The 115,343-nt window shown below is 46.1% G+C and carries 100 protein-coding genes and 1 riboswitch (2 of these 101 cut by a window edge); of the genes, 22 read left to right on the forward strand and 78 right to left on the reverse strand.

Translation table 11 applies throughout. From position 1 onward, the window contains the following. The 4 genes from MKY44_RS24075 to MKY44_RS24090 all read left to right on the forward strand — a co-directional run. Positions 1-306: the 3' portion of a phosphatase PAP2 family protein gene (locus tag MKY44_RS24075; protein WP_341008890.1), read on the forward strand. The gene continues 396 nt to the left of window position 1, outside the view; only the last 306 of its 702 coding nucleotides appear in the window; its start codon lies off the left edge, out of view; it ends in the stop codon at positions 304-306. Between the two features lie 134 nt (positions 307-440). Then, positions 441-698: a GlsB/YeaQ/YmgE family stress response membrane protein gene (locus MKY44_RS24080; RefSeq protein ID WP_017692278.1), complete on the forward strand. Its 258-nt coding sequence runs from the start codon at positions 441-443 to the stop codon at positions 696-698. A 64-nt stretch (positions 699-762) separates the two neighbouring features. Then, positions 763-1,170 (forward strand): YtxH domain-containing protein, encoded by a 408-nt coding sequence (locus MKY44_RS24085; protein WP_076212649.1) that lies wholly within the window; start codon positions 763-765, stop codon positions 1,168-1,170. Positions 1,171-1,254: 84 nt separating this feature from the next. Next, positions 1,255-1,620, forward strand: a complete 366-nt coding sequence (locus MKY44_RS24090) for a DUF5665 domain-containing protein (protein ID WP_124118109.1) — start codon at positions 1,255-1,257, stop codon at positions 1,618-1,620. Positions 1,621-1,640: 20 nt separating this feature from the next. On the opposite strand, the gene MKY44_RS24095 is transcribed toward MKY44_RS24090, so the two are convergent. From MKY44_RS24095 to MKY44_RS24145, 11 genes are all read right to left on the reverse strand, one after another. After that, positions 1,641-2,702, reverse strand: a complete 1,062-nt coding sequence (locus MKY44_RS24095) for a magnesium transporter CorA family protein (protein ID WP_445670662.1) — start codon at positions 2,700-2,702, stop codon at positions 1,641-1,643. Between the two features lie 101 nt (positions 2,703-2,803). Next, positions 2,804-3,577: a sigma-70 family RNA polymerase sigma factor gene (locus tag MKY44_RS24100; RefSeq protein WP_047841571.1), complete on the reverse strand. Its 774-nt coding sequence runs from the start codon at positions 3,575-3,577 to the stop codon at positions 2,804-2,806. Then, positions 3,574-4,026: an anti-sigma B factor RsbW gene (gene rsbW, locus MKY44_RS24105; RefSeq protein WP_036606993.1), complete on the reverse strand. Its 453-nt coding sequence runs from the start codon at positions 4,024-4,026 to the stop codon at positions 3,574-3,576. Before rsbW ends, MKY44_RS24100 begins: the two co-directional genes overlap by 4 nt. Positions 4,027-4,044: 18 nt before the next feature. Then, positions 4,045-4,383, reverse strand: coding sequence for an STAS domain-containing protein (locus MKY44_RS24110; RefSeq protein ID WP_036606989.1), 339 nt, complete (start codon positions 4,381-4,383; stop codon positions 4,045-4,047). An 86-nt stretch (positions 4,384-4,469) separates the two neighbouring features. Then, the gene (locus MKY44_RS24115) at positions 4,470-6,146 is read right to left on the reverse strand and encodes a response regulator (RefSeq protein WP_341008893.1); all 1,677 of its coding nucleotides are present in this window, start codon (positions 6,144-6,146) and stop codon (positions 4,470-4,472) included. Positions 6,147-6,162: 16 nt separating this feature from the next. After that, positions 6,163-7,035 carry a CheR family methyltransferase gene (locus tag MKY44_RS24120; protein WP_074096446.1) on the reverse strand — a complete coding sequence of 291 codons (873 nt, stop codon included), beginning with the start codon at positions 7,033-7,035 and terminating at the stop codon, positions 6,163-6,165. A gap of 86 nt (positions 7,036-7,121) precedes the next feature. Beyond that, positions 7,122-10,847, reverse strand: coding sequence for a response regulator (locus tag MKY44_RS24125; protein WP_341008895.1), 3,726 nt, complete (start codon positions 10,845-10,847; stop codon positions 7,122-7,124). Continuing rightward, positions 10,844-12,013: a PP2C family protein-serine/threonine phosphatase gene (locus tag MKY44_RS24130; RefSeq protein ID WP_047841574.1), complete on the reverse strand. Its 1,170-nt coding sequence runs from the start codon at positions 12,011-12,013 to the stop codon at positions 10,844-10,846. Before MKY44_RS24130 ends, MKY44_RS24125 begins: the two co-directional genes overlap by 4 nt. 351 nt (positions 12,014-12,364) lie before the next feature. Further along, positions 12,365-12,709 (reverse strand): general stress protein, encoded by a 345-nt coding sequence (locus MKY44_RS24135; RefSeq protein ID WP_017692267.1) that lies wholly within the window; start codon positions 12,707-12,709, stop codon positions 12,365-12,367. A gap of 94 nt (positions 12,710-12,803) precedes the next feature. Beyond that, on the reverse strand, positions 12,804-13,337 hold the full coding sequence (locus MKY44_RS24140; protein WP_091019329.1) for a hypothetical protein: 534 nt from the start codon (positions 13,335-13,337) through the stop codon (positions 12,804-12,806). Positions 13,338-13,405: 68 nt separating this feature from the next. Further along, complete coding sequence (locus MKY44_RS24145) at positions 13,406-13,915, reverse strand: DUF948 domain-containing protein (protein WP_341008897.1); 510 nt, start codon at positions 13,913-13,915, stop codon at positions 13,406-13,408. A 220-nt stretch (positions 13,916-14,135) separates the two neighbouring features. Here MKY44_RS24145 and MKY44_RS24150 point away from each other — a divergent pair, with 220 nt between their 5' ends. Together MKY44_RS24150 and MKY44_RS24155 are read left to right on the forward strand one after the other, a co-directional pair. After that, positions 14,136-14,300 (forward strand): DUF1328 domain-containing protein, encoded by a 165-nt coding sequence (locus MKY44_RS24150; protein WP_017692264.1) that lies wholly within the window; start codon positions 14,136-14,138, stop codon positions 14,298-14,300. A 372-nt stretch (positions 14,301-14,672) separates the two neighbouring features. Then, positions 14,673-15,191, forward strand: a complete 519-nt coding sequence (locus MKY44_RS24155) for a hypothetical protein (protein ID WP_341008898.1) — start codon at positions 14,673-14,675, stop codon at positions 15,189-15,191. A gap of 91 nt (positions 15,192-15,282) precedes the next feature. On the opposite strand, the gene MKY44_RS24160 is transcribed toward MKY44_RS24155, so the two are convergent. Continuing rightward, positions 15,283-16,170: a cation diffusion facilitator family transporter gene (locus MKY44_RS24160; protein ID WP_211084395.1), complete on the reverse strand. Its 888-nt coding sequence runs from the start codon at positions 16,168-16,170 to the stop codon at positions 15,283-15,285. A gap of 290 nt (positions 16,171-16,460) precedes the next feature. Between MKY44_RS24160 and MKY44_RS24165 the strand changes: the two genes are divergently transcribed. Further along, positions 16,461-16,649 carry a hypothetical protein gene (locus MKY44_RS24165; RefSeq protein WP_017692261.1) on the forward strand — a complete coding sequence of 63 codons (189 nt, stop codon included), beginning with the start codon at positions 16,461-16,463 and terminating at the stop codon, positions 16,647-16,649. A 116-nt stretch (positions 16,650-16,765) separates the two neighbouring features. Here the strand turns inward: MKY44_RS24165 and MKY44_RS24170 are convergent, their stop codons facing one another. From MKY44_RS24170 to MKY44_RS24195, 6 genes are all read right to left on the reverse strand, one after another. Beyond that, entirely contained in the window at positions 16,766-18,391 is a 1,626-nt protein-coding gene (locus MKY44_RS24170; RefSeq protein ID WP_091038559.1) for an ABC-F family ATP-binding cassette domain-containing protein, read from the reverse strand. 215 nt (positions 18,392-18,606) lie between these two features. Next, positions 18,607-19,653 carry an MBL fold metallo-hydrolase gene (locus MKY44_RS24175; protein WP_341008900.1) on the reverse strand — a complete coding sequence of 349 codons (1,047 nt, stop codon included), beginning with the start codon at positions 19,651-19,653 and terminating at the stop codon, positions 18,607-18,609. A 71-nt stretch (positions 19,654-19,724) separates the two neighbouring features. Next, positions 19,725-19,880, reverse strand: a complete 156-nt coding sequence (gene cydS / locus MKY44_RS24180) for a cytochrome bd oxidase small subunit CydS (RefSeq protein ID WP_155985027.1) — start codon at positions 19,878-19,880, stop codon at positions 19,725-19,727. Positions 19,881-19,888: 8 nt separating this feature from the next. Beyond that, positions 19,889-20,923, reverse strand: a complete 1,035-nt coding sequence (locus tag MKY44_RS24185; protein WP_341008901.1) for a cytochrome d ubiquinol oxidase subunit II — start codon at positions 20,921-20,923, stop codon at positions 19,889-19,891. Next, positions 20,920-22,266, reverse strand: a complete 1,347-nt coding sequence (locus MKY44_RS24190) for a cytochrome ubiquinol oxidase subunit I (RefSeq protein ID WP_036606964.1) — start codon at positions 22,264-22,266, stop codon at positions 20,920-20,922. The genes MKY44_RS24185 and MKY44_RS24190 overlap by 4 nt, the downstream gene beginning before the upstream one ends. A gap of 385 nt (positions 22,267-22,651) precedes the next feature. Continuing rightward, entirely contained in the window at positions 22,652-25,498 is a 2,847-nt protein-coding gene (locus MKY44_RS24195) for a PAS domain-containing sensor histidine kinase (RefSeq protein WP_341008902.1), read from the reverse strand. A gap of 345 nt (positions 25,499-25,843) precedes the next feature. Here MKY44_RS24195 and MKY44_RS24200 point away from each other — a divergent pair, with 345 nt between their 5' ends. Then, the gene (locus MKY44_RS24200) at positions 25,844-26,542 is read left to right on the forward strand and encodes a response regulator transcription factor (RefSeq protein WP_036668013.1); all 699 of its coding nucleotides are present in this window, start codon (positions 25,844-25,846) and stop codon (positions 26,540-26,542) included. A gap of 47 nt (positions 26,543-26,589) precedes the next feature. Here MKY44_RS24200 and MKY44_RS24205 read toward each other — a convergent pair whose 3' ends face one another. Continuing rightward, entirely contained in the window at positions 26,590-27,009 is a 420-nt protein-coding gene (locus MKY44_RS24205) for a hypothetical protein (RefSeq protein ID WP_341008903.1), read from the reverse strand. A gap of 242 nt (positions 27,010-27,251) precedes the next feature. Here MKY44_RS24205 and MKY44_RS24210 point away from each other — a divergent pair, with 242 nt between their 5' ends. The 3 genes from MKY44_RS24210 to MKY44_RS24220 all read left to right on the forward strand — a co-directional run bounded on the left by MKY44_RS24210 (position 27,252) and on the right by MKY44_RS24220 (position 31,192). Beyond that, positions 27,252-28,394, forward strand: coding sequence for a virulence factor (locus MKY44_RS24210; protein WP_047841582.1), 1,143 nt, complete (start codon positions 27,252-27,254; stop codon positions 28,392-28,394). Positions 28,395-28,541: 147 nt separating this feature from the next. Beyond that, a riboswitch (Lysine riboswitch) is annotated at positions 28,542-28,757 on the forward strand. Between the two features lie 119 nt (positions 28,758-28,876). Continuing rightward, positions 28,877-30,355, forward strand: a complete 1,479-nt coding sequence (locus MKY44_RS24215; RefSeq protein WP_076328900.1) for an amino acid permease — start codon at positions 28,877-28,879, stop codon at positions 30,353-30,355. Positions 30,356-30,550: 195 nt separating this feature from the next. Then, the gene (locus MKY44_RS24220; RefSeq protein ID WP_341008906.1) at positions 30,551-31,192 is read left to right on the forward strand and encodes a class D sortase; all 642 of its coding nucleotides are present in this window, start codon (positions 30,551-30,553) and stop codon (positions 31,190-31,192) included. A gap of 133 nt (positions 31,193-31,325) precedes the next feature. Here the strand turns inward: MKY44_RS24220 and MKY44_RS24225 are convergent, their stop codons facing one another. From MKY44_RS24225 to xylA, 9 genes are all read right to left on the reverse strand, one after another. Further along, positions 31,326-35,837, reverse strand: coding sequence for a collagen binding domain-containing protein (locus MKY44_RS24225; protein WP_341008907.1), 4,512 nt, complete (start codon positions 35,835-35,837; stop codon positions 31,326-31,328). Positions 35,838-36,000: 163 nt separating this feature from the next. Beyond that, positions 36,001-37,128 (reverse strand): transglutaminase domain-containing protein, encoded by a 1,128-nt coding sequence (locus tag MKY44_RS24230; RefSeq protein WP_036606951.1) that lies wholly within the window; start codon positions 37,126-37,128, stop codon positions 36,001-36,003. Between the two features lie 292 nt (positions 37,129-37,420). Then, a complete protein-coding gene (locus MKY44_RS24235) occupies positions 37,421-39,814 on the reverse strand; it encodes an S-layer homology domain-containing protein (RefSeq protein ID WP_341008908.1) in 2,394 nt (797 codons plus the stop codon). Between the two features lie 227 nt (positions 39,815-40,041). Continuing rightward, complete coding sequence (locus MKY44_RS24240; protein WP_341008909.1) at positions 40,042-40,968, reverse strand: alpha/beta hydrolase; 927 nt, start codon at positions 40,966-40,968, stop codon at positions 40,042-40,044. A 169-nt stretch (positions 40,969-41,137) separates the two neighbouring features. After that, positions 41,138-41,764, reverse strand: coding sequence for a bifunctional 4-hydroxy-2-oxoglutarate aldolase/2-dehydro-3-deoxy-phosphogluconate aldolase (locus tag MKY44_RS24245; protein ID WP_341008910.1), 627 nt, complete (start codon positions 41,762-41,764; stop codon positions 41,138-41,140). A gap of 246 nt (positions 41,765-42,010) precedes the next feature. Continuing rightward, entirely contained in the window at positions 42,011-43,081 is a 1,071-nt protein-coding gene (locus MKY44_RS31555) for a glycosyltransferase (protein WP_445255494.1), read from the reverse strand. Positions 43,082-44,163: 1,082 nt separating this feature from the next. Then, positions 44,164-44,880, reverse strand: coding sequence for a glycosyltransferase family 2 protein (locus tag MKY44_RS24255; RefSeq protein WP_341008913.1), 717 nt, complete (start codon positions 44,878-44,880; stop codon positions 44,164-44,166). Positions 44,881-45,101: 221 nt separating this feature from the next. After that, on the reverse strand, positions 45,102-46,595 hold the full coding sequence (xylB, locus tag MKY44_RS24260) for a xylulokinase (RefSeq protein WP_341008914.1): 1,494 nt from the start codon (positions 46,593-46,595) through the stop codon (positions 45,102-45,104). 679 nt (positions 46,596-47,274) lie between these two features. After that, entirely contained in the window at positions 47,275-48,591 is a 1,317-nt protein-coding gene (gene xylA, locus MKY44_RS24265) for a xylose isomerase (protein ID WP_036606941.1), read from the reverse strand. A 198-nt stretch (positions 48,592-48,789) separates the two neighbouring features. Here xylA and MKY44_RS24270 point away from each other — a divergent pair, with 198 nt between their 5' ends. Together MKY44_RS24270 and MKY44_RS24275 are read left to right on the forward strand one after the other, a co-directional pair. Next, positions 48,790-49,956, forward strand: coding sequence for an ROK family transcriptional regulator (locus tag MKY44_RS24270; protein ID WP_341008915.1), 1,167 nt, complete (start codon positions 48,790-48,792; stop codon positions 49,954-49,956). Between the two features lie 147 nt (positions 49,957-50,103). Continuing rightward, entirely contained in the window at positions 50,104-50,301 is a 198-nt protein-coding gene (locus tag MKY44_RS24275) for a hypothetical protein (RefSeq protein ID WP_017692236.1), read from the forward strand. Between the two features lie 139 nt (positions 50,302-50,440). Here MKY44_RS24275 and MKY44_RS24280 read toward each other — a convergent pair whose 3' ends face one another. Both MKY44_RS24280 and trxB read right to left on the reverse strand, forming a co-directional pair. Beyond that, positions 50,441-50,671, reverse strand: a complete 231-nt coding sequence (locus MKY44_RS24280) for a glutaredoxin family protein (protein WP_036668031.1) — start codon at positions 50,669-50,671, stop codon at positions 50,441-50,443. A gap of 62 nt (positions 50,672-50,733) precedes the next feature. After that, positions 50,734-51,675 (reverse strand): thioredoxin-disulfide reductase, encoded by a 942-nt coding sequence (trxB, locus tag MKY44_RS24285; protein ID WP_047841589.1) that lies wholly within the window; start codon positions 51,673-51,675, stop codon positions 50,734-50,736. Between the two features lie 256 nt (positions 51,676-51,931). Between trxB and MKY44_RS24290 the strand changes: the two genes are divergently transcribed. Continuing rightward, complete coding sequence (locus MKY44_RS24290) at positions 51,932-52,663, forward strand: ZIP family metal transporter (protein WP_036606933.1); 732 nt, start codon at positions 51,932-51,934, stop codon at positions 52,661-52,663. A 123-nt stretch (positions 52,664-52,786) separates the two neighbouring features. Here the strand turns inward: MKY44_RS24290 and MKY44_RS24295 are convergent, their stop codons facing one another. The 24 genes from MKY44_RS24295 to MKY44_RS24410 all read right to left on the reverse strand — a co-directional run bounded on the left by MKY44_RS24295 (position 52,787) and on the right by MKY44_RS24410 (position 87,302). Then, positions 52,787-53,596 (reverse strand): alpha/beta fold hydrolase, encoded by an 810-nt coding sequence (locus MKY44_RS24295; RefSeq protein ID WP_341008916.1) that lies wholly within the window; start codon positions 53,594-53,596, stop codon positions 52,787-52,789. A gap of 132 nt (positions 53,597-53,728) precedes the next feature. Next, positions 53,729-55,741, reverse strand: a complete 2,013-nt coding sequence (locus MKY44_RS24300) for a heavy metal translocating P-type ATPase (protein ID WP_341008917.1) — start codon at positions 55,739-55,741, stop codon at positions 53,729-53,731. A 421-nt stretch (positions 55,742-56,162) separates the two neighbouring features. Then, positions 56,163-57,470 (reverse strand): homocysteine synthase, encoded by a 1,308-nt coding sequence (locus MKY44_RS24305; protein WP_036606925.1) that lies wholly within the window; start codon positions 57,468-57,470, stop codon positions 56,163-56,165. A 238-nt stretch (positions 57,471-57,708) separates the two neighbouring features. Then, a complete protein-coding gene (locus MKY44_RS24310; RefSeq protein ID WP_341008919.1) occupies positions 57,709-58,554 on the reverse strand; it encodes a sugar phosphate isomerase/epimerase family protein in 846 nt (281 codons plus the stop codon). Positions 58,555-58,591: 37 nt separating this feature from the next. Beyond that, positions 58,592-59,344 carry a 2-dehydro-3-deoxy-D-gluconate 5-dehydrogenase KduD gene (gene kduD, locus MKY44_RS24315; RefSeq protein WP_036606921.1) on the reverse strand — a complete coding sequence of 251 codons (753 nt, stop codon included), beginning with the start codon at positions 59,342-59,344 and terminating at the stop codon, positions 58,592-58,594. A gap of 77 nt (positions 59,345-59,421) precedes the next feature. Then, positions 59,422-60,180, reverse strand: a complete 759-nt coding sequence (locus tag MKY44_RS24320; RefSeq protein WP_341009940.1) for a DeoR/GlpR family DNA-binding transcription regulator — start codon at positions 60,178-60,180, stop codon at positions 59,422-59,424. Between the two features lie 87 nt (positions 60,181-60,267). Beyond that, positions 60,268-61,107 carry a 5-dehydro-4-deoxy-D-glucuronate isomerase gene (gene kduI, locus MKY44_RS24325; protein WP_341008921.1) on the reverse strand — a complete coding sequence of 280 codons (840 nt, stop codon included), beginning with the start codon at positions 61,105-61,107 and terminating at the stop codon, positions 60,268-60,270. A 160-nt stretch (positions 61,108-61,267) separates the two neighbouring features. Then, a complete protein-coding gene (locus tag MKY44_RS24330; protein ID WP_341008923.1) occupies positions 61,268-62,251 on the reverse strand; it encodes a zinc-dependent alcohol dehydrogenase family protein in 984 nt (327 codons plus the stop codon). 223 nt (positions 62,252-62,474) lie between these two features. Beyond that, on the reverse strand, positions 62,475-62,804 hold the full coding sequence (cyoD, locus tag MKY44_RS24335; RefSeq protein WP_091019256.1) for a cytochrome o ubiquinol oxidase subunit IV: 330 nt from the start codon (positions 62,802-62,804) through the stop codon (positions 62,475-62,477). Further along, positions 62,805-63,425 carry a cytochrome o ubiquinol oxidase subunit III gene (cyoC, locus tag MKY44_RS24340; protein WP_091019254.1) on the reverse strand — a complete coding sequence of 207 codons (621 nt, stop codon included), beginning with the start codon at positions 63,423-63,425 and terminating at the stop codon, positions 62,805-62,807. It abuts the gene before it with no gap. Then, positions 63,426-65,396, reverse strand: a complete 1,971-nt coding sequence (locus MKY44_RS24345; protein ID WP_341008924.1) for a cbb3-type cytochrome c oxidase subunit I — start codon at positions 65,394-65,396, stop codon at positions 63,426-63,428. It lies immediately after the preceding gene. 21 nt (positions 65,397-65,417) lie between these two features. Continuing rightward, on the reverse strand, positions 65,418-66,392 hold the full coding sequence (gene cyoA / locus MKY44_RS24350; protein WP_341008926.1) for a ubiquinol oxidase subunit II: 975 nt from the start codon (positions 66,390-66,392) through the stop codon (positions 65,418-65,420). A gap of 318 nt (positions 66,393-66,710) precedes the next feature. Next, a complete protein-coding gene (locus MKY44_RS24355) occupies positions 66,711-66,974 on the reverse strand; it encodes a hypothetical protein (protein WP_341008927.1) in 264 nt (87 codons plus the stop codon). 361 nt (positions 66,975-67,335) lie between these two features. Then, on the reverse strand, positions 67,336-68,697 hold the full coding sequence (locus MKY44_RS24360; RefSeq protein WP_091019252.1) for a GH1 family beta-glucosidase: 1,362 nt from the start codon (positions 68,695-68,697) through the stop codon (positions 67,336-67,338). 16 nt (positions 68,698-68,713) lie between these two features. Beyond that, the gene (locus MKY44_RS24365) at positions 68,714-71,095 is read right to left on the reverse strand and encodes a glycoside hydrolase family 95 protein (RefSeq protein WP_341008928.1); all 2,382 of its coding nucleotides are present in this window, start codon (positions 71,093-71,095) and stop codon (positions 68,714-68,716) included. 190 nt (positions 71,096-71,285) lie between these two features. Then, positions 71,286-72,983 carry an ABC transporter substrate-binding protein gene (locus MKY44_RS24370; RefSeq protein ID WP_445670663.1) on the reverse strand — a complete coding sequence of 566 codons (1,698 nt, stop codon included), beginning with the start codon at positions 72,981-72,983 and terminating at the stop codon, positions 71,286-71,288. 321 nt (positions 72,984-73,304) lie between these two features. After that, positions 73,305-75,008: an ABC transporter substrate-binding protein gene (locus tag MKY44_RS24375; protein WP_340018541.1), complete on the reverse strand. Its 1,704-nt coding sequence runs from the start codon at positions 75,006-75,008 to the stop codon at positions 73,305-73,307. Between the two features lie 375 nt (positions 75,009-75,383). Further along, positions 75,384-77,072, reverse strand: a complete 1,689-nt coding sequence (locus MKY44_RS24380) for an ABC transporter substrate-binding protein (RefSeq protein WP_341008930.1) — start codon at positions 77,070-77,072, stop codon at positions 75,384-75,386. A 187-nt stretch (positions 77,073-77,259) separates the two neighbouring features. Next, the gene (locus tag MKY44_RS24385) at positions 77,260-78,162 is read right to left on the reverse strand and encodes a carbohydrate ABC transporter permease (RefSeq protein WP_036606894.1); all 903 of its coding nucleotides are present in this window, start codon (positions 78,160-78,162) and stop codon (positions 77,260-77,262) included. A 15-nt stretch (positions 78,163-78,177) separates the two neighbouring features. After that, complete coding sequence (locus tag MKY44_RS24390; RefSeq protein ID WP_036606891.1) at positions 78,178-79,161, reverse strand: ABC transporter permease; 984 nt, start codon at positions 79,159-79,161, stop codon at positions 78,178-78,180. 277 nt (positions 79,162-79,438) lie between these two features. After that, positions 79,439-82,348 (reverse strand): glycoside hydrolase family 2 protein, encoded by a 2,910-nt coding sequence (locus tag MKY44_RS24395; protein ID WP_341008931.1) that lies wholly within the window; start codon positions 82,346-82,348, stop codon positions 79,439-79,441. A 175-nt stretch (positions 82,349-82,523) separates the two neighbouring features. Continuing rightward, a complete protein-coding gene (locus MKY44_RS24400) occupies positions 82,524-84,122 on the reverse strand; it encodes a response regulator transcription factor (RefSeq protein ID WP_341008932.1) in 1,599 nt (532 codons plus the stop codon). Beyond that, positions 84,115-85,905, reverse strand: a complete 1,791-nt coding sequence (locus MKY44_RS24405; RefSeq protein WP_341008933.1) for a sensor histidine kinase — start codon at positions 85,903-85,905, stop codon at positions 84,115-84,117. The genes MKY44_RS24400 and MKY44_RS24405 overlap by 8 nt, the downstream gene beginning before the upstream one ends. Before the next feature lie 218 nt (positions 85,906-86,123). Beyond that, positions 86,124-87,302, reverse strand: coding sequence for an MFS transporter (locus MKY44_RS24410; protein WP_341008935.1), 1,179 nt, complete (start codon positions 87,300-87,302; stop codon positions 86,124-86,126). A 142-nt stretch (positions 87,303-87,444) separates the two neighbouring features. On the opposite strand from MKY44_RS24410, the gene MKY44_RS24415 reads away from it, so the two are divergent. Next, positions 87,445-88,056, forward strand: a complete 612-nt coding sequence (locus tag MKY44_RS24415) for a TetR/AcrR family transcriptional regulator (protein ID WP_341008936.1) — start codon at positions 87,445-87,447, stop codon at positions 88,054-88,056. A 93-nt stretch (positions 88,057-88,149) separates the two neighbouring features. Here the strand turns inward: MKY44_RS24415 and MKY44_RS24420 are convergent, their stop codons facing one another. The 5 genes from MKY44_RS24420 to MKY44_RS24440 form a co-directional block, all read right to left on the reverse strand. Continuing rightward, a complete protein-coding gene (locus MKY44_RS24420; protein WP_341008937.1) occupies positions 88,150-88,572 on the reverse strand; it encodes an OsmC family protein in 423 nt (140 codons plus the stop codon). A 232-nt stretch (positions 88,573-88,804) separates the two neighbouring features. Then, positions 88,805-89,551: an amino acid ABC transporter ATP-binding protein gene (locus MKY44_RS24425; protein WP_340399495.1), complete on the reverse strand. Its 747-nt coding sequence runs from the start codon at positions 89,549-89,551 to the stop codon at positions 88,805-88,807. A 16-nt stretch (positions 89,552-89,567) separates the two neighbouring features. Further along, positions 89,568-90,212, reverse strand: coding sequence for an amino acid ABC transporter permease (locus tag MKY44_RS24430; protein ID WP_017692207.1), 645 nt, complete (start codon positions 90,210-90,212; stop codon positions 89,568-89,570). 32 nt (positions 90,213-90,244) lie between these two features. Next, entirely contained in the window at positions 90,245-91,096 is an 852-nt protein-coding gene (locus MKY44_RS24435) for a substrate-binding periplasmic protein (protein ID WP_341008939.1), read from the reverse strand. Between the two features lie 114 nt (positions 91,097-91,210). Next, positions 91,211-91,843 (reverse strand): TetR/AcrR family transcriptional regulator, encoded by a 633-nt coding sequence (locus tag MKY44_RS24440; RefSeq protein WP_339191351.1) that lies wholly within the window; start codon positions 91,841-91,843, stop codon positions 91,211-91,213. Between the two features lie 214 nt (positions 91,844-92,057). On the opposite strand from MKY44_RS24440, the gene bacA reads away from it, so the two are divergent. Next, the gene (bacA, locus tag MKY44_RS24445) at positions 92,058-92,867 is read left to right on the forward strand and encodes an undecaprenyl-diphosphate phosphatase (RefSeq protein ID WP_017692204.1); all 810 of its coding nucleotides are present in this window, start codon (positions 92,058-92,060) and stop codon (positions 92,865-92,867) included. A 285-nt stretch (positions 92,868-93,152) separates the two neighbouring features. Here bacA and MKY44_RS24450 read toward each other — a convergent pair whose 3' ends face one another. From MKY44_RS24450 to MKY44_RS24475, 6 genes are all read right to left on the reverse strand, one after another. Continuing rightward, positions 93,153-93,335 (reverse strand): hypothetical protein, encoded by a 183-nt coding sequence (locus MKY44_RS24450; protein ID WP_124118151.1) that lies wholly within the window; start codon positions 93,333-93,335, stop codon positions 93,153-93,155. A gap of 222 nt (positions 93,336-93,557) precedes the next feature. After that, positions 93,558-93,884, reverse strand: coding sequence for a thioredoxin family protein (locus MKY44_RS24455; protein ID WP_017692202.1), 327 nt, complete (start codon positions 93,882-93,884; stop codon positions 93,558-93,560). An 85-nt stretch (positions 93,885-93,969) separates the two neighbouring features. Then, positions 93,970-94,878: an aldo/keto reductase gene (locus MKY44_RS24460; protein ID WP_341008943.1), complete on the reverse strand. Its 909-nt coding sequence runs from the start codon at positions 94,876-94,878 to the stop codon at positions 93,970-93,972. A gap of 179 nt (positions 94,879-95,057) precedes the next feature. Then, positions 95,058-95,231, reverse strand: coding sequence for a hypothetical protein (locus MKY44_RS24465; RefSeq protein ID WP_341008944.1), 174 nt, complete (start codon positions 95,229-95,231; stop codon positions 95,058-95,060). A 215-nt stretch (positions 95,232-95,446) separates the two neighbouring features. Next, a complete protein-coding gene (gpmA, locus tag MKY44_RS24470; RefSeq protein ID WP_237178210.1) occupies positions 95,447-96,190 on the reverse strand; it encodes a 2,3-diphosphoglycerate-dependent phosphoglycerate mutase in 744 nt (247 codons plus the stop codon). 73 nt (positions 96,191-96,263) lie between these two features. Then, entirely contained in the window at positions 96,264-96,836 is a 573-nt protein-coding gene (locus MKY44_RS24475; protein ID WP_017692198.1) for a DUF420 domain-containing protein, read from the reverse strand. Positions 96,837-97,211: 375 nt separating this feature from the next. On the opposite strand from MKY44_RS24475, the gene MKY44_RS24480 reads away from it, so the two are divergent. Together MKY44_RS24480 and MKY44_RS24485 are read left to right on the forward strand one after the other, a co-directional pair. After that, positions 97,212-98,402, forward strand: coding sequence for a cation:proton antiporter (locus MKY44_RS24480; RefSeq protein WP_341008948.1), 1,191 nt, complete (start codon positions 97,212-97,214; stop codon positions 98,400-98,402). A gap of 909 nt (positions 98,403-99,311) precedes the next feature. Next, the gene (locus MKY44_RS24485; protein WP_341008950.1) at positions 99,312-99,965 is read left to right on the forward strand and encodes a transcriptional regulator; all 654 of its coding nucleotides are present in this window, start codon (positions 99,312-99,314) and stop codon (positions 99,963-99,965) included. A 507-nt stretch (positions 99,966-100,472) separates the two neighbouring features. On the opposite strand, the gene MKY44_RS24490 is transcribed toward MKY44_RS24485, so the two are convergent. The 10 genes from MKY44_RS24490 to MKY44_RS24535 all read right to left on the reverse strand — a co-directional run bounded on the left by MKY44_RS24490 (position 100,473) and on the right by MKY44_RS24535 (position 109,524). Continuing rightward, positions 100,473-100,958 carry a DedA family protein gene (locus MKY44_RS24490; RefSeq protein ID WP_036606861.1) on the reverse strand — a complete coding sequence of 162 codons (486 nt, stop codon included), beginning with the start codon at positions 100,956-100,958 and terminating at the stop codon, positions 100,473-100,475. Between the two features lie 13 nt (positions 100,959-100,971). Next, on the reverse strand, positions 100,972-101,517 hold the full coding sequence (gene pssA / locus MKY44_RS24495) for a CDP-diacylglycerol--serine O-phosphatidyltransferase (RefSeq protein ID WP_341008952.1): 546 nt from the start codon (positions 101,515-101,517) through the stop codon (positions 100,972-100,974). A gap of 21 nt (positions 101,518-101,538) precedes the next feature. Further along, positions 101,539-103,287, reverse strand: coding sequence for a sensor histidine kinase (locus MKY44_RS24500; protein ID WP_341008953.1), 1,749 nt, complete (start codon positions 103,285-103,287; stop codon positions 101,539-101,541). Next, positions 103,284-103,964, reverse strand: a complete 681-nt coding sequence (locus tag MKY44_RS24505; RefSeq protein ID WP_341008955.1) for a response regulator transcription factor — start codon at positions 103,962-103,964, stop codon at positions 103,284-103,286. The genes MKY44_RS24500 and MKY44_RS24505 overlap by 4 nt, the downstream gene beginning before the upstream one ends. Before the next feature lie 250 nt (positions 103,965-104,214). Continuing rightward, complete coding sequence (gene thiD, locus MKY44_RS24510; RefSeq protein WP_017692191.1) at positions 104,215-105,027, reverse strand: bifunctional hydroxymethylpyrimidine kinase/phosphomethylpyrimidine kinase; 813 nt, start codon at positions 105,025-105,027, stop codon at positions 104,215-104,217. Positions 105,028-105,132: 105 nt separating this feature from the next. Further along, complete coding sequence (locus MKY44_RS24515) at positions 105,133-105,831, reverse strand: ABC transporter permease (protein WP_341008957.1); 699 nt, start codon at positions 105,829-105,831, stop codon at positions 105,133-105,135. Beyond that, positions 105,824-106,747: an ABC transporter ATP-binding protein gene (locus tag MKY44_RS24520; RefSeq protein ID WP_091038484.1), complete on the reverse strand. Its 924-nt coding sequence runs from the start codon at positions 106,745-106,747 to the stop codon at positions 105,824-105,826. Before MKY44_RS24520 ends, MKY44_RS24515 begins: the two co-directional genes overlap by 8 nt. Before the next feature lie 127 nt (positions 106,748-106,874). Further along, a complete protein-coding gene (locus MKY44_RS24525; RefSeq protein WP_341008958.1) occupies positions 106,875-107,807 on the reverse strand; it encodes a sensor histidine kinase in 933 nt (310 codons plus the stop codon). Then, positions 107,804-108,469 carry a response regulator transcription factor gene (locus tag MKY44_RS24530; RefSeq protein ID WP_370511448.1) on the reverse strand — a complete coding sequence of 222 codons (666 nt, stop codon included), beginning with the start codon at positions 108,467-108,469 and terminating at the stop codon, positions 107,804-107,806. Before MKY44_RS24530 ends, MKY44_RS24525 begins: the two co-directional genes overlap by 4 nt. Before the next feature lie 203 nt (positions 108,470-108,672). Beyond that, complete coding sequence (locus MKY44_RS24535) at positions 108,673-109,524, reverse strand: DegV family protein (RefSeq protein WP_341008960.1); 852 nt, start codon at positions 109,522-109,524, stop codon at positions 108,673-108,675. Between the two features lie 305 nt (positions 109,525-109,829). On the opposite strand from MKY44_RS24535, the gene MKY44_RS24540 reads away from it, so the two are divergent. The 4 genes from MKY44_RS24540 to MKY44_RS24555 all read left to right on the forward strand — a co-directional run bounded on the left by MKY44_RS24540 (position 109,830) and on the right by MKY44_RS24555 (position 113,168). After that, positions 109,830-110,606, forward strand: a complete 777-nt coding sequence (locus MKY44_RS24540) for an ABC transporter permease (protein ID WP_074096504.1) — start codon at positions 109,830-109,832, stop codon at positions 110,604-110,606. Then, a complete protein-coding gene (locus MKY44_RS24545; RefSeq protein ID WP_341008961.1) occupies positions 110,603-111,403 on the forward strand; it encodes an ABC transporter permease in 801 nt (266 codons plus the stop codon). Before MKY44_RS24540 ends, MKY44_RS24545 begins: the two co-directional genes overlap by 4 nt. 22 nt (positions 111,404-111,425) lie before the next feature. Next, a complete protein-coding gene (locus MKY44_RS24550) occupies positions 111,426-112,394 on the forward strand; it encodes an ABC transporter ATP-binding protein (protein ID WP_341009942.1) in 969 nt (322 codons plus the stop codon). Positions 112,395-112,490: 96 nt separating this feature from the next. Continuing rightward, a complete protein-coding gene (locus tag MKY44_RS24555; protein WP_341008963.1) occupies positions 112,491-113,168 on the forward strand; it encodes a succinylglutamate desuccinylase/aspartoacylase family protein in 678 nt (225 codons plus the stop codon). A gap of 84 nt (positions 113,169-113,252) precedes the next feature. On the opposite strand, the gene MKY44_RS24560 is transcribed toward MKY44_RS24555, so the two are convergent. From MKY44_RS24560 to MKY44_RS24570, 3 genes are all read right to left on the reverse strand, one after another. Further along, positions 113,253-114,308 carry a serine hydrolase domain-containing protein gene (locus MKY44_RS24560; protein WP_341008964.1) on the reverse strand — a complete coding sequence of 352 codons (1,056 nt, stop codon included), beginning with the start codon at positions 114,306-114,308 and terminating at the stop codon, positions 113,253-113,255. 172 nt (positions 114,309-114,480) lie between these two features. Then, entirely contained in the window at positions 114,481-114,882 is a 402-nt protein-coding gene (locus tag MKY44_RS24565; protein WP_341008966.1) for a MerR family transcriptional regulator, read from the reverse strand. A 26-nt stretch (positions 114,883-114,908) separates the two neighbouring features. Continuing rightward, positions 114,909-115,343, reverse strand: the 3' end of a protein-coding gene (locus tag MKY44_RS24570) for an alpha/beta hydrolase family protein (RefSeq protein WP_341008967.1). 1,053 nt of this gene lie beyond the right edge of the window; only the last 435 of its 1,488 coding nucleotides appear in the window; its start codon lies off the right edge, out of view; its stop codon occupies positions 114,909-114,911.

Genomic DNA, 115,343 nt, shown 5'->3' on the forward strand with positions numbered 1-115,343 from the left:
TTCAGACGAAGCAGACCTGAACTGGATCATCTGCTGGTCGTTCACGGGTACAGCTTCCCTAGCGGCCATGCCATGATCTCCATGGGCTTCTACGGCATGCTCTTTGTAATCTGGGCCATTGAACGACATCGGTATGCCACTTCCGGTGTGTGGCTACCTGTTTTATGCGGCATCAGTTTTATTTTCTTCATCGGCATCAGCCGCATCATGCTGGGTGTTCATTATCCTACGGATGTATTTACGGGATTTGCCGCTGGTTTGGCATGGATCTTCTGCATGATTAAAGGCATTAAACAAACCCACTAAAGAATGAATTCCTCCAATTTCCAATTCATTCATCCCCATCTTTATTGTTTCACAGGGTTGCACGGCGTTTATATACGAAGTAAGCAAACGCGAACAGACAACATCCTACATCAAGTTTAAAGGAGGCGGTTGTTATGTGGGGCATCATTATCAGCATTGTGATGGCTGTCATCATCGGTTTGATCGGAGATGCACTTGCCGGTCACAACATGCCTGGAGGCATAATCGGTGCAATGATTGCCGGATTTGCCGGAGCCTGGCTGGGAGCACTTTTGCTTGGTAACTGGGGACCAGTTATCGGTAACTTTGCCATCATACCTGCCATCATTGGTACAGCGCTCTTTGTTTTCTTGCTGGGGCTTGTGTCCAGACTGCTAAGACAGGCTGCCTGATTCGGGCAACAAGGTGTTCGTTGTTTCGTATTTGTTTCTTAAATTGAAGAAGGAGTGATTAGACATGAATAAAGCAGAAGAGCAATATCCTGTACAGACGGGTTCAACTTTCGCAAAAGGTATTTTCATCGGGGGTTTGCTGGGAGCTGCAGCAGCACTACTCTTTGCGCCTAAACCGGGACGTGAATTGCGTGGTGACCTTTCCGAGAAAGTGGGCATCGTTACTGACCGCACCAAAGAAGTGGCAACTGTTGTAAGTGACAAAGCCACTGAACTGGCTAAAACGGTCTCTTCCAAAACTTCCGATATTGCAAAAACGGTAAATCAAGGCCGCAATGATGTAATGGACTCTGTGAGAAAAGCGTCCGCTGATGTGGCTAACGAAGCATCCCGTGCATCTGATGAAGTGGCTGCCGCTTCCGTTGAAGCGAAGGAAGATGCACGTAAAGAACTTAACTCGACCAGCCTGTAAGGCGATACAGATCGAGTGACCAATAGCCAGCTGCACTCCAGCTGGCTATTTTTTATCCAATGCGAGTTGAGGAGGACAAATACTATGAGTAAAGTTACAATTAACGGTAATACTCCAATTACGGGAGCAACACCGGCACAGCAGTATGATACGAGCGAGCATCCTTTTGAATTGCGTCATGAGGTAAAGCGATTGAACACCCGTCTGGACCAGATTGCGGACAGTCTGGAGAGAGCACAGATCAAGGATATTATTGAGAATTATAGCAGTCCCAAAAAGCGGATTATTACCAATTTCACAGCGGGCATGGCACGAGGTCTAGGTCTGACTGTGGGTACCTTTGTTGTTCTCGGTTTGCTGGCATTCATTCTCAGCCAATTCGTGAATATGCCGATTGTGGGCCAATATATCGCTGACTTGCTTGGTTATATTGAAGATTACAAAAACTAAGAGGACTAACCAACAGTAGGTTATCCCTTACGTTTTTCCGTTGCTCCTTTTTTCTCTTTCTCTTCAGCTGAAGGCTGTGAGGATTTCACTTTGAGCAGATCTCCTGTCCAGCCTTTCATCATCAGCCATACATACATGCTGATCATGCTTAAGATAATGACAACAAGGACCAGTACAACTCCCCATGATTTGTCGATAAAGGGCAGGTTCTCAAAGTTCATCCCCCATATCGCGCCAGCTGCCGTGGCAGGTATGAACACAGCAGTAACAATGGTCAACGTCTTCATGATCTCATTGCCACGTACACCGGAGATCGCATTATCAATGGAGATTAACGTATCGATCTCTTTCTCGTAGTGACTAAACAAACGTTCCATTCGCTCTACTCGATGTTGGAGTTGCTGGAAATATCGATTTTCGTTTATTTCACTGAGATAAGCCTCATGGGCAGCAGCCATCAGTTCCGAGTAGGGGATAAACAGATTGCTCCAGTATAACAGTTCAAATCGGGCGGCCAAAATCTGGTCCATCAAGGTGCGGGCATTGCGGGATTCCATCTTCCGTTCCAGATCACGCAGGTTCATCTCAAAATGATCCATCCCCACATGGTAGTAATGCAGTATAGCTCGAAAAAGTACAAACATCCCGTCCCTAGCCTCACTACATTGCTGTAACATATGGGCACGTTCATCCGTCTTCATAATACCTCGTGTATTGTCATCCATATTTAAGGTAACCAGGTTATTGCGATCGACATAAAAAAACATCTGATTATCTTGACGTTTGTCATCTCTCTCATTCTTGATCGCATACAACAATGAACCAAATATAACTGGTTCTGTACCATTCACGAAACGGACGGACAAATAATTCGATTCAACTTCCGGAATCTTATTAAGCCAATACTGCATATCCGGAAACGCTTCTGTCAGCTCCTCCAACGCATCGTTCATGCTATGGGTGTCAGGTGCAACCCAATCCCACCATTGCCAATGGTCCGAGCAAGATAACTTGTCACGGCGAGCCTCCAACTTGATTTGGTTCACAATCACTTTATCCACTCCTGCACTCATGTTCTTCATTACATACCCATCTTTTTGATCCCAAAAAGGACACGTATGCATTTCAGCGCATTGACGTGTCCTTCTTTATGCCGTACTCAACAACATTTGGGTTCCATTTTTCATAACATTGAAGCATTAGACATGATCTGTTTCAGCTTCTCTGTAGCTCGCTTCTGAATCCGAGATACACTCATCTGTGAAACACCAAGCTTCTGGGCAATTGCCCGCTGAGATTGGCCATCCTGGAATGCTAGAATAAGTACCTGCTGTTCTTGTTCCTTCAATTGTCCCAATGCCTGTTGCAAGTCCATCCGTTTTTCGACCGAATCATAGTCATTAACATCTGCACTGATCAGTTCTCCCAATGTTGCTGCACTGTCATCCTGAGATAAAGGGGAATCCAGTGATACATAGTGGTAACATTCCCGACCAGCCAGAACTTCAATTGTCTCTTCTGCAGTCAGATCAAGGTATTCAGCAATTTCGTTCACACCGGGTGAGCGCTCCAGCTTAACGGTTAACTCATCAATGGCATGTTGCACAAGGGCTCCCTTTTCCTTAATCCTCCGGGGTACCTGAATATACCAGGATTTGTCACGCAAGTAGTTCTTCATATGACCGATCATACTCTTCATGGCATAAGGTTCAAACGGAATACCTAGGTTGATATCGTATTGCTTGAGCAAACGAATCAAAGCCATCTGCCCGGTCTGATACAAGTCTTCGTATAGATCGGGGCGATTCCGAGCGATTTTACCTGCTGCCATCTTGACCATTGGTTCATATTTACGGATGAGAACTGTTGCAATTTCATTATCTTGGGTCTGCTGGTATTCCCAGATCAAACCTATAGCTTCAGACATGGACTCTGGGGGAGTCACTTTTTCATTCATACTTTCTCCTCACTTCTTGCAAGACGTTTTACGAGTACTACTTTCGTACCTTTGCCCGTCTCACTTTCCACACTGACATCGTCCATCAAGGCTTGCATCAGGTAGAACCCAAGTCCGCCAATCTGTGCTTCCGTCAGTTCTTTGTCGTGTAGACCGGCACGTGACACAGCAGGGTTCATGTTCTCGAAGCTGGCACCTTCGTCCTTAACAATAATGGACAATGTTTCGCCATCCACTTCGAATACAACTTCAACCATGCCGCCTTCGTGTGAGTAGGCATACAATACAGAGTTGTTACAGGCCTCGGATACAGCAACTTTCATATCCTCAATGTCTTCGTAGGAAAATCCCATTTTGGATGCTACTCCATAGAGATTGAGTCTTACAATATCAACGTAATCAGCTGTCGCAGGTAAATTAAGGGTGACTCTTTGAACTTCTGCATTCATTCCTTTTTCGATCCTTTCCTATTGGGAATTCTTCTGTGTGACAAAGAATTTGGCGATGCCCGTCATGTCAAAAAGTTTCTGAATCTGCGCAGGAACTTCCTGTACTTCAAAGCGAGCTTCCATTCCATGTCTTGCCTTCAGAACAGATAACAGGATACCAATCCCTGTACTATCGATATACTTCAATTCTTTCATGTTGATCACAAGATCCTGTTCCTTGTTATCCACGAGCGGCTCCATCACCAAGCGGAAGTCAGGAGCAACCGACAAATCCAGTTCGCCAGTCAGATACACCGTGCACACGCCGTCCTGAGTTTCGGTTCTTGCATTGAATTTTTCATTTTTATTTGTATTCATTAGACATCTCTCTCCTGATCAATGGTTTCCTTACCTAATAACCCAACTTCAGCACGAGTGAAACAGAAAGAAGTTTGGAAAATGTTTCAATTGGCCTGATTCATGGCTGAAGGGCCTGGGTCTAACATTTGTCGTTGTTTCTGAAACTGGGCTATTTTCTGTTTTACATTGCCCATTTTCACCGGTTTACTAATATAATCATCCATGCCGGCAGCAATACAGCGCTGCTGAATACCTTCCATCACGTTAGCAGTCATGGCTATAATGATTGGCTGATCAGACTCGGATAGGCTTTCTCGAATCCGCCGTGTACATTCCAAACCGTCCATCACAGGCATCTGCAGATCCATAAACACATAGTCATAGGGATAACGGCTACCGTTTACCATATCGAGTGCGCTCTGCCCATCTTCAGCAATGTCTGAGAGCAACCCCAGCTTACCGAGCATAATCGCCATCAACTTCTGGTTAATAGGATGATCATCCACGATTAATACCGTAGGATATTTATTCTCATTTTTCACATCCGTTGGCTTCTCTTCCCCGTTCCTCTGGATCAGTTCAGTTTCTACATAACGTTTCGCCTGAATTGTAAATACAAACGTCGCTCCCCGTTGCTCTGTTGTATCCAGATAGATCTGTCCACCCATCATTTCAACCAGAGTCTTGCATATTGCCAGTCCTAAGCCAGTTCCACCGTATTTACGTGTCATGGATGTATCCAGCTGGGAAAACGGCTGGAACAGGCGATCAACTTTGTCTGAAGCGATACCTATCCCGGTGTCTTTAACGGCAAACTCCAATGCCATTTCTCCATCCTTTTCTTCCTTAACTGACACGATCAGATACACTCCACCCTGATCGGTAAATTTGATCGCATTGGCAATAAGATTCAAGAGAACCTGACGGAGCCTTGCCATATCTCCGTAGATTAATTCAGGGACAGAATCTTCCAGGAAATAATCCAGTTCCAGGTTCTTTTTGCCTGCTTCTGCAGCAAATAATCCCAACACTTCCCGAATACAGGAGACAATTTCAAAAGGGTGCTCTTCAAGTTCCATTTTGCCAGATTCCATCTTGGTAAAATCAAGAATGTCGTTGATGACCGTAACGAGTGCATCTGCACTGCGACGAACGATGTCTGCATATTCCTTCTGATCTTCCCTCAGTTCCGTCTCCATCAGCAGATCAACCATACCGATGACTCCGTTCATCGGAGTACGAATCTCATGACTCATCATTGCCAGGAACTCGGTCTTTGCATTGGCTGCAATTTCTGCTTCTTCCTTGGCCTGAATGAGTTGTTGGTTCATCTTCTCCAGTTCCTGTGTCTTCTGGTGAAGAAGCATGGTCTGTGTCTTCAAACGTTTATTGGTGATAAACATCTCCACAAATCCCTCGATTTTGGATTTCAAAATCTGAGGAATAAATGGCTTAACCATGTAATCAATGGCCCCGGCTGAATATCCGGCAAACAAGTGCTCCGCTTCTCTACTATTCGCAGAGATGAATATAATCGGCACATCCTTGGACTTGTCCCGTGCCTTAATTAACTTTGCTGTCTCAATTCCGTCCATTCCAGGCATCTGCACATCGAGAACGATAACCGCAAATTCGTCTTTTAGCAGACAGCGGAGTGCCTCTTCTCCGGAAGTTGCCTTAACGAGTTTATATTGTTCCGATTCCAGAACTGCTTCAAGAGCAAGCAAGTTCTCAGGGCGGTCATCTACCAATAATATGTGGATTGGTTCATTGAGCCCCATGGCTAACCCTAACCCCCTATTTGATCTTCCGGTATATTTTTTCGGTCCGGTCTAACGGCTCATAGGTATCACTGAACTCTGTAAAATGTATCGATTCTTTCGACCCCAGAACCAGAATACCAAAGTGGCTCAAGCTCTCATGAAACAGCCCATGCACATGGTTCCGCAGTTCATCATTAAAATAAATCATGACATTACGGCAAAAGATAACATTAAACTCGTTAAATGACCGGTCTGTTGCCAGGTTGTGCTCGGCGAAAATGATGTTCTTCCTTAGAAAAGGATGAAATATCACCGAATTGTATTTCGCTGTATAGTACTCGGAGAAGGCTCTGGTACCCCCTGCCTCCAAATAATTTGTAGTAAATAGTTTCATTTTCTCAATACCATATACGCCTTCTTTGGCCTGTTGCAAAGAGCGATCATTCATATCCGTTGCGTAGATTCTTGCTTTGTCATACAGTCCTTCCTCATGCAACATGATCGCCATGGAATAAACTTCCTCTCCCGTAGAGCATCCCGCATGCCATATTCGGATATATGGGTAGGTTCTTAGGATAGGAATGATCTGTTCCCGAAACATTCGGAAAAGCGAAGGATCTCGAAACATTTCCGTTACAGGGATGGATAAGTTCTGTACAAAACGGTCAAACGCGGAACGGTCATGAAGAACACGTTCCTGCAATCCGGATATGCTTTTAACACCTTCAGCATGTGCATGATGCCAGATTCTTCGTTTCAGGGATGGCAGTGCATAGTTTCTAAAATCATATCCATATAAACGGTGCATGCCTTCCAACAGCAACTCAATCTCGATCAGCTCGCGTTCTTCATCTTGCGGCATACGGACCAAATCTGCCCCCGTCTCGGTAGGTTCCCACGGTGTCATAAGTTCTCTCCACTTCTTCATTTGTTACTTGCGTATTCGTCGTATTGTCTTTCATTACCCAAACAATGAGCATACGAATAATGAACTTACGAATACAGCCATACGCGCATTAAGGATAACAATTGATCTGTCTGGATCGGTTTTTTCACATAATCAGATGCTCCGGCCTCAATACATTTACCGCGATCCTCTTTCATGGCTTTGGCCGTGAGCGCAATAATCGGCAACTTTTCAAACTGCGGAATCTGTCTGATTCGTGTCATCGCTTCATAACCGTCCATTTCTGGCATCATCATATCCATTAGTACCAGATCGAATTCCGGATTTTGCTCTAAAATCTCCAGAGCCTCGCGGCCGTTCTCAGCAAACGTCACATCCATCCGATAACCTTCAAGAACACTTGAAAGGGCAAATACGTTACGAATATCGTCATCTACAAGCAATATTTTCTTGCCTTCAAACAACGTTTCTTTGTTGTGTAGTTTCTGTAAGATTCGACGCTTGTCTTCCGGCAAATTGGCTTCTACCCGATGCAGGAACAAAGTCGTCTCATCCAGCAGACGTTCCGGTGACTTCACATCTTTGATAATGATGGACTCCGCATATTTGCGCAGCTTCATTTCTTCCTTGGAATCCAGTTCTTTGCCTGTATAAATTATAATCGGCAGATCGTTCAGATATTCATCATCACGAATCTGGTCGAGCAACTCAAACCCGGTCATATCCGTTAACATCAGATCCAGTACCATGCAGTCATAACGCTGGCTGTGTAATTCATTCAATGCCTCACTACCTGTCGATACAGCGGTGATTGCAACATCATCATGACCAATCAATTCAATAATAGCTTTACGCTGAATTTCATCATCTTCGACGATCAACAGTCGTTTCAATTGATTCTCAGTATATGATTTGATATGCGAGAATGCTTTATCCAGTGAATCCTTGCTCGAAGGTTTTTTCAGATACGCAATGGCGCCCATCATCAGACCTTGCTTCATATCATCAATGACTGAAATCACATGAACCGGAATGTGACGTGTTGCCGAACTGCTCTTCAGCTCGCCCAGAATGGTCCAACCATCCATCACCGGCAATTGAATATCCAGGATAATGGCATCCGGCAAATATTGACGTGCCATTTCTAGTCCTTTATCACCTTGAAGGGCAACAAGTGCTTTGAATCCTCTTCCTCTCGCCATATCCATCAAAATATGTGCAAAGTTCACGTCATCCTCAATGATGAGGAGGATTTTGTCACCTTCCATGATATTCTCCCGGTCATCTTCGATCTGCGTGACATCTGGAGTATGGGTAGGAGACAGATCTGTACCCACGCTACGCTCCGGATCAGGAGAGAGAATAGACTGATGACTTGAAAGCATGGTCCGTGTTTCGATGGACTGTTCATAAAGATCCTCTGAGGATACAGCCGCTTCTCTTGAAGCACCTTCCTCCGCCAGCGCTTCCTCTTCATGATTATCCGGCAGGTACAAGGTAAAGCAGCTACCTTCCCCTTCAGATGATTCCACCTGTATTGCGCCACCAAGCAAACGTGCCAGCTCCCTGCTAATGGACAATCCCAGGCCAGTTCCACCGTATTTCCGACTTGTGGTCCCGTCTACTTGCTGGAACGCTTCAAAGATCAGATCCGTCTTATCCGATGGAATACCAATACCGGTGTCTTTTACACTAAATCCGAGATATTCCTGATTGGTATTCATATACCCTGGCAGTTCTTCCGGTTTCATCCGTCGTCCAATCAGACTAACCGAACCTCGATTGGTGAACTTAAATGCGTTCGACAACAAATTCCGTAAAATCTGTTTGACACGATGACTGTCGGTGTATACCCATTCCGGTAGATCGCTGTCGAAATCGATATTCAAGCTAAGTTCCTTTTTATTCGCCATCGGTCCAAAGTTCTGCTGAACAAAGCTGGTCAGCTCTTCCATTCGAACTGTCTCATAATTGATATCCATCTTACCTGCGTCCACCTTGGACAGATCCAGAATCTCATCAATCATCTTCAGCAGATCCGCGCCCGACATGTAGATGGTTTGCGCATATTCCTGCTGCTTGTCAGTCAGATTTCCACCCTTGTTCTCCGACAATAACTGGGACAAAATGAGCAGACTGTTCAATGGTGTACGGAGTTCATGTGACATATTCGCTAAAAATTCGGACTTGTACTTGCTTGTCATCGACAGCTGTGTAGCTTGCTGTTCCAACTGTGTCTTCGTTTTCTCAATTTCTTCATTTTTCTCTTCGACTTCACGCACCTGCTCTTCAAGCGCCCGCGTCTTGGCAATGAGCTCCGTATTGAAATGTTCCAGTTCTTCCTGCTGACGCTGCAGCAATTCCTCGGAACGTTTAAGCGCCTCTGTCTGCTCCTCCAGATTCTCATTAGAACGACGGAGTTCTTCTTGCTGTGTCTGCAATTCTTCCGATTGAACCTGCAGTTCCTCAGTCAGTGCCTGGGATTCGCGCAGCAACTCTTCCACACGCAAACGACGTCGAACGTTGTTCAAAATTACGCCTAAGTTCATAATCAATTGTGTGAACAACTGCTTGTGAAGTTCATTGAAACCTTCAAAGGAAGCCACTTCAACTACACCAATCAGTTCATCTTCAAACACAACAGGATAGATCATGATACCCGTAGCACGTGTTGAGCCTGAAGCTGAACCAATATGCACATAATCTTCAGGCGTATTTTCCAGAATAATTGGTGTCATATCCAGCGCGGCTTGACCAATCAAGCCTTCACCGATGCGATACATTTCTTTACCAACATCTTCGTTCTCTTCAAATGCGTATGCACCGTAGCGTCTCAGTTCATCTGGATGTTTCTCTTCATCGATCAGATAGACGACACCCAACTGAGCGCCAAGCACAGGTGTGAACTCACTGATAAACATCTGTGAAATTTGGCGAATGGAGCCAATCCCCCGAAGCAACTCCGGGACTCTTGCGATGTTTGAACTCATCCAGTTTTGATCCTGCTGAGCCTGTACATAAGCCCTCTCGATTTCCAGTTTTTCTTCCAGATCACTGGATACATCTTTGAACACACTGGCAATCTGACCAATCTCATCGGTTGATTTGACCTGTATCCGCCGAATGGTTCGGTAACGCCCTTTACCAAAGCTGGTAATCATCATAGAAACAGTGTTCAGCCCCCGTGTAATACTCGGCAGCACCCACATAATGACACCCAATGCAAGCAACAACCCCGCAATCATGATACTTATCGTGATCTGTACGGCTCTCGTATACGCTGCATTAGCGTTCTTGATCTCGGCATCAATCTCTTGATCCTGATAACGGGAAAGAGCATTCAAACTATCCACAGCTTCTTTTTGCACCGCGAGTCCTGTTGAATTGCGGTAGTTATTCGCATCTTCTACCCTGCTTTGGGACATCAGGCTGATCTGTCTCGTCGCATAGGATGTATAAGCGGTCCACGCCGTATTCACACGATCCACCAGTTGATGTTCAGGTGCACTGTCTGCTCGGTTTCTTACTTCTACGAGGTAACCATCCCCCCGATCCTTCATCTCCTTCAGATCACCTTCAGCAGCACTAATGGAATTGTTCGGATTCAATAACAAGTTAGCCAGCACTTTGGCAATATCATTGACCTCTCCACGTGCAGCAGAAGTGAACCTTACTTTGAGATAACGTTCTTGATACATCTGATCAATCTGCTTATTGCTACTGTTCAGGCGTTCATAACTCACAAACGTGAGTACGATCAAAATAGCCATCAGAGCGGTAAAACCAATCAGCAGTTTATTCCTGATCTTCATTCATCGCCCGCCCCTTTATCTAAAGTAATCCAGACCAGACATTTATCATCATCCCGCTCCTGGGGAATTTCGTCGTCAAAAAACATGGCCTGCATGGCAGCTTCATTCCACTGATGTGAGCCGGTCAGTTTTTCGATCAGGAATTCATGTTGTTCCTCCTGCCCGCCCTGAACAGCTTCCAATAGTCCATCCGTATAGAGTGCAATATGCCCGTCACCCTCATAATGGATCGTTTGTGGTTCAATATCCATTTTGTCAAATAAACCAACAGGACAGCAGACGCTGTCAAATGTGGTGACACTGCCGTCGTTTCGGAAAAATAAAGCAGGTGGATGCCCTGCATTAACATAATCAATACGCTTCATCCGTGTATCAACGACCAGATAAATTGCCGTGAAATAATACTGCACCAATTGTTTTTCCAGATGGAGCTGGTTAAAACGACGGTTCAACTCCTGAATGACCTTCTCTGGATCCACATAAGTGGTAACCGTATCTTTCAACACAGAAGCGATAAACATGGTAAACAGGGATGAAGATATCCCATGTCCCATCATGTCGAGCAGCAGTACTCCATAACGGCCTTCCCCAAGGGGGTACCAAGAATAGAGATCACCCGCAAGCTCAAAGGATGGTTTATAGATGGCATGCACTTGGAACAGCGGGTCCCTAATTGCCGGACTTAAAACAGCATTTTGGACCATCGCTGCCAACTTGAGCTCATCCTGAATACGTTGATCACGCTCTTTATGCCAATCCTTCTCCTGTTTTAGACGAAGTGCGAGTCGAATTCTGGCCATCAGTTCGACTTTATTAATCGGTTTGGTCACATAGTCAGATGCCCCAGCATCCAATGCTTCGGCAAGTTTCTTGGAATCTCCGATGGCAGTCACCATAATAATCGGTATATCCTTCAGATTCTCAAATTTCTGCACAATACTGCAGGCTTCGATGCCGTCCATCTCGGGCATCATCATATCTAGCAAAATCAGGTCAATATCCGACGGTCTTGGACGAAGTTCGTTGCTTTCCTCCCCAATTCCCAACACTTCAAACATTTCCATGGCGGAACTCGCCGTTACAATGTCACGATAGTTTTCTTTTTTCAGAATTTCTCGAATGATAATGACATTCGTCGGATTGTCGTCAACAATAAGTATTCTCATTGATATCTCCTTATCTGTGGCGTCCGGGTTTGTCGATTCTTATTAGGTTAAAACAAACGTTGATTATACAAATTTTGCATACAAAACGGCAGTAGACATAATAATTCCTAGTATAACTATAATCGTAAAAACAAAAAACTTCTATCAGTAAATGGCACCATCGCAGGGGAAAATAACCCGCGACCCACCCTGTTTTTGCAGCGTTCTGATCCCGCTTCCAAACTTGCAAAAACATAGATAAGGAATGGGGAAAGCCCCATTCCTTATCTATGTTTTTGATTAAGCACTTTACATAAATGAGTCAGAAGCTTGTCCATGTTCAGCAAACTTCAACTTGCAACGTATATCGGGTTAATCTTTCTTTTTAGCAATAACGAGTACTTTACCTTTGTCGAGTTCACTCTCGTAGAAGTCCGCTTCGGCTTCGGTAAAGCCCATCGAAACAATTTTGGCCCGGAGTTCATCACCACGTGAGCGGAACAGATTCGCCAAGGAATCAAATACGCCTTCTTCCTTTATGCCAATTTCTTTGGCATCTGCTGTATCGGCAATTCGATCTGTGCGATCCTTCTCATGGGCGAGAACAAAGATTTGATCAGCAAGGTATCCGGTAATCTGCAATTCTTTCACCGCTTCTACCGCCTGGACTCCGTTTTCTACCACTTTTGCATAAGCTTGCTCATTGGTTGAATTCATCGTTTCCACTCTCCTCTGATTTAATCTTCTGTATCGAGCTACTTAATATATAACCATACTATATGGGTTTGAAACGATTCAGTAATAACCAATCCTAGGAAACTGTGTCATCAAAAAGATCAATGCCTTCAATCTGCTGAGATCCTGACTTCATATATACCTTCAGAGCCTGGTCTCCACGCAGAAACACTTCTCCGTCCTCTGCCACATAATAAGGTTTCCCTAGAGCATGATGGATCGCTTCAATATTCATCTCAATTCTCTTTCCGTTTAACATGATGTGATTCTCAGATGCATCGATGTGCACATATTGAATGACATCCGTATCTTCACACAAGCCAACCTTCACATCATGAAAGTGATATTCAGGACACCCCAGATAAGGATCTTCCTGCTTATGCCCCGGCTGGCCCTTCTTGGCCAACAAATCATCCATGGTGTCATCCAGAGAAATGCCATTCAGAGTCCGAAAATGCTGGAAAGTCTCGGATCGATCAACAGCCAGAGTTACCTCTGACGCCTTCTCTTCCATTGCCGTCCATTGCATATCGTGAGCAGCGGGTACCGCTGCCGGTTGAACGGAAAAGGGAGAAATTACGCTAAACATCACAAGCAGTAGTTTCATCATGATTCTCACCCTTTCATCAGGTTCATCACCGCTCTGAAGGCTTTTTCATGGGTTACAAAGCGGTCATGTTACTTGCGCATCCGTTGCCATACATTCGCTGCAACATCAACATACTTCATCCAGTTTTTCCCGCCCTTTGCTTCACCATTATATGTAGCTTCATAGGATTGCAGGGTACGATCCGTTGATGTAGCAGGCGGTGCAGTTACATGAACCGATTCAGCGTGCTTGGTCTGTTCAGCGTTGTTACGTTTGGTCTGAAATTTCGCCATCAGCGTTGTGGAGACTTGTTTGGCTGCTGCCGTCACTTCATTCAACACTTCACCCAGATTCTCAACAGATTCCATAACAGGATCAATTTTTTTCATTTTGTGTTGTACATCCACCGTAATATCATTGGCATGTCTTACCGTCTGCTTCACTTCATAACTAAGTTCATCAATGGTTTTCTGTACCTCTTGCAATGTCTGTGAGACATTGTCCAAAGAACCCTGAGCGGATTTCAAGGTACGAATTAAAAAGAATACCAGTACTGCAAATGCCACTGCAATCAGGGCCACACTAATTTGATAGATCATAGAAGAACCTCTCTTTCCATATGTGCATCAGTTTGTTATTGCTATAGTTACCCGGCGATTTCCCGGACGAAACAATATTATATATCCCTTCATATATGCCCTCGCTTGGAAAAAAAACCAATGTTTCAAGCGGTTAGCACTCGGTTAAAGTTAGACTACACAAGGCGGTGAGGTGAACACAACTCACTCCACAATCAATTATACGAAAGGATGAATACTTATGTTGAAATGGTCTGTATTATTTCTAATTATTGCACTGGTAGCAGGTATTTTTGGATTCTTCGGTATTGTTGAAGCAGCGGCTTCAATCGCGAAAGTACTCTTCTTCATCTTTGTTGTACTGTTCGTAATCTCCCTGATTACGGGACGCAGCCGAATGCGATAACCTCAGGCTCTGATATGACAGAGTGTTACTAAACGAATACATACAAAAGCCGATCGTGCTACCCAGCCGATTGGCTTTTGTGCGTTCAGGCATAGTTCAACTTTTCTATACTATGTATTGCACTCCCTTCTGCTTTATTCCAATCCGCTCTCGTATGAATCCCAAAAAAACAGGACCTTTTTGAGATAGCCAACCCGGTTTTATCCCACTGAAGTATGATATTTACAGGCTTGCTATATACCCACATATGAGCCAGTTGACACTGGAGAATGCAAGAAAATATTGTTATAATTTGTGATTCATAAGGTAGCTTGCTTGGTTACTTTTAACACAGGACAACAAATTACATAACAAACCGAGGAGGAAAAGAAAATGAAAAAAATCGTGAGTTTTGCTGCTGCTTTAACGTTGATGGGTTCGATGGCTGCCGCTGCAGGTGCTGAGGAAGCGGTTACTGGAACAGTAACTCCGGAAACAGGAACTGAGGCTACAACAACGCCAACGACGACAACAACTCCGGCTGTTGAAGTGAACAAACCTGCTGTAGAAACAGTAGAAGGTACTGCTGAGACTGTAACAGGTACAACAACAGACACTACAGGTGCAGAAGGTACTTCAACTACAACTGAAACGCCAGCTACGACTACAGATGACAAAATGTTTGAAGAGCCACTCGTAAAACCAGGTGATGAAGTACTGGCACCAACGATGTTGCTGAACCTTCTGGAGCGCACTTGGTTCTATGATGCACCTAACGGTAAACCAATCGGTGCACTGGGTTCCCAGATCATCGATACAACAGGTGAAGTTGTTGATGGATTCGATGGTGGCGAGTGGGTACAAGTATACACTTGGAAAGGCAAAGCTTGGGTTCACGTTGCCATTAAGTAACATCGTATAATCGTTCTAATGATAAGTAAAGAGGACAGCACGCACAATCGCGGCTGTCCTCTTTTGATTTTCCAAGATGTTCACTCCCTGTTCAAGGGTTCCTTGTGACTTCTTCCGTCTTTGGTTCCACATGTACATGTACATGCATGATGTTATGCGATCGCTTCAACCGCTCTTCAACACGGTCACAGATCTGATGGCCTTCAATCAAGCTTAGGCCTCCGTCCACTTCAATGACTACGTCCACAAGTACATGACTGCCATGCACACGTGCCTTCACATCCTTGATCATCTCAACACCGGGAACGCGTGCTACGGAGGATCTGAGATCCGTCAGTTCCTTCTGGTCAAATCCATCGGTAAGACGATGTGTAGAATCCCGGAAAATCTCCCAAGCCGTTTTGCAGATCAACAGACCTACAGCAATGGCAGCTACTTTATCCAGCCATGGAAGTCCAAACTGCGCACCTATAATTCCAACTGCAGCGCCTATGCTGACCCAGGCATCCGAACGATTATCTTTCGCCGCAGCCATCAGAGCCTGACTATTAATTTGTTTAGCCAGACGGTGATTGTAACGATATACACCTAACATCACCACAGCACAGACTACAGCCACCGCTGCCGCCCACAGATTTGGAGCAACAAAGGCTCCTTCATACCAGGAGCGAACGGCTTCAACCAATACTTGCAGCCCAACCATAGCCATAATAAATGAAGCCACCAAGGCAGCAACCGTCTCCGCTCTGAAATGACCATAGGCATGATCCGAATCAGGTGGTTTCTGGGAGATCCGAAGCCCGATCAATACAGCAACGGATGCCACAATATCCGTAAGGTTATTAAAACCATCGGCCAGCAAGGCGCTGGAAGCAAATAAATATCCACAGATCAGCTTAAAAGCGGACAAGACGAGATACGCTACGATACTAACCCAAGCCCCTCGCTCCCCTTTTCGAATTTCTTCATAAGCGTTCAAACCGGGCGACACCCCTTTAACGTTTCGTATTACGGTTTTTCCATGTTAACAAATGCGGAGCGTGTGGGTCTACAGAAACAGTGTTGCCAGGCTGCATTGCTGTAGGCAAGCCGAAACAAAGTTGCCAGACGGCAGGGCTGTAGTTAATGAGAAAAAATGTTGGCCTGGGTAAAACCAAAGGTTTTGAGCATTTTATCAGGTTGCCCTTGTGGGGCTTTTATAAAACGTATAAAATAGGTACATCCCGTCCAATCTGGACGGCTCACTGTAAGACCGGGAGGGAAATAACGATGAGCGAAAATAACGAACCGAAAAAGGTCAGTTTGCAGGATGCTATACGCCAAAAGCTGGCGCAGAAGAAAGAACAAGCAAATTCCGGTAACCAATCCAGCGCCTACTTTGAAGGCGGACCTAAAGCGATGAAGAGTCAAAACAACAAAAAGCCTAACAACCAACGTCGCCGTACTGGTGGATCTTAGGTCTTAAAGCCGTAGAGAAACCCATTGAATTACAAAAAGAACCGCAAGCCCTCTTCACAGAGGCTTGCGGTTCTTTGGTGTTCCTATGATAATGTGTGCGGTAGATGATGCTTAGTTTAAGCTTCTACCGGATACATTTTATTGCGCAGTTCTTTGATTTCGTCACTTTCCAGATACTCGTCATAGCTCATTTGGCGATCAATGATGCCATTCGGCGTAATTTCGATAATCCGGTTAGCAATCGTTTGAATGAACTGATGGTCATGGGATGTGAACAGCATTGTGCCGTCAAAATCAATCATACCATTGTTCAGCGCTGTAATGGATTCGAGATCCAAGTGGTTCGTAGGCTCATCCAGAATCAATGCGTTAGCACCAGTCTGCATCATTTTCGCCAGCATACAGCGAACTTTCTCGCCCCCGGAGAGTACACTTGCCTTTTTCAAGGATTCCTCACCTGAGAACAACATACGTCCCAAGAATCCACGCAGATACGTTTCATCCTGATCTTTGGAATATTGACGGAGCCAATCCACAAGCGTCATGTCTACACCGTCAAAATATTTGGAGTTGTCTTTCGGGAAATAAGCTTGAGTTGTAGTTACACCCCAAGTATACTCGCCGCTATCCAATTCCGTTTCACCCATAAGAATATCAAACAAGAGTGACTTGGCATTCCCGTTCGGGCCAACAAATGCGATTTTATCCCCTTTGTTCACGACAAAGCTGATATCATTCAGCATTTTCACACCATCAATGGATTTGCTGATGCGATCTACGGTCAACAATTGTTTACCGGCTTCACGCTCAGGTTTGAAGTTGATAAACGGATATTTACGGTTCGATGGACGAAGGTCATCCAGCGTGATTTTGTCGAGTTGTTTCTTCCGGGAAGTTGCCTGTTTCGATTTCGAGGCATTCGCAGAGAAACGTTGAATAAAGGCTTGAAGCTCTTTAATCTTCTCTTCTTTTTTCTTGTTGGCATCACGTTGCAACGCAAGTGCCAATTGGCTGGACTCGTACCAGAAGTCATAGTTACCTACGTACAGCTGGATTTTACCAAAGTCGATATCCGCAATGTGCGTACATACTTTGTTCAGGAAGTGACGGTCATGGGATACCACAATAACAGTACCTTCATAATCCATCAAGAAGTTCTCAAGCCATTGAATGGATTCGAGATCCAAGTGGTTGGTAGGCTCATCGAGCAACAGGTTGTTTGGACGACCAAACAATGCTTGTGCAAGCAGGACACGAACTTTTTCGTTACCACTCAGTTCATTCATTTTCTTATCGTGCATGTCACGGTCGATACCCAGACCGATCAGGAGTGCCGCTGCATCCGGCTCAGCATCCCAGCCATTAAGCTCCGCAAATTCACCTTCAAGCTCACCTGCACGCAGGCCGTCTTCTTCTGTGAAGTCCGCTTTGGCATACAGCGTATCTTTTTCTTTCATAATGGCATAGAGACGACTATGACCCATAATTACCGTTTCGAGAACCGGATACTCATCATATTCAAAGTGGTTTTGCTTCAAAACGGCCATACGTTCGCCCGGGGTGATGTGCACCTCTCCCGAGTTTGATTCAATTTCACCGGACAAAATTTTCAAAAATGTTGATTTACCGGCTCCATTGGCGCCGATGAGGCCGTAACAGTTTCCTGGTGTGAATTTGATATTTACATCTTCAAAAAGTGCACGTTTTCCGTAGCGGAGCGTGATGCCGCTTGTACTGATCATTAAGCATACCATCCTTTATTGGTTAATCTGCATACTGCATGAATAGCAAGTTGCGTAAATCATGGATTCAATATCCCGATGCCTATTCTGGCACCATATTATAACACAAAAAAGCGGCAAATTCGAAAATTGGCCGCTTTTTACTTATTAAAGATTTGGTAAATGTACTGTTCATGCAGGCATATCCCTACATTAACATATTTGGCTCACTTTTGTTAGTCCTGTTTGCTTTTCTCGTGGTGAATGCGGAGCGTCTCGCCATGACCAAGCACACGAATCCGCTCTTTACCAATGCCTAGCCGTTCACGTTCAACTTCCAGACGATCCAGTGCTTCCTTGGGCGTATCATCCGCCAGCTTGAATGTGCCATAATGCATTGGCACCATGAGCTGTGAACCGGATTCAACGAATCCCTGCAGCGCTTCTTCAGGTGTCACATGCTGAGAAGTCATAAACCACTCCGGATCGTAGGCACCGATGGGCATCAGGGTAACACCAATGTCAAAGCGCTCTCCAATCGTTTTGAAACCCTGGAAGTAACCTGTATCACCCACAAAATACAACACAGGCGGACCGCCTGATGTTTTGGATGTTTCATTCTTCCCTGATTCCGTGGATGATTCATCCTGATTGCTCGTTGTTGCAGCACTTTCCGCTGCTGAAGTCGTTACCGAATGATTCGATTCCAATACATAACCGCCCCAATGGGACGTATTGGTATCAAACAACGTTCGGCGCGTCCAGTGCTGTGCAGGGACAAAAGTTATTTTGACTCCGCCAAGTGTCATATGATCCCACCATTTCATCTCCTGGCATCTATGAAATCCTTTACGAATCATCTTGCGCTTGAGACCATCAGGTACGATCAGCAACGTCTTGGCGGTAATCAGCTTACGCAAGGAAGCCAGATGCAGATGATCATAGTGGGAATGGGATATCAAAATCACATCCAAAGGTGGAATATCCTGAATCGGAATGCCGGGGGCACCGAGCCTTCGTTGAAATCCCATTTTTTCGGCCCACACCGGGTCAGTCACGATGTTCAATCCATAATATTGAATGAAAAACGTGGAGTGACCAATCCAGGTAATACTTGTGTCATCCCGGTTGGCATGCAGATAATCCAGTTCAGGCGGGTGTTTGGGCACGGTGTAGGAGTAGTCCTTCACTTTATTGCGCCGCTGCTCCCTCCATTGTTTGAATTCCTTCAGCGTTTTGTCCGTACTTACATTATCGATATTGTTATAACGGATTTTCGGCATGAAAGGGCCCTCCTCCCTTCCTCATTTCTTAACAAGAGATTACCCCAAACGGGAATGGACGTACCAACCAATCAATCCTTTGGGTTCTTATATACGGCCAGATATACAAACAGAAAGACAATAGCAGCCGCAATGATCAGTGGAGGGGCGTACATAATGGTGAATGTCTCAAAAAAGCTTAATCCGGTTATACCGGGTATGCCCGTGACTCCCTCAGTAGTGACCATGAACAGACTCATCCTTTCTTTTTACCAGAATTACCGCGCACATAATTGGCATCAAACAGGAACAGCTTCATAATCAGCACAAGCGAAGGAATGAGCACGAGTAACCCCAGACTAAACGCTGTAATGAGCGCAATCCCCATCGTGCGATTCGTAAAGCCGTCGTAAATATTGATGTAAGGATACAGAATGTACGGAAGGTGAGATCGCCCGTAACCATACCAGGCAAAGGCAAACTGTAGCATGACAGCGACAAAACACCAACCTAGATATTTACTTTTCCACACCAGCGACACGGCAATGACAAAACAAATAAACGAAGCGATGAACATCCACGAAATATTCACCATTTGCTCAAAGTGTGCGGGATTCTGTTTGTTAATCTGCAAAAAAGCCAGAAAGCTTGCAAAAATGGTAGGCAAACTCCAGAGCAGCGCGTACTCTCGAAGCACCTCATATGCCGGCTCATCCCCCGCCCGTTTTGCATAATAGGATAGAAACATCGCCGAGATGTACAGCACACTGACCAGTGCAAGCAAAACAACCGACCAAGTATAGGGATTCGTCAAAAATTCACGCCAGCGAAAAAACACCTGATCGCCCACCTGCTCAATAATCCCGCCTTCGGATATCGCCAAAATGGTGGAAAATACGGCCGGAATCAGCAATCCCGTCGCCCCGTACAATGCCATATAGATCCGGCTGTTCTGCCCATGATTGCCATAGGTATTGTAGGCGTAATACACGCCCCGGATCGCAAGCAGTACAATGGCCAGGGAACCCGGAACCAGCAAAGCCGTCCCGTAATAAAAGGCGCTGTCCGGATAAAATCCGACCAGTCCAACCACAAAAAAGATCAGGAACACATTCGTCACTTCCCACACGGGAGACAAGTAGCGCTGAATGATGTTATGAATTTTGTTCTCATGCCCGGTCAAAATGCTGTAAAAGCTGAAGAACCCGGCGCCAAAATCAATCGAAGCAACGATCAGGTAACCGAACAAAAACGTCCACAATATTGCGATGCCTGCAATTTCGAAACTCAATGCACGATCCCTCCTTCAAGCCCCAGAGACTCTAGTTCCTTCTCTGCTTCCTTGTTGCGGAACAGCTTGCTGAGTACCCGAATGCACGAGAAACACAGGATCAGATACAGCAAGATGAACAACACTAACATCCATCCTACCGAAGTTGACGTCGTGGCTGCTTCCGCCACCTTCATATATCCGCGTAAGATCCAAGGCTGCCTGCCAACTTCAGCGAACATCCACCCCAACTCGATCGCAATCATGGCCAGAGGCCCCAGCAAGACGATGCCAAGCAGCAGCCATTTGGGATAGGGCTTGCGCCCTGGCAACCACCGCCGCAGTACATATAACACAGGAATCATCAGAATGATCACTCCGGTTGTGACCTTCAGGTCGAACATATAATGAATGGACAACGGTGGTCTTAGATCCGCCGGAAATTCTTCGAGTCCTTTTACTTCCGTATCTGGGCGATTACCCGCCAAAATGCTAAGTGCATAAGGAATCTCAATGGCGTATTTCACTTCATTGTTCTCATCCAAAATACCGCCATAGACAAGCGGTGCCTCTTTCATCGTCTTGAAATGCCATTCTGCGGCAGCCAGCTTCTCCGGCTGATACTTCGCCAGAAATTTACCGGAGGAATCGCCGATCATGACGGTGCTGATGGCAAATACGAGCGCAGATACCGTCGTGAGTTTCAGTGCTTTTTTGTAATACACATGATCCCGTCCCCGAAGCAAACTAAAGGCGGCGATCCCCGCCAGAATACCTGCACTCAAGGTGTAGGATGAGGCGAGTACATGGGACACTTTGGTTGGCGTTGCCGGATTCAACATGGCAGCAATCGGATGGATGTCCTTCATGATGCCATTAATCAGGGTGAATCCCTGAGGCTGGTTCATGAAGGAGTTCACCGTTGTAATGAAGATCGCAGATGCAGATGAGCCGAGAGCTACCGGAATCAACAGCAGCATATGCGTATATTTCTTTTTGAAACGATCCCACGTATAGAGGTAAATTCCAAGAAAGATCGCCTCTATAAAAAAGGCAAACGTCTCCATGAACAGCGGCAGGGCGATTGCCTGACCCGCTACCCGCATAAACATCGGCCACAGCAGACTGAGCTGTAATCCGATCGAGGTGCCTGTAACGACGCCCACGGCAACGGTGATGACAAAACCTCGCGCCCACCGGCGTGCCAGCAAGGTGTAATGCATATCATTGGTTCGGAGTCCTCGCCACTCGGCCAAGGCAATCATAAGTGGAACACCTACACCGATAGAGGCAAAAATAATGTGTACAAACAAGGTAAGGCCGGTTAGTATCCGGCTGAGCAAAACAGGGTCCAGGGATGACATGGTTACACTCCTCTTTCACATAATCGTTATGTACGACAGCAGTTACTCTGCTTGAACGTGTATCTCAATAACTCATGATTCGGATGATGCTCTTCACAACGGCATACAGCACAACCACAGCTGCAACCAGACAGACGATGATGAGTGTTTTCTCTTGTTTACGGAACATATACCTGCCGTCCTCCTTTTGCATGGGATGCAAATTATGGCTCTATAGACAGTTTGCAAAAGAAGTTGTTTTTTTATCCGGGGAAATTGAAAAACAAAAAAAGCCTTTCCCCTTATCACGCTCACGCGCTGAAGGGCAAAGGCTCTATCCATAGGTCTCGTACATAAACATTATTCATAAAAAAAATGAAATACATTTCTTCATTCTTCATTAAACTCACACCAATACGTCCTGCTTGGGCAGTCGAACCTTGAAGGTACTTCCTTTGTGCGGTGCAGATATAAAGGTCAGTGTACCCTTATGGTCCTCTACAATTTTACGGGAAATGTACAACCCAATTCCTGTTCCACCAATCTGCCGATGATCCGAATTATCGACCCGATAGAATTTGTTGAACAACATGTCCTTCTCTTGCTCCGCAATACCTATTCCGTAGTCACGCACATCAAGACATAACCATTCCTCTTCTTCCCATAACGTAACATCAATACGATCGGCTCCCGGAGAATACTTGACTGCATTGCCCACCAGATTATGCAGAACCTGAACCATCCTGTTCTGGTCCGCATAAGCAAAAAAGTCTCCATTAAACGTATGCACGTAGATACGTTGGGCAGACTTCATATTCCACTGTTCGGCAACCCCTTCTACCAACTCAACCAGCGGTACATACGTCATGTGGTAAGTCATACCTTCGTTGTCGAGCCGCTGAATATCGAGTACATCATCGAGCAAACTGCTCAGCCGCTTGCCCTCCGAAGAGATGGTCTGCATGAATTCCCGCTGTTGAGCTGCCGGAAGGTCATACATCATCATTAATTCCACATATCCCATAATGGTGGCTACAGGCGTTCGAAGTTCATGAGATACCACACTGATCAGCTCATTTTTCATCCGATCCAGCCGTTCTTCTCCTGTCCGGTCACGGAACACCAGCAGAAACCCATGGTTTTTACCCGGGACATCCATCTGCTTCATGTACAAGGAAAACACACTTTTATCCACATTATTAAATATAAATTCAGTCTCGATAAACGCCGTTTCTCCATTCAGGAATGCTCTCGTCTGTTCCATCAGATTGAAGTTGTCCGTTAATACCATCGTATCAATCGCCTGCGCCAAATCTTCAATGGATCTGCCCATAAAATCACCCAAACCAAACATCTCTTCTATCCTTCGGTTGACGATGGTTATGGTCCCTAATCGATCAGACATCACGAGCCCTTCTCGTACAGATTCAATAAATTGCTCACTGATATCTCGCTGTTCCTGAATGGCAATCTTCTCATTGAACAACTCTGAGTTCAGCTTCTCCAGCGCAAGGGCATGACGTACACGATCTTCTTCTGCTCTGGTCCGCTCTGTAATATCCTTAATAAACAGGTTATATAATGTCTCATTTTTGCCCAACTGGATCTCAACAATTTTGTACTCTATCGGAAAAACGGAACCATCTCTTCGGATACCTGAAATTTCTTCAACAATGGTGTATCTTTTACCTTCAACATATTCAAATCGCTCCAGCAGATTCTTGATCTCCTTGCAGCTGGCTCCTTGAAAAAGAGATGGAACTTCCTTGTGCAGGATCACTTCTTCCCGACGCAATCCAAACATTCTTTCAGCCTCCGGATTAAACTCAACGATCACCCCATTGGAGTCTACAGCGATAATCGCATCAATAGAGGATTCAATAATGGCACGTTTGACCTCTTCACTATTCTTGAGTTCCTTGGTACGCTCAATAACCCTGTCCTCAAGCGTTAACTTGTCGTGACGAATCTGTTCGAATTGTTCCAGCAGCACATCGGCCATTTTGCGCAAATTACCAATCAGGATCTGTACTTCGGTTACATGGCTGGTTGGCCACTCCATCTTCCCATTTCGAAACAGCAGTCTCGGAAGAGAGCCTGTCATTCGGGTCAGTCTTAACAGCGGGCTAACAACCTTACTGCTGAGAGGAGCGGCTACGATCATGGAAGCCACGATGATGATGAACAGGGATTGCAGCGTGGTCAGATAAATGGATTCGATTCGGGGGTAATACTTGGACGAGTCGGTCACAATGAATACCCGATAAGGTGTTAACCTTGTCATTTCTGCTTCATAGATAAAAGAGGCTTGTTTCCAGTGATTCAATACATCGCTGTAATGGATATTTGCGGAACTTAACAAAAAGAGGTTATCCCTTGATTTCAGAAGACGGAATCTGTCCATATCCAGGTAATCGCCTACCTGAAGTGTGTTCAATCCAGAAGCAACGACTGTATCATCCCGATTCAGCAGAATCACATTCACACCCAGTAGATGATGATAACGCGCCATATTCTGATCCATATTCTCAGAGGTAACATACTCTTCATCAATATCCTGAACAACCGCAGTCGCTGCATATTTCATATCACGTAATATGGCATCATTCATTTGACCCAATTGTCTACGGCTATCTGCGGATAACAGTACGAGAGAAACAAATACCACAAAGGCGACTACGTATTTAAACGCAATTCTTGTTAATGGAATAGTTCCCGTGCGTTTTGATTTGTGTTCACCCGTGGTGATCCAAAAATCAACTACAATTCCCGCGATCAACGCATTCACCATACCAATGACAGCAATATACATATACTCATACTTCAAATCGTCTATATCTAAACCCAACATAAAATGCCCGGCATAGATAACAGGAAGTAACATCACTACCCAAAAGACAGCATTAGCCTTGATTAGGCTGCCATTCTTCCAACGGCTCTGCCAAACGAGCATCCAGATTAATTCCATGAAATGAGCAAGCATTATAGATAAATTGTGCGGCTGGAAGCCAACAAAGACGGTATTCAGCAGATGGATGACTGTGAAGGTAACAAATCCATAGATGGCCCCATGCAAACGTAGAGCAACGAGTGCTGCTGCGCTACCAATCATAAACTGTACACCATAGAATAAAGTAAACGGAAAAATGGTGCTTAATGAGCCCAGAATGATCAGAATGCTGGTCCCAATCCAGGGTATTCTCAGCTTCAACACGACCCAATCCAGCATTTGTCTTGCCTTTATACGATCCATAAGCAATTGCCCTCATGGATCATTGTTTCTTCTGTTTTCAACAACAACGTTGGTTCCCCCTATAAACTTAAGCGGATACAATATTACTTTTTTTCCCCTTAACTCGTTCTGATCCATTATACTGTAATTAATACTTGGTGTAGCTTTGGGAAATTCTGATTGATCGGCAACCAAACTGCATTCATGCTAGAATATTGAAGTTCATGCAAAAAGCTTATTCTTTCTCTACATATACATCCTATATTTTGGGATAGAAACATTAAAAAATTTGCGGCATTTATTCGCAATTCACCTTGTTTTTTTAGCATTTTCTTAACATATTATTTTCACCAGGAGTGTGACCCTATGACTATCAAAGTACTTCTTATAGAAGATGAGAAAAATCTGGCCGACATGATTGCTTTCTTTCTTGAGGAGGAAGGATATATCACTGAACGGGTTCATCATGCCCGCGAGGCACTTCAACTGTTTCCACAATTCCAGCCGGATATTGTTGTAACGGATCTCATGCTTCCTGAAATGGATGGAAATGATCTCGTAGAAGCCTTTCGCCAGCACTCCACTGTGCCCATTCTGATGATCTCGGCAAGCACCATGCTGAATGATCGACTTCGCGCATTGCATAATGGTGCGGATGACTTTCTGTGCAAACCATTTAGTTTGAAAGAGTTGGATGCCCGGATTAAAGCACTGCTGCGAAGATCAATCATTTCCTATAAGGATAAACCGGTAAAAGAAGACAAGCAGGCAGAGGTTACTGGACATGTGAATGTGAATGAGTACAGAAGAACCCTGTTTGTGGATGGCGTTGAAATCGAGGTCACTCATATTGAGTTTGAGATTATGAAGGAATTGTACCGCAATCCAGGTAAAGTGTTCACCCGCAATGAACTGATGGATCGGATCAAAGGCTCCGAACGCGCCTATCTGGATCGTACCATTGATGTTCATATCTCAAGTCTGCGTAAAAAAATTGAGCCTGACCCCAAGAACCCACGTTATATTAAGACGGTTTGGGGAACAGGCTATAAATATGTGATCTAATACGATCGTAACGCTTGAAGTTAAACACCCTCTGCCATACCCCTCTTTTATCTCATGGATAAGATGGGCGGTACGGCTATTTCTGATTTATGGATAGACGAAGAATGAAACCAATTTTCCATATCCTTGATTAGTTGATTCGGGTCTTGCTCGTTCCAGAGAATCATCTTCATCTCACCTGTACCTGTAATCTGTTGCAGGTGACGCTTCCGAATAAGGGATTTGAAATCCGTAATGACCAGTAACGGAAGTTGTGGCATAAAAGCCCGAATGGCATTTGCTGCTGACACCGCTTCTTCGGCAACCTGATAATCAACAATACAATAACGGGCATTTTCCCAACTTCCCCGATGTGTTTCTATCGCAGAACCGGATGTTGAGTCCTCAATCCAGTTCCTGAACAATTGAATAATATTCTCATATGCAATACGACGTTTTCCATCCGAGAGCACGGTAATGGGTTCCATAGGTATAACCTCCAGTTGATTCTTATCTTTATTGTGCCAATTTTCGTTTAAAAATGTTTGTGCGTGAACATGAAAGAAGTGTTAACAAATTTCGTACTTCTTCACATTAAGTGTTAGAAACGTCCACTTCACTTCTGGATGATTTCGCAGATTCCTCACATTGATGTAAAATAGAGAAATACCCGTGTGATTTAATTTACGGGAAGTTAAAGATGAATCTGGTACTATAGGAGGTTACATTGATGAATATTGTTTCCATTGAACCAACACCGAGTCCAAATACGATGATGCTACATCTCGATGAACGTCTGGAGGACGGAATTCGCAAAACATATACACTGGACAACGAACGATCTGCTCCGGCGTTCATTCGCCAGATGCTTCATATTCCCGGTGTAAAGAGTGTGTTCCACACAACAGACTTTGTGGCACTTGATCGTAAAGGGAATGCCGACTGGTCCGTTATCTTGGGCGAAGTCCAAAATCGCCTTGGACAGCAAGGCATCGATCTGGACTGGATTGAATCCGAAGATGGTTCAGGCGAGCACTTCGGAGAAGCACAGGTATTTGTACAATTCTTCCGAGGCGTACCGATGCAAATTAGGGTCAAGGCCGGGGTCAAGGAAGAACGAATCTCGTTGTCAGATCGTTTTGTCAAAGCCGTGACAGAAGTCGCCAGTGCAACGATGATCAAAGAACGCAAACTGAGTGATTACGGTGTTCGATATGGTGAATTGCCTGATATTGCACGTGAAGTCGAGCAGGAACTGGAAGCCGCTTACCCGCCGGAACGGCTGGAGCAAGTCATTAAACAGGCCATTGAACATGGTACCAAATCCGAAGAGTTCGTCGAGCGCCGCCGTGAATTGGATGGAGCCGAACTTGAAGAGGCTCTGCGAAACGAGGACTGGAATGTTCGCTATGCGGCATTTGACGGCATGGAGCCTACAGCAGAAAGACTGCCTCTCGTAGCCCATGCCTTGCATGACAATAAAATGCAGATACGTCGCTTGGCTGTCGTATACCTGGGTGACATTCGTACACCGGAAGCGATGGAATTGCTGTATGAAGCGCTTCAGGACAGTTCTCCTGCGGTACGCCGGACTGCCGGGGATACCTTGTCTGATATCGGTGATCCTGCCGCCACTCCAGCCATGACAGCCACATTATCCGATAAAAGTAAACTTGTACGCTGGCGTGCAGCACGTTTTCTCTATGAGGTCGGAACTGAAGAAGCAGAGCAAGCGTTGCGAGTTGCAGCCGATGATCCTGAATTTGAAGTCAGCCTACAGGCCAAGATGGCTCTGGAACGGATTGAATCGGGCGAACAGGCTGCTGGAACGGTATGGCAGCAGATGGCTGGCCGTAACAAAAAAGAGGAATAGTCGTCTCTCAGACCTCACATCCAACAATTGTTATTGCACTGGAAAACCATGCGCGTTATACTGATTGTCTGTTTACTAAACAGGACACACGGTGTTAAGTTGTGTTGTTCATAATTTCATAGACAATAGATACACCTCATCCATTGATGGTGAGGTAGAGGTCGCGGGTGCGATCAGTACGCTGATGGAGGCGCTAAGGAGCCGCTTATGAGATCAGCCGAAAGGTGTACCCGCCGAAGCTCGCTGGACGTTCCTTATACGGTTCAGTGAGCTGGGGCTGCTGTCGAAAGGCGCAGAACTGTCACAGAAGTACATTTCCTTTATATAAAGGTATGAATTCTTCTGTGTTGAGCTATCTTAATCATCTGGGACATGGTGCGGACATTGAAATATTAAAGACCGCAGGCTGATGCCTGTGGTCTTTTTGTTTTTATGAATTCAAGTATCGCAAACATCAGTATATCGAATGAAGGAGTGTTTCCATGCAAGACCGCAGTAACCCAACAACAACTGGACCTTCCCTGAAAAAAGGATTACGCGCACGCCATATGACGATGATCGCCCTCGGTGGCTCGATTGGTACCGGGCTGTTTCTCGCAAGTGGTACCGCCATCTCAACCGCAGGCCCTGGTGGAGCATTAATTGCCTATGTGGCCGTTGGCATCATGGTTTATTTCCTAATGACCAGCCTTGGTGAGCTTGCTACCTTTATGCCGGACTCCGGTTCATTTAATACGTATGCCGCACGTTTTGTCGATCCTGCTCTCGGGTTCGCCATGGGCTGGAACTTTTGGTACAACTGGGCGGTAACCATTGCAGCAGAGCTTGCTGCCGCTACTGTACTCATTAAATACTGGTTCCCCGACAGTTCATCCATGTTATGGAGCTTATTGTTCCTCGTGCTGATCTTTTCCTTGAACGTGTTGTCTGTTAAAGGCTACGGAGAGTCCGAGTACTGGTTCGCCATTATCAAAGTCGCTACTGTTATCATCTTCCTGGCCGTTGGTGTGCTCATGATCTTTGGTATTATGGGCGGAGAAGCGGTTGGTTTCAGTAACTTCACCATCGGTGATGCGCCCATCCATGGCGGATTCTTCGCCGTGTTAGGCGTATTCATGGCTGCGGGATTTTCATTCCAAGGTACCGAGCTTATCGGGGTAGCCGCCGGTGAAAGTGAAAACCCGCGCGAAAATGTACCTCGTGCAATTCGTCAGGTATTTTGGCGCATTCTGATTTTTTACATTTTGGCGATTACCGTAATCAGTCTGATCATCCCGTATACGCATCCGAATCTGCTCAAAGGTGATCTGGAAAATATCGGTGTCAGCCCGTTCACACTGGTGTTTGAGAAAGCTGGCCTCGCCATTGCAGCTTCCGTGATGAATGCCGTTATTTTAACCTCTGTACTCTCTGCCGGTAACTCTGGCATGTATGCTTCAAGTCGGGTTCTCTATGCCCTTGCCAGAGATGGTAAAGCCCCTCGTTTCCTCGGCAAGTTGAACAAAAAAGGCATTCCAATGAATGCACTTTTGCTTACAACAGCCGTTGGTATGTTGGCATTCCTTGCCTCCCTGTTCGGCGATGGGATTGTGTACACCTGGTTGTTGAATGCATCCGGTATGTGTGGTTTTATCACTTGGCTGGGCATCGCTATCAGTCATTATCGCTTCCGTCGTGCATACGTTGCACAAGGCAGGGATCTGAGCGATCTGCCTTACCGTGCACGTTGGTTCCCGTTTGGGCCAATCTTTGCCTTTGTCCTGTGTATCATCGTGATCATCGGACAGAACTATCAGGCATTCACGGGTGACCAGATCGACTGGAGTGGAGCCATCGTCGCTTACTTGAGCGTACCCCTGTTCCTGGTGTTGTGGCTCGGTTACAAATGGATCAAAAAGACCAAAGTGGTGCCGTTACAGGAATGTGATTTCACACCTACGGATTCACCAGCTGATAAATAGTGGCTACTTAATAAAACCTCCCCGTGGCGTTGCAGTTTTCCTACTGTGGCGAAACGGGGAGGTTTTGTTTTGGGGCGGCTTCCCCCTTCGAACATTTCTGTATGTCCTTTCGTCCCTGTCCATATTTTGTATAGGTCGGTAAGTAGAATAGAGAAAGGTATACTATTTTTCTTGGACAACGGGAGTTGATGTATAATGAAAAAATTCTCTATTCTGCTCGTTCTATTAGGCATCCTGATCATCAGCTTTCCTTTCCTGCGGGAAACGTATTATGACTGGCAGCAGACCCGTGTCATGAACGATCTGGAGCAATTGCAAAACGGCTTGTCTAAGCTTAATCACTCCTTCGAACAAGGCATACAGGATGCAGCTTCTGCCGAGCCGACTACTGACAATACAGGTACAGTGCAAGAGGCCTCCTCAGATACGTTGGGGGTGCTATCGATTGACAAGATTGATGTCCGCTTACCGATTCTGGAGGGTGCAACGGAGGGCAATATGAAGGTAGCTGCAACCCATCTTGTTGAAACCACCCGTATCGGGAACAAAGGTAATGCTGCCATAGCCGCTCATCGCGCCCACAAAAAAGGACGACTATTCAACCGTCTGGGAGAACTCCAGATTGGTGATTCAATGGAAGTCACCCTGGCAGATCGAACGATTATCCAATACAAGGTAGATCAGATATCCGTTGTCGAGCCAACTGACTTATCTGTGCTGGAGGATCCCGGGCTTGGACAGGTCCTTACCTTGATTACCTGTGATCCACTCGTCAATCCAACACATCGCCTAATTGTAAGAGCTATTGCAGTGAATCCGGAGGTTGCCGGATTTTGATCTTCCCTAAGGTGCAGCTGAAATAAAATAAAACACCCTCTAGTAATTCACATGATGACGCTGAGTCACTTGTGAAAGTTAGAGGGTGTTTTTTTATCCAAATATGATCTGTTCCTGCATTGCGTGCTGCGATCTAGCGCTGAAGCAATTGTCTGCGGCGGAAGTACATGAATCCCGCGCTACCTAGCGCCATCAGCATCATGCCCACAGCAGTGTAAGCCATTGTGCTCTCTTCACCTGTTTGTGGCAGCATTCCCTGAGATCCAGAATTTCCGTTTGGCTGTGATGCAGAATTTCCATTGCCCTGTGATCCATCTGTATCCGTTCCAGCAGGAGGTGCAAGTGCACCATCCCCATCCGGTGCATCTGTATCCCCAACAGGAGGTGCAGTGTCTTCACCGTTGGATACGCCTGGTGTCGGTGTCACTACCCCGGAATCTTCATCTGTCGGACTTTCGGTTCCTCCCCCAGACTCTGTAGGTTCAGTTACAACCGTGCCCGGAACTGACGGATTTGGCTTTCCTGGTTCCGGAGTTACTGGTTTCTCTGGATCTGGTGTTACACCCGTAGTAGGTGTTCCCGGATTATAAGGTCCACTAGACCCACCACCCGATACCGGGATAGCCTGATTTGTTATTTCCAAAACTACGGCTTCGGTTTGTATGTTCGTAATTTCAAATGGTACTGGTGTTGTTTCCAACATGTATCCGTTAGGCGCTTTTATTTCAACCAACTGATATTTATTGATATCCAAGTCTTCAAGTACAATTTCACCTTGTTGATTGGTTGTCAGTGTAACTTCATCTAGACCTGTTACCTTGTGGAACTCCCAATTCCCATTTGCATCCATCAATGCAGTTTGGGCCCGTAATTCAAACACAGCTCCTTGAAGGTGCTGAGTTCGACCCGCATTGGTTTTAATCAATTTCACAGAACGATCATTTTTTTTATTTTCAATGGTTAATTGAGTTTCCGGTTTGATAATAGATACAAGGGTCTCCGGCTGTTCAATAACAAAGCCTTCTGCCTTGGTCTCTACCAATGTATATGAACCATAGTCCAAACCGTCGAATTCAATGACCCCATTTAGGTCGGTTACTTTTGTATCGATGACAATGTTGGAACGATCACGCAATTCGAATTCAATTCCGCTTAATACGGACTTATCCTTGGCATTTACTTTGGTAACGACAAGTTTACCACCTGCACCCATTGCATTAGACTTTGTCAATGTAATACTCTCCGTCTGATTCTCTAAAATCGTAAACGGAATTGGTGTAGCATCCAACTGATAAAACTCAGGTGCCACGACTTCTACCAGCTCATAATCCCCTGGCAACAGTCCACCTTTGGCGATCTTCCCATCTTCCCCTGTCGTTAACTCATCGATTTTCTCTCGCGTTGCGCCGTCCTTGGAGTACAATTCGAAAGTTGCACCCTTAAGTGTCTTGGAGGAGTCCACCGCATCTACCTTGGTTAATTCAAAGCCTTGACGAATCTTTTTATTTTCAATTTCAAAAGCAATATCCGCATCCTTAAATTCAATCGTTTTACCTGAGGCAGAGCCATAATCAGGATCAACCAAGTATCCTGCCGGTGCAGATAATTCTTTTAACTTATAAGGTATACCGTTGGTTAGATTGTTTAATCGATAGTTTCTGGAGCTTTCAACCACACCATTCTCGTCCGTTGGTTTCAATGTTTCCAGAAGCGTAGTTCCAGACGCATTATAGATTGCAAATATTGCGCCCTCCAGCGGAACTCCTGTATCACTGACTTTGTGAATTCTGATTTTGCCCAGACCTGTAGAGGCTCCTCCACCTGCTCCAGCCAAGGAAACTTTGATTCCCGACTGATTACCTTCTCCGATTACCGAGGAAGATTGGCCCGCAAATTCAACCTTATTCTCAATTCGGGCGCCATGATCGGCATTAATATAAGACTGATATTCCAAAATGAATGCGGTATGAATATCTTTCTTGAAGGTGAAGGTAAATGTATTGCCCTCCACGTCCAATTCATAATCAGCCGGATCAACGAGTCCAGCTTTGGTGGATACATTGCCTGAATTGTTGGCTGGTAAATTGGTCGCATATAATTTCAATGAATCAGCCAATAAAATCTGGTTCTCTGACAAGGTATCTGTTAATTGGTTACCCGCAGGAATGAAAGATTGACTTGGATTGATATTTACCGTCCATGATGCTTTATCCGTTGTACCTTCTTGCTTGCCTGCTTTGCGCACGTATACACCACCGTTGGCAGGTGTAACACTGGCTGATCTATTAAATCGTATTTCACCACCCTCACCATCCGTCAGAACAGCCTGATTGGCATAAGCGCCTGCGACAGAATATGGTCCATCCAGACTTGTTTGGTACTGAATGCGATAAGCCATTTTGCCCATGTTACCCAGATCCAACGCAAAACCTTTACCGTCCGGGTTCAGCTGGAATTGACCAGGTGTGAGCGGAACCTCGCTACCTACAGCAGTAACATTATTGGCCCCCTGCAACTCTAACTCATGAACTTTCAATGAGCCGTCTACGAAAGATTGGTCTCCAGTGTAAGCATCCTTAAGGATTGCATCCTTAATATCGAACAAATTGTAGTTTACATCGATTGTCCAGGTGATCTTTTTATCTTTGGCGCTATATTCACCCTTTTTGTTACCATTTTGAATCGTGTAGTCCTGCGGTTTAACCGCAGCAGATTTGGTAATCGAAGTCTGTTTTACATCAGACTCTTCCCAATCGATCTTCGCCGAGTTGCGATATTCATCATTCGTTGGCATACCTGCTGTCGGATCGAAGCTTGTCTTATAAGTGATAACATGCTCCGTACTAAGCGTTATGCCGTCCTTCAAGCGAAGTGAGAATCCTTTTTCATACGTTGGATCAGCCGGGTCTGGAGTCAGTTCAAAGTCCTCTTTGTTAACACCACTCACTTGAAGACTACCCGGAATCAGTTTCATATGTCTGCCTTCGTAATTGTCGGTGATGACGATATCCGTCATGTCCTGCAAATCACGGTTCAAAACAATCTGCCATTCGATTTCTTTTGTGTTGAAGTTTTCACTTTTTACACTCTTTGCAAAAATGACTTCCTGAATGTCTCTTCGACCTGTTTTGGAAGTACCATCATACATGTTCACTGTGTTCGTAATGGTGTCGTTTGTATAAACACGATGAATGGATTGTGTATCATATTCGATCTCATAGGCCTTTGTAATATCGTTCTTAAAATGTAATCTGAAGCCATTATCGAACCCTGTACCCATCGCTTCGAGCGTGTATTCATTTGGATTGATCAGTGTTCTGTTCGAAGCCGCTCCACTTGCATTAATGTCCACTTGATACACTTTGACGGAATTGTTGATCAGTTGCTGTTTTGCCGTATCAAAGCGGTCTTCAATCCATGCATTCGTTTGCAAGATTTCTTGCTGATTATAGTTATATTGCACTTTCCATGTGACCGTCTGTGTCACCGGATCATACGCACTATCTTGCCCTGACTTGTTCAAAGGCTCATTAAAACTCACACGAACTCGGCCAATATCTGTTTCGTCGTGCTCGCTCTGATCTGTTGTAAGCGCAACCTGGTTTTGATACTCCACGTTGGTGAACGGAGCAGTGGTTGGTGCTTTAACACTTGTCGTATAGGTTACACGATAGGCCTTATCTGTGTCTCCCAATTGAATTGGAAACTGTGGTTCCGTTTGAACTACTGGGCCTTCTTTTACTGATCCATTCAGTTGCACTTCCAATTCGCGAATTTCGATATCGCCCTTGAGCTCCAGCTCTGCTGGGAATGTGTCTGCAAGAACGGCATTTTTCATAGCCTTCTCGCCTTGGTTAAAATCTACGGTCCATTTAATTTCATCCGAGTTGAAGTTACTTTTGTTTGCGCTTCCCGATTTCTTCAACTTATCTACGGCTGTGTTGGCAAAATGTACATCAATGATGCCCTGCCCCACGGAACTAAAGTCTATCTGTTGTTTCAAGCCATCTTCCATCTTGCTCTCATCGAACTTAATCCACACGTAGAAGTTACCTTCCAGCTTCGCATGCTCGATCAGTTCATTAAAGGTAAAGATGATTGTGCCATCTGGATTCACCACATACTCCCCAACACCGCCATCCAGATTACCCTTAAGCTGCGATCCGATGATGAATTTATCGGGCAAGTTAAAGGTGAACGTAGAGCCATCGCTGTAGTTGTGGTTGTCATCTGCAAGTCCCCATGTAAAGACTACAGCCACCTCATCCTGAATGCGTGGTCGAATATCCTCGATTTTATCTCCTTTGACTTCAATCGTGCCATTCCCGTTGTCTTCTGGTGCCTGATTGTACATCTGCACACTGGTAATCAATTGATCTGTAATTACCGGGCCTGCAGCTGCGATTGCTAAACTGCTCTGGTTGAGGTTTCCCTCCCCCTCTTCTTCCGGAGTGGCAGCAACGTCAACGTTGTCCACCTCTTCCGAATCTGCCAAACCTTCTTCTGACGCTGTATCGCTGATTGCACTGGCTGGCAAATTAGTTAATTCATCCTGAGCATGCATGGTTGGTGTAAATATCCAACCCTGCATCATTTGCGTGACCAGTAACAGAGCAATGATCACTATGCTCACTTTTTTCCTCATTTTTTGAATATCCTCCTCGTACGTAGTGTTGGCATACGCCGAAGATTAGAATAGCAAAGCGACATATACAAAAAATAGACAACACTAAAATCCTCGCTTTTGAACAGAAAATTGAACACAAATAAGGATACTCCTCAATCGGAGCATCCTGTTCAAACGGTTGTTATAGTGTCCAGTTAATTTTGACGCGCAGATCCGTAGTACCTTCCATTTTGGACACATAATAAGATATCGATTTCATGCCAAGCTGGTACAAATCTTGCAAATCTTCAATCAGCCCAGCCTCCGTACCCTTGTACCTGAATGTCAGCGAGGTTCCGCCTTCCTTCAGCTTACTTTGAACCTTGGTCTTCAGCGCAGCATGGCCTTTGACGGCATCCTGTTCATCATACAGGGAATAATCCAGAGCATGGTACAGCTTCTGATAAGCAGCTTTTTTGCTATCTCCGGCCTTCACCAGCTTTAATAAAGCTTCTCGATATGGGGCTGGCGCAGCGGGGTACTTGCTTTTGCCTGTCCAGATATGGTCACGTGCCATCTCATCATCACTCAGCAAATAATAGCTGTGGCTCACCTTACCTTTGCGGTCAGGGGTAGGATCATCCCAGGTGGTGTCCATGTGATACCACTTGCCATCCAGGTTCACGATATTCCAGGCATGAAGCTGCCCGCCTGCTGTACCTTCCACAATCCGGTTATCGATACCTACTCGCTCCAGCATCCGATATGCCAACAGTGAATATCCCTGACAGACGGTACTGCCTGTAACAAGCCCGTCGTAGGCCGTATATTTCTTCAACGAAGTATCGTAGGAAAGGTTAAGCACAATCCAGTCATGGATGACCTTGACCTTCTCATGATCCGTCATGCCTGGTTTGATGATTTCTTTCAACACGTTTGTGACTTTACGATTCACATAATCGGTCTGCTCCTTGGTCTCCCGATAGGAGAGAGTCACATGGACCTCGGCGGACACATTGGAGCCTTTATAATTAAATGCATAACTTTTAACGGTATATTGAATATAGGGGTCACTCTTCATTGCCTCATCGATGGAGGTTTGTAATTGTTTTTTGAGGCCTTTCACATTGCCTTTGTATGTAAAAACAAGTTCCTCCGTTCGCTGTGACATTGCGGTAAGCAAGGTCTGGCGCAAATCTGTTGCCGTGGATATATCTGATGTTCCTGATGCAGCATACAGTTGATCCAGATCAACCGTACGTGGTAACGCTACAGCAATCAGACAGCCTGCCAGCAGTATGGTGATAATTCGTTTCCCGTTCTTACCCATGAAAGGAACCCACCCTTCTTTGCAAAGTTCTCACGCCCTATTGTATCACAAAAGGCTCTGTCGTCATCTTCTATATCATTTCAACTAAAGAATATTTACACGAACACTCCGATGTCAGAACAACTTTCCGATCGCTGAGTAAATGTTTAGTTGAACTTATATAACTTTCGTAAAAATTAAATCAAAAGAGACCTTCTATGGAAGGTCCCTTTGATCTTCAGTTCAATAAATCACGATTACCCGTTATCTTCATCCTATGATTCGCTTGGGCAAGATATGAGTGATTCCTCGTCTAATACAGGCGATTACCACTCATAAACGTATCTGTCTTACCTTGAAGCTTCGCGAGCCGTTCCAATACCTGTGACGCTTCAGCTACCGTCACTTTACGTGCAGGCATGAATCGTCCTTCAATCGAAGGAAGCAATCCCAGCTTCAGACTCAGGGAAACCGCTCCCTTACTCGTAATGGCACTGGCATCCGCAATGTTGGGAAGATCCGATGGCAATGTATAGAATCCGGCCAGCTTCTCATAGCGTAAAATACGTACAAGCAGCACTGCCAATTCTTCACGTGTCATCTCTTCTTGCGGATTCAAATTCTGTTCAGGGTCCGCTCCGGCAAGCCAGCGCTGATCGATTAATGCCCGAACTGCCTTATAATACGGGCTGTCAGGTTTCACATCAGCGTATAACTTGTCATCTCCGTCCCCACTGTAGTACAGATCCATATTTGGATTAATCGCTCTTGCCAGATAGTTAAACCAATCTCCTCGGGTGATCACACGATCCGGGAATACGCGTCCCTGCTCATCAGCAAGCAATACGCCATGCTGTGTCATATTGCGTAGAGCTGCTTCGGCCACATGACCCAAGATATCCGTAGGTTCGGTCTTGGTTGCAGAGCTTGTGTCTCCGTATAAAAGCTTCCACTCCCCTGTGTTCGCATCCAGCGCTTCATAGTTACCATAGATCGAATTCTCATCACGTGTAGGCATATAAGCAAGATTCACCCCCGCCGGGATGACTTGACCACCGTTCATACCATATCCGCCATAACGGGAATATGCGAGGATCAGCTTGAACTCCTCCAGATAGAGTGCCTTGGCCTCTTCATAACTGATGGCTGGCTTAACATCTGCCGGCAGTTGTTCAGGCGTTGCCGCAATACGTGTATAGAACTCGTTAATCGTCCCGTTGTTCAACACCTGTACTTGTGCCGTATCTTCCTTAACCGGAATTCCGTTCAGATAACGCTGGAACAAAAATGTGCGAGCATCATCCACCTCAATCACGTTAGCCAGTCGGAACTGCTCCGTCGCGTCTGGAACTAGCGCAATCACTGTGTCCATCGCCAGTTTCTCAGCCTGCTTCCGGGTTACCAATTTGCCTGCCTTCTCCTCAGCCGGCTTCTCCTGTTCCATCTCTGGTCCGATTCGTTGCATCATCGTATAACTGTAGATCTGCCCGGTAACTGCATCTACCTGTGCTGAAATATCCCGCATGAACATATAGGACATATTGGCACTTCGATCGCTCCAGCTCAGACTCCATACCTGATTGTTCGGACTTGAGTAATATCCCTTGCCCAGCTGGTTATGTTCCAGCTTATAACCCTTGGGAATATCAAAGTTCGTTGCGACCCGATTGGCGGCCTGCTGAACATTTAACCTCGTACCATTGGCCGGGACAAAAGGAGTTACATCACCTTTCAACTTCGTATCCTGCTGCAAAGAATCTTCATCTACAGCTTTACCTGTTAATGTATTAATTCGTTCCAACGTATTGGCCTCAATCGGAACGATACTGATATTTTTTGGTGTATATGCAAGGTAATACTGCTGACCCTGTTTGGAAGATAGACGATCTTTGGCGATATAAGCCAGTTCCACATCGAACTGTTCTTCAAACTGCTGTCTGGCCTTCTCTTCTGAAGCTGCCGGTTTCGATGAGGGATACTTGGCTTCAATAGTACCTCGTGAGTAACCTGTCACCAAACCACTTTCATCCACATTAATGTAGACTGTCTCTGCGTCGGATAACAATCCATCATGTTTTAACTGGTACCCGTATCGATACTCTGTTCTGCCAAACAATGACTCTTGTTCGATGGAAGAATACAGATCTCCAAGCGGAGCATATTCACTTTCCTTAAGACCTGGAATCGCTTGGTACAACAGTGCCACGGCCTTTTCTTCAGCTTGAGCTTTGGTTAACTTCACATCTGATTCCGAGACATGTTTATCCAGGATATCCGACGGCAAATGTACACTTAACACTTCCCCTGTGCCTGCATGTACAGTTCCACTGAATCCCGACGTATGATTGCCTTGTGTAATCTGGAACCCGATCTCCCACGCCTTGTATTCTGGCGGTGGATAGGAATTAGGTGAATCGAATCGTGCAGATGAGATCGTTGCTTTTTTTAATAATGGAAATAATTTCAGTATATTTTCACTGGCTTGCCTGGATGAGATTTTCGCTCCCTCAGGCACGTCATTGCTCGTTGCGTCTAGTTGTTCATTTTCCCCCGTTGTCGCTGCGGTCAACTGCTCTGCTTGCGCGGCTGATGCACTGCCTGCAAAACCTGGTGTTTGCGAAGCAAGCAGCAGTGTTGCCATCGCTGCGGTTGTTGCTTTCGCTGCGAACATTTTCAAACGTAAATTAAACTTCCAATTCAAACTCAAATCTGGACCTCTCCCTTCAATTTCATACAAAGAAGCATAACAAATAACCTCGCATGAATATTGCCAGTCTATTCTATGATACCATAAGCTTCCTTTTTAATCGTCGTTTTCCGGGCAATTTTACAAATGTGAATTTCTGCATATTGCTAGTAACAGCAAAAAAAACGCCAATTACGTTGGCGTTTTCTCTGTTAGCCTGCACTCTTATGTAGGCTGATTCTACCTTGTTAACTACTCGCTATAGACGAATCATTCGAATTCGCCTGACCTTGGACATGGGTTTTCAAAAATGGAATAACGGTATCCCAGAAGGCGGGATCTTCCTCGGAACAACTGTGTCCTCCGCTGTTGACCCATAGATGTTCTACAGGCGGATCGGCTTTGGACATAAAATATTCAAGCTCACTCGGGGGAATGAAATTATCTCCCTTGGAGTGCACCATAAGCATCGGCAGTTGCATCCCCCTGCGCCGTTCATTCAGCATCGTCACCGGATCACGCTGACGATAAGATTTCAGAGATTCACCCAGTCGCCAGAACCAGATTCTCGGAATTAACTGGGCCAGTGGAAACAAGGGCAGACGCCGGCGCCTCAGCTCTGAACTGACGATTACCTCAAATTGCGATGGCATCGAGTCCGTAATCACTGCTGATACAGGAATTCCCTCCGTCACTGCAAGAATCGTACCCAGTCCACCCAAAGAATGTCCAAGCACTCCGATGGCATCCGCATCAATCTCTGGTCGTGCAGTCGTATACTGCAACGCCGCGAGCAGATCATCCCGGAACAGGTAGGCAGATGCAGCACGAACCGGATCACTGGCCCCATGACTACGCACATCATACATAAATAAGGCATATCCAGCTTCCCAGATCGGACGTGCGTAACGAAGAACACGGGAGCGATTGGAGCCCCAGCCATGTGCAATAATAATGAGCGGCCATGGTTTCGGAATGTCGACTCTGGCCGGGATGAACCAGCCATGCACCCGACCTCCCCCACTGTCAAAGGTCACATCCTCAAATGGCATTGGGGGTGTCAGTGTGATTGGAATCTTCTTGGGTGTCTGGCTCTTTACCGCTGCCTTCCATAAACCACCTGCCGTTACTGCGGCCACGGCGAGCATGCCGCCTATCACTGTTTTAGCTTTCACAGGGCATCTCTCCTCTCCGAATTCTGGCATACATCCATCATAAAACAATAGAATGAACGGCACGTTAAGCGACATGGCTTTTTATGATAAAGATTAATCTAACAATTAATCTAAAGGCACCTTCATATATATACCCAAATATACATATCCCTCATCTGACGTTGAAAACCTAGACTTCAGCTGCTTCCACAAATCTCCGTGCACATTCTGCAATCTGCTCATGATCTCCTGCCACAAGAGCTTCTCGTGGTAAAAGTGCACTTCCCAGACCCACTGCAGCAGCGCCTGCTGCGTAATAATCAGCAATATTCTCCAGTGTGGCACCACCTGTTGCCAGCAGTGGAATATGATTCAGTGGAGCTTTGATCTCCCGCAGATATGGTATGCCCAGACTCGCCATCGGAAACAACTTCACAACTCGTGCTCCCGCTTCATGGGCAGCGACAATCTCCGTGGGTGTCATGGCTCCAGGCCAGATCTCGACACCATGTTCTACAGCATATTCAATGACAGACAGATCGACATTGGGAGACACCAGAAATTGTGCTCCTGCAGCAACTGCTTCCTTCGCCATCTGCACATTCAGTACCGTACCCGCTCCAACAAAAGCCTTTCCTTCATGCCGCTCACGCCAGTCTGCAATAATATCATGTGCTCCAGGTGTGTTCAGTGTGACTTCCATCAATCGGATGCCACCATTCGTCATACCTTGTCCAGCTGTTACTGCCGCTTCACGGCTTATACCACGTACAATCGCGACCAGCCTCGACTCCAATAGAACTTCCGTCAGATTCATATCCAGTTCCCCTTGCTTCATCAATTCGGCAGCCGAAGACAGGCAATCATGGTCACCGCTTTTCCGTTATTCATTATTGTAAAGCATATCCTCCCCTGGATGAAATACATTAATCCATTTCAAAGTGAATGCGTCTTCACCAACTCTATGATGTATTTTTATCACAATGCAAAAAACCTCTCCATGGAACATGGGCTGATTCACCCATTCAATTCCACGAAAGAGGCCGTATTTCGACTGAAAATATTAAGCATTTTCCAACACGTTATCCTTCTCCAAATCTTTAAAGTATCGATCGTTATATAACATGCTCGGATGTGTTGGATGATAGGCGAGTGCGATATCATTATGTTCCCGGGCCTTGGCACGGTTACCCATCCGGTCATAACACACACATAGTTGCAGATGCGGCATCCAGGTCCAGGCTGCTTCATTCAGCACTACCATAGGATCATCAGGACGTACAGCACGAGTCGCCTGTTCGTACCAGAACAGGGCCTTGCGATAATCTTCACGGTCGGCAAAATAACCACCCAATCGACAGCATATCTCAGCTCTTGGCAAATCATAGGCAAATGATCGGAACAACGCCGTGACTTCCTGTTCCGAATGTTCAAGTGCAGCTTCACAATCCGCAATTTTCTGGCAAGCAGCGATCTGATCTTCCACCCAGCCCAATCCGGTATCCAGAAACTTCTCATAGTACTTCACTGCATCCTCATGCTGTCCATGGTCCTTCAGTTCGTTACCGAAGTAGTACAAGTCACGCGGCCCGAATTCCTCTCCGGCCTGTTCCCTTTTGCGATAGATCCGCAGATTCCGATCGGTATACTCCTTATCTTTCTTGTGGGTAACCGCTATATCACTATGCAGCAGATTGCCCGCTACAGCTAGGTATTCATGCACCGCACCAATCCAGCGAAATTGCCGATCCCGACGCACCAGACGATTCCGGCGCAGACTGTAGGCTACCTTGCCATCTGCTGTGAATGACAGATTATAATCCATCGTGACACTATCAACATCCGGGTCCAGCGAACGTTTCAAGGCGATCAGTTTCGCCCGATCTTCCGGTTCAAACACATCGTCGGCATCCAGCCACAGAATATATTCACTTTTTGCCTGATCGAAGGCAAAGTTGCGTGCTGCTGCAAAGTCATCCACCCATTCAAAATCAACGATACGATCCGTATACCTGGAAGCGATCTGACGGGTACGATCCGTCGAACCGGTATCCACGATTACAATCTCATCGGCAATCCCGTTGACCGAGTCCAGACATCTGGCCAGGGAAGCTTCTTCATTTTTCACAATCATACACAGGGTAATACTGATCGTCTCCTCACCTCGTCTCGCCCTGCGATTAAAGGCAGATACCCCCGGCAGTTCGGACAATCGATAGATGTGGTACGCGGGGAGATGAGTATCGACGAACAAACGAAAACCCAGTGCCTGAGCACGGATGCAGAAATGACGATCTTCACCCCAGAAGGATACATTGGGAATCTGGTCATATGAAACTCCAGCTGCCAAAACATTTTTGCGAATAAGGGTACACGCCCCTAGTCCTCCAACTTCATAACAACCCGGGATCCGGAGTTGCGTTAGAAAAGCAGTCGTTTGCGTGCCCTCGTCCTCCGCCTCGGTTCCGTCTACTGTTTTGCCACCGCGGCGATATAAAGCATACTCATCTTGCAGCCATACCTGCGGCATTTCCTTGGCATCCGGCTGCCAGCGGGTCCAAAAGATATTGGATACAATGTCTTTGCCACTCGATACAAGTTGCTCCAGCGTCCGCGGATGCAGCACCAAGTCAGAATCAATCAGGAAAACCGCATCGTAGTGATTGTCGCGTGCATATTGCAATATGCGATTTTTCAAACCGGCTACACGCCAAATCTGCTCATCCTGCCAATAATGTCCTCCCTCATCCTTGCTGTACACCCCTTTGTTGTCAGGACTACCGTTACCATGTTCATCTGCTTGAATAACCGTCCCTTCATGCTGAAGCACAAATTCATGCAATATATTCGATGCGGCTTCTTCCACGTTATCGTCAACAAACAGATAATCCGTCTTCACTGTTGTTCGTTCCAGTGCATGTAGAGAATCCAGAAATTCACGGAGCACCGGCGTTGTCTGGCGAACCGGGCTGGCGATCAGTATTCTTTCCTGGCCAGGCGCTTCAAGCGTTTCCGATTGGCGGGTTTCCAGCGATTTATCAGAATGTCTGGACGGTCGATGATTACTCTGGCTTTCTTTCTGATTCTCATTTGCGCTCTCATGTTGCTTCTCATTCTGATTCTCTTTCTCTTGGGAATTCGGCTCTACTTGAGATTTGAATTCTTCTTGCGATTTACGTAACAGGTCTTTCTTCAACGTGCTCACTCCCCCTCTCCTTATTCGAACCATGCCAACAGTCGTGGCTCTTGATCCAATATCGATTCGTACTGTTCCTTCCAACCGTATCTTGCTTCAGGGTCCAGTGCTTGATAGCGTTCATATTTGCGGATGCGGTCTTCTTCCCGCGCCCAACCATAGTGCTTCACCCGAGGAGCATGACATCCATAGGACCAATGCTGGATCGTTAACGGAAAACGACCACAATGCTGGGGTGTCTCCTTCCATTCATAGTTCATCCCCGGGTGATAACGAATCAGAAATGGCCGATAATAGGCATGCGCCTGCCAGAACTCATCTTCCCTGTAATGCGTCTCACTCCACATATCAAACAATCTGAAATAGATCGCATCTTCATTGCCACTGAGCAACAGATCCCGTACCACCCCAAAGTCACTGGTTAGAATCTCATCCGCATCCAGATTCAAAATCCACTCCGGATTGGTCGCCACCGTCTCTTCCCATTGTTGTTTTCTCAAGCTTACCTCGTCTGCAAAACGTGAAGCAGCGTTCTCCACTAATACGAGTGGAATACCTTCCAGAAGTTCCCTGCACAGTGCGACCGTTCCATCCGTGCTTCCGTCATCAATGATTACTGCGCGATCAATCCAGGGACGATGTCTCTCCAGTGCCTGCCTGAGATACCGATTCTCTTCATTACGAACGATCATCGACAAGGTAATATGCGGTCTTCCATGTTCCTCATGTCCATCCAAAGCTTCACCCCCATGCTCAAGCTTCTACCTATTAAAATGTCCGACACACGATGCCTGGACGAATCACAATCCTCTATTTCCAATCTATGCAGAGCCGGAATGCGGATATGCAGGCCAAGTAAACCTTTCATGGGGTTAATCTTGATGAACGACAAAAAAGCACCCGCCTTCGCGGATGCTTTTAAATGTAATCATAAGATTAATGTAGTGAAATAAATGAATTAACGGTATTCAGCCAAACGATCATTGAGACTACGTGTCTGTCCATAGACTTCCTGGTACAGTGCAAACAATCCATCATAGACGGCAACCGTTTCCGGGTTCGGCTCATAGGACTTCGCTGGACGAATAAACGCTGTTGCACATTCCTGCAAGGATGGGAACCAGCCACAGCCATAGGCAGCCAGCATCGCTGCACCCATCGCAGGACCCTGTTCGCTCTCCAGCTTCACAATCGTAGCGTTAAAGACATCCGCCTGCATTTGCAACCAGGCTTCATTTTTGGCACCACCACCAATGGAGATGACTTCATTGACGGTTTTACCTGCGCCACGCAGAATATCAATCGACTCCCGCAGCGAGAAGGTAATGCCCTCCATCACCGCACGTCCAAAGTGCTCCAGCTTGTGTCCTGCATCCATACCGATGAAGCTGCCACGGATGTTCGCATCCGGATGAGGTGTACGCTCCCCAACGATATATGGTGTGAACAACAATCCGTTGCTGCCCGCCGGAATCTGATCAATGCCCTGCAAGAGTACATCAAATGATTTGTCCGCTGCAAACGTATCCTTGAACCAGGACAGGCTGTATCCTGCGGCAAGCGTTACACCCATAATATAGAAGGCATCTTTCTCTCCATGGTTAAAAAAGTGTACTTTGCCTTCGAAGTCGAGATCTTTACGCTCTTCGTAGGAAAGCACAACCCCGGACGTTCCGATGCTGCACATCGTCTGTCCTTCACTCAGAATGCCTGCGCCAATGGCACCGCATGCATTGTCCGCGCCACCTGCGTATACTTTCGTCGCAGTCGCCAGACCCGTTTTGTCCGCAATCTCAGACAGCAACGTGCCCACTTCCTCAAACGATTCCACAAGACGTGGACAAAGGGAGATTGGTAGCTCGAATGCTTCTGCAATCTCTTTGCTCCACTGTTTGCCTGCAACGTCCAGCAGCAAAGTTCCCGCTGCATCGGAATAATCCATAGCGTAATCCCCGGTCAGGCGATAACGCACGTAGTCTTTCGGCAATAGGAACAAGGATGCTTGCTGTAACAATTCAGGCTCGTTCTCCTGAACCCACAAAATTTTTGGCAAGGTAAAGCCTTCCAGTGCACGGTTCCGGGCAATGCTTAACAGCTTGCCATCCAGCACTTTTTCGATCCGGCGGCACTGAGCCGTTGTGCGTGTATCGTTCCACAGGATTGCATTCCGCAGCGGTTTGCCTTCAGCATCCACCAACACCAGTCCGTGCATCTGACCGGAGAAGCTCAATCCTTCGATTTCCGAAGGCTGCACGCCAGACACTTCGAGCAATTTACGCAAGGAAACAATGGTTTGCTCTACCCAATCTTCGGGATTTTGTTCACTGTATCCAGCCTTGGGCTGGTACAACGGATATGCCTCGGATGCTTCAAATGCCACTTTTCCTTCACGATTGACCAACACGGTTTTGACCGCGCTAGTTCCAAGATCGACGCCAATTACGTAACTCATAGGTTAACTCCTCTCGTTTGTAACAGGATTGTATAAATGAAACCCTTGATGCTCATATGGTCACTTCGTGATCAGAAAACCCTCGAATCGCCGTTACCCCCAGATTTCCTTTATACCCCTTAGCAAGGGTGAAATCCGGGGATAAATGCGACCGCTTCGCTTCCTCGGGTCCTTTCTGCTCACTTCGTTCTGCATGTACCATCTTAGACAACCATTTATATCAAAACAGTAAAAACATACTCGTTTTTGTAGCGAAAAGATTGATCCAATGACCTTGATTCGTCATTGATTATAAATGAAACCCTAATGCTCATGTGGTCACTCCGTGATCAGAAAACCCTTGGATCGCCGTTACCCCCGGATTTCCTTTATACCCTTTAGCAAGGGTAAAATCCGGGGATAATGCGACCGCTTTGCTTCCTCGGGTCCTTTCTGCTCACTTCGTTTAGCATGCAAATTATTCATTTATATCAAAAATTTAAAAATCGCGTTATTTAATCAAAAAACCGCCCCCGTCTTCCCAAGGGAAAGTCGGGGACGGTCCGAATGTCATGCTTGTTCAGGCGTTCCATGGTACAAGCTAATCTTGTTCATAGGCTAGTTTGGATACTAATGTCCAACACATATGAGTTGAATAACCATTGGTGGTCGACGTGCACCAACCCTACCTAATGCGCTATTAGTCAGCCAAGATGTACTGGTTGAGTTGTGCTCTCAGCAATTCCTGACGTCCGGATTGGTTTTTACGTGGGCTTTCATTGTTGAGCGCGTACTCAGCAAGGGAAGCCAGTGTTGCTTTACCTGCAACCACATCTGCACCAATACCTTCGCTGAAGCTGCTGTAACGTTTTTCGATGAAGTCATCGAATACGCGATCTTCAATCAACTTCGCTGCTACTTTCAGACCTTTTGCATACGTGTCCATACCTGCGATGTGTGCCAGGAACAGATCGTCAGCTTCGAAGGAACCACGACGTACTTTCGCGTCAAAGTTCACACCACCACGGCCGATACCGCCGTTTTTCAATACTTCATACATTGTCAACGTAGCATCGTACATATCAACCGGGAACTCATCCGTATCCCAACCGATCAACATGTCGCCTTGGTTCGCATCGAGGGAACCGAGCATGCCGTTTGTACGAGCAACGCGGATTTCGTGATCAAATGTGTGACCAGCAAGTGTAGCATGATTCGCTTCCAGGTTGAGTTTGAAGTGTTTGTCCAAACCGTATTTTTGCAAGAAAGCAATGGAAGTTGCTGCATCATAATCATATTGATGTTTTGTTGGCTCTTTTGGTTTAGGCTCGATCAGGAATTGTGCATCAAAGCCAATTTCCTTCGCGTAGTCTACAGCCATGTGGAACATGCGAGCAATGTTGTCTTGCTCCAGTTGCATGTCTGTGTTCAGCAATGTGTCGTAACCTTCACGACCGCCCCAGAAGACATAGTTTTCAGCGCCCAGGCGTTTACCCACTTCCAGACCTTTTTTGATCTGTGCTGCTGCGTGAGCATACACGTCTGCGTTGCAAGTGGATGCTGCACCAAACATGAAGCGTGGGTTCGAGAACATGTTCGCCGTGTTCCAGAGCAGTTTTTTGCCGCTGGATTTCATATGATCTTCAATCAGATCAACAATGGTATCAATGTTGCTGTAGAACTCGCGCAGGTTGTTGCCTTCTGGTGCAATGTCCACATCGTGGAAACAGAAGAACGGGAGATTCATTTTTTCCAAAAATTCAAATGCCGCTTCCACGCGTACTTTCGCGAGGTCCAGACCTGAGTATTTATCCCACGAACGAACAGCTGTCTCCGCACCAAACGGGTCACTGCCGCCTGCAGTTAATGTATGCCAGTAAGCCATGCCGAAACGGAAATGTTCTTCCATCGATTTGCCGGCTACCACTTCTTCCGGATTATAATGTTTAAAAGCAAAAGGATTCTTGGAATCTTTACCTTCGAATGCAATTTTATTAACGGATTCAAAATAGGCCATGTGTAAAATGCCTCCTCAATAGTTTTAAGAAATCGTTTACACCGTTATCCTATCACATCGAATATACTTTGTCTATTGGTTAAACAAAGTAAAATAAAATTGTTTTTTACATGTTTGTTTACGCTATAATAGTCGAATAACTTGTTTCGGATGTGGGTCAGAACCCTTTTATCAGAAGAATAGGAGTGCCTTAACCATATGAAAATTACCGGAGACCAGATGCTGGTCAAAAAAATAAACAAGTCGATCGTTCTGGATACGATCCGGCGCCATGCCCCTCTTTCTCGCGCACGAGTGTCCGAGGTTACAGGGCTGAACAAAGCAACGGTATCCAACCTGGTTGCTGATCTGATCAGTGATGACCTGGTGCAGGAGATTGGCCCTGGGGAATCCAGCGGCGGTCGTAAACCACTCATGCTGCTGTTTCGAGGGACATCAGGCTATGCAGTCGGTCTGGAACTCAGTGTGACCCATTTGAAAGGCGTGCTTACAGATCTGGAAGGACACATCATTACAGAGTACGCAGTGACCTTGGAACATCACGACGTGTCCTCTGTTCTGGAGCAATTGAAATTGGCAGCAAAACAGCTCATTGATGCAGCTCCTCCTTCCCCTCACGGTGTCATTGGGATTGGTATCGGCGTGCCCGGCATGGTGGATGAGGCCGGAACGGTCCTGTTTGCACCCAACCTGGGTTGGGAGAAGGTAGCTCTGCGCTCGATGCTTGAAGAAGAATTTCAACTGCCTGTAACGATCGATAATGAAGCCAATGCTGGTGCCCATGGAGAGTTGAATTTTGGGGCAGGTATCGGTGTCCGTCACATGATCTACATCAGTGCAGGTATGGGGATTGGTTCAGGCATCATGGTAGATGGTGAATTATACAAAGGCGCGTGGGGCTACGCAGGGGAAACAGGCCATATGTCCATTGAAGCGGAAGGTCTGCCCTGCTCCTGTGGTAATCGTGGTTGCTGGGAGTTATACGCATCGGAAAAAGCCTACGAGCACTCGGACCATCAGCTAAAATTACCTGCTCATACCACACGCGAGCTTATTCATTATGCGGAGCAAGGTCACGATGCTGTTCAAGAATTATACAACACGATTGGGCGCAAACTGGGGATTGGCATTACCAATATCGTTAACAGCTTCAACCCGGAACGTATTATCATTGGCGGTCCGCTCTCTGAAGCAGGTCCCTGGATTGAAACAGCGTTAAAACAAGTTGTCGAGGAACGTACATTACCTTATCACCGCCGCAGTTTGCAGATTGAATGGGCAGCTCTGGGCAGCCGTTCCACCCGCGTTGGTGCCGCTTACTCTGCGATATCCCAGTTTTTAGGAAAAATTAGGGTATCTGTCTAATAACAGCTGAAAATTGACATCATTTCGCCCCATTTCCTCCCTTTTTGTTAAAGAAATCCAGATGTATAATGGGGTTATGTGATTTTTGTCATGGCTATGTGAATGTAGCTGTGTTAATTCCGATAACGAAACGGAGTGAAAAAAAGCGTGACCTACGTGGATACTTCAGATATCTCGGCGCAAATGTTTGTCACCGTCCTCCTGTTCCTGATTGTGCTTGCGCCCCTGTTCAGCCTTGGCATACTCCGATTGTTCCAGAGCAAAAAGAAGGCTGGTTTCATGTACATGCTATCAGGATTGCTGGTGTATGTTGTATTTCAGACTTTCATGAGTATTTTTTTCTAGATCATATTCTGCGTTTGCACAAAAAACCGTACCCTTCCGGGTACGGTTCTTTCTATATCCTAACGGCTCGCGAAAACCGGAATTGCATATGAATCGAAAATTTCTTTCAACACATGATGATTCAGATAATCAGCCTGATTTAAGCGTCCAATGCTTTCGCAAATTGAGTTTTGTTCATACCCAGAATGCGGTGTTCACCAATGACAGTCAATGGCACGGCACGTACACCCATGTCCCATACTTGTTGTGCAAATTCATCGCTAGTTTCGATGTTGCGCTCTTCATATGAAATACCTTTGTCAGCCAGGAACGTTTTTACGGATTTGCAGTTCGGGCAGTTCGTTGATGTATATACAATTACGTTTTCCATGTTTAATTCACCTCATATGGTTTTATATTAATCTATAGTTTGGTTGGAATCAGCTCATTCTATTACAGAACAACTGCGCTGTGCTCCAAGCTCTCAATGTATTTCTCTGTGTCCATGGCAGCCATACATCCGCTACCTGCAGCAGTAATTGCTTGTTTGTAACGTGTATCCTGTACGTCACCACATGCAAATACGCCTGGGATGTTTGTCTCGGATGTACCTGGTGTAGTCAGGATATATCCATGTTCGTCCGTAGTGATCTGTCCGCCAAGGAAACCAGTGTTTGGTGTGTGACCGATCGCTACGAATACGCCGCTTGCCGGAATCACTTCTTCTTCACCTGTCTCGTTGTTCAGCACTTTCAGTCCGGTTACGCCGTTGTCGCCAGCAAGTACTTCAAGTGGTGTACGGTTCAAAGCCATTTCTACTTTTTCGTTGCTGCGTGCACGATCCTGCATGATTTTGGAGCCACGCAGTTCTTCACGACGGTGTACCAGTGTTACTTTGGAACCGAAACGGGACAGGAAACTTGCTTCCTCAAGGGCAGAGTCGCCACCGCCGATGACGATGATTTCTTTGTTACGGAAGAAGAATCCATCACATGTTGCACATGTGCTGACACCGCGGCCTACATTCGTTTCTTCGCCAGGGATACCCAGGTATTTAGCAGTTGCGCCTGTGGACAGGATCAATGTTTCCGATACGAGTTCACCCATACCTTCAACTTGAATCTTGAATGGACGCTCGCTCATATCGATGTTGTTCACCCAGCCTGTGCGGAATTCAGCACCGAAGCGCTCCGCTTGTTTACGCATGTTATCCATCAGTTCAGGACCCATAATACCATCAGGGAAACCTGGGAAGTTCTCCACTTCAGTCGTTGTTGTCAGTTGGCCACCAGGTTGTGGTCCTTCAATAACGAGTGGGTTCAAGTTGGCACGTGCCAGATAGATTGCTGCTGTAAGCCCTGCAGGGCCTGTTCCAATAATAATTGATTTATACATGTATAGTTCCTCCCCCGGGTTCTGCAAAAAGGTTAGACCCTCCGGCATCAAAAGCTTAGGCTTTTGCATACACTAGAACGAAAAGCCCACATCATGTCCACAAGACCTGCCTGTGAAATGACAATGGCCCTATGCAGAAACGGAATTCTAATTTATAATCATTCTAATCTGTTGTTCATTATGATCTCTTTTATGTACGGTGTCAATGCTCGGCAGCGATTATGAAGAAGTCTTCATCAGGAGGGAAAATGGAAGCATGAACGATGCACTCATTGGCAGTTTTATATCAGCCATGTCTACTGGCCTAGGGGCCGTACCGATTCTATTTATGCGTAAAATATCACACCGTCTGCGTGATATCTTGCTGGCATACGCCGCAGGTATTATGACCTCGGCCTCGGTGTATAACCTCATTCCGGAAGCGCTTGGCCAATCGAATCTCTTTGTACTTGCATTTGGTATTATGCTTGGTAGCCTGGTTCTACTTGTGCTGGAGATGAAGATCCCACACGTCGATCTGGAGAATCCCGAGAAAATGCCTTTTAAAATTGAAACCAAAGCCTTCATGATTATTGCAGCCATCACCATGCATAACCTGCCAGAAGGGTTATCCGTTGGCGTTAGCTATGCAAGCTCGGATGAGAACCTGGGCAATCTCATTGCCTTCTCCATCGGATTGCAGAATGCACCGGAAGGATTCCTGGTGGCCCTCTTTCTCGTGAACCAGAACATTGGCCGCTTCAAAGCGCTGGGTATTGCCACCCTGACGGGAGCGGTAGAGATTATAACAGCTATGATTGGTTACACCTTGAGCAGTCTCGTAGCTGGTCTTGTGCCTTATGGTCTGGCCTTTGCAGCCGGTGCGATGATGTTCATCGTTTATAAGGAACTTATTCCCGAAAGTCACGGCGATGGCAATGCACGTGTGGCGACGATGTCCTTTTTGCTCGGGCTCATCACGATGATTGGTCTGACCGAACTGTTTTAATTGAAGACTAAAGAACCCGAGCGAACAGTCCAAGACTGTCGACCGGGTTCTTTGTTTAGCCACAAATGAAGATTCCATGAAATTAATGGGATCGTCCGTCAGAGGCATTATGCCCTCTCCTGATCAGGATTGGATGAAACGAATCAGTTCCGAATTGAATTTTTCCAATTCATCATAGAATGCACCATGACCGCTCTCTTCAAAAGCAATCAGTTGAGACGAAGCGATGCCTTGGTGCATCTGCTCGGCGAACTCAAACGGACAGATCTCATCTTTTTTCCCGTGTAAAATGGCTGTTGGCACCTGAATCGAACTCAGGTCACCTCGCAAGTCCTCATCCCGCAACGCCATTGCACTGCGAATGGTACCATAAGATGAAGCTTCCATGCCGAGGGCGTGGAACCAATCCATGAATGGCTGGCTGTGTTTCTTCGCGAAGAACATGCCGCCAAACGTCTCCAGTAACTTCGGACGATCTGCAAAGATCGGCTCAATAATCTGCTCGTTCAGCTGCTCCGGAGTCAATCCATACGGATATCCTTCACGCTGTGTGAACACAGGTGCTGCCGCAGATAACAAGGCCAGCTTGGAGACACCATGTCCCTTATGGCGAGCCATGTAATGTACTGCGATCGCTCCACCCATGGAGAACCCTGCGAGCACCGCGTCTTTCAGCTCCAGATCATCAATAACGGCACGAACATCGTCTGCCATACGATCATAATCATACCCTGTGGAAGGCTTATCCGATAAGCCATATCCTCTAAAATCTATCGCGATGGCACGAATGCCATGGTTCGGAAGTACGTTCAACTGGTATTCAAACATTTTATAATTAACAGGCCAGCCGTGCAAAAAGACAACCGGGGTGCCTTCGCCAATATCTTCAACATATACTTTTACATTTGGTTCCACTTGTACATAACGTCCCATATTTCACAGCTCCCTTATTATCGAATCGTCTCTTCGAATCATTACCCGCTGACCCAAGGTTCAAACGTAAGCTGTTCAACCAGCCGCATGCTACCAGCGAAACCAATTAGCCATTTTCCTCTCCAAATCTGATTACCGTAGCAGCCTGAGCCCATTCAAAATAACCAGAATTGTACTGCCTTCATGACCTACCACACCCAGAGGCAATGCAACGTCTTGGAGGAAGTTACCAACAATCAAAGCCAGAATAACGGTAATGGCAAAAAACATATTCTGCTTCACCGTGCGCTGTGCTCGACGAGCCTGCCCAATCACCCAAGCGATCTCTTCAATGTTATCGTTCATTAGTACCGCATCAGCGACCTCCAGTGCAGTACCGCTGCCGGACAATCCCATCCCCATACCTACAGTAGCTGCTGCAAGTGCCGGTGCATCATTTACACCATCCCCTACCATTAACACAGGACCATACTGTTTGCGGAGCGCTTGTACCTGCTTCACTTTATCTTCAGGCAGCAAATCTGCATAGACCATGCTTACTCCTGTTTCACGGGCAATTACAGAGGCTGATCTGGCTCGATCACCTGTTAACATGGCAACTTTTACACCCATCGCTTCAAGCTTTTTCACTGCAGCTGCTGCCTGTGGCCGTACCGTGTCCCGCATCGCGATCAGCCCGACTAATTCACCATCAGCCATAACAGCGGATACGGTTTTCCCCTCCCCTTCAAGACGGGAGCATACATCGACCCACTCAGAAGATACCTTCATATGGTTAGCACCATGTTCATCTGTATCAACGTTTCTGCCTATCATCTCCTCTGACTGCATTGACCCCAGTACATCTGTTTTACCAATGCTCCAGATCACATCGTTTACCGTTCCTTCGATGCCCCAGCCTGTTAGGGCCTGTACGTGCTCCGCTTCCTGAAGGGTAATGTTCTCCTTGTTCGCCTGATCTACGATGGCACGAGCTAAGGGATGCATCGAGAGGTTCTCAATTGCCGCTACCGCAGCTAACAGCTGGGCGCGATCTACATTTTCAGCCGTAATAATATCTGTCACTTGCGGGGTCCCCATGGTCAATGTACCTGTTTTGTCAAAAGCCACGACCTGCGTGCGAGCCATATTCTCCATATGGGCACCTCCCTTGAAGAGAATGCCACGGCGGGCGCTGCTGGACATCGCGGACAGCATGACAGGCATGATGGAAGACACCAATGCACAAGGCGAAGCAACAACCAGAAATACCATCGCTTTATAAAATGCCTCATTCCATGTCCAGCCAAGCAGTAGTGGAGTTCCTGCAATCACAAGTAAAGTCACCCCTACAACAATGCGTGCGTAAATTCCTTCAAACCGCTCCATAAAACGCTGGGAATCCGGCACTTCCGCCTGCGCTTCCTCCACCATTTTAATGATTTTGCCGAACAGTGACCCTTCAGCCGATTTTGTGACCTCTACGTATAATGCACCATCCCCGTTTACCGTACCTGCATAGACTTCATCCCCCGCAACTTTGTCTACAGGTAGGGATTCTCCGGTGATGGATGACTGATTGATAAAAGAACTCCCACGGTACACCACGCCATCCGCAGGAATCAGTTCTCCCGGTTTGACCAACAGGAGATCACCCGGCTGCAGATCATCAATAGCCACGAGGTTCATCTGTCCATCCTCAATTCGCAGTGCAGTCTCCGGCTTCAGCGCAAGCAACGATGAGATATCCTTATGACTGCGCTCTGTCGCATAACTTTCCAACGCACCACTGAGTGCAAAAATAAAGATAAGCATCGCGCCTTCATTCCAGTAACCGATGGCTGCTGCCCCAAGGGATGCGGCAATCATCAGCAGGTTTACATCCAGATCACGTTCCTTGACCAGTGTCTCGATGCCTTCCTTCGCTTTGGTCCAACCGCCAACGGCATACGCCACAATGTAGAGCATGATGGATAAGGTACCAAAATACGGTGCAGTTCCCCAGGCAATCAGCATCAACAGCCCGCTGCCCAATGCAGATTGCATCTCTTTATTCTGCACCATGGCTCGAAAATCAGGCTTCTTGCCCCGATTGGGGGCGGGTGTTTGGGATGAGCGTTGTTCTTCTTGTTTCTGTCTGTGTAGAGCTTGATGTATCGCTTGCATATAAATCACGTTCCTTTCCAATGGTAGGTTTGCGGATGACGAGTCTGCTAAATTCCGCTCCCAAAAATGAAGTTGTATTGAGAATAAGAGCCATTGTTAATGCCCTAAAAATGACACATGCTGCTGCGGGAATCCCGCAGCAGCATGGTTTTGTGAATAATTTTAAATAATCTCGAATGAGAATGATAATCATTTTTGCACTTATGCAATTGTTTTTACTCAATACAACTTTTAATCAGTATATGCCTGTGGTCCTCATTTGTAAATGGGCTTTTTTTCAATCGTTACTCATAAATGCGGGTTCAAAAAGACAAAAAGCCGCTGTCCCGGGGGACAACGGCTTTAACCATCTATTGATATTCGTTTGACCTGTTTATGGCATATCACTTAAGTGATTGTTCTCACATCCACCCAATGCCATTTACGCGCCTACACTTGCTCCCTGACTTGCTTTGATGGCTTGCTCCAGATCATAGATAATGTCTTGAATGTTCTCCGTACCCACAGACAGACGAATCAATTCCGGATTAACCCCTGCTGCGGTCTGTTCATCTTCAGTCAACTGTGCGTGAGTTGTACTTGCCGGGTGAATAATCAGTGACTTGGAATCGCCAACGTTCGCAAGGTGAGAGAACAGTTTGACACTCTCAATCAACTTGCGACCGGCGTCCGCACCACCTTTAATTCCAAAGGTCAGAATCGCACCTTGCCCTCTTGGCAGATACTTCTGTGCAAGCTCATAAGAACCATGGCTCGGCAGACCTGCATAACTTACCCAAGACACATCCTCATGTTTCTCAAGGAATTCCGCAACCGCAAGGGCATTGCTACTATGACGCTCTACGCGCAGATGTAATGTCTCCAGTCCTTGCAGCAGCAACCATGAGTTGAATGGAGATATCGTTGCACCCAAGTCACGCAGAAGTTGTACACGAGCTTTGATAATATAAGCAATCGGTCCAACCGCTTCCGTATATACAACACCATTATAACTGGAGTCCGGCTCCGTCAACCCAGGGAACTTGCCACTTGCTTTCCAGTCAAATTTTCCGCTATCCACGATAACGCCACCAATGGATGTACCATGACCCCCAATAAATTTCGTTGCAGAGTGAACGACAATATCTGCGCCATGTTCGATTGGACGAAGCAGGTACGGACTTGGGAATGTATTATCCACGATCAAAGGAATTCCATGTTCATGAGCGATGGCTGCCACCGCTTCAATATCCAGTACATTCCCCTTTGGATTACCGATCGTTTCGGCATACAATGCTTTCGTTTTCTCCGTAATCGCAGCCCGGAAATTCTCAGGATCACTGGAATCCACAAATTTTACGTCCAGACCTAGTTTCGGTAAAGTCGTCGAGAACAGATTGTATGTACCTCCATACAAACTCGCCGAAGACACGATCTCATCACCTGCACCAGCAATATTCAGAAGTGAAAACGTAATGGCTGCCTGACCAGAAGCTGTAGCCAGCGCTCCAGCTCCGCCCTCCAACGCCGCAATCCGTTGCTCAAACACGTCGGTTGTTGGATTCATCAGACGGGTATAGATGTTGCCAAACTCTTTCAAACCAAACAAGTTAGCTGCATGCTCGGTGTCCTTGAATCCATAGGATGTTGTCTGATACAAGGGTACAGCTCGTGCGTTGGTGGTTGGATCAATCTCCTGGCCTGCATGAATTGCCAATGTTTCAAATGAAAGCTCACGTTCGTTTGACATAAATCTGAATCCTCCCTCGATATATACGTTCTTTAAGTTCCTGATGTCTTCGCATGGTGGCGTATGTTTTCCATATTCTCTCACAAGATGTCGCATTTGAAAAGACTTATTTCCGATTGTTCCGATAAGAAAAATTAAATATGTGCATTATCGATTTCTGTACCAAAAAAACCTTTGCACTGGCAAAGGTTTTTCAGCTACTTTGGCTTCGGTATGCAATACCTCATCCAGGGTTTGGTTAGACCCGAACTGCACTCCATACTTCACGCAAATGTTTGGCCGCAGGTACAGCTTCCTCCGCAGTTACACCTTCAAGTGAAATATCGATATGTGGCTTATACGTTTTTAGCAATTCAAAAAATAACGGGTAATCCAGTATACCTGCCCCAGGTACCGGATTAAACTTCTCTCCCTGTGCATCAAAGGCTACATCTTTGGCATGGATCACAATCATGCGCTGATACAGCGATTCCATCACCTCGCGCAAGAAAGCCCCTTGATCTGCTGCATGTGGTTGTTTGATCAGATTACACGGATCGAACAGCATCCCCAGATTCGATGAAGGAATCTCTTCAAACAAACGGGTCATATGTTCATGGGTATGAAGGGTATGTGTGGACACAGGCTCAATCGCCGCATGCACGCCCCATTTCTCCGCTTCCTCAGCCAACTCCTCAACCGTTTCTTTCAGCACACTCCACGCCTTCTCTTCATATCCATCCGGATGCGTACCCCGATAGGTGTCCAAGCCCCCGGTCTCCGTTGCTACCATGCTGCAACCAAAATCCCGGGCATAACGCAGATGCTCCTTGAATCGATCAATGTCCGCACGTCGTCTTACCGGATCAGGGTCTATCGGATTAATATAACAGCCCAGTACTGCAATCTTCACCCCGCGCTGTGCAAATTGATCTCCGATCTCATTCGCTAGCCCTGGGCTCAGCTTGCCATTCGATGAGTCCACATCTGATAATGCTTTGGCCAGCGCCAGCTGTACGGAATTAAATCCGTTATCCGCAATCGTCTGCGCAAGCTGTGCTGTAGGCTGTTTGCCAAATGTATGCGCCAGAATACCAAGTTTCATCTCACTGCCTCCTTATGCTAATCCGATTATCAAGTGATTAACGTGCCATCCAGCCGCCATCGACATTCAGCACATGACCATTCAGATAATCCGAAGCGGCAGATGCCAGAAAGACAACCGGGCCTTTCAGATCTTCAGGTGTTCCCCAACGCCCAGCAGGAATACGGGCTGTAATATCCCGGTAACGATTCTCGTCCGCACGGATCTGGGTAGTATTATCGGTTTCCATATAACCAGGTGCGATACCGTTAATCTGGATTCCTTTACCTGCCCATTCATTGGCGAGTGCTTTGGTTAAACCGGCAACGCCATGTTTACTGGCTGTATACCCTGGCACATTGATCCCACCTTGATAGGACAACATGGATGCAATATTAATGATTTTGCCACTTCCACGTTCAATCATATGTCTGCCTGCCAATTGGCTTAGGAAAAATACAGTGTTCAGGTTCAGACCAATTACATCATGCCAGTCCTGAACTGCATGATCAGCCGCAGGTGTGCGACGAATGATTCCGGCATTGTTGACGAGAATGTCAATTCTGCCCTGGAACGCAAGCGCCTGTTCGAACACAGCCGACAACTCATCTTCACGACTTAAATCCGCTTCAATCACATAAGCTTTGCGTCCGAGTGCTTCAATGGCACTTGCCGTTGCCGCAGGCTTGGAATAAGAGACCAGCACCACATCAGCACCTGCTTCTGCCAAACCAATGGCCATCCCTTGTCCAAGTCCTCCCGAGGTACCTGTCACCAATGCAACTTGTCCGCTTAAATCAAATGGGTTCATGAATGATTCCTCCGCATGGTTTTGATATGCAATCCTTAGATCCGTCCGTTCTTTAATGCCATGAATAATGAATGAGGTTAACTTTGATAATCCACTGTGACACCGCTCTGCTCGTATAAGGCAGCCGTCTCTTCATCCAAACGACTATCGCTGATAATATAGTCCAGTTCCGAACACTGGGCGAAAGTTCGCAGTGCAAATTGTCCGAATTTATAATGATCCACAACGCCGTATACTTGCTGCGAGGCAGATATCATTGCTTTTTTCAAAGGAACCAGATCTCCCGTGTATATGGATAATCCAAATTCCGGATGAAGGGCTGTCGTGGATATAAAGGCTTTATGAATGTTAAGACTGGATATAAACGCAGCCGTATCATCCCCAACCAACATATTCCGTACACGAGCCCCGCCAGGCACAACCAGTCGCACTTGCTCCTTTTTGGTCAACTCCGCAATGATGAATAGATCATTAGTCACCACCGTCAGCGGTTGATTATCGAGACGTTTGGCCATCTCTAGCGTAGTGCTGCCACCATCGAGGGCAACGATATCTCCAGGTCGAATGTAAGCAAGGGCACGTTCAGCAATCTCCGTCTTCTCCGTATGATGCTTCTCGGTAACTCCGCGGCTATTCAAGATGCCGTACTGGTCATTCTGAGCCAGCATAGCACCACCATGGACACGTACGAGTAACCCCATACTCTCCAACTTGTCGAGATCCTCTCGCACAGTCTTCCCCGTCACCTGCAACAACTCACTCAGATCACTGACGGTTACTTCCTGGCGTTCCAGCAGAGCCTCCATAATTTTTTCATGTCTTTTCAATGGATTCATCATAATCAACTTCCTATACCACCTGAGTCAAATGAATGAGTGTTCTAGCGTCCATCCTGTCAATTTAACTCAGACATCTGTAATTTATTATTTCAGGTCTTTCATCGCTACGCCGTCCATATCTTCGAACGTCTGGTTCTCACCAGCCATCGCCCAACAGAAGGTGTAATTGCTTGTACCCACACCACTGTGAATGGACCAGCTTGGGGAAATGATCGCCTGGCGATCACGTACAACCAGATGACGTGTTTCGTTTGGCTCACCCATCATATGGAATACAACACCGTCTTCAGGCAAGTTCCAGTATAAGTATACTTCGGAACGGCGGTTATGGGTATGTGCAGGCATCGTGTTCCACATGTTACCCTTGTCGAGTTCGGTAATGCCCATCACCAACTGACAACTCTGAATTCCGCCTTCTCCTTGGTGAATGTAACGATAGATCGTACGCTCATTGGAAGTTTCGATGCTGCCCAGATGATTTGGCTGAGCTTGTTCTTGCGTTGCTTTTACTGTTGGATAGGTGTGATGAGCCGGTGTGGATACAAAATAGAATTGGGCAGGTTGAGCCTTGTCACTGCTCGTGAACATAACTTCCTTCACACCTCTACCGATGTAGAGACATTCCTTCGCTCCAATCTCATAACCTTGTCCGTCCGCTGTCACTGTTCCGTGACCACCGACATTAATGATACCGATTTCACGACGCTCCAGGAAAAAGTTCGTTCCAATATCTTTCAGATTCACTTCAAGGGTAATGTCCTTGCTCTCAGGTACAGCCGTTCCCACAATATAACGATCCACATGAGAATACACCGTTACCAATTCATCGGTTGCAAACAGCTGCTCCATCAAAAATTCCTCACGCAGGCGAGATGTATCATACGTTTTCACTTCATTGGGATGTGCAGCATAACGATTTTCCATTATTAATCCATTCCTTTCGTCATTTAAATTAGTTGGGATTGAGTTTGATAATGTTCATATAAGTTCATTTTAGTTCATTATGTATCTTTTGTGTACCTTTATTTTCGAAAAAGTAATTTATGTGATAATGAGATTAAGACTTTTTTCCAAGTTTTATGTATTACTGTATTAAGAGAACCTTCCCCTCGAAACCTGATTCGGCCGCTGCAATAGCCTGTTGTACTTTCGTTAGTTCATACGTCGCCCCAATGTTTGCCATGACAAGCCTCCCTGTTCTGACCAGCTTCATCACCTCATGAAATACCTGTTCCCAGCGTTCTTGCGAACAGCGTTCCACCCAATGCTTTAACCAGAAAAGTTTCACATGAACTTGTGTTCCCCGGGTTACTTCATGCCATAACGGTGTGATCCCCGAAAGTAGTCCTACACTGATGACCGTACCATTTGACTTAAGACAACTGACCAACTGTTCCCCGTCTGTCCCTCCAATACAATCCACGGCTGCATCAGCACCGCACCCCTCTGTTAATTCCGTGATTCTAGCCTGGATCAACTCTTTCGTTGTATTGATAACAGAAGCTGCTCCAAGACGATACAGTTCAGCAGTATGACGATCATCTCTCGTAAGCGCAATCAATTTGAATCCATAAATTTTTGAGATCTGTGCAAAGATTCGTCCGATCGCAGATCCCCCTGCATTCACAATCAGGGTATCACCGTACGTAAGCTTAAGCACCTCTGTACAGATCAACCAAGCCGTAACCGGATTAATATAGAGCTGACTGGCTGAGTGATCATCGATATCATTCGGCACAATAATCGTATGTTGCTCCAAAGTCTTCACGACGTCCTGCCAAGTATTCTCACCTTTTAGTGGCAAGACACGGCGCCCCAACATTTGATTGGAAACTCCCGGTCCTACTGCTTCTACCACCCCCACACCCTCAAAACCGGGAACAGCTGGTAATCGGGTACGATGCGGGTAAGCTCCTCGAACAGGAATGATATCGGAGGGATTAATAGGCCGAGCATACATCCTCACTGCTAATTCACCGGGGCCAGGGGGTATCACATCTTTTTCTTCCATACATAACACTTCACTTGGTTCGCCAAAACGATAATAACGGATTACCCTAGCTTTCATTGGTACATCTCCTAAAATAATTTTGCTAAAATAGCTCTAGCTAAAATATTGAATATATTGACAGGGTGTATAACAATAGTATCACTGGTAAATTATTTCATAAACGACTTATGAAGATATAATACAACTTTTTTTCATTAAAAATATGCGATATCTTCTGCTTAGTAAAAAAGAGCCCCACAACCTTGAATTCCAAGGTCGTGAAGCTCTTTCATCATATCAATTAATGTGCAACAGCATTGTTAAGCATGATCCAGATCGAACCAATTACGATAGTCATCATAATCAGTAATCCGAAAATAAGGGCCATGACATTCCAGCGTGGTTTCTCTGTTTCACGAATATGCATGAAGAAGAAGAGTTGAACCACAAACTGAAGTGCTGCTGTACCAAGAATCACAATGAGTGTTCCTGTTTTGCCCATCATGTCGTTCAAAACCACCACAAGTGGAATGATTGTCAGTACGACGGACAGAATGAAGCCGATGACATAAGACTTCAGTGAGCCATGTTGTTCATGGCCGTGGGAATCATGTGAGTTGTGCTCTGCCATCTACATCACCCCCATGAGATAGACGATCGACAGGAGGAAAATCCATACGACGTCCAAGAAGTGCCAGTACAAACTGATAACGTTGATTTTACCGCGAGTAACATCAGTAATACCACGTTTTTTCAGTTGGAACATGAGTCCAATCATCCAGATCAGACCAAGCGATACGTGAAGTCCGTGAGTACCCACGAGAGTGAAGAATGCGCCAGAAGCAGCACTCGTTGTAAAGCTAAACCCTTCGTGAATCAACTCAATAAACTCATAAACCTCCAGGGCGATAAAGCTTGCACCCAGAACAGCTGTAACAATCAGCCAGTTAATCAATTGTTTCACTTTACCCTGGTTCATTGCCAGAACGGCAAGTCCGCTCGTAAATGAACTTGTGAGCAAGATAAATGTCTCGGCGATAACGCCAGGCATTTTGATCAATTCAGACAAAATCGGTCCGCCCGCCGTATTGTCACGCAACACAATGAAGGTTGCGAACAATACGGAGAACAGGATAACGTCCGAAATCAGGAAGAACCAGAAACCGAGAATTTTCATTTCCTGTGGATCATGGTGGCCATGGTCATGACCATGCGCATGATTCTCACCGTGCTTAGCGGCTGCTTGAGCCATCTATACCGACCCCCTTAACGACGCTTCGGTACGCTTAATTTCGTCGACCGGAATGTAATAATCCGTATCGTAAGAGAATGAACGGGCGATCATACAGATGCCTACGCCAGCAAGTCCGAGAATCGCCATCCACAGCCAACCGAATACGAAGCCGAAACCAGCAACGAACCAGAAGACAGACATGATGAACGGAATCGAAGAATTCTTCGGCATGTGAATCGGCTCAAGCGGTTGCTCAGGCGGATAGATGCCTTTGGCACGACGTTCTTTCTCTTCCCACCACTCATCGATATCATCTCCGCGCGGTGTAACAGCGAAGTTATATTCAGGAGCTGGTGAAGGAATCGACCACTCGAGCGTACGACCATCCCATGGATCGCCGGAAGCTTTAAGTGTTTTGTATTTGCGAATACCGTCTGCAATTTGTGCAACTTGGAACAAGAATCCGACACCCATCAGGAATGCCCCGATTGTGGATACGAAGTTCAGTTCCCACCAGCCAGTATCCCAGCCGTATGTGCTCAGACGACGTGTCATACCCATCAGACCGACAGCGTACTGCGGCATGAAGCAGACATAGAAACCAATATTCCAAGTCCAGAATGCCCATTTGCCCAGTTTCTCTGGAAGTTGGAAACCGAACATTTTAGGCCACCAGTAATACAGACCTGCGAAGTATCCGAATACTACGCCACCGATCAATACTTGGTGGAAGTGAGCAATCAGGAAGTAACTGTTATGGAACTGAAAGTCAGCAGGAGCAACGGATAACAGAACGCCAGTCATACCCCCGACAATAAAGCACGGGATAAAGGCAAGTGTCCACATCATCGGAGTCGCCATGCGAATCCTTCCTCGATACATGGTAAACAGCCAGTTAAATATCTTAACCCCTGTTGGAATAGCAATCAACATCGTAGTTACGGCGAAGAATGCATTCACGTCCGCTCCTGAACCCATCGTGAAGAAGTGATGCGCCCATGTGAAGAAGGACAGGAAGCTGATAATTAACATTGCAAATACCATTGACTTGTAACCAAACAGTTTTTTCCGAGAGAAGGTACTTACAATCTCGGAGAATACACCGAATGCCGGCAAGACGACAATGTATACCTCAGGGTGACCCCACATCCAGATCAAGTTGATATACATCATTGGGTTACCGCCCAGATCAAGTGTGAAGAAATGCGCCCCGGCAAACCTGTCGAGGAATAACAATGCAAGTGTCACGGTCAAGATCGGGAAAGCAAACAAGATAATGATACAAGTGGAGAATACCGACCATGTGAACATCGGCATTTTCATCCATCTCATGCCTGGCGCACGCATTTTAATGATGGTAACCAGGAAGTTGATACCGGTAGCCAGGGAACCGATACCCGATATCTGTATACCCCATATATAGAAGTTCTGTCCGACCCCCGGACTGTGTGACAGTTCCGATAGAGGTGGATAACTCAGCCATCCTGCATCCGGTGAACCACCGATAACGAAGGACAGGTTAAACAGCATTGCTCCCAGGAAGAATAACCAGAAGCTCAATGCATTCAGAAACGGGAAGGCAACGTCCCTTGCTCCGATCTGTAATGGCACGATAACGTTAAATAAACCAAACATAAATGGCATCGCCATGAACAGGATCATGATCGTGCCGTGAGTTGTAAAGACCTGATTATAATGTTCAGGATGTAAGAAATCCATGTTAGGCATAGCCAGCTGCAGACGCATCATCAATGCATCCACACCACCACGGAACAACATGATAATGGAAGCAATGATATACATAATACCGATCTTTTTATGATCGACGGTAGTTAACCAGTTACGCCAGAGCCAGCCCCATTTTTTGAAATAAGTCAGCACCGTTACGATAGTAATCATCGTAATACCGATGGCCACGTCTGCTCCATAGATCAGCGGGTCGCCAGTTACGAAAAACTCCGATGCAAACTCTTTAAGTCTCTCTAACATTGGGGGCCTCCTTTCGAATCTTTAGTTAGCACTCTTGTCCTCATCTTGATTGGACACATCGGTTTGACTTTGAATGGCTCCAGAAGCTTCACTTGAACTTCCATGCTTACTGTGAGCACTTTGACCATCCACAACATACTTGGTCACAATATTTTGGAACAAACCTTCTGGGAAGGCAGAATAATAAGCAACATTGCTTGTTCCTGGTTCAGCCAGTGCAGCGTAACCTTCTGTAGTCAACGCCTGAGAACTCTGTTTCACTTCAGCTACCCATTTGTCAAATTCGTCGTCTGATGTAGCATTCACATCAAAACGCATTTCTCCAAAATGCTCACCTGTGAAGTTAGCGCCTGAACCCCAGTACTTGCCTTCATGATCTGCCTGCAGATACAAGGTCATCGCCATACCCGACATCGTATAAATCTGTCCTCCAAGTTGCGGAATCCAGAATGAGTTCATCGGTGAATCCGCAGTGAGTTCAAATTTCACGGGCCGGTCTGCCGGAATATTCAGCGTGTTGACCGTTGCAATCCCTTGCTCAGGATACATAAACAGCCATTTCCAGTCCAGTGAAGACACTTGGATGGTAATTGGTTCTTTCTCATGAGCCAACGGCTTCGAAGGCTCCAGATCATACGTGTAACGAATCGTTACAATTGCAAGTATTCCAATAATAATAATTGGAACTGTCCACCAGATTGCCTCAGCCTTCGTACTATGAGACCAGTTAGGCTCATAAGCAGCTTTGTTGTCCGGCTTGTCGCGGTAACGCCATACGATTACGGCAGACAAAATGAGTACTGGCACAATGATGACAGCACACAAAATTGTCGAGATGACAATCAAATCTCTCTGCGAAGCGCCAATTGGCCCCTTCGGATCCAGAACAACGTACTGTCCGCCTGCCAGCATTGGCCAGACAATCAATGCAATTGTAACCAACGTCAGGACAACCGGAATGATAATCCGGATTAGCGACCTAGGTTTCTTGTTCATTTTGATCCCCTCTCCTTAAATTCGCTCATACTGAAAAATCAGTATACTACTCTCTTCCTACTAAAGATATCAGAAATGAACAACTTTTTTGTTCTTGTTAACAAATTTGTCGATTTTACACCTTAAATGTGTGAATTTTTTCTCACAAATCGCTTGCATGGTTGATATTTGTACTTCGTAATCTTTACACTTCAAGTCACAAAATAAAACCCTTTGCAGTCCCGTTGAACAGTGTCAACGAATCCGCAAAGGGCTTTATTGACTGGATTCCGGGAACTCATCCAGTCTTATTATGAACGAATTAACGCAGGATTATAATCAATCGGCGCCTTCGTCTTCCCGGCGTGTATGAACAAGGCCAATCGCTTTGGCAATAACGTAAATAAACACACTACCTACAAGGAATCCAATACCAACCATCAAGCCAAGATTACGATCATTAAATTCGTTCAGATTGATCAGACACATGACCACTCCCGTAATGAGTGCGACCCATGCCAGAACTGTCATCGTCAAGACGGCGCGCCGCATATTTTTGTCTTTGCGCTCCAATTGGCTGACCATTGCTGTCTTCGATGCCATAGTAAACACTTCCTTTTCCCTTTTTGTAAGTGCTTTCCTTATACCAATATACCACATCAGTATGATTTTTAGTCAACAAATGTTCAAATTTTATTCGCAATTTGGACACTTTATTTTAAATTTATCCGTTGACAAAACATTATTCATTTCTTCCTTACTTCTTATAACCCAAAAATAGTCTCTTCATAACAGGAACTGCACTTGACCTTATGAAACCTTTATGAACTACTCATTTCCAACGGTAAAAATACAAAAAAACGACGGCACATTGGAATAATCCAATGTTACCGTCGTTCTCAGCTTTAATAAGGAAACCATATATAATGAGGACCTGCTTTACCCTTTAAACCTGCCACCCAAACTATTGGGGATTATGTTCGTTCCGTGTCTCCAACCAATTATTTTTGATGACGTTCTGATACCAGTAATAACTCTCCTTCGGTGTTCTCACGAGTGAACGATAGTCCACATGAACAAGACCAAAACGCATACGGTAGCCTTCTGCCCACTCGAAATTATCCATCAGTGACCATGCCATGTACCCTTTCAGGTTAATGCCGTCATTAATGATGCGGTGAATTTGAGCCAAATGCTGCTCATAATATGAAATCCGGCGATCATCGTTAATTTTCCCGTTCTCCAGGTCATCATTGATGCAGGCACCATTCTCTGTGATATATACATCCACATTGCCGTACTTTTGCAAGTAATGCATAAATTCATACAAACCACGTGATTCTACAGGCCAGCCAATATCGGTTTTGGTGAGGCCCATATCAACTTCTTCCGATTGCAGAGCACCTGCCTCCGGATTGAAGCGATTGATTCCCATCGTGTAATAGTTAATGCCGAGCAGATCGATTGGTTGTGAGATGATCTCCATATCGCCTTCCTGAATTGGAACGGTAGCCCCCGCTTCTGCAAACCAATCCACCATAAACTGCGGATATGAACCTTTGTAGATTGGATCAAGGAACCAATCGGTATTGAGCGCAATCGATCGGTCACACGCAGCTTGGTCCTCTGGAGATTTGCTGTACGGCTCAGCCCAGCAAACGTTCGGAGCAATACCAATCTGACCGGTTGTTCCTAAGCGACGGAAAGATTGAACGGCTTTACCATGAGCAACCAGTAATCCATGTGCCACATTAATAGAAGTTTGCAGGTCTTTGTTTCCTGGCGCATGAATCCCGAGAAGGTTTGACAGGAACGCGATACACCATGGTTCGTTGAATGTCAGCCAGAAGTTGATTTTTCCAGAGAATTCTTTGAAGATCACTTCGGCATATTTCACAAAAGCATCTACAGTTCTGCGGTTGCCCCAGCCCCCGTCATCCTCCAGCGTTTGTGGAAGATCCCAGTGATACAGAGTGAGGAACGGTTCAATTCCAGCCTCGATCAATGCATCCACGAAGCGGTGGTAGAAGTCCAGACCTTCCCGATTGATCTCCCCATCTCCGTCAGGAATAATGCGCGGCCACGCAATGGAGAACCGATACGTATTAATCCCGAGTTTCTTCATTAGTTCGATGTCTTCCTCGTAACGGTGGTAACTGTCACATGCGACATCCCCATTGTCTCCGTTATATACCTTGCCAGGTGTGCGCGCAAACGTATCCCAGATGGATACCCCGCGTCCACCTTCCTGTGCAGCTCCTTCTATTTGATAGGAAGCTGTTGCTGTACCCCAGCGAAAATCTTGCGGAAATTTAAAAATGGTCATGGTTGGCTCCTCCGTCTCATGATGACACGCGGATCGTCTGTCCTGCGGTCATGGTTAAAATAATTACATAATCGCCCTGAGGCGTAAACTCTGCCTTGGCTTGTTCATTTTCTTCTACACGCAGCGGATAAGCACTGCGAAGGGCCAGCGTGTCACTTCGGTTTGCTTTGATGACTGCTGACGCAAGCTTGTTGTCCGCCCATGTTATGCCCACTGTATAACCACCTCTTGCACGAAGCCCTTCAACTCGACCTTGATTCCAGAGTTCAGGCAGTGCCGGCAGTAAATGTAACTCTTTCAAGTGACTCTGCAACAACATCTCGGCTATTCCAGCCGTGCCTCCAAAGTTACCATCGATCTGGAACGGCGGATGATCGTCAAACAGATTCGGATGTGTGGATCGGGCCAACAACGTGCGCACAAACTGATGTGCCTGGCTGCCATCCAGCAGTCGTGCATACAGATTGATCAACCATGCACAGCTCCATCCTGTATGCCCGCCACCTTGTGAGATACGACGTTCAAGCGATACCCTCGATGCTTCTAGCAATTCCGGTGTGTGTACTCGATTGATCTGCTCTCCCGGATACAGTCCATACAGATGGGAGACGTGACGATGCCCTGGTTCAGATTCAGCAAAATCTTTAAACCACTCCAGCAATTGTCCTTCGCTTCCAATTTGGAATGGATAGAGTTTCTCCAGAGCCTCACCCCACTCGCTCGCCAACGACTCATCTATATTTAGTTGCTTCGCGGCCTCAATACAGCGGCTGAACAGTTCACGAATTAAAGTCATGTCCATCGTTGAAGCCATGGATATACTGCGTGCCTCCCCAGCATCTGTGAGAAACTTGTTCTCTGGTGAAGTGGATGGAATCGTAACCAGATAACCATCGGGTCCTTCCACCAGCCAATCGAGACAGAACAGCGCCGCCTCTTTCATGATGGGATACGCACGTTCCTCAAGAAAACGCTGATCCCCGGCAAATTGGTAATGCTCCCATAGATGCGAGGTCAACCAGACGCCGCCCATCGGCCAGAAAGCCCAGCTTGCATCTCCACCTGTCGGTGTAGAGGTTCTCCAGATATCCACGTTATGATGAGCAGTCCATCCACGGGCTCCATACAGAATCCGCGCCGTTCTTCGTCCTGTATCACTGAGATCGGTCAGCATATCAAACAGCGGCTCATGACATTCACTGAGATTGCAGACTTCCGCTGGCCAGTAATTCATCTCCGTGTTGATGTTGATCGTGTAATCACTATGCCATGGCGGCTCTACCTGATGGTTCCAGATTCCCTGCAGATTGGCAGGCTGGCTGCCCGGACGCGAACTAGCCATTAACAGATATCTTCCATATTGAAAATAAAGTGCCTCCAGTCCAGGATCTTGTTGCCCTGCCTGATAAGCCTGCAACCGCTCATCTGTAGGTAATTCGGCGTTAGCCGATACCCCTAAATCAATAGAGACTCTGTTAAACAACGCGCTATGATCCTGAATATGTCGGTCACGAAGCGCTTCCGTGCCATGTGTGGTCGCTTTGGAGATCATCTCCTTGCATTCCTCTTCCATTACAAGATGATCCTTCACAGGTAACACATCGTAACTCTCAAAGGAGGTAGCCGCTGCTAGATAGAAAACAATCTGGTCAGCACCGTGAATATGTAACTTGCCTTCCAGATTGGAGACCTTCACCTGATCGCCAGATGCCGTAAATGCTACACGGACAGCATAAGCCGTTCCCCGATCCTCTTCATAGAGAACGGATTCCGGGTGATCTCTGAAGTAATTGGACTCCACATGACTTGGGCACCGACTGAACATGGTTAGAGCATCTCCCGAAGTCTCAACGCGATAAGGATGGGGACTGTCTAGCGTAATACTTACACTCACAGCGCCCTTCTGAACAGCAGTTAATGTGCAGACCATTAGATCATCCAAAGCACTTGAATACACTTCACGTACGTATTGAGTTCCTTCCAATGAGTAGGTTGTGGTTGCAATACCCGATTCCAGATCAAGCTCCCGTTCAAATGCATCATATGAAAGATCCTCCAGACCCTCATGGTTCAATAGAAAATGACCCATCGGCTGGTAAGCCTCCACATCACGGCCAAGCATTTCACGGTTCAACAAATCTTCAGCTTCACCATACTGCCCAGAAATGATCAACTCTCGCGTCTGCTTCAAATACCGCTGACTGCTGTATTGAATCGTATCCCGTGGAAACCCTGACCATAATGTATCTTCATTGAGCTGAATTCGTTCATCTGCTGCGCCACCGTACACCATGCCTCCAAGACGGCCGTTTCCGATGGGCAATGCTTCTTCCCAGCGTTTTGCTGGTTGTCGATACCATAGACGATTGATTTTAGTCTGGTTATTGTGTTGGGACATGATTAGCTCCTGTTCCTAAATCAGCTGTATATTTCTTATGACATAAAACGTTTTCGGAAAGTGCTTACAATAATAAAATTATATGTGATTTCAAAATTTGCGTCAATGCAAATCATCACATCATTCCACAAAAAAAAGGCCCCATATAGGGCCCTTTCCTTGTGTAACCATGGATCACAGACAATCCATATTATTTTACGTCTTTTCCTGTCCACAGAGAGACACGTTCTTTAACCCAAACCGTAAATTGTTTCTCCATTTCAACTGCACCCGCTTTGTCCAAATCAGCCAGTAAAGCATCATAGGTTGCATCAAAGTTGGCTGGTGTAGTCAGAACAGCTTCCGGAATCCGTTTACGGATGATATCCTGCGTTTTCTGGAACGTTACCTCATAGTCTGTACCGGAAGGTACGGACATGTTATACGCTGCGCCCCAATCCTTAACTGGCAGATCTTCTTCAGCCGGATAGAACTCTTTCCATGTGGTGATACCATAAGCTTTCAGCGTTTCTTTCTCTGCAGCCGTGTAACCAGCTACAATCTGCTCAGGGAAGTTTGTTGTGTAGTAGTTATCCGTAGAATCTTTTACACCATCACCGTATCTTGCACTAAATACGTTATACATCCCAATTCCTGTTTCCTTGCTGAAATTGGAGTTGTCATTCGTTTTGCGGTCCTGTACGTCATCTGGAATCACACGTTTACCATCTTCTACGTTGTAATGTTCACCTTCGATACCCCAGTTTCTCAGAACTTGTCCTTCATCGGAAGCAAGCCAATCCATAAATTTGATGATACGTACTGGATCTTTGGCCGAAGTTGTAATCCCGATGCCATAACCGTCAAATCCGGCTGGTTGGAACGTGTGATCCACAATCTCATCGTTAAGTGATACAGAGAAGTGAGCGTATGTGGCATCATCCTTACCCGATGATTTAAGCGCGTTCTCCGCTTCTTGATAGTTCCACTCTTGGTCAATCAGACCGAGGACACGGCCACTGGCAATTTTGGACTTATATTGGTCATCCTTTTGAACAAAGGCATCTTTGTCCAGTAGGCCTTCATTGTACATTTTATTCAACCAGCGGAAATATTCTCTTTCCTCTGGACGTTTGTAGTGCAATTTTGCTTCATACGTTTTAGGGTCAATGTAATATTCACCATCATCCGGTGCACCTGTTGCCTGGAAAGCAGGATTCGTTACCGTGATCATGATCTTCCAGTCATCTGCATTCAATGTTAATGGAATGGTTGGCTGACCATCAATGGTTGGATGTTTTTCATAATAAGCTCTGAGTACATTCTCGTAATCCTCAAGTGTCTTCACTTCAGGGTATCCAAGCTCTTTCAATACTCTTTGCTGAATTTCAAATCCACCTGTAGCGTCAAACGTAACATTATCAACACCCATATTGGTTGGAATGGTATAGATCGCTTGATCTTCCAAACTGTATTTCAAACGGTTCATCTGTTCTCCATAGATTTTTTTCAGGTTGGGAGCATGCTCCTCAATCAGATCCGTGAGATCCAGCATCGCGCCTGCATCCACAAGCTTAGATAAGTTACCTTTAGGGTAGATCATATCAGGAAAGTCACCACTGGCAGCCATTAGTGCAATCTTCTGGTTACCACCATCGTTTACATCATACTCTGCTTCAATGGTAACGCCTGTTTGCTCCGTAATCTTTTTACCAACAGCATCTTGCATCTTGTTCCAGGTTGGACTAGCATCCGCCCCGAAGAATGTAACTGTGATCGGTTCGGTTCCGCTGGACTCCGAAGTCTCTTTGGTTCCCGAATTCCCACAACCAGCTGTAACCAACATTGCACTTGCGAGCATCAACATTGCAAACGTCTTGGGTGTATTACCTTTCATTTTGCCTCTCATTGTCTAGTTCCCCCTATTATTTATGAAGGTTTTATCTGTATAACAGGCTTTATGCCTGAGGATACCACTTTTTTTGAATGCGCTTTCGGTATCGTTCATTCCGACGTGTTTACTGAAGCTGACGTTTCGATTCTGCAAAAAGAAAGATTCTTCTTCTAACAGACGTAAAACGTTTTCGGAAATGAGATAAACCGCTTACTGAAAGTGCTTACATGATAGATTATAGGCTATCCATCACCTCACGTCAACAATAAAAAAAGCCCTTTCTCAAGGGCTTTTTCCGCTATGAAAATCCTTAACTTTAATGCTTGGTTTTCAAGCTTATTTCACATCTTTTCCAGTCCAGAGAGCTACACGTTCTTTGATCCAAACCGTGTATTGTTTCTCCATCTCCACTGCACCCGCTTTATCGAGTTCAGCCAGAAGACTATCATATACGCTGTCGAAGCTCTCAGGTTTGGCAAGGATCGCCTCTGGAATACGTTTACGTACGATATCCTGTGTTTTCTGGAACGTTACGTTGTAATCCGTGTCAGATGGTACAGGCATGTTGTATGCTGCGCCCCAATCTTTCAGCTTCAGATCATCTTCGGAAGGATAGAAATCTTTCCATGTTGTAATACCATAGGCTTTCAACGTTTCCTTCTCAGCTGCAGTGTAACCTGCTTGGATCTGTTCAGGGAAATTCGTTGTGTAATAGTTATCTGTGGCATCTTTCACACCATCACCGTATCTGGCGCTAAATACGTTATACATGCCTACGCCTGATTCTTTGGTAAAAGCAGAGTTATCATTGGTTTTGCGATCTTGTACGTCAGCCGGAATGATGCGTTTCCCATTCTCGACTTGATAATGTTGGCCTTCAACGCCCCAGTTTCTCAGGACCTGACCTTCATCGGAAGCAAGCCAATCCATGAATTTGATAATACGTACCGGATCTTTGGCCGAAGTTGTGATTCCGATACCATAACCGTCAAATCCTGTCGGTTGGAACGTATGATCCACAATATCCTTGTTCAGGGATACGGAGAAGTGGGCATATGTTTTGTCGCCACCGTTAGATGATTTCAAAGCATTCTCCGCCTCACCATAGTTCCACTCCTGGTCAATTAGACCAAGTACACGGCCACTGGCAATTTTGGATTTGTATTGGTCATCCTTTTGAACAAATGTATCTTTGTCAAGCAGGCCCTCATTGTACATTTTGTTCAACCAACGGAAATATTCCTTTTCTTCAGGGCGTTTGTAGTGTAGAACGGCTTCATAGGTCTCAGGATTAATATAATACTCACCATCATCCGGTCCACCCGTAGCTTGGAATGCAGGGTTCGTTACCGTAATCATAATTTTCCAGTCATCTGCATTCAATGTTAACGGAATCGTCGGTTGACCATCAATCGTTGGATGTTTTTCATAATACGTTCTCAGTACGTTTTCGTAGTCCTCAAGCGTTTTTACTTCAGGGTAGCCGAGCTCTTTCAATACTCTTTGTTGAATTTCGAATCCGCCCGTAGCGTCAAACGCAACGTTATCTACACCCATATTGGTCGGGATCGTGTAAATGGCTTGATCTTCCAAACTGTATTTCAGACGGTTCATCTGATCACCATAGATTTTTTTCAAGTTGGGAGCATGCTCCTCAATTAGATCGGTCAGGTCCAGCATCGCGCCTGCATCCACAAGCTTAGACAAGTTGCCTTTAGGATAGATAATATCAGGGTAATCACCACTGGCAGCCATCAAAGGAATCTTTTGGTCACCACCATTATTCACATCATACTCAGCTTCAATTGTAACTCCCGTTGCCTTAGTAATCTCTTGACCGACAGCATCCTTCATGTTATTCCAGTTCGGACTCGCGTCTGCACCAAAGAATGTAAAGGTCACTGGACTGGTTGTATCTCCGGAATCAACCGGTTTCTCTGAAGCGTTAGTTCCTCCTCCACTGCCGCTGCATCCTGCTGTAATTGCAAGAGCACTGGCTAACAGAAGCATTGCGAATGTTTTTGGTGTTTTGCCCTTCATGTGTAATCCCCCTTATGGATATTAATGAAGCTGTATATTTGTATAACAGGCTGACCTGCACATACCGTGACCAGATGAAACAAATGTAATTTTCTTGTTTTTATAACATTAGAAGCGTTTTCTTAAAAAGAAAAAAATGTTCTTCTTGCCTTATTTCCTCTTCATTCTGCCAATGTTTACATTGAGATTAAGGTGTATGCCACGTGGTGTACAAGCAAATGTAAGTGCTTTCATAATTGAATAATAATCGCTCCTATATCCCTTGTCAATAGTGAATTTCTAAAATTGAAAACGTTTTTTAGAAAACGTTTTAGATAAAAAAAGAACCCAGATATTCTGGATTCTTTTTCGTTTTAGATCTGAATTGCTAATCGTTTATTTAGCCTCTTCACCGCTCCACAATTGAACACGGTTTTGAACGAGTTCTGTATATTGTTTCTCCATATCCTCTGCTCCTGCTTGGTTCACTTCTGCAATCATGCCGTCATAGATCGCATCGAACTGTTCAGGAGTACTCAGAATGGCTTCCGGGATACGTTTCCGAATGATATCCTGTGTTTTCTTGAAGATGACGTTGTAGTTGGAGTCACCTGGTGTTGGCAGATTGTATGCTGCTCCCCATGGTTTGATTGGGAACTCGTCTTCACTCGGGAACAGATCTTTCCACGTCGTAGCACCGTAAGCTTTGAGTGTTTCTTTCTCTGCATCGGAATATGCTGCCACGATCTGTTCAGGGAAATTCGTAGTGTAGTAGTTATCCGTTGAATCCTTCACACCGTCTCCATAGTGACCAGTCATATTGGTATACAGTCCAATACCCGTTTCTTTCTGGAATACGGCTGCATTATTGGTTTTCTGATCCAGAATGTCGGCAGGAATGACACGTTTGCCGTCCTTCACTTCGTACTGTTTGCCCTCAATTCCCCAGTTCATCAGCACTTGCCCTTCTTCAGAAGCCAGGTAATCGAAGAATTTGATCGTACGAACCGGGTCAGGGTTCGATGTTGTAATCCCTACACCCCAACCGGATACAAAACCAGGGTCTTGGTAGGCATGATCCTTGATATCCTCGGACAGGGTTACCGGGAAGTGTGAATACGTTGCTTCATCCTTGCCCGCAGATTTCAGTGCATTTTCTGCATCGGAATAACCCCAATCCTGGTCAATGACACCCAGAACACGTCCACTTGCAATTTTGGATTTGTATTGGTCTGTTTTCTGGATGAAGCTGTCCTGATCCAGCAATCCAGTGTTGTACATATGGTTCAACCAGCGGAAGTACTCTTTTTCCTCTGGACGTTTGTAATGCAGACTTGCTTCATACGTCTCTGGATCGATGTAGTATTCACCGTCATCCGGTGCACCTGTTGCCTGGAAGGCCGGGTTCGTTACGGTAATCATGATTCTCCAATCATCCGCGTCCAGTGTTAACGGGATGGTTGGCTGACCATCAATTGTTGGGTGTTTCTCTTTGTACGCCTTCAATACATTCTCGTAATCCTCAAGTGTACGCACTTCCGGGTATCCGAGTTCTTTCAGTACACGGTGCTGAATGCCAAATCCACCACCTGCATCAAAGTACTTCTGGTCTACCGCATAATACGTTGGCAGCACATAAATAGCCTGATCTTCATTACTGTATTTCAACCGGTCCATGTAATTACCATACAGCTTCTTCAGATTGGGAGCATATTGGTCGATCAGATCTGTCAGATCGAGCATTGCTCCAGCATCCACCAGTTTGCTGAGTTCTCCTTTGGGGGAGACAATATCCGGATAGTCTCCGCTCGCCGCCATTAAGGATATTTTATCTTGACCACCACTAACGGCAAATTCACCGTTAAGGGTTATCCCTGTTTTTTCCGTAAGGACTTTACCTACTTCATCCTTCATGCCATTCCAGTTCGGACTGGGGTCAACGCTAAAGAAGTCAAAAGTAAGTGGAGTTGTCTCTGCGCTTGTATCCTTGAACGACGTATCACCGCCGCTTCCTCCACCGCAACCTGCGAGTAAAGACATTGCAAGCACTGGTGCCAGTGCAATCTTCATTTTGGAACTTGCCATAATGGTAATCCTCCCTGTTTCATATGTCTGTCTTATCCGGGACTTTTTTGTCCCTGTCTATAGCTTCATGAATACCACACCGCAGCCCTATACGGTGAAGCGCAGACCAAATGGCTGCGCTTCGGGTATCCTGATGCTTCATTTGTAGATGTACGGCCGCTCTATGTGGCAGCCTGTACCCACTTGTTTAACCTTTTACTGCGCCCAGTGTCATACCGCCAACAAAGTACTTCTGAAGGAATGGATATACAATGAGGATTGGAACCGTTACAACGATCGTAATCGCCATTTTGATCGATTCCGGTGAAATCTGTGTCATTTGCTGCGCCATATCATTGGCATTTCGTCCAGCACCTGAGCCTTGCTGTGTACTTTGCAATACTTTCATCAGCTCATATTGGAGCGTGGTCAGATGTGCCTTTGAACCATTATACAGGTACGTATCGAACCACGCATTCCATTGACCTACAGCCAGGAACAATGCGATGGTAGCAAGCACTGGTTTACACAGCGGCAAGATGATTCTGTAATAGATTGTAAAGTCATTCGCTCCATCCAGTTTCGCGGATTCCTGCAATGAGTATGGCAGGCCATCAATGAATGAACGGATGATGAACACGTTAAATGCACTGATCATGCCAGGCAATACATATACCCAGAATGTACCGATCAGGTTCAAGTCACGCATCAGAATGTACACCGGAATCAGACCACCGGAGAAATACATCGTGAGCGCGAGTGTTGTGGATACAAATTTTCTAAGTCCAAAATCAGGTCTGCTCAGTGTAAAGGCGATCATGGATGAACTGATCAATCCGAGCACGGTACCTACAAGTGTACGCAGAATGGAGATTTGCAAACCTTGTAACAATCCATCATATTGGAAAATCGTTTTGTAGTTCTGTAATGTGAATTCGCGAGGCCACAAGTAAATTCCGCCACGTACTGTATCTGTCGAGTTATTGAGTGAGATGGCTAGTACGTTAAGGAATGGATAAAGTGTTACAACCAGCACCATGGTCATCGCGAGGATGTTGAATATATCGAACAGTTTATCGCCCCGAGTAGCATTGAATGCTTTGTTCGCCATAATGTCGTCCCCTCCCTACATGATGCTTTCTTTTGTGAATTTTTTGAACAAGCCGTTCGCAGTAAACAGAAGGATGATACTGACAACGGAGTTGAATATACCTATGGCTGTACCATACGAGAATCGTCCCATATTCAAACCATAATTGAGCGCGTATAGATCAAGTACTTCCGAGTAGTCTGTGACCAGACTGTTGCCAAGCAAGAACTGCTTCTCGAAACCGATACTGATCAGATGTCCAATCGACATGATGAAAAGTACGGAAATCGTGGTCCGTATGCCAGGCAGCGTAATATGCCACATCTGTCTCCAGCGGTTGGCTCCATCTACACGGGAAGCTTCATACAGCTCATTGTCGATACCTGTAATCGCCGCCAGATAGATGATGGCATTCCAACCGGTTTCCTTCCACATATCTGAAGCGGTTACAATGTACCAGAACAAGTTCCCCTTGGCCATGAATTGGATCGGCTGATCGATGATGTTCAGTCCTACCAATAGATCATTGATAATCCCTCCATCGGTGGAGAGCATCTTCGTAATGATCCCGGCTACAACAACCCAGGATACAAAGTGAGGCAGATATGATACCGTTTGCACGGCACGTTTGAAGAACATGCCTCTCATTTCATTCAGGAGAATAGCGAAGAATATCGGTACGATAAAACCGACAACTAGTCCCATCAAGCTCATTGCAAGCGTATTACGAAGTACCAGATAGAAACGATCATCACTGAACAGCTCTACAAAGTGTTTAAAACCAACCCACTCTTGATCACCAAATGATCTGGCAGGTTTATAATTTTGGAAAGCCATCGTCCATCCCCATAGTGGCAGATAGTTAAATACGAAAACCCAAGCTACGAATGGCAATGACATGAGATAGAGATATTTCTGCTGTTTCATTCTGTCCCAAATTCCGTTCCGCCGATTCTTTAAAGGCGGTTTGGGGTCACTGCTTCTGTTCGCGGAAGCGGATTTTTTTGTTAGCGTTTCCATCTCCGTTCCCCCTCCTCTGTTTTATAAAATAATCATACTCGATAGAGCGTTTTCAAAATACCATCTGGATTTTAGAGAAAATCATATAAAAATTAGATATAGACATATATAATCAGACATTAATTCGTCAAAATCAGTGATAAATTCTACTTTTAAATGAAACAAAAGTAATATTAAGGTAAAATGTATTCAAAGTGGTAAAAATCGAAAACGTTTTATAGTAATCGTTTACTTCAATTACAGGGCATACAAAAAGGACCCTTTCGGGTCCCTCTGATTACAATGTAAATTGAATGGTTTGCAGTTTAACGATGCCGAGTAATTGCGCTACGGATATGGAGGTTGCTGGACGGAATTGATCTCCATTCAGATAGGCAAGTATCTCCTGAAATAAGTAGGCGGCTTCCGGACGCTTCATTACAGCCAGATTGGCAAACGGAAGTGAGGATATCAAAATCTTGCCCTTCCCTACTTTTGCCTCAAAGGCATAAGCAAGTCGTTTGGCCCGATGGAAATGGTCCACCACTTCGATCAGCGGTTCCACCCCGGGCAACGTATCCAAACATATCGCTGGTGTACCGTTCACCAAGTGATACCAATGCCAGTCCGAAGCACCATCATGCGGGAAGGAGCCTAGTAGTGCTGGCCGATCTCTCAAATACATGCCCATCGTTGCACCAGGCTGTGTTGCAAACATCAGGTAATTCCAGAATACAGGCAGATACTTGGTCTCCACTGAATCATATAACCCTTCTGCGGTTGGCTGTAGCCAAACACTTCCCCCGTTGACCACATAATCAACGACATTGGGTGTTAACGACTGAACGATAACCAAGTCAATCTCCTGATTTTTCAACAACTGAAATCCATCGATGCGATCTACGCAATCATCATGCGCTTCACCCAGGAATGGCTTCAACTCTGCCACGGTATTCCAGAACCGATTCGAACCCGGATGGGACTGATAAAAAGGAAACGACCAGCCATGCCATACATTCGCTACAGTTCTTTCCGAATCGCCTGATATCAGCTCCGCTTCGATCCGAAAAGCTGCTGCCCCTTCATGAGGTGCGGTAGCGACGATGCTTCCCAGTGACATGACAGACCCACATTGGATATCTCCGGTCTTCCATGCCCCTTCAGTAAGTATCACATCATCGCTTATTAACCTCCACTGAATAACTGCGTCCTTAAGCGGCTCCTTACCGTAGTGAGAGATGCGTACATCGACATGAATGGGTTCTCCGGCGTAAAATGTACGCTCCTTACAGCTTAATAACAGTACCACATCTGCGTTGAAAAGCATGAATTCCTCTGGTGTTGTAATGCCTTTGTCATCCCAAAATACATCCAGAATGCCCGTCGTAGCATGTCCCTGCCCTGGAAAATCGCGAATGTCCAGAAGCTGTACGCCCGCAGCGTCCGGTGTTCGCCGAATCCGCTCCATGGCTTCTTTTAAGGAACGTACCAGATGGGTACCACTGACCTGTTGAAAATGCTCCAAGTCCTCCATCATGCCTTTGTTTGTTAACGATTCTTCGATCGGTCGTAACCAGCTAGGACGCAATACCCCAGTATACTTGGCTCGCTCTTGAGGCCGCACATACATGGTGTACTGTGCATGTTCGTGCCCAATGACGGGATGCTCCGCAAGCCGGGTGACTGCATGGTAGTCCAGCGTGGTATCCGGCACAGCAGAATATGCGGATTCCAGCGGGGGATGCCAGTTCAACGACTGAATATAATAATCACCTTCCCGCCCTTGCGCCGGAAGCTGTCCAAATCCTGTATTGTCCGTATATAACCGGGTCGGGTCCATATCCCTTGCCCTCGATACCCATGCATTAAGTTCAGGGTGGCCATTCGGACCAATGAGTTCATTCCCCATGGAGAACATGACGAATGAAGGATGTCTATACAGCGACTGAAGCAACCCGTCCAGTTCTTGTGTCAGATAGGACAATACTTCAGCTGGCGCAGACTGATCCGATTGCTCAAAGAAACGAGACCAATGGGGAAGTTCTGCCTGCACTAGCATGCCCGCTTCATCAGCCGCCTCCCAGAAAGGCTCCGGCGCGCTCCAACCATGCAGTCGGACATGGTTGAAGCCATACGATCTGGCGATTCGAAATTGCTGAAGATAATGCTCCTTGTCCCAGACGGGATAACCCGTCAGTGGGAAGATACAGCAATCGACGTACCCACGCAGATATACTGGTGTCCCATTCAATTCAAGCTGCTTCCCGTTTGCTGCAAAGGAGCGTACACCAAATGATTGCTCCAGCCGATCCAGTTCCTGTTCACCATTATGCAGACGGATCACAGCCTTGTATAATTCAGGGGATTCATCCGACCATCTTGCGATAGACTTTTTTGTTCCAAGTTCCAATCGCCACTGATCTATTACAGCGTTGCTTTCAGTTAGCCCTGCTGAGTTTATATCCACATGTGATGGATCATTCAGATTCACATTACAACTATATCGATCAAGCCATGTGCCGTCCGGATGCTGGATATCCACATGTAATTGCATCGATCTAGCGGAATCATTTGCGGGAGCGCTTACAGTACAATCAACCAGAATGGTTCCGTTCTCAGCATCTGGTTGAATACGTAACGTCTGTAATCGGCATGGGGGCAGACTGTCCAGATAAACACCACCCGTGATTCCACCCCAGGCTGTGGCCGTATGCAATGAATGAATATGGCTACCCGCCAGCGGAAGTTTCATCGTATTATCCACGCGGATCTCCACACGATTCACTTCACCCTGCTTCACCAGAGAGGTAACATCCCACTTCTGTTGATTCACCAGACTATCCTGCTGCCCGGCGTACTGTCCATTGATCCAGAGATGCGTTGTCCATCGGACTCCTTCCAATCTGAATACATAGTGGCATCCGGGATCGTCTGATGGAACATGAACATCCTGAGCATACCAGGCTGAGCCTTCATACTCGCGTACCTTGGTCCAGGTATCGAGCCTTTCGTATTCAGGCTCATCTCCGTATCCTTGCTCTTCCCATGAACCGGGAATCTGAATAGTCTCCCATGATGTATTTTCACACTGTGATGGCGGTAATATCTCTTGTTCAACGAGTTCATCGGACTCCAGATCCAAACAAAACTGCCATGTTCCATTTAAGTTCAATGTATGACGTACAGCACCTATATCAGACAAATTCATATCGTATAGCCATCCCTTCATCTGGATTCTTGTAAATCCAGTCTAAAATGTGAAGCATTCCGTGACCATTGCTTATCATGGGAAGTGCATGGACAATATGATGAATCTGGAAATTTCTCAGAAATATCGAAAACGTTTTACACAATAGGCAAGGGCAACGCCCAGCACTCCGTACTTATTCCTCGTTTATATCCGTAGCCGTTCCTTTAATTGGTGATTGGGTTCTGGCCTGTTTGTAAGCGGAAGGGGATTCCCCTACATATTTCTTGAACTTACCGTGGAAGTAGTCCACATTTGCATATCCCACTCTCGCTGCAACCTGATGGACCTTCAGTCCTTCGTCCAGCAATTCCTTGGCCTTTTCCATACGAACCTTGTCCAGAAATGCATTGAAATACTCTCCAGTATGATTCTTGAACAACTTACCCAAGTAACTGCTGTTATAGTTAAACACTTCAGCAAGTACCTCAAGCTTGAGATTTTCGCCAGGGTTACGCTGAATAAATTCAATCATCTGTTTCAATACAGTATCCTTGCTTCCCCCACCCATACGTTGAATAAGTCGATTCAAGTGTTCCGATGCCATGACTTTGAGATCAGTCATCGTAAATTGATGATAGACTTCATTAATCAGAACCGAATGTTCCTGCATAATGGAGTGCATATGTTGATTCGTCGCTGCAAGCTTGTTGAACGCCAGGGAAAATACCTGTGAGAACGCCGTCTTGATCGCTTGCTCTGTTCGGTGATATGGAACCAGGCGCTCTTCCATCTCACCCAGTACCCGCATAACGGACTCACTACTGCGGATGTCTAACGCATAATACAGCTTGTCCGCGAGTTCGTCCTCAACTGGCTCATGTGCTCCGTCCACAGCTCCAACTTCTGGCTTAACAATGCTTTCGCTTGCGCTGCCTTCAGTCCACAGAATGATGCGTTGCTCCGTGAACAAGAAGCGTTCCCCCAGTAAACGATTCGCTTGCGTGTATGACCGCGCAATTTCAGAGGTGGAATGTACAGGTTCTCCCGCAGCACCGTACATGTGAACCTCCCATTCTCCCAGCAGTCCTTCCAGCTCATCATACAGATTTCTTGCAGATGACTCGGATGTGATTATTTCCTTACTTAACAGCCCCAGACCAGAATGGAAAGAGAATACAATGCCTCGGTCTTTATGGTCAAATGCTTCAATCAGTTTGCGTTTCATAACACTTCCCCGTTGCAGGTCGGGGGTTACATGCATCTCAAGCAGCACAATCTGATAGTGAGGCCAGTGCAGCCCCAGGCTATCTTCTTCCATACTGCCCGCACCCTCCAGACTGTCAAAGAGCAAAGCCTCGATCTGATGCTCCCGAAAGACGGTATCTTCACCAGCATGACGTGCCATTGTCTCCCGTTCACGGGTCAGGATTGTAGCAATACGCTCCAGTTCACCAATAATCTCTTCTTCATCCACCGGTTTGAGCAGATAACCATCCACACCAAAACTGATGGCTTTCTTGGCATAGTCAAAATCCGCGTAACCACTTAAAATCAAAAAGTGCGAATCCGGATGATTCCGGCGCACTTCTTCAATCACATCCAGCCCGGTCATACCGGGCATGCGAATATCAATTATCGTCAGATCAGGCTCCAATTCCTCAAACCGGGAGATGGCCTCACGCCCGCTGGCAGCTGTAGCAATGACCTGGAATCCGTATTTTTCCCACTCAATAATGGTTGTCAGTCCCTCACGTATGCTCGGTTCATCATCCACCAAAAACACTTTATACATGTTGGTCCCCTCCTGCTGGCAAAGTGAAAGAAACCTCTGTTCCTTCCCCATATACACTCTTAATCTGTAATCCATATGGCTCCCCGTACGTCAAGGTTAAGCGTTGATGTACATTACGCATGCCGATCCGGCTCTTCTCCTGTTCTTCTGGTCCACAGATGAACTGCATTACCTCAGCCAGTCGTTCTGGCGTTATGCCTGCACCATTGTCATCTACACGGATCTGCACAATGTTCTCTACTAAACGAATACTTATATGAACGCGGACTGTACCCTCTTTGTTCTCCAGACCATGGACAATCGCATTCTCAACCAAAGGTTGAATAATTAAAGGCGGAATGTACATCTTCTCCACCTCGGGATCGATATGGATCTGGAATGCAAGGCGGTCGCCGTAACGAAATTTCTGAATTTCCAAATAGGAACGTACCATTTCAAGTTCAGCCCGGAAGGTTGTTTTTCCACTGCCAATCTCCAGACTCTTGCGCATCAGCTTGCCCAACAGCCTGACGATGTTAGCAATCTCTGCTTCTCCCTTAATATGCGCTTTCATCCGAATGGACTCCAGTGCATTAAACAAGAAATGTGGATTGATCTGGCTCGCCATCATTTTCAGTTTAATCTCTTTTTGCGCGATTTCCAATTGATTGTTCTGTTCGGTCGCTTCTACAACCTGCGTCATGAGTTCATTAATACTTTTCACCATATAGTTAAACTGTCGTGACAGTTGCCCAATCTCATCGTTTCCATCAATCCGTGAAGTCACGTTCAGGTCTCCTAATGCAAGCTTGTTGAGGTGTTTACTCAGCCGGAGCAATCGGTTCGAAGTGAGGAACGAGATGATATATACGAATAATAGGGCGATAACCAGCACAAGTATAATGAAAATCATGCCAATCAAGCTGACCGTGTTGGCGTCTTTGACGATATTTTTGGTGGCAAAAACCGAAATCACCTTCAGGCTGTTCATACTCGATCCAGGGCCCAGCTCATCAATAACAATATTAGATGGTTCCCCTCGGAAATCCCCCTCTATGGTGCCTTTTGCCTGACTCTGCAGATCAACGCCAAAATCAAGCTCATCCAGCGTTTTACCCACCAGCTCGGTATTCTTGGCTGCAACCACATACCCCTGCTCGTCCGTAATCATCGTCTCGAACTGTTCCTGACGCAACAATCCATTCAGCTCATCCTGATTGATCACAATCATCAACACGCCCTCGGTCCGATACTCCGCAAAAGGTACTTTGCGCACCAGGCTGAGCTTGTGTACAGGATTATCTTCCTTGTCCGGAATGTAGAACCAACCGATACTGGTTGTTTTCAGTGCCTGTTGGTACCAGTAACTCTCTTCCGTCTGCTTGTCTACCGGGATGAATTCGAGGTTGTTGATCAATGTTGGGTTAGTTGAGTAAAAACGAATGCCGGCTATCTCACGGTACAAACGCCTGTACTCCTGAAAGTCTTTGTATGCAAGATACGCTGAGGTTAACTCCACAACGCTCTTGTACCGCTTATTCACGATCTCCTTGAGATCTGCATTAAACATTAAAAGATTGGATATATCGGTTGGTACACGCAGCATGGTTGCCGTCTGGCTCTTGATCTTGTCCACATTGATGATCGTCTGTCCTATCGCATTGTCCAGGGCTTGCTGGCGAAAATAACTGGTCACAGCAAGACCAACAATCAGGACCGGAATCATGACAACCAGTACATAGGAAATGAGCAATTTATGCTTTAATTTGAGATTATTAGTGGTTCGTATCAGCCTTTTAAACATGTCTGCACCTTCCGTCATCTGTATAAGCGCTTACATATAAACAGCAGGATCAGGATGTTCTGTCCTCAGAATTAATCATACCACATAACCGCCAGAATTCGGATTGTCATTGAAATGGGTAATATGTTGCCGGGCAACAATCCAGCCTACCTCTAGTAGAAGAGGCCGCCATTAACATGGCGACCGGGCTTACCGAATTATTTTCTACTGACAGAAGTTTAGTGACTCCTAGATGGGCGAAATCCATATCCTTTGGCACGCCATGCAACAATCAAAGCCACCAATGTTAGAGCCAAGATGGCCCAGTTAAATGACGAAGCTCCCCATTGATTCAGAAGAACACCTCCCGCCATTCCCCCAAGGGCAATAGCCAGATTCCAAACGGTTGTATTAATCGGCATGACGAGATCCACACCCTGTTCCCCAGTAGCTTGAGCAAGTGCAGTCTGTAAGAGGGTAGCCGCTCCTCCAAATGTCAGACCCCACAGCGCAACTGAACCGAAGATGACAACAGCGTGCTCACTCCAAAGACCTAATACAAGGGAAATCAAAGCAAAGCCCGCAAGGCTCATGAGAACCAGCATACGCAACCACCGATCAATGAAAATACCTGTAATCCAGATGCCCACCAATGCCATCAGACCAAATACAAGTAAAATCAGTCCAACCTTCGATTCCAAACCGACATCGGCGAGAAAAGGAGCAATATATGTGTATAAAATATTATGAGCCAACATCCAGGCCAAAACGACAGTTAAAATGGGAATGACACCTGGGGTGAACAACACTTGCCTGACTGAGATACGCTTATCCGCTGACTGCCCCGGATAGTCGGGTACTTTCCAGAGCACCCAGAAAATCAGTACAAACGCCAGCAACGACATCAGCCAGAACACTGAGCGCCAGCCCATAAATGAACCAAGCAGCGTACCTGCCGGAACACCAAATGATAAGGCAATCGGCGTTCCAATCATAGCCACAGCCATGCCTCTTCCCTTGAGATGATCAGGTACCATGCGTAATGCATAACCACCAATTAGGCCCCAGGAGACACCTGCAGCAACACCGGCCAAGAAACGAGCGAATAGTGTCAGTACATAGTTTGATGAGAGGGCAGTAATGGTGTTGAAGACAAGAAAACCAATAATAGACAGAAGTAAAAGCGGACGCCGCCGCCAGCCCTTTGTCAGCACCGCCACAGGTATGGCAGCAACCAGCGACCCAACAGCATAAAAGGTGACAAGCTGCCCCGCCCCTGCCTCAGAGATCTGCAGTCCTTCTTTAATTTGCGGCAGTAACCCCGCAGGAAGTGTTTCGGTCATAATAGCTATGAAACCCGCCATAGCCAGGGCCAGCAACCCCAACCACGGAAAACGATGAGAAGATATATCAGACATCTGTGCAGCTCCTTTTAAGATAGTGTAGAACAAGTAATCGAATTGTGGATCGATCATTCTTTATATTATTCAGACCGTCTCACCTTGTCAATGACTTTTGGATCGATTAGTATATAATTAAGAAAAAGAGGGGGGAACTCTTATGGCAAGAACGGGACGTCCGCGCATTTTCGACCGGGATGAGGCACTATTACAAGCGATGATGCTCTTTTGGGAGCAAGGTTTCGAGGCCACTTCATTACTTCAGCTTCGAGCAGCCATGGGGGATATTTCAGCTGCCAGCTTCTATGCAGCCTTTGAATCCAAAGAAGCGCTGTATAAAGAAGTGGTAGAACGATACATGGGAACGTTTGGACGTGTGACGGAAAGTTTCTCGGATCTCGCGCTGTCACCCAGAGAAGCGATCGAAACAACTTTAAGAAGCACAGCAAAAATGCAAACAGACAGTACACATCCATCTGGCTGTTTAATTGTGCTGTCAGCCAGCACATGTTCTTCCAAAAATAATCATATCCGTGACATTGCCGCCGAGAAACGAAAGCTGACTCGCAACCGCCTGCAGGATTGCATCCAGCGTGCTGTGGATGTCGGTGAAATTCCTGCTTCCACAAATGTAGCCATGCTGACCACCGTATTTGATACCTTTATGCAAGGCATCTCTACACAAGCCCGCGACGGTGTTCCTCATGCAACGATCGATCAGGCTATTACGGAATTCATGGGCATCTGGAACCTTGTTCAACATTCAGCCTAACGATACCTACGAATTGTAGAAGGGGTAAAAAAGCCAAAAAGGCACTCCCTCGATTGGAAGTGCCTGCTCAATATAAAGTTTGTGCGCGTGCTGTTAAGGACGAGGTGTGCTTACCCCGTTTAGGATCAGTTTGGGATGAATATCCGCGCTCAGCGAAGCGGAGACTGCACAATATTTTTCCTCAGCCATTTGAATGGCTTTCCAGATGCGATAATCCGGGATATCCCCATCGACCTTGAAGATCAGATCAATGGATGTGAACCCTTTAGGCATCTCTTCACTGCGTGTACCTTGCGCTTCAATCTCAATTGACTCAATTTTGTCCAGGAAAGCGTCCAGAATCATCGTAATATCGATTCCCATACAGCCCCCGAGACCCGCCAGTAACAATTCCATCGGGGTCGCCCCCTTGCTGTCACCACCATAAGCAGCAGTGGCATCCATGCCAACGGCGTAGCCAGAGGGTCCTTCGGAAGTAAACGCGCGTTTGCCGTTCCATACGGTTGTTACATTCATGATGTTATCCTTCTTTCTCACAATAGTTTACGATTTGCAGAACTCCGTTCCGGGTACGGCTCGTTCTTCCGATCGCTGTTGTCTCCAAATATTTTTGATTTATATTCACAAAGGACAATATTCGGAGACAAAGGCGAGCGCTACGCTTCTTCAGAATCGATTCCGTCCCCTTCACTCAGCAGCTTATCGCTATAATCGATCGTATCAATCAGTATAAATTGTAGTAATATAATTAGAATTCAGTAATTTGTTGCAAGAAACGGCGGGTGCGCTCTTGCTTCGGCTGTTCGAAAAAGGCCTGTGGACTTGCCTCTTCCACAATCGATCCGTCTGCCATAAAGACGATTTTGTTCGCCACATTACGGGCAAACTTCAATTCATGCGTCACAACCAGCATCGTCATACCTTCCTCTGCAAGCTCCTTCATGACGGAAAGTACCTCTCCGACCAGTTCAGGGTCAAGAGCTGAAGTGGGCTCATCAAACAGCATCACTTCCGGCTCCATCGCAAGTGCACGTGCAATGGCTACCCGTTGCTGTTGTCCACCGGACAATCGGGATGGATACGCATCCTGCTTGTCCGACAAGCCGACTCGATCCAGAAGAATCCGGCCGCGTTCAGCCGCTTCGTCACGTTTGATTTTTTTCACCGTAACAAGACCTTCCATCACATTACCCAACACTGTCTTGTGCGGATACAGATTGAATTGCTGGAATACCATGCCGGTCTGGCGACGAATCTCCAGTACCCGGGCACGCTGGACTCGCAGCGGATCTGCGCTGTTAACCACAACACCGTTCACTTCGATCTGTCCTCCGGACAACTCTTCGAGTCCATTCAGACAGCGCAGCAAGGTACTTTTGCCTGAACCACTTGGGCCGAGCAATACAACAATATCTTTGGCATCGACATGAAGATCGATGTTCGTAAGTACTTCATTTTTCTGAAAACGTTTGGTAAGTCCAGTTGTTGTAATCATCGGTTCTCTCCTCCTATCAGTAAGCCCGGGCCAACCGGCGCTCCACTTGTTCCAGAATGGCCGAGAAGCCGATACTCATGATCCAGTAGATCACACCAATCGCCAGATAAAATGGCATGTTCAATGCATATTGTGATACCAGCAGTTGTGCTGACCGTAATAACTCGGTAACACCAATCGCCGCCACAAGTGATGTTTCCTTCAACATGCCAATAAAGGTGTTACCCATCGGCGGGATGGCAATGCGCACAGCCTGCGGGAAGATAATCCGTCTCATCGCTTGAGCCGGGGTCATTCCCGTTGCATATGCAGCTTCTGTCTGTCCTTTTGGTACAGCCTGAATGGCTCCACGGAACGTCTCCGACAAAAATGCACCTGCATTCAGACTGAGTCCCAAACAGGCAGCCGTGAGAGATCCCAAGGTCACTCCATAATCGACCAATCCGTAATAAATAACGAATAATTGCACCAGCAGCGGGGTTCCCCGCATGATGGATACATAAAACCTTGCGATCAACCTAAGCCACATCGGTCCCTTCAGACGAGCAATCGCAACAAGCACTCCGATGATGAACGCAAAAAACATGGAGATCACAGTTACATACAGCGTATAATAAGCCCCCTTCAGAAAGAAGGGGATATTCTCAAATACCAGTTCCATGGGTCAAATCTTCCCTTCGCCTTGCAGGTTCATTATTGCGCAGGCTCTTCACCAAACCATTTTTTGAAAATGGTATTGTACGTGCCATCATCTTTCATGCCTTTGAGCGCATCATTCAGTGCTGCTACAAGTTCCGGATTGTCTTTGCGAACAGCAATACCTGCCTGGTCACTCTTAATAGCTTCACCTACAGCTTTGATTTTCAATCCGTTGGCATCCACAATCGGTTTCAGAGCGTACATATTGTTGATTGTTGCGTCAATCCGTCCAGCATTCAGATCTTTGAGTGAAGAGATGACATCGTCATAGGTTTTGATCGTGAAGTCTCCCACTTTTGGCAACACTTCATTACGCAGATATGATTCATCATTTGTACCCAGACCTACGCCAATCGTTTTTCCTTTGAAATCTTCCAGCTTGGTAATATCGTTATTATCTTCTTTTACAATAATTTTAACTTGGTTCGTAATATACGGATCACTGAAATCCAGTACTTTCTTACGATCATCGGTAATGGTCATCTGGCTGATAATGGCATCAAGCTTCTTCGCTTGCAGACTTGGTGTCAGACCGGAGAACTCCTGGGATACAAATTCAACCTCAACCCCAAGACGTTTCGCAACTTCACGTGCGATATCAGCATCGTAGCCGTCCATTTCTTTCTTATCGTTCAGGAAGTTGTACGGTGCGTATGTGCCCATCATGCCCACTTTGATAATGCCAGCCGACTTGATTTGCTCCAGTTCATTGCTTGCCTGTGCACCATTTGTGCTTCCATTGTCTGTTGCTTTACTTCCACAAGCACTAAGTACCAGCACGGTCATCAGCAGAATTGCTGTCAAAGACCAGCCTTTACGAGTTTTCGATCCATATGTTTTGTTCATTACGTTAACTTCCTCTCAGTCGTGTATTAATCTGGATGTACATTTGGTTACTTTATTGTGGCTAAACCGCAGTTGTACCCATTATTCCCTGCTATTTGTTTAATCATGTGAATCTTATGTGCCTAGCAGTCCGTAAAACTCAAAGCTTGCTGCCTCAGCTGCCAGCGATGAAGCTGTCATAGCTGAGAACTTGCTGTGCAACTCATCGGAACCGAACAACCAGCGTGATATCATGCCTTCAATCATGCTTACCAGTAGTGCTGCTCGAAGCGGTACATCCATGCCCTTAGGCAACATGCCGAGTTCGATGGCACGTTCCATATTGTGACGAAAAGCCGTTTCCACAGCATTACGTGTCTCCTCGACCAGGCGTTGTACGGACTCTTCCGTCACGATGCCTTTGAGCAACAGTTCCATAAAATAGCGATTCTGCGCGGCAAACAAGAACAAGTCAGTGAACAGCCTTTCCGATGCTTTCACCATATCCTCTACCGATCCGGCATCCTTACGGTACCCTTGTCCAATCGACTCAAGTAACTCCTCCTTGCCCGTTAAGACAATCTCCGAAGCAATGGCTTCTTTACTCTTGAAGTGCCAGTAGAATGTCCCTTGCGCCACACCAGCCTCGCGGACGATATCGGAAATTTTCGTCTGATGGTAGCCTTGGGTTGCAAAACGCTCCATCGCTATGCGTATTATTTGGTCCCGGCGTTCTTCACCGGGTTCCAAACCGTTAATTTTGGTCATTCATGTAACCCTCCCGATTGATCAGTCAGTCAGTTAATTTATATCCTATGGGATAACTAGGTTTTTGTCAATATAGTTTTAAACAAATGGTTACAAGCATAAGTTGAAGTTGAGTGCATTTGTGATCATAATAGGTGATAGCCTTGTTCAAATGAACAGGCATGGTCAAGCAGGACAGCCTTTGCTGTCACCTGCATTTCAAGGAGGAAGAGAATTGGACATTATATCATCCATTATTATGGGCATCATCGAAGGTTTGACTGAGTTTTTGCCCGTGTCCTCTACTGGACACATGATTCTGACTGCCCACTTGCTGGGTTTATCGGAGGACAACGAGTCAGTCAAAACGTTTGAGGTGGTTGTTCAACTCGGAGCTGTACTTGCTGTTGTTGTACTGTACTGGAACAAATTCATTGATATGTTCCGCTTCACCGGAGGGAGCAGACCTTACTCCCGCCGCCTCAATCTGGGACATATCTTCCTGGCGATGGTTCCTGCCGTAGTCATCGGACTTGTATTCCGCGACTGGATCAAAGCACATTTGTTTGGTCCGGAAACAGTGCTGTACAGCCTCGTTATAGGTGGTATATTGATGATCGTGGCCGAACGCTGGAGCCGGAAGAGTGGGCGGATTACTACCCATGATGTTGATGATATTTCCTACAAACAGGCATTCGCGGTGGGTATATTTCAGATCTTGGCATTGTGGCCAGGCTTCTCCCGTTCTGGGTCCACGATCTCAGGCGGTCTCTTTGCAGGGGTAAGCCGTGTAGCCGCTGCGGAGTTCACATTCCTTGTGTCTGTGCCAATTATGATTGGTGCTACGGGATATGACCTGTACAAAAGTATCGATCACCTGAACGGCAGTGATTTCCCAATCTTCGCGATTGGATTCATCGCTGCTTTCATCGTCGCCATGCTTGCGATCAAGACGTTCCTGTCCATTTTGAAAAAATTGAGTCTGACCGTCTTTGCTGTGTATCGCTTTGTCTTGGCAGCCGTGTTCTTTATTATTTTGATGTAATCATTACAATTCAAGTAATTAGACAGGCAAAATCAATGGCGGCCTCACGTTCCCTTGGGAAGCGAGGCCGCCATATTTTATATTGCTATACTTCCGTTACTTCATGTTTCTGTTGCTTCACGATTCTGTTACTGCTCCAGAGACAGGAACATCCGTAATTAGAAGAAGTCTGATTCTTCATTACTTCCTTCTTTAGTGGGTTGGATCATTGGTGATGCCGACTAGGTTTACTTAATATGTATCATGGACAACCATATTTATGTTCACTTCTGAAAAGCAGCCTGTCTAATACCACTCTTTTACTTGAAAGTTTCGGTGTTTCTTTCGATTCTTTAATCTCTCACGCAGATTATATCTATTCTCCTTTTGTTCCTGCAGCAATTGCTTCACCCCGATCATCAACAATCGGTATCTTCGGTCATCATTGTGACTTAATTGGTGCATTTCTTCAAAAATTTCATTCTTCATACGGATCTTGTTCACTCCAAATATTCAGTTTGTTCTCACAGTATACATGGGAGCACTGAACAAATTCTAAACAAGCGTTGTTTCTCAACTTCCGTTATTTAAATGCACATTTGAATGCACATCATGCGTGCTGGAATGAAGCAGAAAAACCCCTTCCTGTCGCAGGACAAGAAGAGGTCTCCTTAGCTAAATTAATTAGACAAACTGCTGAGTCTCGTACGCTTAAACTTTGGATTCAAGCGTCTCCAGATACTCGGAGATTTGAGCAGGTGTTTTAGCCCATTTGCTATGCAAATGCGCGATTTTCTTACCGTTCTGGAAGACGAGCAGGCTTGGAATGCCGCGTACACCATTTTCTTCGGCAAATGGCTGGAACTTCTCTGCATCCAGGGCATAGAAGGTTTTGTCCGTATGTTGGTCGATAACATCCCCGATAAAACGATCCAGGTTTTTGCAATCCGGACACCAGGTTGTATCAAATTTAATGACGGTAAAACCATCAGAGTTAATTGTATCCAAATATTGCTGTTCACTTTGAATTCTTTCCATATGTCTTCTCTCCCTTATATGTTCCTTTTTTGGCTGATCTTCATTGTACCTCGTATAGTTACAATTGAAAATAGGCTTAATGGAGTTAACGATGCTGCTTGTACAGATTAGCGGGACTGAGCTCTCGTATTTCCTGAATTTCAGCAGCGGTGAGTTCAGGCGAATTCGAAGCAGCAACATTGTGCAGCAACTGTTCTCTTGAACTGGCACCAGGGACAACAGCTGCTACGGCAGGATGGGATAACGCGTAGCGGATAGCTGTCTGAGCCATACTGCGTTGGTCTGTAACAAGACGACTTAGCCCTTGCCGAATGGTATATAGTTGCTCTGGCGTGTAGTCCAGATAACCTTTGTCTGCCTTGGCAGATCCGGAATCGGCAAGCACACCGCTAGCTACGGGCCCGCGGGCAATTACGCTGATCCCCTTTTGTTCCAATAAAGGTAGCACTTCTTCTTCCGCTCTGCGGTCAGCAATGCTGTATTGGTTCATCACACTGACGATGGATGCCCTCTTTACATACTCCCGAATCACATTGGGACGAATGGAGGAAATTCCGTAATATCGGATAAGTCCTTCCTTCTTCAGTTCCTCAAATGCTTCGATCGTCTCTTCGATGGGGTCGTCCAAGGTCCCGCCATGCAGCTGATACAGATCGATGTAATCGGTCTGCAGACGCTTCAGACTTTCATGTACAGCCTGCTTAATGTAGGCTTTGGACGGGTCCCATGACCAGCCCTCTTTGCCGGGGATACGACGATTACCTACTTTGGTCGCCACAATGACTTGGTCCCGACGTCCTTTAATAGCTTGTCCTACAATCTCTTCATTACGCCCTGCGTCGTACAGATCGGCTGTATCCAGCAGATTGACCCCATGATCTAGAGCCTCATGAATCAGGCCCATAGCGTGCTCCATTTCAGTTCCAAGTGACATACATCCCAGCCCAATCTCAGACACCATCAGTTCGGATGTACCCAGACGATTTTTCTTCATATGTGCATCTCCCTCCATACGTTCTGCAAGTATCCATTGTATCATTCTTGCTAGCAAAAATCGCATTACACACAAAAGCAAGGAATTGCTTTTAATTGCACAAAAAAACCTGGAACGACTTCATCTCCAGGTTTCTCATGATCATCATTTTAATTCAACGATAAACGAACTAACGCAATCTATTTCACTTCCACGCGTGGTCTGGTTTTACTTGTTCCATTGGACGACGAATTGGAGTTTTTCATCATACCCGAGACAGTGCTAAACAGCTTATCTCTTGCTTGTTTGTTCCTCATCAGATAAGTCACACCTGCGCCGATAGCCGTCATGAGTATTCCTCTTTTTTTAGACATGTGCTTCTCCTCCTTCAGGATAAATGTACATCGTGTCTTGTTTGACAATTACCCTGTGAGAGCAAAACGAAACGAAGTACAGGCTTGATCGCAGAAAAAAAGATGACCTCCGAATTCAATTCAGCGGTCATCTTCCAATCGTCCTGTTGAAACAGCAACCGAACGAGATAAATCATACAAGCTTTCGTACAATCAAGACAAACGTCCATGTCCAATTAATCAGATGGCGTTGCCACATGGGTCATTTCTTCATGTTTGTAGGTCGAACCATCGGCGGTCAGATAAAAGTGTCCGATGGGATGCAGATCTTCATCCAATTCGTAGACAAGCGGAATGCCTGTCGGGATATTGAGCGCCATCACGTCTGCTTCGGACAATTGGTCCAGATGCATGACGAGTGAACGGAGCGTGTTCCCATGCGCAGAGATCAGCACTCTTTTGCCAGCAGACACCATCGGTTTAATCTCCGCATTCCAGTACTCCAGTACACGCTTCGAGGTATCCATCAGGTTCTCCGTAAAAGGGATGGTGCATCCGAGCCGCTTATACTTGTCCAGATCCTGCACATATCGGTCATCGGTTTCGTCCAGTGCCGGGGGAGATACGTTAACGGATCGTCTCCATTCCTTTACTTGGTCTTCCCCGTACTTCAGAGCAGTCTGCTGTTTATTCAGTCCTTGCAGCGCACCATAATGACGTTCATTCAGCTTCCAAGTCTTCGTAATGGGAATCCACATGAGGTCCATTTCATCCAGCGCAATATCGAGTGTTCGGATAGAACGTTTCAGCACGGATGCATAGGCGTAATCAAAATCAAATCCCTGTTCCTTCATGATCTTCCCTGCTTTACGTGCTTCTCCGTAACCATCCGTTGTCAGATCCACATCTGTCCATCCGGTAAAACGATTCTCTACATTCCACATGCTCTGTCCATGGCGAATCAAAACAACTCTGTACATAAACGTGAACCCTCCTTCCATGGAAACATTACCCGCAAGTCAAACTGATTAGCACAGTGAAACGTTCATCACATTAATAATATGGTGCCATCATCAGGTATACCACAACACCTGTAGAACTGACGTACAGCCAGATTGGCATCGTCCAACGTGCAATTTTGCGGTGTTTCTTCAATTGATTCGTCCAACCCCATACAAGTGTGAACAACGCCAATGGAACAATCAGGGCTGCCAGTATACTATGGGTAATCAGAATGAAGAAATAGATCGAACGAATGATGCCCTCGCCGCCGTATTTGGACGTCTCTGGTGAGAGGTAATGAAACGTCAGATAGGTCACGAGGAATAACAATGTTGTTGAGAATGCAGCAAGAATAAATCGTTTGTGCAGCTTCACATTCCGCTTGATAATCGCAATAAGCGCTGCGAGCAGGAAGATGAAGGTAAAGCTGTTAAACACGGCATTAAACCGCGGCAACACCGTAATATCAAAGGTTACATCACCTTTGTATCCAATCGACGGTGCGAAGAACAATAATAAAATAATGACATTAGCGAGAATGGAAATCGTGATAATGATGCCTGCGAAATTTTTATTGCTCGTCGGGGATGGAATGTTCGGCTCCCCTTTGTTATTTTTGCCCAATGCAAAATCCTCCTCATATCCTAACTTCTATGTTCTATATCATTATATCTCGCCAATTCCGGGCTGTTAAGTGACAACACTCTGAACAAAAACCGCTGCGCTCCCCTATAAAATGCCCCTTTGCGGCCATTTTCACTCAAATCCAATCCGGCTCCCATTTACCGAATCCTTCATTTGTGGTATAATTAACGCAATTAATCACATACGCGTTCAAACTGGAGGAGCCTGTCACCAAGGGCCCCTCTTTGTCTTTTTCAGGCACAGAACGGCACTCTGCTAATGCCGTTCTGTGCCTTTTTGTCTGGTTGAAGCGGAGGATGGATCGCCCTTGGGTTGGTTAACCTATAGACGCTACTACTGGAGGGAAGAACACCTATGGAATTTATTTTGGTTCTTGCACTTATTTTAATCTTCACCAAACTTGCTGGTGATCTATCCGTAAGATTGGGTCAACCATCGGTTTTGGGGAAACTGATTGTGGGTGTCATCCTCGGACCTGCCCTGCTAGGTTGGGTGGAGAAGACGGATTTCGTTCATTATATGGCTGAGATCGGGGTACTGTTGTTGATGTTCATCGCCGGACTGGAAACCGATCTGGAGCAATTAAAGAAAAACTGGAAGGCGGCCTTTGCTGTGGCCGTCGGTGGTGTTATTTTACCTTTTATCGGAGGATACGGTTCGGCCATAGCATTTGGTATGTCGCAGACACACGCGCTTTTCTTCGGACTACTGTTCTGTGCAACGTCAGTGAGTATCTCAGTGCAAACGTTGAAGGATATGAATCAACTGAGTTCACGGGAGGGTACCACCATTCTGGGTGCAGCCGTTGTGGATGATGTGCTCGTTGTGGTTCTGCTCGCCGTTATGATGAGCTTGCTCGGCACAGGTACAGGAGATGTCTCTATTGGATTGTTGATTGGTAAGAAACTTTTGTTCTTCGTCATCATCTTTGCAGCAGGCTGGTGGCTTGTGCCACGGGTCATGAAATGGATGGCCCCATTGCGGGTCACGGAAACCGTGATTACGACAGGACTCATAATCTGTTTCCTCTTTTCATACTTTGCAGAGTGGATGGGAGTTGCTGGAATCATTGGTGCATTTGCCGCTGGTATCGCGATCTCCCAAACCAAATTCAAACATGAGGTTGAAACTAAAATCGAGCCGATTGCTTACGGAATATTTGTCCCGGTATTCTTTGTTAGTATCGGCTTAAATGTCACCTTTGATGGTGTGGGTTCACAAATTTGGTTTATTGTCGTTATAAGCCTCATCGCCATTGTTACCAAACTTATCGGTGGTGGAGCTGGTGCCCGGCTGACCGGGTTCGACCGTTCCTCTTCTATTGCTATTGGAGCAGGCATGATCTCCAGAGGGGAAGTTGCTCTAATTATTGCTTCGACTGGACTTGCTTCGGGCTTGCTTGATTCGGAGTACTTTACCAGCGTTGTGATCATGGTTATTGTGACTACACTGGTTACTCCGCCACTCCTCAAAATCACCTTTGCACGTAAAAAAGGGGAGCAGCGGGTTGAAAAAGGAATTGAGGAATCCCATTTGAACGGGTGAGGGTATGTCTCGGTTCAAAACTTAACAATAAAGATTCCAGTGTGTTACTCTGAACTCTAGACTTCAGTTGTGTCCCTCGAATTACTATGAGTGTCTTGCGACTCAGTTAAGCTATGTCTTGATGATATGCTGCACTTTTCGCATTTCGCACACCCAAGGTACCCAGTCGTCACACATACTAACACGGTTTTGAAGCATTAACGGGCGTTAAATCGCTAAAATGTAGGCCGGCTGCGCCTTAAGATTGACCATACTATTTTTCTAAGGAACCTAGGACGTCTTATTTGGTCCTCTGGCTCTCTTTTTCAATTGTAAGAAACATCAGACACCTTATTTCCCAAATTTCCATAATAAAACGCTGAAAATGGCTGTATATTCCGATATAGCGTTTCTCAGGTTCCTTACATTTCTGCGAGTGCTTCAAACCCCTGAATAAGACGTCTCAGATTCCTTAGCTCTTATTGCCCGCTCTACGCTTCTTTCCAAGCATGAGCGAGGGACGACGCATACCGGCGGTACGAAGAATTTAATTAAATGTAAACCGCCTTGAGTGGGAGAATAATCTACTTTTACAGCGTCTACATCGCTTACTCGCACATGAAGGATGCGTTTTCACACATTTAAAGTGTAGCACCTACTAGCTCGGAATACGTCCAGTCTCGTTCTGGCATTCAAACCTTGGCTTGAGATTGTTCTAGTTAAAAGGTATTGAAATCATTCCATATTTAAAGCTATACTTGATCTAGAAATGTAATATATCGGTCGTGAAGCACACGCCGCTTTGATCCATTCTCCCCTTCAACGCGAAGGTTGGAATGGTCAGAGCGGCTTTTTGTATTTTTACATGACGACCTGAAGCCTTGTTCACGTTCGTTTTATTTTATTTTATTTTTAGAGGAGATGAAGACGATGAGCATTGATTTTGATGAGGCTTACGAAGTTTGGATGCACTCCCTTCTGGAGAAGGAAACAAACCCCAGAGTGCTGTCCAGACTTGAAAATGGACTTGAACATGGCACGTTGGAATTTTTGCGTTCAGTCTGGTTTCCGGTGATGAAAAACTTTAACCATTTGCAACCCGAATGGGAAGTTCGAGACTTTCATAACGGCTATCGGTATCTGGATCTGGCTTATCTGCCAGGTAACGGCGTTAAAGGAGGTATTGAGATTCAGGGATACGGCCCACATGCCCGTGATCTGGATGTACGGCGTTTTAAAGATTTATGCTGGCGGCATTGTCTGCTAACGTTGGATGATTGGATTTTTCTGCCGATCGCTTATCTCTCCATAAAAGATGAACCGAAACGGTGCCAACAGCTTGTGCTCTCTTTTATGGGAAAATTCATTGCTACGGACGTTCCAACATCCTTAAATTGGCTAGAAGCCGAGACTGTTCGTTATGCCAGACGCATCATCCATCCATTTGCCCCCTCGGAACTAGCAACGCACCTGCGAATCACGGATCAGCATGCTCGAAGAGTTCTTCACAGCCTGATTGATCAACAAGTATTACATGTCGCTAGTGGTACTCAACGATATCGAACCTATATCTTACGAACATGAGACACTCTATTTCGCCGATATCGTACATATCCATATTTTAACGAACTCAGGACACCTTATTGTGATGATATGGAGTAAATCAGGGCACTTATTCGGGCTTTTTCGTTAAATAAGGTTGCTGAGATTCGTTAGAATTCCAACATGCCTCTTATCTCGATAATAAGCTCACCTGAGTTCGTTAGAATATTGGCGATGACTTTGAAACGTTTGGAGTTACTACTATTAAACCTAATTGCGAACCACTTTAGCTACTGGAGTGTCAGATACTTGCGTCACTAACGAGTTACATGGAGAGTTACATGGGGATTTACACCGAGGAATAGCTCTGAGCTTGAATTTACTTGAAATAGCTTGCGGGCTAGCCTACAGCTCCAAGGGTAAGTTACTTGTAGTCGATTAAATTACTTAGAATGAGGTCTCCGGCCATACACTGAAAAACAAAAAAAGACCACCTTACACTCAAGAGGTCTTCGATCTTTGCCTGTTGTTACAACAGGCTGTCCCATTTTAAGTTAACACGCCAACATAAAAGCCTATTGAGATAAAGACAACACACCAGACGAATGCACCGATGCCCGATACAACTACGTACCTGCCAATTGCCATCTTGCTGATCCCGGAGAAACAACACATGAGATGACGAATGCCTGGAATGAAGTAACCCAGGATGATGGACCAATACCCATATTTGAGGAACCACGACTCCACCCTGCTGAATCGTTTGGCATTAACGCCGACCCACTTACCGTATTTTTCAACCAGCGGCCTGCCCGCTTTCTTGCCAATCATGTAGCTAAGCAGCCCTCCGGTAAATGCGCCACCGAAACTGACGGCGATGGATACGGAGTAATTCAATACCGAGATGGAGGCGAGATAACCGACAAAAGTCATCATCACCTCATCCGGAATCGGCATGCCAATAACGCCAAGAGCCAGTAGTCCGTATATTGCGAAATAACCATATTGACCAATAAATTCTTTTGCAAATTCCATACTGACTCGCTCCTTATTTCGGTTCCACAATATCCTTCTCATGTGAGGCTAACACTTGTTTTAGAGACGGGAATCGGATTTGGCTCACCATGAGACCGGATAATACAATAATGACAAGATAGGCTACACCATGTGTGAAATAAGGACTCCAGAGTGCGAAAAAGGACATCAGACCTCCCGCAAATGTAATCGGCATTCCGACAAAACCACTGCTTGCTGTCTTCTGACAGTTATAACGGGCCAGACGCAAAGCACCGCAAATCGGAAACAATGCAGTCAGTGCCATCCCCAGCACACTCACTTCAAGCATGGAATTCAGGTACAGAATCAGCACGGGCGCTGTTCCGAATGAAACTACATCTGCAAGCGAGTCCAGAGACTTGCCGAACTCACCCTCACAATGCAATTTACGAGCCGCATACCCGTCAAACAGATCAAAGAACATCGCTACCCATATCATCATTACAGCCAGGGCAAATTCACCATGAATAGCCATAATGACTGCCAGCATGCCTGAACTCAGATTCCCCAAGGTTAAAATCGATGGTAAAGACTTCATAAGATTTGACTCCCTTTCGTACTAGGCTTTAGGAAAAATAATATAAAAACGGACTCCATCCGGTGTATTCTCCACTCCATAACTGCACCCATGCAGATCAAGAATCTGCTTCGCAATGGCCAGACCAAGCCCGGTCCCCCCCATTTTACGATTACGTGAGCGCTCTACCCGATAGAACCTCTCCCATATATACTGCCGCTCAGCTTCAGCTATCTGCTCGCCCTTGTTCTCAATGGAAATATGGACAAAACCTTCACGCCTGCTAATCTCAATAGTTATATCGGTATGTGGTATTGCATGACGTATAGCATTCATCATGATATTGAAAATAACTTGCTCCAGCTTGCTTCGGTCACCCTCAACCGTCTGTTCTGTTGTGGATACAAGCACCACATCCAATCCTTTGTCCTTCAGTTGCGGACCCAGACGGCCGGCGATATCTTCAATCATGTCAGCCAGTGCAACAGCATCCGTATTTAATTGAACCGCTGAGGATTCCAGTCGCACCAGATCCAGCATCTCTTCAACCATCGTTTCCATTTTGATCGCCTCATCGGCAATGATCTCAATGTAACGCTCCCGTTTGCTCTCACTCACGCCATCCTTCAGCCCTTCAGAATATCCCTTAATAATGCTGATTGGTGTCTTAAGTTCATGTGATGCATCGGCAAAAAACTTGCGCTGTCGCTGTTCAATCTCCTGCTTCATTTCCATATCTGTACGCATCTGCGTGTTGGCCTGCCTCAGCTCTTCCAGTGTCTGACCCAAGGTTCCCGATAAGGCATTAAGGCTGTTAGACAAACTACCGATTTCATCATTACGCCGGATGGGTGATTTCACCGTGAAATCCAGCGTAGACATTTTCTTGGCGACATGATTCAAGGCCAAGAGCGGCTTCGTTACAATTCGGGAAAGGAGTAACGCCAGCAACAGAATCAATATAAATGCCCCAATGCCGAAATACGCATAGAACAAACGTGTTGCCTCATTCGCTTCTCTCATCTCCTGTAGAGAGGTGAGCGAAAAGATCAGTTGCTGCTCGGGTCCGGAACGATGCACTGGAGCAATGGTGATGACATTGCGAACACCGCTCCAGCTATCCATCCATTCTTCATTGAGCATTTTGCCATTCGCCAAGGCCAGTTGGTCTTCGGTGGACAAAGGGAACCGGCTATCCAGGGCTTGCACCAGCAGTCCCTGCCTCTGACTCCACGTTGCCAGATTGGGAAGAACGACCTCGGTCAATACACCTGACCATTCCTTTATCGGTTCAATTGATTCCTGAAAGCTCTCTGTTCCCCATGCGGCAGAAGTGGCATCCTGGATTTTGAATGGATAAACCATGGACCCGCTGGCCGGACCTCTCACCGTCAGTTCTTGCCCATATTTCAGATGGGATGTAATCCAGCCAGCATTCTCACTATTGATAAACAAGGACAAGGACACCTTCACGTGACTCCCATCCTCTTGAAGCAACGTAATGTGGAACGGGTCATTAACCAGTCTTCCGGTATTCGTCAGAATGACCAGATGCGATTGATTCTGACGCATGAACTTCCCGGTCTCCTTGGCCAGCTGTAAATCACTCCAATGTCCATTGGAATATTGCTGTTCGAACTTGGACAGCTTTTTCTTCATACTGCTGACCTTTTGATGCTGATAGAAGTCGGGGAACCAGACCAACTGGGCAAAAACCGTCGTCCCATATAGAAGAACCAGACATCCTGCCATGACCAGGAAAAGCTTCATCGTTACGCCATTTCTTCTCATGCTTCTGCCTCGAAACGATATCCAGTGCCAATCACCGTCCGGATACACTTGGCTTCATCACCCAATTTGCTGCGCAGCTTCTTGATGTGGGTATCCACAACACGTGAGTCCCCTTCAAAATCAAATCCCCAGATCCGATTCAATATGGCATCCCGGGACAACACAATGCCTGCATTACGTACCAAATAAAGCAACAGATCATATTCCTTTGGTGCAAGTTCCAATTCAATTCCGTCCTTCTCCAGACGTCTGGCCCATGGATCAAGGGTTACCTGTCCGAAGCGAATCACACCCTGCTCTCGTCCAAATGCACCTTCAACACGCTTCATTAATGTCTCTGCACGTGCAACCAGCACACGTGGACTAAACGGCTTGGTGACGTAATCGTCTACGCCCAGCTGGAATCCATGAATTTTATCGTCATCCTCGGACCGTGCAGTCAGCATGATAATAGGTACGGTGGATTGGGATCGAATATGCCCACATAACGTCCATCCATCCATTTCAGGCATCAAAACATCCAGAATAACCAGATCCACCTCATGCAGAGCCAACAGTTCCAGTGCCTGTACTCCATGTTCTGCTTCTATGACGTTCCATTGTTCTTTTATGAAATAATCGGCCACAATCTCACGAATGCGGCTTTCATCTTCCACCAGAAGCACTGTTCTGATCATGGCCGACTCTCCTTTTTAGATTTCTGATGATAACATACCTATTCCATGTGTCGTTCATGTGTCCACACATGTTTTGGAATGCTCCCATGATATATACGACTAATATAAGCCAAAAGTTACTAATTTTTATAAAAATTCGCATAAAAAAGAAGCCGTCAACGAGCATGCTCCTGCTCATTGACAGCTACTTGAATGAAATCGAAGTGTGTTATCCAGAATTGATGCGCTACTGCGCGCTCCCTGGCAACACTTAACGTTGTTGCTCCAGACGGTGTGCCACATGCAGTGTAGGGCCAACAAAACGGTTCAGCGGGAATCCGCCGGCAATCGCTTTGGTCACGAAGGCTTTACCTTCACGAACAGCCTCTTTCACTGAAAGACCACGAGCCAATCCTGCGGTAATCGCCGCAGACGTCGTGCAGCCCGCACCATGCGTATATCCGGAGCCGACAACATCGGCTTCAAACCATTCGTAGTTGGTTCCATCATAGAGTAGATCCATTGCTTTACCCGGGCTAATGACACCTCTGTCCTTGATCAGAACATGCTTCGAGCCATGGGCATGAATTGCTGCTGCCGCTGCTTCCATCTGTTCCTTGGAGCGAATCGGTCCGCTCTTCGCCAGTTGGGATGCTTCGAACAGATTAGGTGTAACCAGATCAGCACCTGGCAACAGGAATTCGATCATCGCTTCCGTATTTTCCGGTTGCAGTACTTCGTCTGTACCTTTGCATACCATTACCGGATCGATAACGATCTGTGGCAGACCGCTGCGACGAATATGTTTTGCTACCAATTCAATAATATCTACAGAACCGAGCATACCTGTCTTCATTGCATCAAAACCGATGCCGTCCAGAACAGTGCGAAGCTGCGCTTCAACTACATTTAATTCAACAGGAAAGACCTGGTGATCCCATGTTTCGGGCTCCATTGCCACAACCGTAGTCAGTACGGTCATGCCATACACACCCAGCTCCTGAAAAGTTTTCAAATCAGCTTGAATACCTGCACCGCCGCTCGTGTCCGAACCAGCTATTGTTAATGTTTTTGGAATCGTCATGGTAGTTGCATTCTCCTTCGTGTCTCAGTTGACATTATCCTATCCCTTGTACGAGCGGATGTCAATGGCATCTGAAGCCATACAGAGCATGGTTTTCCGAATGATTCAGTTCACATCTTTTGTCTCCAGACGAACCATGGACATCGAAGCAATCCATATCCCTATTGCTCCAAGGGTCAGAGGGATAATAATAAGCGAATGAATGGAAACTTCCGACCCGTTGAATCCGGAGCAGACAATCAAAACCAGCAAAATGGACGAGACCATTGTAGTTGTGACAGAATGCTTACGCATACCGAAGAATAGGGGAATGAGTGCCATACACGCAGCCGATAAAGAACTCATACTGTACTTCACCAGAAGTCCCCATATATCCTGATTCGTCAATGATCCGGGAATGAAGGAGTAGAATTGATTAACAATCAACAGCAGTGAACCCATCAACAGATCGGTAACCATAATCATCACAAATGTAAAACCAAACACGATAATCAATTTGGCAGCAATGATTTTATGACGCTGGATGGGATACGTGAACATGACATTCATCGTTTTATTTCTATACTCACTGATCACCAGCTTGGATAATAAAGCTCCTGCAAATATGATAAAGGTCGCTCTCACAAACGTATCGATAATCATAAAGGCGGTCTGGTAATCGGCATAGGCATAATCTTCTGCTCCCACATCCACGAATCCAATCATGATCAGGAAAAGAAGAACGGCTATATTGGCAATACCTGCTCCTGCAAAATTACGTGCAAAACGGTGCTTCCGCATCTCAAGTCTGATTAGTTTAAGCAACGTCTTCATCCCCTTTCACAAGCTTCATGAAGTGTTCTTCCAGGGAGTGAGCCCGTTTGGATATCGATTCGATCTCAATGCCATGTTGGATCAGCTTGGTGTTCAGTTCCGATGGAATGATTCCCGGATCATAGATGCGTAACGTTTGGTCATTGACCAGTTTATAATTACTCAAACCCAGCTGGTGTTCAATGACATAGGTCGCTTTGCGGATATCCACCGCCTGTAACTCGATGTACTCATTTTGACTTCCACGAATGCTCTCCATCGATACTTCCTCCACCAAGCGACCGCCGCGAATGACACCAACTGTATCCGCAATCTGCTCTATCTCGCCAAGAATGTGACTGGAGACCAGCAGGGTAATGCGATACTCATTGCTAAGGCGCTTGAACAAATCACGCATCTCCCGGATCCCTACAGGGTCCAATCCGTTGATCGGTTCATCCAGAATGAGCAGTTCTGGTGTGGTTATAAGTGCACGAGCCAGTCCCAGCCTCTGCTTCATGCCCAAGGAGAAGTCCTTGACCGGTTTCTTGCCTGTATCCTTCAGCCCTACCGTTTCCATCGTATTGTTGATGATCTTTTTGTTGTGAAACCCCATGTATTCACAGTGAAGCTCCAGATTCTCGCGAGCAGACAGTCTATCGTAGAAAAAAGGATATTCAATAATGCTGCCCATTCGCTTCAGCACTTCATAAGAGGTCGGCGTAAGCTTCTCCCCAAATAGCTCAATCTCCCCCGTTGTTGGTTTGACGAGATTGGTGAGCATCTTCATGATGGTTGTTTTACCTGCACCATTCGGACCGAGGAATCCATAGATCTCACCTTGCTTAATATTCATATTGACGTTGGATACAACCTCCACCCCTTCATATACTTTGGTCACATCTATTGTTCGTGCGATATAATTCATCGTCCTTGTTCTCCTTTACGTCCCCTGTCCGGGTTCCTATATCTATATTGTAAAGAGAAAAGTCTTCTTTTTTATTAATCAAATCTTACAAAAACCTTAAGTCTGACTAGACACGCCAACGCAGGGTCTACCAAGCCTTTAAGGTAACCGAAAATACAGTTCGTTGATGTGGCACACTATGCAAGTGAATACTTCCACCCATCCGCTCAACTAGCCGTTTCGTAATGGTCAGACCCAGGCCGCTGCCTTGATAGAGTCGATTGCGGGAATCCTCCAGTGTATACATGCGTTCAAACACACGACTATGCTCGCTCTCAGGAATCCCTTTTCCCTGATCCCAGATCTGTAACGTCACAGGTCCACCTATCGAATGATCAAGTGAAAGTCCCAGTACCTTACCCTCTGCCCCGTATTTCATTCCATTGGTAATGAGATTATCCAGCACACGGTCCAATGCTTCTTCATTCGCTTGCACGAAGAGATCACCATCAGGTATCTCCAGCTCCACGTGCAACCCCAGATTCGTCAACATTTCATAAAAGGAAAGCATCTTCAACCGGCATAATTCACTTAAATTCACCCGACTAAGTACCAGTTTCGTATCTCCGGATTCCAGCTTCGCCAGATCAAAAAAGGAATGGATCAAACGCAGCACTTCCTGCGCCTTATCTTGTATTTTCTCCGTCATAATCTTCCGTTCCTGATCGGTCAATGATGGGCTGTGCAGTAAGGTCTCACTATAGCCAAGCACAACGGTGAGCGGCGTTTTGAGATCATGCGAAATGTTGGAGAGCATATTACGCATCTCCTTCTCCTGGTTCGCATAACCGGCCTTAGCGCGGTGCGCATGATCCAGCAGCTGGTTCATGTCTTTCAGAAGCTGACTGACTTGGTCATCACTATTGAATACAAGCAAGCGCTCAAAGGTGCCTTGATCCAAAATATCGGATATTTTCTGATCAATATAGGTCAAGTGTTGGTTTCTTTTCCGCAATTTCATCCACAATCCAATGACGGCAATGACCAGAATGGCTGTTGTACTGGCAAAAATCAGTGTCATCCCTGCTCCGCCTCCAGCTTATATCCGATGCCCCAGAGTGTCTTGATATACTGGGGAGCCGAAGGATCTGCCTCCAGTTTCTCACGCAGACGACGCATATGTACGTTAATGATATTTTCGTCCCCATAATAATGATCGTTCCAGACAGAAGCGTAAATCTGAGCCTTGGTGAACACTTTGCCAGGATGGGTAACCAACAGCTTCAGAATTCCAAATTCCTTGGATGTCAGCTTGACGGGTGTACCTTCACGTTCCACCTCGTACGTCTCCATGTCAACTACGAGTCCTCCAATGTGAATACGTTGATCTTTAGCCACTTCAGCCACAGGCTGAGTAGTATAATTGGCGCGGCGAATCGCAGCTTTGATGCGGGCAGTCAGTTCGATTAACGAGAAAGGTTTGCTCAAGTAATCATCTGCGCCGAAGCCCAGACCTAACGCTTTGTCCACCTCCCCATCCTTCGCAGACAGAATGAGCACAGGTACCAGACTGACTGCCCGAATGGTTTGCAGCACATCCATCCCACTTTTGCGGGGCAGCATCAGATCCAGAATAACCAGATCATACCCGGGTTGTGACTGGCTGAACTGACGTTCTGCCTCTAAGCCGTCATATGCATAAGTGACGTCGTAGCCCTCTTTTTCCAAGTATGGCCCGACCATCTCACTAATTGAACGATCATCTTCAACAAGCAACAAGCGGTGACTTAACACATGTTTCCCTCCAACATGAACAGTTTTCTTTATTACCTCACAGTTTGTTTGAATTGGCAATGACATACGAAAAAACCTGACAGGAGCACCACTTTGGTATAAGTGTGTTTCCTGCCAGGTCTATGAGTGTCTGTAGATCAATGCTGGTGCTTCTATTCTCTATATCCGTTTTCACTGTGGATCCAGCACAGTCCAATGGTTCCTGCACCTGCATGAATACTCACCACAGGGATAAACGGCATGATTTCGGTCTTTAATCTAGGCAGCAGAGCTGCAATCTGTTTTTTGATTGTAACGGCTTCTTCCTGATTGTTCGCATGCATAATGCACACATGCTTTACTTTCTCCATATCCAGCTTGAGCATATCCAGCATGCGATCTTTCGTCCGCTTGAACGTGCGAATCTTCTCATTCACAACCACTTTACCCTCTTCAAATCGGAGCAGCAGATGGATCTTGAGCAGTTGACTGATGATCAGCTGTGTGCCCGACACCCGTCCACTGCGATGAAGATGCTGAAGACTGGCCGGTATGAGGTAAAAGGACATGTTATCAATCATCTGTTCAATGTTTACTTTGATCTCGGCAGCTGAACATCCCTGCTTCTGCCATTCCAGTCCCTGCATAATCATCTCACGGTGAGGATAGGCACCTGCTTTTGAATCAATTGCGGTCACCGTCACTCCTGCAATCTCTGCAGCCTGCATGGACGTATGCAGCGTTCCGCTAAGCTCTGTAGAGCAATGAATCGTAATAATCTCATCGTACTTGTCTTTGAGCGACTCATACAGTTCAATGAATTCGCCAATGGGTGGCTGCGAACTGCTCGCACGTGAAGCCTCCGCAAGTTTCTCATAGAACATTTCAGATGTAATGTCATCGGTTTCCCGGTAACATTCCTCTCCAAATAAGATGCGCAGCGGTACGATGTAGATATGATTTTGCTCCGCAAAAACGGGATCCAGTGTACTGGTACTATCGGTGACCCATGCAATTTTCTTCATGACATCCTTCTCTCTTGCCGGATTGTTCGTTCTGTATCCTCAATCGTCAAGCACAAGCCCGGCGGTTTATTTAAAATTTGAATATTTCACATTGTAAACGTTTGCGATACTACCTCTCAATTATAAATGAACGGACAGACCGTTGTCTTGTGGCGCAATCATGAACACCCCTGTTAATACCATTATTAGCTAAAAAAATGTCTTGCCTGTGAAGGAATAAATTGGTATGCTGTTGTCCTTCTCTCTTTTTCGCCTTGACTGAAGTGAACGGAAACGCCGTTCAATCCACTTATCGGAGGTGTCACATGCTTTATTTCACTCTGGCTTCCAAAGCCTACTCCCGGAATCTGCAATACCGCGGGGCACACATGGTACATAACTTGGCAAGCGCCATGTTTGGTTACATGTATGCCTGCCTCTGGATCGGCATCGGGGCCGACCATAATCTCGGAGAATACGGGACACAGGGGATGATTAGTTACATTGCGTTCACGCAGTCCTCTCTCTGGATCTCGGGTTTTCTCACGAACGGATTGGGTATTCCCTTATCCGTCAGGACAGGGCAGATCGCACTGGATCTGATGAGGCCTGTTCATCTGTTCACCCACCTGATGGCACGCGAATGGGGGCAGATTGCCTACCAGTTCGTGTACAAAAGTATTCCGATCTACCTGCTTTTCTCCATTGTCTTTTCCCTGCATTGGCCCTCAGACGTTTCAACACTATTCTATGCCGCACTTGGTCTTGCCGGCGCCGCATACTTATCCATCTGTATGAACTACATCATTGGTGCCACATCGATGTGGACCACGGAGTCCTCCTGGCTTCACTGGGGCAATCACGCGATGATGAATCTGCTGGCTGGTTTTTTCATTCCGCTGGAATGGCTACCGAACTGGCTTGAACAACTTGCCTGGATATCACCCTACCCTTTCCTGCTCTATGTACCTACCCGAATCTATCTTGGTTTCGAAGATGGCTCCTTGTTATGGGGAACCTTGCTTTGGTGTGTCTTCATGACGTTGATCTGTCTTGCGATTACCCAAGTGTTACGTCGTAAAGTGGAGGTGCAAGGCGGATGAAGCGAACTTCCTGGTTCAATTTATATAAAATGCTCATTCGAACAAGCATCCGCAGCCGGATGCAATACAAGTTCAATTTCATCATGGCGTCCGTACTGGCCGCTTTAATCCAGATATCCGAGTTTCTGATGGTTGCTCTCGTGCTGCACAAATTCGGTGCAATTAAAGGCTGGTCCCTCCATGAGATCGGTTATCTCTTCGCCATCATGACGTTATCCAAAACACTGTATCGAACGTTCGGCAATGAGGTTCACCATCTGGAAAAATATCTGGTTAATGGTGAGCTTGATCAACTGTTAACACGTCCCATGCCCGTATTGCTGGCACTACTGCCGCAAAACTTCCGCATCATGGCTGGAGAAGTCCTGCAAGGCGGGTTCATTCTCTGCTGGTCATTGGCAGGCATGATGCACAGCGGACAGATTGGCTGGACTGCCATTCCCTTCTCCCTGCTCATTATTCTGACGGGCGCAGTCATTCTCTTTTCCATCGGACTTGCTACCGCCACACTCGGATTCTGGACCACACGCATCGAGGAATTACAGACGATCACAGAAGATGCCGCACGAACGGCTGCCCAATATCCGCTAACGTTATATCCCAAATGGATGTCCGGCATTCTGCTAACGGTGATTCCAGTGGGATTCGTCAACTATATTCCATCACTCTACCTGCTGCGGGGTGAAGGAGGAGCGTGGGTTCTAGTTGCTGTTGCGGCGGTTGCCGTACTGAGCTTGGCTGCAAGTCTGCGTTTCTGGCAATTCGGCATGACCAAATATCAAAGTACAGGTAGCTAAGGAGGCGAAACGAATCATGAACATGATCACAGCACGGCATCTGCAAAAGGAATTCAAAACTCCTGTTATTCGCGAAGGGCGTTTCTCCGGTCTACGTACGTTATTTTCACGTGAATATGTGTCCAAGGAAGCGGTACGCGATATCAGTTTTGATATCGGCCCAGGGGAATTTGTGGGTTACATCGGTCCGAACGGGGCTGGAAAGTCTACCACGATCAAAATGCTGACAGGTATCCTGCACCCAACCTCGGGTGAGGTACGGCTTGGCGGTATGAACCCGCATCAGGACAGGCGCAGGACCGTTGGTCGACTAGGCGTTGTGTTTGGACAGCGCAGTCAGCTCTGGTGGGATCTGCCTGTGAAAGATTCATATGATATTCTGGCCGAGATGTACGGCGTCCGTGCCGAGGACAAAAAAAGACGGCTGTCCCAGTTCGCCGAGCTGCTGGACCTTGAATCGTTCTGGGCCACACCTGTTCGCAAGCTCTCGCTTGGGCAACGCATGCGTGCGGATCTCGCAGCTTCCATGCTGCATGATCCCGAACTGCTTTTTCTCGATGAACCAACGATTGGACTGGATGTGAACGCAAAGCGGAACATTCGTCAATTTCTACGTACATTAAATGAAACGTTTGGCAAAACTATTTTGCTGACTACACATGACATGGACGACATTGAGCAGTTATGCAGCCGGGTCATGGTGATTAACCATGGTCAACTGACATATGACGGCACGATCTCGTCACTTCGCGAAACCATCGGACTACCTACGCTGATTCGGGTAACGTTCCGAGGAGCGTTTCACATCCCGGATGTTGTGTCGTCCGCGATACATATTACAGGAGTGGAAGGGCAGATTGTCACCGTCGAAGTGAACCGGAAGGAATGGAGCACAATGGACATTCTGAAACAGTTGGAGCACTGGGGTGAGATTGAAGATGTAGAGATGAAAGAACCCGATTTCGAAGATATCATTCATCGGGTGTATTAGTCGGCCCATTTTGTGAGGAAATAGGATGAAGACCTGTTCTTACGCCGTTACATGAAAGAGGGACATGGCGTACTGTAATAACGGAGGTGAAGTGTCATGCTTGTGACCAAACATGTCCTTCTAGCATCCACCGTACACGCTACTCCCTACTTCATTGTACGTGGCATGATGCCGGGACCCGTAATGTTCATTACATCCGGGGTTCACGGGAATGAAACGGCGAGTATGGCCGCTGCGCAAAAACTCGCAGATGATATTGCGACAGGTCGTCACGCCATTCAGCGAGGGCTGTTAATTATCGTGCCACGCGTGAACCAGCAAGCCTACGCAAAGAAAATCAGAGGCAAGCCAGATCTGAATCGTACGTTTCCACGCCGTATGTCAGGCAAGGCCAAGCATCCGCTCGCTGCGGCAGTTTTTCAGCTGGCGCGTGAACATCGGGCCGACTGGTGGCTTGATCTGCATGAAGCCAACGGCCTGTCTCAACTGAGTTCACGAGTGCTTGGACAGACGTTGATCACTAATCCCGGCAGTCGGACGATTCCAGCTTGCAAAAGAGTTATCGAACGGATGAATCGGTCGATTGCCATTCGTGATCGTCATTTTAACCTCAAGCAGCATGAATTGCCGGGATCTGCCCGTACAGCAGCTTCAAGACTATTACAAGCCCGTTCCGTCACAGTGGAGACCTGTTGGAGTCTGAAACGCTCAACCCGTATCAAGTATCAGACGAAGATTGTGCACCATTTTCTGCGCGAAGCGGGTATGTCATGATCAAGACCATTAAGATAGAACGAAAAAAACCTCCAACAGAGAGCGCCGAAGTACATCCTCAGGTGATCTCTATTGGAGGTTTTTTTATCTCTGCATCATGGCTTCCAGTATTTTATTACCCACAGGGTCCAGCGGCATAAGTGGATAAAGGTCTTTTTTAGTTATAAACTTGAATATCGCATCCAGATACTCATCCACAATAGAGGCTGATCCAAAACAATAATTGGACAATAATACGACGCCTATACTCTGTTCCTTATTTATAGCCAAATAACTGGAGAAACCAAATGTGCCACCGTTATGCCAGAGTATATTCTGATCCGAGATGTTATCACTAAACCAGGCGTAATGATGGGTTGAATCTCCAATCATCATAGGAACATGACTTTTTTGTATTGCAGAGGCTATCGGATGATCATCATTAAGGTTGGCCTGAACAAATAAACTCATATCGTGAACAGATGACTTGATCGCCCCAGCCCCTGCATGTACACTAAGATCCCAGTGAGGGACTTTTTTCCCCGTTGACGTATGTCCATCCACAAATCTGCCATTCTGTTCTGGATTCAACATAGCTGCTGTCTCCGTCATGTTTAATGGACCTGTGATATATTTTTTCAGCAGATCGTCATATGTACTGCCTGATACTTTACATAGGATATAACCCAGTAAGCCCACGCCGGTATTGGAATACTCAAATGAACCCATCTGATCCGTAAAGTCAGCATCGGATAAAAAAGCAAGTAAATCATCCTCGGTATAATCTGAATACGGATTCAATCGGTTTTTCGTGGGGTTCAGATTTGTGGCAAGTCTAGGTAATCCAGAGGTATGCGTCGCAAGACTTTTTAAGGTAACCTTATTCAAATAATCGTTTTTACCGTTGTGTATGTACTTGCCAACCATGTCATCCGTGGAAAGCTGCTGTTGACGCTCCAATTCTAATAGAAGGATAGATGTAAAAAGTTTAGTTACAGAGCCGATTTCGAACAACCTATGTTCAGGAGCAGCCACGCTCTTCTTTTTGGGATTGCCCAATGAATGATATTCGATATCTCCCTTTGTAATAACGCCAATCTCAAGATGCAGATGTTTCTTTCCTTTGATGTAATCGGATACAAAACCTTGTAAATCCCTCATAGAAAATGTTACTCCTTTTGTTGGTGTGAATTTCATTATTGAAATCACGTTAACCACCATTATGTATTGGCAAATATGTATTGGCAAACTACACTATGTATTCTTTCTAAATCTCCGATTCCCTGCTCGTTAGTCAACTCCTGTTTTCTGCTAAACAGGAAAAGAGCCGCGATTACGGCTCTTTCTTCTGCACCCTGAACGATTGAATATAATTGTCGATATCGTCCTCCGGTGTATGCAACAGTCGTGCCAGATGAATCTGCATCTGTTCCAGATGGTCAATATGTGTCTGAATGTCAGCGATGCGTTCGCGTACAAGGGTTTTTAACGTATCCTTTTCCATGTCTTCCTGGCTGAGCAGTTGCAGGGTCTCTTGTATCTCCTTTAAGGAGTAACCCAGCAACTGGGCATCCTTAATGAACTTAATTTTGACCAGATAATCCTCGGTATACACCCGATATCCGTTGGAGGAACGACGGGGAGCAGGCAGAATTCCACTATCTTCGTAATAACGGAGGGTTGCCATACTCACGCCGGTACACTTGGCCAACATTCCTCTTGTCATGGTTTCCATGCCTACTCCTCCACCTTTCTGCGGACTTATTGCGTTTGTTTGTTGCGTATCTTGGTATACGTGGCATCATAGGTGACCTCGGGAAATTGTGCTGAAGCTCCTTGTAGCAATGGCTGCTCTTCCCCTTTCAGATAATGGCCAAAGAATGCCAACGCATAGGATCTGGTTATATCCACATTATGTTCTGGCGTCATGCCTCTGGCGAATAGTTTCGGTGAAATCAACGATATATCCGTAAAGCTTTGATGGAAGAAATTATCCACCGTCAGATAATAGGTATCATTAAGACTACTTGTCATCACTCGATCCAGATCAGGCTTAAACTCTGGATAGGCTACTTTTTCCGTTTCGGTGGCATCCGGTTCCAGACTTTTGGCGGTTCCACCCGACATGATATACATAAACGGCTGTTTCAGGGCTGTCGTGGATACGGTTCCCCAGAATCCGCCTTCCAGGCTAAG

Origin of the sequence: Paenibacillus sp. FSL R7-0026 (assembly GCF_038004485.1) — a bacterium.
GTDB classification, from domain to species: domain Bacteria; phylum Bacillota; class Bacilli; order Paenibacillales; family Paenibacillaceae; genus Paenibacillus; species Paenibacillus xylanexedens_A.

Bases quoted from the DNA above. Each gene is read 5' to 3' on its own strand.
- MKY44_RS24130 (WP_047841574.1), bottom strand. From the start codon at position 12,013: ATGAGAATACTTATTGTTGACGACAATCCGACGAATGTCATTATCATT.
- MKY44_RS24100 (WP_047841571.1), bottom strand. From the start codon at position 3,577: ATGAATGAAAAAGTGACTCCCCCAGAGTCCATGTCTGAAGCTATAGGT.
- MKY44_RS24500 (WP_341008953.1), bottom strand. From the start codon at position 103,287: ATGAGAAGAAATGGCGTAACGATGAAGCTTTTCCTGGTCATGGCAGGA.
- MKY44_RS24195 (WP_341008902.1), bottom strand. From the start codon at position 25,498: ATGGATCGTATAAAGGCAAGACAAATGCTGGATTGGGTCGTGTTGAAG.
- MKY44_RS24155 (WP_341008898.1), top strand. From the start codon at position 14,673: ATGAAAAAAATCGTGAGTTTTGCTGCTGCTTTAACGTTGATGGGTTCG.
- MKY44_RS24170 (WP_091038559.1), bottom strand. From the start codon at position 18,391: ATGATCAGTACAAGCGGCATCACGCTCCGCTACGGAAAACGTGCACTT.
- cyoC (WP_091019254.1), bottom strand. From the start codon at position 63,425: ATGGCTCAAGCAGCCGCTAAGCACGGTGAGAATCATGCGCATGGTCAT.
- MKY44_RS24230 (WP_036606951.1), bottom strand. From the start codon at position 37,128: ATGGGTAAGAACGGGAAACGAATTATCACCATACTGCTGGCAGGCTGT.
- trxB (WP_047841589.1), bottom strand. From the start codon at position 51,675: ATGTATAAATCAATTATTATTGGAACAGGCCCTGCAGGGCTTACAGCA.
- MKY44_RS24120 (WP_074096446.1), bottom strand. From the start codon at position 7,035: ATGACACCGTGGGAACCTACCGAGACGGGGGCAGATTTGGTCCGTATG.
- cyoD (WP_091019256.1), bottom strand. From the start codon at position 62,804: ATGGCAGAGCACAACTCACATGATTCCCACGGCCATGAACAACATGGC.
- MKY44_RS24385 (WP_036606894.1), bottom strand. From the start codon at position 78,162: ATGGCGAACAAAGCATTCAATGCTACTCGGGGCGATAAACTGTTCGAT.
- kduI (WP_341008921.1), bottom strand. From the start codon at position 61,107: ATGGAAAATCGTTATGCTGCACATCCCAATGAAGTGAAAACGTATGAT.
- MKY44_RS24110 (WP_036606989.1), bottom strand. From the start codon at position 4,383: ATGAATACAAATAAAAATGAAAAATTCAATGCAAGAACCGAAACTCAG.
- MKY44_RS24310 (WP_341008919.1), bottom strand. From the start codon at position 58,554: ATGAAACTTGGTATTCTGGCGCATACATTTGGCAAACAGCCTACAGCA.
- MKY44_RS24435 (WP_341008939.1), bottom strand. From the start codon at position 91,096: ATGAACAAAACATATGGATCGAAAACTCGTAAAGGCTGGTCTTTGACA.
- MKY44_RS24560 (WP_341008964.1), bottom strand. From the start codon at position 114,308: ATGAGGGATTTACAAGGTTTTGTATCCGATTACATCAAAGGAAAGAAA.
- MKY44_RS24290 (WP_036606933.1), top strand. From the start codon at position 51,932: ATGAACGATGCACTCATTGGCAGTTTTATATCAGCCATGTCTACTGGC.
- MKY44_RS24085 (WP_076212649.1), top strand. From the start codon at position 763: ATGAATAAAGCAGAAGAGCAATATCCTGTACAGACGGGTTCAACTTTC.
- MKY44_RS24390 (WP_036606891.1), bottom strand. From the start codon at position 79,161: ATGGAAACGCTAACAAAAAAATCCGCTTCCGCGAACAGAAGCAGTGAC.
- MKY44_RS24140 (WP_091019329.1), bottom strand. From the start codon at position 13,337: ATGATGAAACTACTGCTTGTGATGTTTAGCGTAATTTCTCCCTTTTCC.
- MKY44_RS24375 (WP_340018541.1), bottom strand. From the start codon at position 75,008: ATGAAGGGCAAAACACCAAAAACATTCGCAATGCTTCTGTTAGCCAGT.
- MKY44_RS24425 (WP_340399495.1), bottom strand. From the start codon at position 89,551: ATGATTACAACAACTGGACTTACCAAACGTTTTCAGAAAAATGAAGTA.
- MKY44_RS24145 (WP_341008897.1), bottom strand. From the start codon at position 13,915: ATGATCTATCAAATTAGTGTGGCCCTGATTGCAGTGGCATTTGCAGTA.
- MKY44_RS24530 (WP_370511448.1), bottom strand. From the start codon at position 108,469: ATGGTCGGGCCATACTTGGAAAAAGAGGGCTACGACGTCACTTATGCA.
- thiD (WP_017692191.1), bottom strand. From the start codon at position 105,027: ATGACGATTCCAAAAACATTAACAATAGCTGGTTCGGACACGAGCGGC.
- MKY44_RS24115 (WP_341008893.1), bottom strand. From the start codon at position 6,146: ATGGGGCTCAATGAACCAATCCACATATTATTGGTAGATGACCGCCCT.
- MKY44_RS24505 (WP_341008955.1), bottom strand. From the start codon at position 103,964: ATGATCAGAACAGTGCTTCTGGTGGAAGATGAAAGCCGCATTCGTGAG.
- MKY44_RS24565 (WP_341008966.1), bottom strand. From the start codon at position 114,882: ATGGAAACCATGACAAGAGGAATGTTGGCCAAGTGTACCGGCGTGAGT.
- MKY44_RS24535 (WP_341008960.1), bottom strand. From the start codon at position 109,524: ATGAAGAAAATTGCATGGGTCACCGATAGTACCAGTACACTGGATCCC.
- pssA (WP_341008952.1), bottom strand. From the start codon at position 101,517: ATGAAGTCTTTACCATCGATTTTAACCTTGGGGAATCTGAGTTCAGGC.
- xylB (WP_341008914.1), bottom strand. From the start codon at position 46,595: ATGAGTTACGTAATTGGCGTCGATCTTGGAACTAGCGCGGTCAAAACC.
- MKY44_RS24175 (WP_341008900.1), bottom strand. From the start codon at position 19,653: ATGCCGAAAATCCGTTATAACAATATCGATAATGTAAGTACGGACAAA.
- MKY44_RS24440 (WP_339191351.1), bottom strand. From the start codon at position 91,843: ATGACCAAAATTAACGGTTTGGAACCCGGTGAAGAACGCCGGGACCAA.
- MKY44_RS24520 (WP_091038484.1), bottom strand. From the start codon at position 106,747: ATGAATTATATCGCACGAACAATAGATGTGACCAAAGTATATGAAGGG.
- MKY44_RS31555 (WP_445255494.1), bottom strand. From the start codon at position 43,081: ATGATTGTGAAAAATGAAGAAGCTTCCCTGGCCAGATGTCTGGACTCG.
- MKY44_RS24455 (WP_017692202.1), bottom strand. From the start codon at position 93,884: ATGGAAAGAATTCAAAGTGAACAGCAATATTTGGATACAATTAACTCT.
- kduD (WP_036606921.1), bottom strand. From the start codon at position 59,344: ATGAACCCATTTGATTTAAGCGGACAAGTTGCATTGGTGACAGGTACC.
- MKY44_RS24550 (WP_341009942.1), top strand. From the start codon at position 111,426: ATGATCACAGCACGGCATCTGCAAAAGGAATTCAAAACTCCTGTTATT.
- MKY44_RS24540 (WP_074096504.1), top strand. From the start codon at position 109,830: ATGCTTTATTTCACTCTGGCTTCCAAAGCCTACTCCCGGAATCTGCAA.
- MKY44_RS24245 (WP_341008910.1), bottom strand. From the start codon at position 41,764: ATGAATCTGACGGAAGTTCTATTGGAGTCGAGGCTGGTCGCGATTGTA.
- MKY44_RS24370 (WP_445670663.1), bottom strand. From the start codon at position 72,983: ATGAGAGGCAAAATGAAAGGTAATACACCCAAGACGTTTGCAATGTTG.
- MKY44_RS24295 (WP_341008916.1), bottom strand. From the start codon at position 53,596: ATGGGACGTTATGTACAAGTGGAACCAAATGTAAAAGTATATGTTGAA.
- MKY44_RS24400 (WP_341008932.1), bottom strand. From the start codon at position 84,122: ATGTATAAAGTGTTTTTGGTGGATGATGAACCGAGCATACGTGAGGGA.
- MKY44_RS24420 (WP_341008937.1), bottom strand. From the start codon at position 88,572: ATGAATGTAACAACCGTATGGAACGGCAAACGCGCGTTTACTTCCGAA.
- rsbW (WP_036606993.1), bottom strand. From the start codon at position 4,026: ATGAATGCAGAAGTTCAAAGAGTCACCCTTAATTTACCTGCGACAGCT.
- MKY44_RS24270 (WP_341008915.1), top strand. From the start codon at position 48,790: ATGAAAATTACCGGAGACCAGATGCTGGTCAAAAAAATAAACAAGTCG.
- MKY44_RS24125 (WP_341008895.1), bottom strand. From the start codon at position 10,847: ATGAAGATCAGGAATAAACTGCTGATTGGTTTTACCGCTCTGATGGCT.
- MKY44_RS24215 (WP_076328900.1), top strand. From the start codon at position 28,877: ATGCAAGACCGCAGTAACCCAACAACAACTGGACCTTCCCTGAAAAAA.
- MKY44_RS24205 (WP_341008903.1), bottom strand. From the start codon at position 27,009: ATGGAACCCATTACCGTGCTCTCGGATGGAAAACGTCGTATTGCATAT.
- MKY44_RS24345 (WP_341008924.1), bottom strand. From the start codon at position 65,396: ATGTTAGAGAGACTTAAAGAGTTTGCATCGGAGTTTTTCGTAACTGGC.
- MKY44_RS24165 (WP_017692261.1), top strand. From the start codon at position 16,461: ATGAGCGAAAATAACGAACCGAAAAAGGTCAGTTTGCAGGATGCTATA.
- MKY44_RS24135 (WP_017692267.1), bottom strand. From the start codon at position 12,709: ATGAATTCAACCAATGAGCAAGCTTATGCAAAAGTGGTAGAAAACGGA.
- MKY44_RS24525 (WP_341008958.1), bottom strand. From the start codon at position 107,807: ATGACACTGATTTTTGCCAGTACAACAGCCATTCTGGTCATTGCCGTC.
- MKY44_RS24355 (WP_341008927.1), bottom strand. From the start codon at position 66,974: ATGGCATCGAAGACAGCAATGGTCAGCCAATTGGAGCGCAAAGACAAA.
- MKY44_RS24360 (WP_091019252.1), bottom strand. From the start codon at position 68,697: ATGACCATTTTTAAATTTCCGCAAGATTTTCGCTGGGGTACAGCAACA.
- MKY44_RS24150 (WP_017692264.1), top strand. From the start codon at position 14,136: ATGTTGAAATGGTCTGTATTATTTCTAATTATTGCACTGGTAGCAGGT.
- MKY44_RS24200 (WP_036668013.1), top strand. From the start codon at position 25,844: ATGACTATCAAAGTACTTCTTATAGAAGATGAGAAAAATCTGGCCGAC.
- MKY44_RS24210 (WP_047841582.1), top strand. From the start codon at position 27,252: ATGAATATTGTTTCCATTGAACCAACACCGAGTCCAAATACGATGATG.
- MKY44_RS24490 (WP_036606861.1), bottom strand. From the start codon at position 100,958: ATGGAATTTGCAAAAGAATTTATTGGTCAATATGGTTATTTCGCAATA.
- MKY44_RS24485 (WP_341008950.1), top strand. From the start codon at position 99,312: ATGAGCATTGATTTTGATGAGGCTTACGAAGTTTGGATGCACTCCCTT.
- MKY44_RS24300 (WP_341008917.1), bottom strand. From the start codon at position 55,741: ATGCAAGCGATACATCAAGCTCTACACAGACAGAAACAAGAAGAACAA.
- cydS (WP_155985027.1), bottom strand. From the start codon at position 19,880: ATGGTCACTACTGAGGGAGTCACGGGCATACCCGGTATAACCGGATTA.
- MKY44_RS24380 (WP_341008930.1), bottom strand. From the start codon at position 77,072: ATGGCAAGTTCCAAAATGAAGATTGCACTGGCACCAGTGCTTGCAATG.
- MKY44_RS24095 (WP_445670662.1), bottom strand. From the start codon at position 2,702: ATGAAGAACATGAGTGCAGGAGTGGATAAAGTGATTGTGAACCAAATC.
- MKY44_RS24460 (WP_341008943.1), bottom strand. From the start codon at position 94,878: ATGAAGAAAAATCGTCTGGGTACATCCGAACTGATGGTGTCTGAGATT.
- MKY44_RS24280 (WP_036668031.1), bottom strand. From the start codon at position 50,671: ATGGAAAACGTAATTGTATATACATCAACGAACTGCCCGAACTGCAAA.
- MKY44_RS24190 (WP_036606964.1), bottom strand. From the start codon at position 22,266: ATGTCATCCCTGGACCCTGTTTTGCTCAGCCGGATACTAACCGGCCTT.
- MKY44_RS24330 (WP_341008923.1), bottom strand. From the start codon at position 62,251: ATGAAAGCTAGGGTAATCCGTTATTATCGTTTTGGCGAACCAAGTGAA.
- MKY44_RS24465 (WP_341008944.1), bottom strand. From the start codon at position 95,231: ATGTCTAAAAAAAGAGGAATACTCATGACGGCTATCGGCGCAGGTGTG.
- MKY44_RS24365 (WP_341008928.1), bottom strand. From the start codon at position 71,095: ATGTCCCAACACAATAACCAGACTAAAATCAATCGTCTATGGTATCGA.
- MKY44_RS24410 (WP_341008935.1), bottom strand. From the start codon at position 87,302: ATGTCTGATATATCTTCTCATCGTTTTCCGTGGTTGGGGTTGCTGGCC.
- MKY44_RS24220 (WP_341008906.1), top strand. From the start codon at position 30,551: ATGAAAAAATTCTCTATTCTGCTCGTTCTATTAGGCATCCTGATCATC.
- MKY44_RS24450 (WP_124118151.1), bottom strand. From the start codon at position 93,335: ATGAAGAATGAAATTTTTGAAGAAATGCACCAATTAAGTCACAATGAT.
- MKY44_RS24480 (WP_341008948.1), top strand. From the start codon at position 97,212: ATGGAATTTATTTTGGTTCTTGCACTTATTTTAATCTTCACCAAACTT.
- MKY44_RS24225 (WP_341008907.1), bottom strand. From the start codon at position 35,837: ATGAGGAAAAAAGTGAGCATAGTGATCATTGCTCTGTTACTGGTCACG.
- MKY44_RS24430 (WP_017692207.1), bottom strand. From the start codon at position 90,212: ATGGAACTGGTATTTGAGAATATCCCCTTCTTTCTGAAGGGGGCTTAT.
- MKY44_RS24395 (WP_341008931.1), bottom strand. From the start codon at position 82,348: ATGAATTTGTCTGATATAGGTGCTGTACGTCATACATTGAACTTAAAT.
- cyoA (WP_341008926.1), bottom strand. From the start codon at position 66,392: ATGAACAAGAAACCTAGGTCGCTAATCCGGATTATCATTCCGGTTGTC.
- MKY44_RS24405 (WP_341008933.1), bottom strand. From the start codon at position 85,905: ATGTTTAAAAGGCTGATACGAACCACTAATAATCTCAAATTAAAGCAT.
- MKY44_RS24555 (WP_341008963.1), top strand. From the start codon at position 112,491: ATGCTTGTGACCAAACATGTCCTTCTAGCATCCACCGTACACGCTACT.
- MKY44_RS24080 (WP_017692278.1), top strand. From the start codon at position 441: ATGTGGGGCATCATTATCAGCATTGTGATGGCTGTCATCATCGGTTTG.
- MKY44_RS24305 (WP_036606925.1), bottom strand. From the start codon at position 57,470: ATGTCAAACGAACGTGAGCTTTCATTTGAAACATTGGCAATTCATGCA.
- MKY44_RS24090 (WP_124118109.1), top strand. From the start codon at position 1,255: ATGAGTAAAGTTACAATTAACGGTAATACTCCAATTACGGGAGCAACA.
- MKY44_RS24320 (WP_341009940.1), bottom strand. From the start codon at position 60,180: ATGAATCCATTGAAAAGACATGAAAAAATTATGGAGGCTCTGCTGGAA.
- xylA (WP_036606941.1), bottom strand. From the start codon at position 48,591: ATGGCCTATTTTGAATCCGTTAATAAAATTGCATTCGAAGGTAAAGAT.
- gpmA (WP_237178210.1), bottom strand. From the start codon at position 96,190: ATGTACAGAGTTGTTTTGATTCGCCATGGACAGAGCATGTGGAATGTA.
- MKY44_RS24415 (WP_341008936.1), top strand. From the start codon at position 87,445: ATGGCAAGAACGGGACGTCCGCGCATTTTCGACCGGGATGAGGCACTA.
- MKY44_RS24545 (WP_341008961.1), top strand. From the start codon at position 110,603: ATGAAGCGAACTTCCTGGTTCAATTTATATAAAATGCTCATTCGAACA.